The sequence below is a fragment of the Williamsia sp. CHRR-6 genome, from assembly GCF_018474015.1.
GTDB lineage: Bacteria > Actinomycetota > Actinomycetes > Mycobacteriales > Mycobacteriaceae > Williamsia_A.
The window spans coordinates 57,672-171,940 of sequence record NZ_JAHCSG010000002.1 but is presented as its reverse complement, the minus strand read 5'-3'; the positions used below and the strand labels follow the sequence as shown (position 1 = coordinate 171,940).

The 114,269-nt window shown below is 67.8% G+C and carries 112 protein-coding genes, 4 pseudogenes and 1 riboswitch (1 of these 117 only partly in view); of the genes and pseudogenes, 54 read left to right on the top strand and 62 right to left on the bottom strand.

All coding sequences use genetic code 11. From position 1 onward, the window contains the following. Positions 1–15 precede the first annotated feature (15 nt). The 12 genes from KIK15_RS06755 to KIK15_RS06700 all read left to right on the top strand — a co-directional run bounded on the left by KIK15_RS06755 (position 16) and on the right by KIK15_RS06700 (position 11,086). Positions 16–1,506 (top strand): DUF222 domain-containing protein, encoded by a 1,491-nt coding sequence (locus KIK15_RS06755; protein ID WP_214243433.1) that lies wholly within the window; start codon positions 16–18, stop codon positions 1,504–1,506. Positions 1,507–1,515: 9 nt separating this feature from the next. Further along, positions 1,516–2,631 carry an NAD(P)-binding domain-containing protein gene (locus KIK15_RS06750; RefSeq protein WP_374222826.1) on the top strand — a complete coding sequence of 372 codons (1,116 nt, stop codon included), beginning with the start codon at positions 1,516–1,518 and terminating at the stop codon, positions 2,629–2,631. Next, positions 2,628–3,317 carry a GPP34 family phosphoprotein gene (locus KIK15_RS06745; RefSeq protein ID WP_214243432.1) on the top strand — a complete coding sequence of 230 codons (690 nt, stop codon included), beginning with the start codon at positions 2,628–2,630 and terminating at the stop codon, positions 3,315–3,317. The genes KIK15_RS06750 and KIK15_RS06745 overlap by 4 nt, the downstream gene beginning before the upstream one ends. A 40-nt stretch (positions 3,318–3,357) precedes the next feature. Then, positions 3,358–3,636: a helix-turn-helix transcriptional regulator gene (locus tag KIK15_RS06740; RefSeq protein ID WP_214243431.1), complete on the top strand. Its 279-nt coding sequence runs from the start codon at positions 3,358–3,360 to the stop codon at positions 3,634–3,636. Beyond that, positions 3,633–4,367 carry a hypothetical protein gene (locus KIK15_RS06735; RefSeq protein WP_214243430.1) on the top strand — a complete coding sequence of 245 codons (735 nt, stop codon included), beginning with the start codon at positions 3,633–3,635 and terminating at the stop codon, positions 4,365–4,367. The genes KIK15_RS06740 and KIK15_RS06735 overlap by 4 nt, the downstream gene beginning before the upstream one ends. A gap of 50 nt (positions 4,368–4,417) precedes the next feature. Continuing rightward, positions 4,418–5,314 carry an ABC transporter ATP-binding protein gene (locus KIK15_RS06730; RefSeq protein WP_214243429.1) on the top strand — a complete coding sequence of 299 codons (897 nt, stop codon included), beginning with the start codon at positions 4,418–4,420 and terminating at the stop codon, positions 5,312–5,314. Beyond that, positions 5,311–6,567 carry an ABC transporter permease gene (locus KIK15_RS06725; protein WP_214243428.1) on the top strand — a complete coding sequence of 419 codons (1,257 nt, stop codon included), beginning with the start codon at positions 5,311–5,313 and terminating at the stop codon, positions 6,565–6,567. Before KIK15_RS06730 ends, KIK15_RS06725 begins: the two co-directional genes overlap by 4 nt. Positions 6,568–6,630: 63 nt before the next feature. Beyond that, on the top strand, positions 6,631–7,503 hold the full coding sequence (locus KIK15_RS06720) for an ABC transporter ATP-binding protein (RefSeq protein WP_214243427.1): 873 nt from the start codon (positions 6,631–6,633) through the stop codon (positions 7,501–7,503). Then, on the top strand, positions 7,500–8,327 hold the full coding sequence (locus KIK15_RS06715) for an ABC transporter permease (RefSeq protein WP_214243426.1): 828 nt from the start codon (positions 7,500–7,502) through the stop codon (positions 8,325–8,327). Before KIK15_RS06720 ends, KIK15_RS06715 begins: the two co-directional genes overlap by 4 nt. Continuing rightward, entirely contained in the window at positions 8,324–9,121 is a 798-nt protein-coding gene (locus KIK15_RS06710; protein ID WP_214243425.1) for an ABC transporter permease, read from the top strand. Before KIK15_RS06715 ends, KIK15_RS06710 begins: the two co-directional genes overlap by 4 nt. A gap of 135 nt (positions 9,122–9,256) precedes the next feature. Further along, a complete protein-coding gene (locus KIK15_RS06705) occupies positions 9,257–10,300 on the top strand; it encodes an ABC transporter substrate-binding protein (RefSeq protein ID WP_214243424.1) in 1,044 nt (347 codons plus the stop codon). Between the two features lie 45 nt (positions 10,301–10,345). Beyond that, positions 10,346–11,086, top strand: a complete 741-nt coding sequence (locus KIK15_RS06700; RefSeq protein ID WP_214243423.1) for a hypothetical protein — start codon at positions 10,346–10,348, stop codon at positions 11,084–11,086. A 33-nt stretch (positions 11,087–11,119) separates the two neighbouring features. Here KIK15_RS06700 and KIK15_RS06695 read toward each other — a convergent pair whose 3' ends face one another. The 6 genes from KIK15_RS06695 to KIK15_RS06670 are packed head-to-tail and all read right to left on the bottom strand — an operon-like array spanning position 11,120 to position 16,250. Next, the gene (locus KIK15_RS06695; protein ID WP_214243422.1) at positions 11,120–11,998 is read right to left on the bottom strand and encodes a MurR/RpiR family transcriptional regulator; all 879 of its coding nucleotides are present in this window, start codon (positions 11,996–11,998) and stop codon (positions 11,120–11,122) included. Positions 11,999–12,004: 6 nt separating this feature from the next. Beyond that, complete coding sequence (phnE, locus tag KIK15_RS06690; protein WP_214243421.1) at positions 12,005–12,838, bottom strand: phosphonate ABC transporter, permease protein PhnE; 834 nt, start codon at positions 12,836–12,838, stop codon at positions 12,005–12,007. Beyond that, positions 12,835–13,647 (bottom strand): phosphonate ABC transporter, permease protein PhnE, encoded by an 813-nt coding sequence (phnE, locus tag KIK15_RS06685; protein WP_307851769.1) that lies wholly within the window; start codon positions 13,645–13,647, stop codon positions 12,835–12,837. The genes phnE (KIK15_RS06690) and phnE (KIK15_RS06685) overlap by 4 nt, the downstream gene beginning before the upstream one ends. After that, positions 13,644–14,477 carry a phosphonate ABC transporter ATP-binding protein gene (gene phnC, locus KIK15_RS06680; protein WP_214243420.1) on the bottom strand — a complete coding sequence of 278 codons (834 nt, stop codon included), beginning with the start codon at positions 14,475–14,477 and terminating at the stop codon, positions 13,644–13,646. Before phnC ends, phnE (KIK15_RS06685) begins: the two co-directional genes overlap by 4 nt. Before the next feature lie 2 nt (positions 14,478–14,479). Further along, on the bottom strand, positions 14,480–15,517 hold the full coding sequence (gene phnD / locus KIK15_RS06675) for a phosphate/phosphite/phosphonate ABC transporter substrate-binding protein (RefSeq protein ID WP_214243419.1): 1,038 nt from the start codon (positions 15,515–15,517) through the stop codon (positions 14,480–14,482). A 52-nt stretch (positions 15,518–15,569) separates the two neighbouring features. Next, a complete protein-coding gene (locus KIK15_RS06670) occupies positions 15,570–16,250 on the bottom strand; it encodes an HAD family hydrolase (RefSeq protein WP_214243418.1) in 681 nt (226 codons plus the stop codon). 339 nt (positions 16,251–16,589) lie between these two features. On the opposite strand from KIK15_RS06670, the gene KIK15_RS06665 reads away from it, so the two are divergent. Beyond that, a complete protein-coding gene (locus KIK15_RS06665; protein ID WP_214243417.1) occupies positions 16,590–17,756 on the top strand; it encodes a hypothetical protein in 1,167 nt (388 codons plus the stop codon). On the opposite strand, the gene KIK15_RS06660 is transcribed toward KIK15_RS06665, so the two are convergent. Beyond that, positions 17,753–18,997, bottom strand: a complete 1,245-nt coding sequence (locus KIK15_RS06660) for an Nramp family divalent metal transporter (protein WP_214243416.1) — start codon at positions 18,995–18,997, stop codon at positions 17,753–17,755. The genes KIK15_RS06665 and KIK15_RS06660 overlap by 4 nt on opposite strands. Positions 18,998–19,081: 84 nt before the next feature. Then, the gene (locus tag KIK15_RS06655) at positions 19,082–20,506 is read right to left on the bottom strand and encodes a deoxyribodipyrimidine photo-lyase (protein WP_214243415.1); all 1,425 of its coding nucleotides are present in this window, start codon (positions 20,504–20,506) and stop codon (positions 19,082–19,084) included. A 51-nt stretch (positions 20,507–20,557) separates the two neighbouring features. On the opposite strand from KIK15_RS06655, the pseudogene KIK15_RS18870 reads away from it, so the two are divergent. From KIK15_RS18870 to KIK15_RS06635, 5 genes and pseudogenes are all read left to right on the top strand, one after another. After that, positions 20,558–20,966: pseudogene (locus tag KIK15_RS18870) on the top strand (response regulator); the annotation flags it as partial. Between the two features lie 95 nt (positions 20,967–21,061). Further along, positions 21,062–21,304: pseudogene (locus KIK15_RS18865) on the top strand (winged helix-turn-helix domain-containing protein); the annotation flags it as partial. Beyond that, the gene (locus KIK15_RS18725) at positions 21,301–22,671 is read left to right on the top strand and encodes a HAMP domain-containing sensor histidine kinase (protein ID WP_214243413.1); all 1,371 of its coding nucleotides are present in this window, start codon (positions 21,301–21,303) and stop codon (positions 22,669–22,671) included. The pseudogene KIK15_RS18865 and the gene KIK15_RS18725, both read left to right, overlap by 4 nt. Before the next feature lie 134 nt (positions 22,672–22,805). After that, positions 22,806–23,369 carry a flavodoxin domain-containing protein gene (locus tag KIK15_RS06640; protein WP_214243412.1) on the top strand — a complete coding sequence of 188 codons (564 nt, stop codon included), beginning with the start codon at positions 22,806–22,808 and terminating at the stop codon, positions 23,367–23,369. Then, a complete protein-coding gene (locus tag KIK15_RS06635) occupies positions 23,366–24,319 on the top strand; it encodes a universal stress protein (protein WP_214243411.1) in 954 nt (317 codons plus the stop codon). The genes KIK15_RS06640 and KIK15_RS06635 overlap by 4 nt, the downstream gene beginning before the upstream one ends. 439 nt (positions 24,320–24,758) lie before the next feature. On the opposite strand, the gene KIK15_RS06630 is transcribed toward KIK15_RS06635, so the two are convergent. Both KIK15_RS06630 and KIK15_RS06625 read right to left on the bottom strand, forming a co-directional pair. Beyond that, entirely contained in the window at positions 24,759–24,986 is a 228-nt protein-coding gene (locus KIK15_RS06630; protein WP_214243410.1) for a hypothetical protein, read from the bottom strand. A gap of 88 nt (positions 24,987–25,074) precedes the next feature. Continuing rightward, positions 25,075–25,422, bottom strand: coding sequence for a hypothetical protein (locus KIK15_RS06625; RefSeq protein WP_214243409.1), 348 nt, complete (start codon positions 25,420–25,422; stop codon positions 25,075–25,077). A gap of 643 nt (positions 25,423–26,065) precedes the next feature. Between KIK15_RS06625 and KIK15_RS06620 the strand changes: the two genes are divergently transcribed. Then, on the top strand, positions 26,066–26,518 hold the full coding sequence (locus KIK15_RS06620) for a hypothetical protein (protein ID WP_214243408.1): 453 nt from the start codon (positions 26,066–26,068) through the stop codon (positions 26,516–26,518). A 71-nt stretch (positions 26,519–26,589) separates the two neighbouring features. Here the strand turns inward: KIK15_RS06620 and KIK15_RS06615 are convergent, their stop codons facing one another. The 5 genes from KIK15_RS06615 to KIK15_RS06595 form a co-directional block, all read right to left on the bottom strand. Then, a complete protein-coding gene (locus tag KIK15_RS06615) occupies positions 26,590–26,919 on the bottom strand; it encodes a hypothetical protein (RefSeq protein ID WP_214243407.1) in 330 nt (109 codons plus the stop codon). A gap of 390 nt (positions 26,920–27,309) precedes the next feature. After that, a complete protein-coding gene (locus KIK15_RS06610) occupies positions 27,310–27,669 on the bottom strand; it encodes an FKBP-type peptidyl-prolyl cis-trans isomerase (protein WP_214243406.1) in 360 nt (119 codons plus the stop codon). Next, positions 27,666–28,985 (bottom strand): citrate synthase, encoded by a 1,320-nt coding sequence (locus tag KIK15_RS06605; RefSeq protein ID WP_214243405.1) that lies wholly within the window; start codon positions 28,983–28,985, stop codon positions 27,666–27,668. The genes KIK15_RS06610 and KIK15_RS06605 overlap by 4 nt, the downstream gene beginning before the upstream one ends. Before the next feature lie 70 nt (positions 28,986–29,055). Then, a complete protein-coding gene (locus KIK15_RS06600) occupies positions 29,056–30,000 on the bottom strand; it encodes a carbohydrate kinase (RefSeq protein ID WP_214243404.1) in 945 nt (314 codons plus the stop codon). After that, the gene (locus KIK15_RS06595) at positions 29,997–30,938 is read right to left on the bottom strand and encodes an aldose 1-epimerase family protein (protein ID WP_214243403.1); all 942 of its coding nucleotides are present in this window, start codon (positions 30,936–30,938) and stop codon (positions 29,997–29,999) included. The genes KIK15_RS06600 and KIK15_RS06595 overlap by 4 nt, the downstream gene beginning before the upstream one ends. Before the next feature lie 48 nt (positions 30,939–30,986). Between KIK15_RS06595 and KIK15_RS06590 the strand changes: the two genes are divergently transcribed. Then, on the top strand, positions 30,987–31,667 hold the full coding sequence (locus KIK15_RS06590) for an allophanate hydrolase subunit 1 (RefSeq protein ID WP_214243402.1): 681 nt from the start codon (positions 30,987–30,989) through the stop codon (positions 31,665–31,667). Continuing rightward, the gene (locus tag KIK15_RS06585; RefSeq protein WP_307851768.1) at positions 31,661–32,536 is read left to right on the top strand and encodes a biotin-dependent carboxyltransferase family protein; all 876 of its coding nucleotides are present in this window, start codon (positions 31,661–31,663) and stop codon (positions 32,534–32,536) included. Before KIK15_RS06590 ends, KIK15_RS06585 begins: the two co-directional genes overlap by 7 nt. A 285-nt stretch (positions 32,537–32,821) precedes the next feature. Here the strand turns inward: KIK15_RS06585 and KIK15_RS06580 are convergent, their stop codons facing one another. Genes KIK15_RS06580 through pdxH form a run of 3 tightly spaced genes read right to left on the bottom strand, consistent with a single transcriptional unit; the run spans position 32,822 to position 35,592 of the window. Next, the gene (locus tag KIK15_RS06580; protein WP_214243401.1) at positions 32,822–33,589 is read right to left on the bottom strand and encodes a phosphatase PAP2 family protein; all 768 of its coding nucleotides are present in this window, start codon (positions 33,587–33,589) and stop codon (positions 32,822–32,824) included. Between the two features lie 25 nt (positions 33,590–33,614). Beyond that, the gene (locus KIK15_RS06575) at positions 33,615–34,883 is read right to left on the bottom strand and encodes an MFS transporter (protein ID WP_214243400.1); all 1,269 of its coding nucleotides are present in this window, start codon (positions 34,881–34,883) and stop codon (positions 33,615–33,617) included. Positions 34,884–34,914: 31 nt separating this feature from the next. Beyond that, the gene (pdxH, locus tag KIK15_RS06570; RefSeq protein WP_214243399.1) at positions 34,915–35,592 is read right to left on the bottom strand and encodes a pyridoxamine 5'-phosphate oxidase; all 678 of its coding nucleotides are present in this window, start codon (positions 35,590–35,592) and stop codon (positions 34,915–34,917) included. A 143-nt stretch (positions 35,593–35,735) separates the two neighbouring features. Here pdxH and KIK15_RS06565 point away from each other — a divergent pair, with 143 nt between their 5' ends. Together KIK15_RS06565 and KIK15_RS06560 are read left to right on the top strand one after the other, a co-directional pair. Then, positions 35,736–36,866 carry a citrate synthase 2 gene (locus KIK15_RS06565; protein WP_214243398.1) on the top strand — a complete coding sequence of 377 codons (1,131 nt, stop codon included), beginning with the start codon at positions 35,736–35,738 and terminating at the stop codon, positions 36,864–36,866. Between the two features lie 492 nt (positions 36,867–37,358). Next, positions 37,359–37,820, top strand: coding sequence for a hypothetical protein (locus KIK15_RS06560; RefSeq protein WP_214243397.1), 462 nt, complete (start codon positions 37,359–37,361; stop codon positions 37,818–37,820). Positions 37,821–37,860: 40 nt separating this feature from the next. Here the strand turns inward: KIK15_RS06560 and KIK15_RS06555 are convergent, their stop codons facing one another. Beyond that, positions 37,861–39,042, bottom strand: coding sequence for a class I SAM-dependent methyltransferase (locus KIK15_RS06555; protein WP_214243396.1), 1,182 nt, complete (start codon positions 39,040–39,042; stop codon positions 37,861–37,863). A 55-nt stretch (positions 39,043–39,097) separates the two neighbouring features. Here KIK15_RS06555 and KIK15_RS06550 point away from each other — a divergent pair, with 55 nt between their 5' ends. Then, entirely contained in the window at positions 39,098–39,550 is a 453-nt protein-coding gene (locus KIK15_RS06550; protein ID WP_214243395.1) for a hypothetical protein, read from the top strand. Positions 39,551–39,648: 98 nt separating this feature from the next. Here the strand turns inward: KIK15_RS06550 and KIK15_RS06545 are convergent, their stop codons facing one another. Beyond that, positions 39,649–41,238 carry an ABC transporter permease gene (locus KIK15_RS06545; protein ID WP_214243394.1) on the bottom strand — a complete coding sequence of 530 codons (1,590 nt, stop codon included), beginning with the start codon at positions 41,236–41,238 and terminating at the stop codon, positions 39,649–39,651. Further along, on the bottom strand, positions 41,235–42,152 hold the full coding sequence (locus tag KIK15_RS06540; RefSeq protein ID WP_214243393.1) for an ABC transporter ATP-binding protein: 918 nt from the start codon (positions 42,150–42,152) through the stop codon (positions 41,235–41,237). The genes KIK15_RS06545 and KIK15_RS06540 overlap by 4 nt, the downstream gene beginning before the upstream one ends. 242 nt (positions 42,153–42,394) lie before the next feature. On the opposite strand from KIK15_RS06540, the gene serC reads away from it, so the two are divergent. From serC to KIK15_RS18550, 3 genes are all read left to right on the top strand, one after another. Further along, the gene (serC, locus tag KIK15_RS06535; protein WP_214243392.1) at positions 42,395–43,531 is read left to right on the top strand and encodes a phosphoserine transaminase; all 1,137 of its coding nucleotides are present in this window, start codon (positions 42,395–42,397) and stop codon (positions 43,529–43,531) included. 133 nt (positions 43,532–43,664) lie between these two features. Further along, the gene (sepH, locus tag KIK15_RS06530; RefSeq protein ID WP_214243391.1) at positions 43,665–44,681 is read left to right on the top strand and encodes a septation protein SepH; all 1,017 of its coding nucleotides are present in this window, start codon (positions 43,665–43,667) and stop codon (positions 44,679–44,681) included. 22 nt (positions 44,682–44,703) lie between these two features. Next, complete coding sequence (locus KIK15_RS18550) at positions 44,704–45,498, top strand: hypothetical protein (protein WP_214243390.1); 795 nt, start codon at positions 44,704–44,706, stop codon at positions 45,496–45,498. A 78-nt stretch (positions 45,499–45,576) separates the two neighbouring features. Here the strand turns inward: KIK15_RS18550 and KIK15_RS06520 are convergent, their stop codons facing one another. From KIK15_RS06520 to KIK15_RS06505, 4 genes are read right to left on the bottom strand one after another with little or no spacing between them, the layout of a single operon-like run. Continuing rightward, the gene (locus KIK15_RS06520; protein WP_214243389.1) at positions 45,577–46,419 is read right to left on the bottom strand and encodes an RNA methyltransferase; all 843 of its coding nucleotides are present in this window, start codon (positions 46,417–46,419) and stop codon (positions 45,577–45,579) included. Beyond that, positions 46,416–47,645, bottom strand: a complete 1,230-nt coding sequence (locus KIK15_RS06515; RefSeq protein ID WP_307851767.1) for an MFS transporter — start codon at positions 47,643–47,645, stop codon at positions 46,416–46,418. Before KIK15_RS06515 ends, KIK15_RS06520 begins: the two co-directional genes overlap by 4 nt. Before the next feature lie 31 nt (positions 47,646–47,676). Beyond that, positions 47,677–50,049 carry an acetyl-CoA acetyltransferase gene (locus KIK15_RS06510; RefSeq protein WP_214243388.1) on the bottom strand — a complete coding sequence of 791 codons (2,373 nt, stop codon included), beginning with the start codon at positions 50,047–50,049 and terminating at the stop codon, positions 47,677–47,679. Between the two features lie 5 nt (positions 50,050–50,054). Continuing rightward, positions 50,055–52,541, bottom strand: coding sequence for a CaiB/BaiF CoA-transferase family protein (locus tag KIK15_RS06505; protein WP_214243387.1), 2,487 nt, complete (start codon positions 52,539–52,541; stop codon positions 50,055–50,057). Positions 52,542–52,706: 165 nt separating this feature from the next. On the opposite strand from KIK15_RS06505, the gene KIK15_RS06500 reads away from it, so the two are divergent. From KIK15_RS06500 to KIK15_RS06485, 4 genes are all read left to right on the top strand, one after another. Then, positions 52,707–53,627: a LysR family transcriptional regulator gene (locus KIK15_RS06500; RefSeq protein WP_214243386.1), complete on the top strand. Its 921-nt coding sequence runs from the start codon at positions 52,707–52,709 to the stop codon at positions 53,625–53,627. 163 nt (positions 53,628–53,790) lie between these two features. Then, positions 53,791–55,308 carry an aldehyde dehydrogenase family protein gene (locus KIK15_RS06495; RefSeq protein ID WP_214243385.1) on the top strand — a complete coding sequence of 506 codons (1,518 nt, stop codon included), beginning with the start codon at positions 53,791–53,793 and terminating at the stop codon, positions 55,306–55,308. Continuing rightward, a complete protein-coding gene (locus tag KIK15_RS06490; protein WP_214243384.1) occupies positions 55,305–56,396 on the top strand; it encodes an NAD(P)-dependent alcohol dehydrogenase in 1,092 nt (363 codons plus the stop codon). The genes KIK15_RS06495 and KIK15_RS06490 overlap by 4 nt, the downstream gene beginning before the upstream one ends. Before the next feature lie 55 nt (positions 56,397–56,451). Then, the gene (locus tag KIK15_RS06485) at positions 56,452–57,675 is read left to right on the top strand and encodes a GNAT family N-acetyltransferase (RefSeq protein WP_214243383.1); all 1,224 of its coding nucleotides are present in this window, start codon (positions 56,452–56,454) and stop codon (positions 57,673–57,675) included. Positions 57,676–57,691: 16 nt separating this feature from the next. On the opposite strand, the gene KIK15_RS06480 is transcribed toward KIK15_RS06485, so the two are convergent. Beyond that, positions 57,692–58,927: an MFS transporter gene (locus KIK15_RS06480; protein WP_214243816.1), complete on the bottom strand. Its 1,236-nt coding sequence runs from the start codon at positions 58,925–58,927 to the stop codon at positions 57,692–57,694. A gap of 97 nt (positions 58,928–59,024) precedes the next feature. Beyond that, complete coding sequence (locus KIK15_RS06475; protein ID WP_214243382.1) at positions 59,025–59,456, bottom strand: MarR family winged helix-turn-helix transcriptional regulator; 432 nt, start codon at positions 59,454–59,456, stop codon at positions 59,025–59,027. A gap of 189 nt (positions 59,457–59,645) precedes the next feature. Here KIK15_RS06475 and KIK15_RS06470 point away from each other — a divergent pair, with 189 nt between their 5' ends. Continuing rightward, complete coding sequence (locus KIK15_RS06470; protein ID WP_214243381.1) at positions 59,646–59,903, top strand: DUF2530 domain-containing protein; 258 nt, start codon at positions 59,646–59,648, stop codon at positions 59,901–59,903. 45 nt (positions 59,904–59,948) lie between these two features. Here KIK15_RS06470 and KIK15_RS18290 read toward each other — a convergent pair. From KIK15_RS18290 to KIK15_RS06450, 4 genes and pseudogenes are all read right to left on the bottom strand, one after another. Beyond that, positions 59,949–60,200 (bottom strand): annotated as a pseudogene (locus KIK15_RS18290) (phosphatase PAP2 family protein); the annotation flags it as partial. A 297-nt stretch (positions 60,201–60,497) separates the two neighbouring features. Then, complete coding sequence (locus KIK15_RS06460) at positions 60,498–61,427, bottom strand: SMP-30/gluconolactonase/LRE family protein (protein ID WP_214243380.1); 930 nt, start codon at positions 61,425–61,427, stop codon at positions 60,498–60,500. Between the two features lie 77 nt (positions 61,428–61,504). Beyond that, positions 61,505–64,216, bottom strand: a complete 2,712-nt coding sequence (locus KIK15_RS06455; protein WP_214243379.1) for a sacsin N-terminal ATP-binding-like domain-containing protein — start codon at positions 64,214–64,216, stop codon at positions 61,505–61,507. A 7-nt stretch (positions 64,217–64,223) separates the two neighbouring features. Then, entirely contained in the window at positions 64,224–65,207 is a 984-nt protein-coding gene (locus tag KIK15_RS06450) for a DUF3027 domain-containing protein (RefSeq protein ID WP_374222825.1), read from the bottom strand. Positions 65,208–65,285: 78 nt separating this feature from the next. Between KIK15_RS06450 and KIK15_RS06445 the strand changes: the two genes are divergently transcribed. From KIK15_RS06445 to KIK15_RS06435, 3 genes are read left to right on the top strand one after another with little or no spacing between them, the layout of a single operon-like run. Continuing rightward, on the top strand, positions 65,286–67,103 hold the full coding sequence (locus KIK15_RS06445; protein ID WP_214243378.1) for an MFS transporter: 1,818 nt from the start codon (positions 65,286–65,288) through the stop codon (positions 67,101–67,103). Between the two features lie 5 nt (positions 67,104–67,108). Further along, entirely contained in the window at positions 67,109–67,642 is a 534-nt protein-coding gene (locus KIK15_RS06440) for a DUF2771 family protein (protein WP_214243377.1), read from the top strand. 57 nt (positions 67,643–67,699) lie between these two features. Then, positions 67,700–68,722 (top strand): LacI family DNA-binding transcriptional regulator, encoded by a 1,023-nt coding sequence (locus tag KIK15_RS06435; protein ID WP_214243376.1) that lies wholly within the window; start codon positions 67,700–67,702, stop codon positions 68,720–68,722. Positions 68,723–68,725: 3 nt separating this feature from the next. Here KIK15_RS06435 and KIK15_RS06430 read toward each other — a convergent pair whose 3' ends face one another. Further along, positions 68,726–69,604, bottom strand: coding sequence for an ATP-binding cassette domain-containing protein (locus tag KIK15_RS06430; RefSeq protein ID WP_250324279.1), 879 nt, complete (start codon positions 69,602–69,604; stop codon positions 68,726–68,728). Between the two features lie 153 nt (positions 69,605–69,757). Between KIK15_RS06430 and KIK15_RS06425 the strand changes: the two genes are divergently transcribed. The 4 genes from KIK15_RS06425 to KIK15_RS06410 are packed head-to-tail and all read left to right on the top strand — an operon-like array spanning position 69,758 to position 75,809. Continuing rightward, complete coding sequence (locus KIK15_RS06425) at positions 69,758–70,873, top strand: ABC transporter permease (protein WP_214243375.1); 1,116 nt, start codon at positions 69,758–69,760, stop codon at positions 70,871–70,873. Between the two features lie 14 nt (positions 70,874–70,887). Next, complete coding sequence (locus KIK15_RS06420; protein ID WP_214243374.1) at positions 70,888–71,853, top strand: ABC transporter substrate-binding protein; 966 nt, start codon at positions 70,888–70,890, stop codon at positions 71,851–71,853. 6 nt (positions 71,854–71,859) lie between these two features. Further along, complete coding sequence (locus tag KIK15_RS06415) at positions 71,860–74,868, top strand: glycoside hydrolase family 38 C-terminal domain-containing protein (RefSeq protein WP_214243373.1); 3,009 nt, start codon at positions 71,860–71,862, stop codon at positions 74,866–74,868. Between the two features lie 11 nt (positions 74,869–74,879). Beyond that, the gene (locus tag KIK15_RS06410) at positions 74,880–75,809 is read left to right on the top strand and encodes an ROK family protein (RefSeq protein WP_214243372.1); all 930 of its coding nucleotides are present in this window, start codon (positions 74,880–74,882) and stop codon (positions 75,807–75,809) included. 22 nt (positions 75,810–75,831) lie between these two features. Here KIK15_RS06410 and KIK15_RS06405 read toward each other — a convergent pair whose 3' ends face one another. Then, positions 75,832–76,245, bottom strand: coding sequence for a cold-shock protein (locus tag KIK15_RS06405; protein ID WP_214243371.1), 414 nt, complete (start codon positions 76,243–76,245; stop codon positions 75,832–75,834). A gap of 170 nt (positions 76,246–76,415) precedes the next feature. On the opposite strand from KIK15_RS06405, the gene KIK15_RS06400 reads away from it, so the two are divergent. From KIK15_RS06400 to KIK15_RS06380, 5 genes are all read left to right on the top strand, one after another. After that, complete coding sequence (locus KIK15_RS06400) at positions 76,416–76,628, top strand: hypothetical protein (protein ID WP_214243370.1); 213 nt, start codon at positions 76,416–76,418, stop codon at positions 76,626–76,628. Next, positions 76,625–77,131 carry a flavin reductase family protein gene (locus KIK15_RS06395; protein ID WP_214243369.1) on the top strand — a complete coding sequence of 169 codons (507 nt, stop codon included), beginning with the start codon at positions 76,625–76,627 and terminating at the stop codon, positions 77,129–77,131. The genes KIK15_RS06400 and KIK15_RS06395 overlap by 4 nt, the downstream gene beginning before the upstream one ends. Positions 77,132–77,156: 25 nt before the next feature. After that, positions 77,157–78,248: a GTP 3',8-cyclase MoaA gene (gene moaA, locus KIK15_RS06390; RefSeq protein WP_214243368.1), complete on the top strand. Its 1,092-nt coding sequence runs from the start codon at positions 77,157–77,159 to the stop codon at positions 78,246–78,248. Continuing rightward, positions 78,241–78,525: a MoaD/ThiS family protein gene (locus KIK15_RS06385; RefSeq protein ID WP_307851766.1), complete on the top strand. Its 285-nt coding sequence runs from the start codon at positions 78,241–78,243 to the stop codon at positions 78,523–78,525. Before moaA ends, KIK15_RS06385 begins: the two co-directional genes overlap by 8 nt. Positions 78,526–78,913: 388 nt before the next feature. Continuing rightward, positions 78,914–79,080: riboswitch (cyclic di-AMP (ydaO/yuaA leader) on the top strand. Between the two features lie 9 nt (positions 79,081–79,089). Then, complete coding sequence (locus KIK15_RS06380) at positions 79,090–79,758, top strand: transglycosylase family protein (protein WP_214243367.1); 669 nt, start codon at positions 79,090–79,092, stop codon at positions 79,756–79,758. A gap of 140 nt (positions 79,759–79,898) precedes the next feature. Here the strand turns inward: KIK15_RS06380 and KIK15_RS06375 are convergent, their stop codons facing one another. From KIK15_RS06375 to KIK15_RS06360, 4 genes are read right to left on the bottom strand one after another with little or no spacing between them, the layout of a single operon-like run. After that, complete coding sequence (locus tag KIK15_RS06375) at positions 79,899–80,339, bottom strand: molybdenum cofactor biosynthesis protein MoaE (protein ID WP_214243366.1); 441 nt, start codon at positions 80,337–80,339, stop codon at positions 79,899–79,901. Then, positions 80,339–80,830, bottom strand: coding sequence for a molybdenum cofactor biosynthesis protein B (locus KIK15_RS06370; protein ID WP_214243365.1), 492 nt, complete (start codon positions 80,828–80,830; stop codon positions 80,339–80,341). Before KIK15_RS06370 ends, KIK15_RS06375 begins: the two co-directional genes overlap by 1 nt. After that, positions 80,823–81,323: a cyclic pyranopterin monophosphate synthase MoaC gene (gene moaC, locus KIK15_RS06365; RefSeq protein WP_374222824.1), complete on the bottom strand. Its 501-nt coding sequence runs from the start codon at positions 81,321–81,323 to the stop codon at positions 80,823–80,825. Before moaC ends, KIK15_RS06370 begins: the two co-directional genes overlap by 8 nt. Before the next feature lie 3 nt (positions 81,324–81,326). Further along, positions 81,327–81,587 (bottom strand): hypothetical protein, encoded by a 261-nt coding sequence (locus KIK15_RS06360; RefSeq protein ID WP_250324277.1) that lies wholly within the window; start codon positions 81,585–81,587, stop codon positions 81,327–81,329. Between KIK15_RS06360 and KIK15_RS06355 the strand changes: the two genes are divergently transcribed. Together KIK15_RS06355 and KIK15_RS06350 are read left to right on the top strand one after the other, a co-directional pair. Further along, complete coding sequence (locus KIK15_RS06355; protein ID WP_214243364.1) at positions 81,570–83,927, top strand: helicase-associated domain-containing protein; 2,358 nt, start codon at positions 81,570–81,572, stop codon at positions 83,925–83,927. The two genes, KIK15_RS06360 and KIK15_RS06355, sit on opposite strands and share 18 nt — an antisense overlap. A 35-nt stretch (positions 83,928–83,962) precedes the next feature. Next, positions 83,963–85,612 (top strand): DNA repair helicase XPB, encoded by a 1,650-nt coding sequence (locus KIK15_RS06350; RefSeq protein ID WP_214243363.1) that lies wholly within the window; start codon positions 83,963–83,965, stop codon positions 85,610–85,612. On the opposite strand, the gene KIK15_RS06345 is transcribed toward KIK15_RS06350, so the two are convergent. Both KIK15_RS06345 and KIK15_RS06340 read right to left on the bottom strand, forming a co-directional pair. Next, positions 85,613–86,344, bottom strand: coding sequence for a hypothetical protein (locus KIK15_RS06345; RefSeq protein ID WP_214243362.1), 732 nt, complete (start codon positions 86,342–86,344; stop codon positions 85,613–85,615). A 51-nt stretch (positions 86,345–86,395) separates the two neighbouring features. Continuing rightward, positions 86,396–87,139, bottom strand: coding sequence for a hypothetical protein (locus KIK15_RS06340; protein WP_214243361.1), 744 nt, complete (start codon positions 87,137–87,139; stop codon positions 86,396–86,398). A 69-nt stretch (positions 87,140–87,208) separates the two neighbouring features. Between KIK15_RS06340 and KIK15_RS06335 the strand changes: the two genes are divergently transcribed. Next, positions 87,209–88,369 (top strand): pyridoxal phosphate-dependent aminotransferase, encoded by a 1,161-nt coding sequence (locus tag KIK15_RS06335; RefSeq protein ID WP_214243360.1) that lies wholly within the window; start codon positions 87,209–87,211, stop codon positions 88,367–88,369. Positions 88,370–88,380: 11 nt separating this feature from the next. Here KIK15_RS06335 and KIK15_RS06330 read toward each other — a convergent pair whose 3' ends face one another. Further along, a complete protein-coding gene (locus tag KIK15_RS06330) occupies positions 88,381–88,881 on the bottom strand; it encodes a hypothetical protein (RefSeq protein ID WP_214243359.1) in 501 nt (166 codons plus the stop codon). Between the two features lie 156 nt (positions 88,882–89,037). Here KIK15_RS06330 and KIK15_RS06325 point away from each other — a divergent pair. Beyond that, positions 89,038–89,670, top strand: a pseudogene (locus KIK15_RS06325) (alpha-ketoglutarate-dependent dioxygenase AlkB). Between the two features lie 27 nt (positions 89,671–89,697). Here KIK15_RS06325 and KIK15_RS06320 read toward each other — a convergent pair. Both KIK15_RS06320 and KIK15_RS06315 read right to left on the bottom strand, forming a co-directional pair. Continuing rightward, positions 89,698–90,303 carry a hypothetical protein gene (locus KIK15_RS06320; RefSeq protein ID WP_214243358.1) on the bottom strand — a complete coding sequence of 202 codons (606 nt, stop codon included), beginning with the start codon at positions 90,301–90,303 and terminating at the stop codon, positions 89,698–89,700. 75 nt (positions 90,304–90,378) lie between these two features. Beyond that, positions 90,379–91,251, bottom strand: a complete 873-nt coding sequence (locus KIK15_RS06315) for an oxidoreductase (RefSeq protein WP_214243357.1) — start codon at positions 91,249–91,251, stop codon at positions 90,379–90,381. Between the two features lie 136 nt (positions 91,252–91,387). Here KIK15_RS06315 and KIK15_RS06310 point away from each other — a divergent pair, with 136 nt between their 5' ends. Beyond that, complete coding sequence (locus tag KIK15_RS06310) at positions 91,388–92,353, top strand: threo-3-hydroxy-L-aspartate ammonia-lyase (protein WP_214243356.1); 966 nt, start codon at positions 91,388–91,390, stop codon at positions 92,351–92,353. Here KIK15_RS06310 and KIK15_RS06305 read toward each other — a convergent pair. Then, positions 92,336–94,117 carry an adenylate/guanylate cyclase domain-containing protein gene (locus KIK15_RS06305; RefSeq protein WP_214243355.1) on the bottom strand — a complete coding sequence of 594 codons (1,782 nt, stop codon included), beginning with the start codon at positions 94,115–94,117 and terminating at the stop codon, positions 92,336–92,338. The two genes, KIK15_RS06310 and KIK15_RS06305, sit on opposite strands and share 18 nt — an antisense overlap. A gap of 101 nt (positions 94,118–94,218) precedes the next feature. Between KIK15_RS06305 and KIK15_RS06300 the strand changes: the two genes are divergently transcribed. Beyond that, on the top strand, positions 94,219–94,800 hold the full coding sequence (locus tag KIK15_RS06300; RefSeq protein ID WP_214243354.1) for a TetR/AcrR family transcriptional regulator: 582 nt from the start codon (positions 94,219–94,221) through the stop codon (positions 94,798–94,800). An 11-nt stretch (positions 94,801–94,811) separates the two neighbouring features. Here KIK15_RS06300 and KIK15_RS06295 read toward each other — a convergent pair whose 3' ends face one another. From KIK15_RS06295 to KIK15_RS06250, 10 genes are all read right to left on the bottom strand, one after another. After that, positions 94,812–95,009 carry a hypothetical protein gene (locus tag KIK15_RS06295; RefSeq protein ID WP_214243353.1) on the bottom strand — a complete coding sequence of 66 codons (198 nt, stop codon included), beginning with the start codon at positions 95,007–95,009 and terminating at the stop codon, positions 94,812–94,814. 160 nt (positions 95,010–95,169) lie between these two features. After that, entirely contained in the window at positions 95,170–95,721 is a 552-nt protein-coding gene (locus KIK15_RS06290) for a YceI family protein (RefSeq protein ID WP_214243352.1), read from the bottom strand. 104 nt (positions 95,722–95,825) lie between these two features. Continuing rightward, positions 95,826–96,404 carry a CoA pyrophosphatase gene (locus KIK15_RS06285; RefSeq protein WP_214243810.1) on the bottom strand — a complete coding sequence of 193 codons (579 nt, stop codon included), beginning with the start codon at positions 96,402–96,404 and terminating at the stop codon, positions 95,826–95,828. Between the two features lie 38 nt (positions 96,405–96,442). Then, entirely contained in the window at positions 96,443–98,029 is a 1,587-nt protein-coding gene (locus KIK15_RS06280; protein WP_214243351.1) for an AMP-binding protein, read from the bottom strand. Between the two features lie 105 nt (positions 98,030–98,134). Next, positions 98,135–99,181: an NAD(P)-dependent oxidoreductase gene (locus tag KIK15_RS06275; RefSeq protein ID WP_214243350.1), complete on the bottom strand. Its 1,047-nt coding sequence runs from the start codon at positions 99,179–99,181 to the stop codon at positions 98,135–98,137. Between the two features lie 9 nt (positions 99,182–99,190). Continuing rightward, on the bottom strand, positions 99,191–99,631 hold the full coding sequence (locus KIK15_RS06270; RefSeq protein ID WP_214243349.1) for a hypothetical protein: 441 nt from the start codon (positions 99,629–99,631) through the stop codon (positions 99,191–99,193). Beyond that, a complete protein-coding gene (locus tag KIK15_RS06265) occupies positions 99,628–100,815 on the bottom strand; it encodes a molybdopterin-dependent oxidoreductase (protein WP_214243348.1) in 1,188 nt (395 codons plus the stop codon). Before KIK15_RS06265 ends, KIK15_RS06270 begins: the two co-directional genes overlap by 4 nt. After that, positions 100,812–101,453: a class I SAM-dependent methyltransferase gene (locus tag KIK15_RS06260; RefSeq protein ID WP_214243347.1), complete on the bottom strand. Its 642-nt coding sequence runs from the start codon at positions 101,451–101,453 to the stop codon at positions 100,812–100,814. The genes KIK15_RS06265 and KIK15_RS06260 overlap by 4 nt, the downstream gene beginning before the upstream one ends. After that, on the bottom strand, positions 101,450–102,127 hold the full coding sequence (locus KIK15_RS06255) for a DUF2064 domain-containing protein (RefSeq protein ID WP_307851764.1): 678 nt from the start codon (positions 102,125–102,127) through the stop codon (positions 101,450–101,452). The genes KIK15_RS06260 and KIK15_RS06255 overlap by 4 nt, the downstream gene beginning before the upstream one ends. Further along, positions 102,124–102,834 carry a glycosyltransferase family 2 protein gene (locus tag KIK15_RS06250; RefSeq protein WP_214243345.1) on the bottom strand — a complete coding sequence of 237 codons (711 nt, stop codon included), beginning with the start codon at positions 102,832–102,834 and terminating at the stop codon, positions 102,124–102,126. The genes KIK15_RS06255 and KIK15_RS06250 overlap by 4 nt, the downstream gene beginning before the upstream one ends. A gap of 145 nt (positions 102,835–102,979) precedes the next feature. Here KIK15_RS06250 and KIK15_RS06245 point away from each other — a divergent pair, with 145 nt between their 5' ends. From KIK15_RS06245 to KIK15_RS06235, 3 genes are read left to right on the top strand one after another with little or no spacing between them, the layout of a single operon-like run. Then, on the top strand, positions 102,980–104,419 hold the full coding sequence (locus KIK15_RS06245; protein WP_250324274.1) for a hypothetical protein: 1,440 nt from the start codon (positions 102,980–102,982) through the stop codon (positions 104,417–104,419). 20 nt (positions 104,420–104,439) lie between these two features. Continuing rightward, a complete protein-coding gene (locus KIK15_RS06240) occupies positions 104,440–105,165 on the top strand; it encodes a response regulator transcription factor (RefSeq protein ID WP_214243344.1) in 726 nt (241 codons plus the stop codon). Beyond that, positions 105,162–106,202, top strand: a complete 1,041-nt coding sequence (locus KIK15_RS06235) for a sensor histidine kinase KdpD (protein ID WP_214243343.1) — start codon at positions 105,162–105,164, stop codon at positions 106,200–106,202. The genes KIK15_RS06240 and KIK15_RS06235 overlap by 4 nt, the downstream gene beginning before the upstream one ends. On the opposite strand, the gene KIK15_RS06230 is transcribed toward KIK15_RS06235, so the two are convergent. The 3 genes from KIK15_RS06230 to KIK15_RS06220 form a co-directional block, all read right to left on the bottom strand. Next, the gene (locus KIK15_RS06230; protein WP_214243342.1) at positions 106,174–106,761 is read right to left on the bottom strand and encodes a nucleotidyltransferase family protein; all 588 of its coding nucleotides are present in this window, start codon (positions 106,759–106,761) and stop codon (positions 106,174–106,176) included. The two genes, KIK15_RS06235 and KIK15_RS06230, sit on opposite strands and share 29 nt — an antisense overlap. A gap of 24 nt (positions 106,762–106,785) precedes the next feature. Further along, positions 106,786–107,685: a dioxygenase gene (locus tag KIK15_RS06225; protein WP_374222823.1), complete on the bottom strand. Its 900-nt coding sequence runs from the start codon at positions 107,683–107,685 to the stop codon at positions 106,786–106,788. Positions 107,686–107,814: 129 nt separating this feature from the next. Then, on the bottom strand, positions 107,815–108,411 hold the full coding sequence (locus KIK15_RS06220; protein WP_214243340.1) for a phosphoribosylanthranilate isomerase: 597 nt from the start codon (positions 108,409–108,411) through the stop codon (positions 107,815–107,817). Positions 108,412–108,500: 89 nt separating this feature from the next. Between KIK15_RS06220 and KIK15_RS06215 the strand changes: the two genes are divergently transcribed. Next, complete coding sequence (locus KIK15_RS06215) at positions 108,501–109,022, top strand: MarR family winged helix-turn-helix transcriptional regulator (RefSeq protein WP_214243339.1); 522 nt, start codon at positions 108,501–108,503, stop codon at positions 109,020–109,022. A gap of 30 nt (positions 109,023–109,052) precedes the next feature. Here the strand turns inward: KIK15_RS06215 and KIK15_RS06210 are convergent, their stop codons facing one another. The 6 genes from KIK15_RS06210 to KIK15_RS06185 all read right to left on the bottom strand — a co-directional run. Beyond that, complete coding sequence (locus tag KIK15_RS06210; RefSeq protein WP_214243338.1) at positions 109,053–109,538, bottom strand: DoxX family protein; 486 nt, start codon at positions 109,536–109,538, stop codon at positions 109,053–109,055. Positions 109,539–109,621: 83 nt separating this feature from the next. Beyond that, on the bottom strand, positions 109,622–110,875 hold the full coding sequence (locus tag KIK15_RS06205) for a cation:proton antiporter (protein ID WP_214243337.1): 1,254 nt from the start codon (positions 110,873–110,875) through the stop codon (positions 109,622–109,624). A gap of 108 nt (positions 110,876–110,983) precedes the next feature. Further along, complete coding sequence (locus KIK15_RS06200; RefSeq protein WP_214243336.1) at positions 110,984–111,961, bottom strand: glycine betaine ABC transporter substrate-binding protein; 978 nt, start codon at positions 111,959–111,961, stop codon at positions 110,984–110,986. After that, complete coding sequence (locus tag KIK15_RS06195; RefSeq protein ID WP_214243335.1) at positions 111,958–112,698, bottom strand: ABC transporter permease; 741 nt, start codon at positions 112,696–112,698, stop codon at positions 111,958–111,960. The genes KIK15_RS06200 and KIK15_RS06195 overlap by 4 nt, the downstream gene beginning before the upstream one ends. Next, complete coding sequence (locus tag KIK15_RS06190) at positions 112,698–113,894, bottom strand: ABC transporter ATP-binding protein (protein ID WP_214243334.1); 1,197 nt, start codon at positions 113,892–113,894, stop codon at positions 112,698–112,700. The genes KIK15_RS06195 and KIK15_RS06190 overlap by 1 nt, the downstream gene beginning before the upstream one ends. After that, positions 113,891–114,269, bottom strand: partial view of an ABC transporter permease gene (locus tag KIK15_RS06185; protein ID WP_214243333.1) — the 3' portion only. 272 nt of this gene lie beyond the right edge of the window; 379 of the gene's 651 nt are visible here — the last part of the coding sequence; its start codon lies off the right edge, out of view; its stop codon occupies positions 113,891–113,893. Before KIK15_RS06185 ends, KIK15_RS06190 begins: the two co-directional genes overlap by 4 nt.

The following is a 114,269-nucleotide window of genomic DNA, read 5'->3' as shown; positions in this document are numbered from 1 at the left end:
GGGGAGGGGGTGCACGTGTCGACTTCGTTGATCGCCAAATATGCTGCGCTGCAGACTCTTCTGGGCGAGATCGCCGACGAATCATCCGACGCGTGCACCGAGTCGCAGGTGGCCGAGCTGGCCATCATGCATGAGCGCCTCACTCGCCGGATGGGCTCCATCGGCCTGCATCGCATCGCCGAGGTGTCTGAGCGCGAGGCGTATCGAACCGTGCAGTGCCGCAACCTCATCGAGTTCGTCGCCGATCGACTCCGGGTCGCAACCCCGAAAAGGCGGCTCCGCGAGGTGTCGGAACTGTCGACCATGCGGTCCATGACGGGTGAGCAGCTACCCCCGCGTTGCCCCGACACCGCTGCGGCGATGGCCGATGGCGACCTGTCGCATGAGCACGTCAGCGCGGTGCTCGATGTCCTCGCCAAGATCCCCGGCGCCACCCAACCGGACGTGCGTGAGCGCGCCGAAGCGCAACTCGCCGACATCGCACGCCGCTTCAGCCCCCGCGAGATCACCCGCGCCGGCGTACGCATCCTCGCCCACCTCGACCCAGACGGCGAGCCGCCGTCGGACCGTGATCGCGCCCGCAACCGCAGCCTGGGTCTGGGGGCCCAGGATTCGCTGCTGATGTCCAAACTCACCGGCCACCTCGACCCCGTGACCCGCGCACTTTTCGACGTCGTCCTCGCCGCATGGGCCGCACCCGGCATGAACAACCCCGACGACGAACACTCTCCCCACGGGGGCCGGGACGACGACAGCATCGACCCCGCACTGCTGCGCGAGGCGGCTGACCGCGACTGTCGATCGCAATCCCAGCGCAACCACGACGCACTCAAAGCGCTTCTGCAGTCAGCGGTCGACGGTGGGCTGCTCGGCCGCTCCCACCGCGGACTCCCGCCGCACATCATCGTGTCGGTCACCGACGAGCAACTGCGCGAGCGAGCCGGAGTCGCCCACACTGCTACCGGATCCGACCTGCCGATGGCCGACGTCATCGCGCTGGCCGCCACCGCACAGATGCACCTGTCGGTGTTCGAAGACATGACCGGCGAACCCCTGTTCTACGGACGCGCAAAACGACTCGCGACGCAGGCCCAACGATTCGTCCTGTTCTCCCACTACGGCGGCTGCGGCAAGGCCGGCTGCCCCACGCCCTTTGCGCACGTCGAGATCCACCACGCCGAAAGCGATTGGGCCTACGGCGGAGTCACCGACGTCACCGATCTCGCACCCGCCTGCGGACCCCACAACCGTGCCGTCGGCACCGGGCCCGGACAGTTCCAAACCGTGAAAATCGAGTACGGACCCGACCGCGGACGCTACGGCTGGATACCAAATGGCTCGAGCGACCCGCCCCGCGCCAACCACCTGCACCGGCCAGAACAGATCCTGGCCGCTGACATCCCATCGGCGACGGTTCGCACCGCAGCCGAACGCAGACTCAGGTTCCTCGCCACTGAAGCCAGCACCGTCGCTGCGGCCCACCGGCACGCGGTGCTCACTGAGTAGTGTTCTCGCGTGCCCATCGACACCGTTCTCAACTGCGTGGTGATCGGCGGCGGTCAAGCCGGGCTGTCGGCGGGCTATTTCTTGCAACGTCGCGGGCTCGACGGCCGGTTCGTCATCCTCGATCACGCACCCGCCCCCGGCGGGGCGTGGCAGTTCCGTTGGCCCACGCTCACTCTCGCAGGCGCCAACCACGTCCACGACCTCCCGGGGTGGGGACTCACCGACGCACTCGGCGTCGAATGTGATGCGTGGCCGGCCGCCACTGCCGTCGCCGACTACTTCCGGCGATACGAGGAACGCTTCGCGCTGCCCGTCCGCCGACCCGTTCACGTGCGATCGGTGCGCCGAACCAATCCAGACCACTTCGTCATCGCTGCGGTGTCCGCTGATGGCCCGTGCACCATCCACGCCCGAACCATCATCAACGCCACCGGCACCTGGGACCGGCCGTTCATCCCGCACGTATCGGGGATCGACACCTTCACCGGTCGCCAGCTGCACACCCACGACTACGCCGACCCTCACGATTTCGACGGTGAACGGGTCCTGGTGGTGGGCGCGGGGATCTCGGCGGTGCAGTTGCTCATCGAGATCGCCCGCACCGCAAGCGATGTCACCACATACTGGTGCAGCCGCCGAAAACCAGAGTTCGCCGACGAACCATTCACACCCGACGCGGGCCGTCAGGCGGTGGCGCTGGTGGAACAGCGGGTGCGGGCCGGGCTGCCGCCCGCATCCGTCGTCTCGGTGACGGGCCTGCACCGCACCCCGGCGATCGCGGCGGCGCAGGCCGACGGCATCCTGACCTGGATGCCCATGTTCGACGTGATCACCCCCGACGGCGTCGCCTGGCGCGATGGCACCCGGGCCGACCTAGCCCTGGACACCATCTTCTGGAACACCGGATTCCGCAGTGCCCTGGACCATCTCGCGCCGCTGCGACTACGTGCTCCCGGCGGCGGGATCACCATGACCGGACGGCTGGCCACCGTTGTCGCCGCACAGCCTGCCGTGCAGTTGCTGGGGTACGGGCCGTCAGCCTCGACCATCGGCGCCAACCGGGCCGGCCGCGAGGCGGCGACGGTGGTCGCCGAGCTGCTCGGCGACGACCACTCCCCGTCATGAACCGCCCGCCGCCCACCGGGGACCTCGGCCTTGCCGAACAGTTCATCGTGCTCACCATCGATCCCGTTCGGCAGCAGCCCTACATCGGCGACATTCACCTGCCGCTGCCGATTGCGTGCTGCCTCATGTTGGATCTGGCCATCCGCCAACGCATCTGGATCGACCACCGCGAATCCGGGGGTTTCTTCCACCGCGGCGTGATCAGGGTCGCCGACCCGAGCCCGACGGGCAACGTTCACCTCGACATGGTCATCGCGACGATGATGGGCTCGCCACCCAAGCCAGCTCACTCCTGGATCCGTCGCATCGACTCCTACGGTCCACGGGTGCTTGCCGACACACGTGCGCACGCTCTGGCGGCCGGTCACCTCGTCCCCGGCGTCTCGCGGCAGTTGGGGTTCACCAGGCCTGGCTGGTCGGTGCCCCCCGGATCTCCGATCCACCACCTGGCGGCCACTGTCGACCGGGCACTGGCCGGCGGCCCGCAGTTCGCCTCGACGACAGCCTTGATCGCGATGTTCACCGAGTTCGGACTGCTGCGGCTGCGGTTCCCGCGGGCCCTGCGGCCGGTCAGCTCCACCCGCTTTCATCTGTTTCCAGCACTGGAAGAGATGGCCACCCAGGTCATGTCCGTGCTTCGGAGCGACTCAGTGCTCATCCGGCGGCTACACAACATTTCCGACTAAAAACTTGACATAGTGTTGGGTTTTCCCAACACTATGTCACGTGAGCCCAGTCAGACGTGGTCCGCAGCGACCGATCTACAACCGGATTGCCGTCTTGCGCGCCGAACGTCAGATGACGCGAGCGCAACTCGCCGACCTCGTCGAGATCAACGTGCAGTCGGTCGGCGCGCTCGAACGGGGCGACAACTACCCCAGCCTCGACCTGGCCATGCGGATCTGCGAGGTCTTCGAGTTGCCGATCGAGGCCGTCTTCAGCCGCGACGAGTTCGGGGCCATGTCCGCCGAGCTGTATGCCAACCGGAATGGAGCAACGTCATGACCGACCCGCACTCGGCGATCCCCGAACACGTCAAACCTGAGCTGTGGCGCCGCTACGAGGATTGGCGGGTCCGCCGCTACGAGAGGGCGGTCGCGAAGAACGCACACCGGTGGCCGAGCCTGCGCAACCAGCGCACATTTCGCCGCCTCGTCGGGCTCGCCGGCACCTGGGTGGTCATCATGCTCCTCGGCGCGACGCTGGCGGTGTTCGGCAGCACCTGGTTTTTCGTGCCGTGGGTGGCGGGGCTGGCCGGGGTGGCCGCCACCCTGCACCTGGTGCGGACCGTGACCGGGTCGGTGATCGATGCACCAGTTGGCGCCTTGGACGAGATTCAGCTGGCCCAACGCAATTCGGCTCGATCGCTCGGCTACTGGGCCATCTTCTCGCTGATCTTCTTCCCGTACCTCATGTTGATCTGGATGGGCTCGACGATGGACTACGTGCGTGGTGACACCGTTTACGGGGTCGGGGTCCTGCTGGTGAGCCTGGTGGTCGCCGCTGCGGCACTGCCTCCCCTGCTGGTCGCGTGGTGGACCAACGACCCCGACCCCGAAGACCGGCCCGACGTCATCGTCGTTGATGAACCACCGAGCCCTCCAGCGGCAGCCCCGTCAGTGGCCGAGTCACCACCGGCATCGCCACAGACCGCACCACTACACAGTGAATCATCAACTCCCGCAAGCACTGTCCGGACCAGCGACCTCGATCCGCCACGACCCGCGCCATGGTGATCTGCCACGGCGCCACAACCCCGAACCGTACCCGCGACCAAGGAGCAGCCATGAGCGACCCCCTCATCATCGAATCCCTACACAAACGCTATGGCGATCTGATCGCGCTGCAGGACATGAGCTTTCGAGTGGAGACCGGCGAGATCTTCGGTTTCGTCGGCAGCAACGGCGCAGGCAAGTCGACCACCATGCGGATCATCCTCGGCGTGCTTGCCGCCGACTCGGGTCGAGTTCTACTGGGAGAGAAACTGATCGACGGCGACATCCGGCGCCAGATCGGGTACATGCCCGAGGAGCGTGGGCTGTACCCGAAGATGAGCGTCGGCTCGCAGCTGCGCTATCTGGCTGAGCTGCATGGACTCTCGGCCGCAGCGGCCCGTCACTCCGTGCACTATTGGGTGGATCGGCTGGGGCTGGCCGCGCGGATCGACGACAACGTGGCTGATCTGTCCCTGGGCAACCAGCAACGCGCCCAGTTGGCCGCCGCCCTGGTCCACGACCCCTCGGTGCTGGTGCTCGACGAGCCGTTCTCCGGGCTGGACCCCGTTGCGGTGGACGTGATGGCAGATGTGTTGGTGGAGAAGGCCGGACACGGCATCCCGGTGCTGTTCTCCAGCCATCAACTCGACCTGGTCCAACGGCTCTGCGACCGGGTTGGCATCATCGCCGCCGGCCAGATGAAGGCCATCGGCACCGTCACCGAACTGCGCTCGCGTGGACCAGCCACCCTGCAGGTCAGCGGCCCCGACACCGCCACCCGCTGGGCCGATCACCTGCCGGGCGTGCTGGAGGTGACCTACCGCGACGACGACACGCTGCTCACCCTGGCCCCCGACGCCGACGACCAGCAGATCCTGTCCGCAGCCCTGGCCGCAGGCCCGGTCCGGCAGTTCGCCACCTCCACCCCCCATCTGACCGAACTCTTCCGAGAGGTTGTCTCCGCATGAGCACCACCACCCCAACCCAGAATGCTGCTCCAGCAACAGAATCCGATCGACCCCAGACAGTGACCGCACCCAGCGCCTGGCGGTCGATCAGTCTGGTGGCCCGACGCGAGATCACCACCCGGGCACGCACCCGATCCTTCCTCGTCACCATCGCGCTGCTGTTGGTACTCATCGTGGGCGGGCTGATCGCTGCGTCGGTGTTCATCGGTCCCGACAAGCCGGAGAAGATCGGCGTGGTCGGCAACCCTGCACTCTCACAACCCATCACCGCCATCGCCAAGGCAGGCGGGACGAAGGTGACCATCGTCCCGATCGCTGATGCGGCCGCCGCGCGCGCCCAGGTGGCCGACGGCAAGGTCGCGCTCGCCCTGGCACCAGGAGGCAACGGGGGCAGCGCGTTTCAACTGATCAGCAAGGACGAACCGGACGCTACGCTCGCCGCGATAGTGCGATCAGCGGTGTCACAGACCGCGTTGACCCAGGCTCTGGGTGAGCGCGGCGTGGACGCGAACGCGGTGGCCACCGCTGCCGCGCAACGCTCCACGGTGACCGAGGTACGCGTCAAGAAGCAGAACAAGGACGAGGGTCAACGCCTGGTCATCGCGTTCGCCGGTGCGGGTCTGTTGTCGATGGCGATCATGATCGGTGGTGCACTCGTGGCCTCGGGTGTGGTCGAGGAGAAGACCTCACGCATCGTGGAACTGCTGCTGGCCACCATCAAGCCTCTGCACCTGATGTGGGGCAAGATTCTCGGCGTGGGCGCAATCGCCCTGCTGCAGGTGCTGGTGCTCGGCGGGGCGGCGCTGATCACCGGCGCGGCCACCGGACTGTTGACCTTGCCCAGTACCGCGATATCGGTGTTCGCCGTTGGCATCGTGTGGTTCCTCCTCGGCTTCATCTTCTTCGCCACCCTGTACGCGGCTACCGGCGCGCTGGTCTCGCGTCAGGAGGAACTGGGTTCGGCCTCGGCCCCGCTGACCGTGTTGTCGCTGGGCATGCTCTACTCCGTCATCTTCGGATTCGATGCGCTGGACACCACGTTCCTGAAAACCCTCAGTTGGATCCCGCCGTTCTCAGCCACCCTGATGCCGATGCGCATCGCCACCGGCAACACCTACCCACTGCAGGTCGTCGGCACGCTGGTGATCATGGTGATCGCCTGCCTGGTCACAGCCTGGGTGGCGGCGCGGGTCTACCAGCGCTCGGTGCTGCGCACCGGGTCGCGGGTCAAGTGGACCCACGCACTGCGCTGAGGAGAAGTCCGCGTAACACGCGCGTAACACAGAAGCAACGCGCGCAGCCTAGCGTCAGCCACCATGGCTGAAGCTGCCTCAACCCCCTCGCGACCAGCGGGAACAGGTGTCGACATCACCGGGCTGACCAAGACGTTCGGGTCTCGACGCTCGACGGTCACCGCGCTCGACGATGTCACGTTGCAGACCCCCGAGGGCTCCTTCCTGTCACTGTTGGGGCCCTCGGGCTGCGGCAAGTCGACGGTGCTGCGCATCCTGGCCGGTCTGGAGACGGCCACCTCCGGCAGCGCGCTGATGAACGGTCGCTCACCCAAGGACCTACAGCGCGATCACGGTCTGGGCATCGCCTTTCAAGACTCCGCTCTACTGCCGTGGCGCAGCGTGGAATCGAACATCAAACTGCCGTTGCAGGTGGCCCGGATGCCGGTGGATGATGACCTGATCGCCGAGCTGATCGAGTTGGTGGGGCTCACCGGGTTCGAGAAAGCCAAACCCGCCACGCTGTCCGGCGGTATGCGCCAACGGGTCTCGATCGCCCGCGCGTTGGTGGTGCGGCCCACCGCACTGCTGCTCGACGAACCGTTCGGCGCCCTCGACGACATGACCCGCCAACGCCTCAACATCGAGCTGTTGCGCATCTGGACCGAGAAACCCGCCACCACCCTGATGGTCACCCACGGCATCGCCGAGGCAGTGTTCCTCTCCGATGAGGTGGCCGTGATGAGTCCCCGACCGGGCCGCATCATCGAGGTGCTGCCCATCGACCTACCCCGACCCCGGGTCCCGGAGATGATGCGCACCCCGGAGTTCCACGCGCTGAACGATCACCTGAGCGGACTGTTGTTCGGCCGCAAGGCACCTGGAATCGACGCCACCGGGATCGCCACCACTGGGATCGGCACAACGGGGGCGGATCTCACCGGAGCCGAGGCATGAGCACGGCGACGCTGACCGAGGTCCCCGCCCCCGGAACCGCCTGGTCTGGGGTGCGTGCAGCCGGAAACCGTTACGGCGCAGGCGCGATCGGCCTTGCGGCAGTTCTCGCCCTGTGGACTGCGGCCGGGGTCTTCGAATGGTTCAAGGGCACCATCCCCACCCCGCTGCGGGTGCTGAGCGCCATCGGCGATCAGGGCATCGGTTTCTACACCACCAACGCCCGACCCACGGTGGAGGCGGCCCTCACCGGATTCCTCTGGGGCAACGGTCTGGCCATCGTCGTGGCTCTCGTCGTGGTCATCGTGCCGACGCTGGAAGGTGTCGCCACCCAGCTGGCCATCATCTCCTACTGCACGCCGCTGATCGCGGTGGCGCCGATCGTGCAGGTGGCGTTCACCGAGGTCAAGACCTCCATCGTGTTCCTCGCCGCCATCTCGGTCTTCTTCACCACCATGATCGGCACGCTCACCGGGCTGCGTTCACCACATCAGGCCAGCCTCGATCTCGTTCGCGTCTACGGTGGTGGCGCCTTCGCCCAACTGTGGCGAGTCCGCATTGTCGCGGGACTACCCGCCATCTTCGGTGCCCTCAAGATCGCCGCTCCCGCAGCTGTTCTCGGCGCCATCCTGGGCGAGTTCCTCGCCGCCCCCCAAACCGGGTTGGGGCCGGCGCTCATCCTGGCCCAGCAGCGCGCCGCCATCCCCGAGGTGTGGGCGATTGCCCTGATCACCGGCGCGTTGGCTGGCATCGGCTACGCCATCATGGCGGTCATCTCCGCCGTGGCCACCCGGTGGTTCACCGGGGTCGGGTCGGGTGCGCGATGAGCGGCACCTCGATGGTCGGCACCATCGCACGCTTCCTGGGCTCGCTGCTGCTGTCGTTCGTCTTGATCCTGGCTTTGTGGTGGCTTTTCCTCGCCGCGTTCCCGTCCACCGACTTCATCGGCCGCAGCCCGGTGGAGGTCTATCAGGCCCTGTTCACCGATTCCACCGCGGAGACGTTCCGCTCGGACATCTTCCACAACCTCGGGATCACATTGCAGGACACGGGAATCGGCTTCGCCACCGGAATGATCGCGGCGGTGGTGGTGGCTGCGGTGTTCGTGATGTTCCGACCCGCCGCCCAGACGTTCATGCCGTTGGCCATGCTGCTGCGGTCGGTGCCGTTGGTGGCGATGACCCCCCTGATCACCATCATCGTGGGGCGTGGACCGGCCTGCGTGGCGGTGATGGGAGGCATCATCGTGTTCTTCCCGGCGCTGGTGATGATCATGACCGGGCTGAACAATGCGCCCCGCCAGATCGACGACGTCATCACCGCCTACGGAGGCACCCCGGCCACCTCGATGCTGATGGCAAAGCTGCCCTCGGCGGTGCCGTCACTGTTCGCTGCGGCCAAGGTGTCGGTGCCTGGGGCGATGATCGGTGCCACGGTGGCCGAATGGTTGGGCACCAACCAGGGTTTGGGGTCCACGCTGCAGCAGGCGCTGCCCGCCGCGAAATATGACGAGCTGTGGGCGTCGGTGGCTGTGATCACCGTCAGCTCCATCCTGCTCTACGCCGCGGTCGGGGTGATCGAGAAGATCGTGCTGTCTGCGATGGGCAGTCAGGCCACCTGAACGCCCCATCTCCCGCATGCGCTGCGCATCGAACCGTTCTGCCCCACAATCACATCCACACCCTGAACTCACGCCACCCACCACGTCCGTTTCATCCCATTCGACCCCAGCACCACCGACCACCCAGGAGCACCCATGTCCGCCACGTTCGATCGCCGCTCGTTCCTCCGATACTCCGTCGCCGCCGGTGGCGTGGTGGGGGCCTCCAGTCTGCTCGCCGCCTGTGGATCGGACTCGTCGTCGAGTTCTGATGCGATCAAGGTGCAGTTGTCATGGATCAAGAACATCGAGTTCGCCGGTGAGTACTTCGCTTTGGAGAAGGGCTATTACAAGGCGGCCGGCATCACCCCCGACCCGGTGCTGCTGACCGGCGGTGGCGCCGGCACCGGCGTGGAGACAGGTCTGACGGCGAAAAAGGTGTGGATCGGGATGACCGCGCCGCAGCTGACCGCGCCGGTGATCCTGCAGGGCGCCAAGCTCAAGACGGTGGCGGCGACCTACCAGAAGAACCCGTTCTGCATCATGTCCTCGGCCAAGAGCCCGATCGCCACCCCCGCCGACATGAAGGGCCGCAAGATCGGTGTGCAGGCCTCCAACGAGAACGTGTTCAAGGCGCTGCTGACCGCCAACGGACTCAAGGACAGCGACGTCGAGAAGATCACCGTGCAGTACGACCCGACGCCGCTGACCAAGGGCGAGGTGGACGGCTGGGTGGCCTACAGCACCAACGAGCCGATCACCTTGGCCGCCCAGGGATTCCCCACCGAGACCCTGTTGTTCGCCGATCACAACCTGCCGCTGGTGGCTGAGACGCTGGTGGTGCGTCAAGAGACGATCGACAAAGAGCGCGACAAGCTCAAGAAGTTCCTCAAGGCCGAGATCCAGGGGTGGAAGGACGCGGTGGCCAACCCCCGGATGTCTGCCGAGCTGGCCGCCAACAAGTACGGCAAGGACCAGAAGCTCAAGGTTGAGGACCAGGAGAAGGAAGCGATCGCCCAGAACGATCTGGTGGTCTCGGCCGACACCAAGGTCAACGGGCTGCTGACGATGACCGACCAGTTGATCGAGGAGAACATCGCGGCGCTGGCCAAGGCTGGATACACGCTCAAGGGTGCCGACATCTTCGACCTGTCGGTGCTCAAGGAGGTCTACGAGGAGAACCCCGACCTGAAGGCCTGATCATGTCGTGGCCCCAGCCGGATGGGGTTGGGTAACGTCGGGGCAATGTTCCGGTCGTTCGAGTATTTCCGCCCCGGCGCCGACCGCACCGCGACCACGGTGAGCTACCGCGGCATGTCGATGTTGTTCTGGGGTATCGGGGTGGCCCTGGTGATCGCGCTGATCGGCGCTGCGGTGGGCGTCTACAGCGTGTTCAGCAGCCTGTGGTTGCTGCCCGTCGGGATCGTGGTGACGGTCCTGGCGCTGGCCGGGGTGGTGTGGCTGGTGCTGCGAACCTACCGCCACTACGTGCGTCGCCTCACCGCCCGCGACGACGCCCGCCGCGGCATGGCCGGGACCCTGGACATGATCTCCCACCGGCACATCCGGAAGGTGAACTCGGGGCTGCGAACCTCGGTTTATGAGGCCCAAGATCACGCGCGGGCGATAGCCGGATCGCGGGCGGCCCGGGAGGGTCTGCTGGGCGAGGTGGACCTCGATGCCGACATGTACCAGATCTGTCGACTGGCGGTGGAGATCGATGGTCTCGAACGCGGCGATCTGCGTATCAGCACGGTGCTCGCCCCCGGAGTAGCGGGAAGTCCGCTGGCGGATCGGCGTGAGAAGTTCACCCGTCGCACCGCGGCGATGCGCCGGGCGGCAGAGGCCGTCGAGCAGCTCGACGCCGTGCTCGTGGTCGACACCCCCGCTGCCCGGCGCGGTCGGGGCGAACTCGGCCAGGGATCACAGTCGGCGGCCGAATCGGTGTTGGCGCGGGTGCAGGCCTACCGCGAGCCGGCCGAGTAGCGACGTCACCGGGCGTCGTCACTGCCGAACAGCTCAGTCGAACCCGTCGGCGAGGTGGTCGCTGATCACTGCTAGATTGCGCGAATACCGCTGGGCGGCAGCGGGTCCCCGCTCGGCGGTGATGGCCGCGATCAGACCCTCCAACACGATGGCGTGCGGGATGCGGGAGGTGATGGCCACCTCGTCGCGGAAACTGAAGTCGGCCATCCCGACCACCAGGGTGACGTCGGAGGCGTGTGCCAGCGCCGACCGCGAGAACGACGTCACGCCGATGACGGTCGCTCCCCCATGCCGGGCCAGCTCGGCGGCGCGCAGGCTGGGTCGGGTGGCTCCGCTGCCGCTGATCACCACCACCGCGTCACCGGCGCCCAACGTCCCGGCGGTGATCTGCTGGGTGATCACATCGGCTGGGGCCATTGCCCGCACCCCACGTGACATGAGGCGGGTCGCGAAATCCAGCGCCAGCGAATAGGACAACCCGTTGCCCACCACCACCACCGTGGACGCCGTGCTCAGCAGGGTGACCGCTGCGGTGATCGCGTCGTCGTCGAGCAGCGCCGACATCCCGGCCATCGAGGTGGCCGCATGATCGAAAAGTGCGTGCACGGTGGCCGCCGGACCGGCCGGGGGCGGCACCGCCGGGGTGATCGTGTCGGCATCACGGGCCAGCAGCACCCGAAGTTGTTGGTAGCCGCGAAGTCCGAAACTCTGACAGGTACGCACCACGGTGGCCCGCGACGCTCCGGCCTGCTCGGCCACCTGCTGGGCCGACATGTCGATGACGCGCGAGGCCGACTCCAACATAACAGTCGCCACCGCCCGTTCGGCCGGCAGCAGCGACGGCAACAGCGCCCGGATATGGGCGATGAGTTCGCCTGGGGCCCAATGCCGGTCGGCAGTCACCTCGGCCATGGCGCCTCACCCACGGGCGCTCCATCGGCCGGTGATGATGCGCTGGCGCAGCCGCCCCGACACCTGATCGATGATCACCGTGACCACGACGACCACGATGAACAGGGTGCCCACGGTCGACCACAGTCGGTACTGGACGTTCTGGGTGAGCATCGAGCCGATGCCACCGGCTCCGATGAGTCCGAGGATGGCCGAGGCCCGCACGTTGATCTCGAACCGGTAGAGCCAGAACGCCAACATCTCCGGCGACACCGACGGCCAGATGGCCCACCGGATGACACCGATGCGCCCGGCCCCACAGGCCCGAGCGGCCTCGATGGGGCCGGGGTCGGCGCCCTCGATCGCCTCGTATCCCCACTTGGACAGGGTGCCCACCGAACCCACCGCGATGGCCAGGGCGCCGGTGAACGGGGTGAGCCCGGTGACCGAGAGGATGATGATGGCGATGACCACCTCCGGTACCGCCCGCAACAACGCGAAGATCACCCGCAATGGCGCCCGAACCCACAGCGGGACAATCGAATTGGCGGCGAGGAAACCGAGCGGAAACGAGATGACCACCCCGATCACGGTGCCCAGCCAAGCCATCTCGACCGATTCTCCGGTGGCGCGGATCGCCTTGCCCACCGCGTCGACGTCCGGCGGTATGAACATCAGGCCGAGGTAGTGGACCAGATCTGCGGGGAAGGTGGTGAGCCGACTCCAGCGGATGTCGATGCCGGTCACCGAGATGACCAGCACCGCAACGACCATCGTCCACCCGAGGGCGCGCATCCAGTTGCGAGGCCGGGTGGGGCGGGGTGCGGTCTGCGCCGCGACCGGCGTGGTCAGGGTAGTCATCGGGTCAACCGCTTTCGCAACGCGCCGGAGGTGGTCTCGATGACGACCACGACCACCAGGATCTCCAGGATGATCAACGAGAGTTGGTGGTAGCGGTAGTAGTTGCGCACATCGTCGATCAGTGCGCCCAGTCCACCGGCCCCGACCAGACCCAGCACCGTGGAGGCACGGACGTTGAGCTCCAGGACGTAGAGGGTTTGCGCAGTGTAGGCGGGCACGATCTGTGGCCACAAGGCCGCGCGGTTGGCCTTGGTGCGGGTGGCCCCGGCGGCCAGCGCCGCCTCCAAACCCCCTGTGTCGGTGGCATCGAGCGCCTCGGACACCAGCTTCACCAGGATGCCCACGTTGAACAGGATCAACGCCATGATGCCGGGCAGCGCACCGGTTCCCACCACCGAGACCAACACCGCCGCCGACATCAGGTCGGGGATGGCACGAATCACGTTCATCACGCTGCGGACCGCGAGCAGCACCGGACCGTTGGGGTTGGAGACCCGAGATGCCAAGAAGATCAACGGGATCGACACCGCTGCGCTGATGGCGGTGGCGATGATCGCCATGTGGAGGGTCTCCAGCAACGGGTCGACGGTGTCGGGGAAGAACCAGTAGTCCGGGGCCAGCAGGTCGCTGATCTTGTCTGCGCCGTTACGCCAGTTGTCGATGATGTCGGCGATGTTGCCGTCCACGCCGTTCCACGCCAGCACAGTCAACGCGACGACCACCGCGACCACCAGCCAGCCACGCCACGCGGTACGCGGCTTGGTGGGTCGGTTTGAGGTGGTCGACGAGACCAGCGTGCGGGTGCTCACAGTTGCGCCCGAGCCTCGAGCACATCATCACCGGTCAGTGATCGGCCGTAGATCCGCTCGAAGACTGTCTCGTCGGCGTCGGCGCCGGTGCCGTCGAACACCACCTCGCCGCCCCGCAGGCCGATCAGCCGAGATCCGTACTCCCGGGCGAGATCCAGGAAATGCAGGTTGACGATCACGGTGATGGACAGGTCGGTGTTGATGCGGCGCAGGTCCCGCATCACCGTGTGCGAGGTGGGCGGATCGAGGGAGGCCACCGGCTCGTCGGCCAACATCACCCGGGGTTGCTGGGCCAACGCGCGGGCAATGGCCACACGCTGCTTCTGTCCGCCCGACAACGACGACGCCCGCTGATACGCCTTTTCCACGATGCCTACCCGTTCAAGGGCCTGCATCGCCAACTCGACATCGGCGGCGGCGAACGACCCAGTGAGGCTGCGCCACAACGGAGTTGAATGCAGCCGACCCATCAGCACGTTGTCGATCACGGTGCTGCGCTCAGACAGGTTGAACCCCTGAAAAATCATCCCGATCTGTGAACGCAGGTCACGCAGACCCGAGGAACCGAGCTGATCGACGCGGCGGCCCGCCACGGTGATGGCACCGGAGGTGATGGGCACCAGTCCGTTGAGCACCCGGATCAGGGTCGATTTGCCCGCACCGGACAGACCCACCACGGCCACCATCTGCCCGGCCGGGATGCGTAGGCTCACGTGGCTCAACGCCTGATGCCCGTTGGGGTAGGTCACGCTGACGTCGTCGAGCTCGATGTCGGCGGGCACCACCGACGCGGTCAGATCGGGGCGGGCGGGATCGGTGCTGGTGGCCATGATCAGTTGGCCCCCACCAGGTTTGCTTCCTGCTGGGCGGCCGCAAGGGCGGCGGGGTCGGCCTTGGCCAAGCCGGTGATCTGGTAGATGGCGTTCAGTGCCGCCACACCTTCCGGCGTCGCGGCGTAGTCGAGCAACGCCTTGGTGATGCGGTCCTGCCATTCCTTGGACAATCCACCCGAGAGCGCCACCCCGTCGTTGGGGATCTCCTTGGTGAGGGCGAACACCACCAGCTTGGCCTTGACGTCTGGGGTGTCGGCCACCACGGTGCTGCGGGCGTCCCAGTAGGACACGCCCACCTCGGCGTCACCCTTCTCCACCGCCAGCACCGACGCGGGGTGCGAACCGACCTGGGTGAGATCGAGATCGGACTTCACCGAGATGCCGTCAGCCTTCCACGCCGCCGCCGGGAACACGTAGCCCGCAGACGAACCCGATTCCAGCATCACCACTTTCGCACCCTTGGCCTTGGCGATGGAGTCCAGGCCGGCCGGCCCGTTACCCGAGGCGGTGCCGTTGCAGAACAGCAGACCACTGGAGTCGGGGGCAGGCTTGTCCGAGCAGTACTTGTCGGGCTTGTTGGTGAAGAATTGGGCGGCGTAGGTGGACTTGCCTTTTCGCACCGACTGCAGGGCGGGCACCGCGCCGTAGCGCTGGCAGGCCTGCACCATCTGCAGCGGGGGCAGCAGGCCGATCTGGGCCTGGTTGGCCCCGATCGCCTCGACGGCAGCCTGGTAGTCCTGGGTGATCACACCTTTGACGGTGATGCCCAGGCTCGTGGTCAGCGCCGCCTCCAGCGGCTTGACGGTGTCGACGAGCTTCTTGGAGTCGCCCGAGGGCACCAGCGCCAGCGTCAACTCCTTGGGGGCCGACGCCGACGAGCTCGACTTGCCGGTGCACGGAGCCGATGCGTCCGTCGACTTCGAAGAATCGCTGTCGCGTGCACCACATCCGGCGGCCAGCCCACCGACGAGCAGGGCGGCCGCCAGCACCGAGGTGGTGCGAGCCAGACGACGGCGATGGGGATGTCGGATGTTCATGGGGTTCCTCGTATGTCGTGTCGTGAAGCGGGACGGGTCGGGGGGTGAAGGCTCAGTGGGCAGCGGGGTGGCGGGTGCGGGCGTGCGCTGGGTCGACCAGCCAGGCGTCGAGGTCGGGCAGCAGCTCACCCAGGGTGGCTGCGCGCCAGGAGGGTGTCCCGTCGCCGAGCCCGAAGCGGTCGACATAGGCGGTGGCGCAGCCCTTCTCGTGGGCCGGGGCCAGGTCGTTGACCCAGATGTCGCCGATCGAGACCAACGGCCCATCGGCCACGTGTGCATCGATCACGCGGTGCAGTCCACTCGGCTTGCCTGCATCGGTGACGATCTCATCGAAGGCGCCGTCGAGGCCCAGCCGCGACAGTGTCTGCACCACACCGATTCCGGGAGCGTTGGTCACCAACACGGCCCGGAACCGGCGTTCGGCCAGCCACGTCGAGAGCCCGGTCGGGGCGGTGACATCCAACGCACCGGCAGCGAGCAGCGATCGACTGCGCCGATAGCAGTCGTCGCGCTGGGCGGGGGTGAGCAACCCGTCAGACAACGCCGCCACCGCGCTGTAACCGTCGATGTGGTCGGCGGCCTCGGTTCCGTCGAGGAACCGCGACAGTGCATCGGCGATGGGCCCGAACTTCTCATCGCCGATCAGCGACCCCACCTGCTCGGCGTACGCCCACACCGGGGCGTCACCGACGCAGACCGTGCCGTCGAAGTCCAACAGGACAGTGGTGCTCACGAGCGATGAACATACCGATCCATGAACGCAATGACCACAGTTCCCGGAGTTGATGAAACACTTGTTCACAGGGAGTTCACCCGACACCCGTCGAGTGGGCGGTAAACCCCGTCCACTGGGCGGAAACCCCCGTCGAGTGGGCGGTAAACCCCGTCGAGTGGGCGGTAAACCCCGTCGAGTGGGCGGAAACTTGCCACGCCGTCGGGGTGCGCACCCAGCGGGCTGGGCTTCTCCTGCGTCGGCTGGGCCACAGCGCACTTCGTGCTTTCGACCCACCGACATACACACCCGGCAGCGACCCACCCGACATCCACACAGATGCTGGGTAGCGTGTGGCGCATGGGACAAGCGGCACAGGGTGTTTCAGAGCTGGGCTACGCGATGGTGGCGTTCCCGCCGCAAGGTTCACGGGCGGTGTCGCCGGTGTCGGCGTGGGTGCTGCGCGAGACCGTTGGTATCCCAACCGATTCGGGCTCGCACGCCGCAGCCGTGACACTGCTGCGCCAGGAGCACCCGGCGATCGGACTGAGTGCGGCGATCTGGATGAACAGCACCTGTGGCGTGGCCCGGATCAACGCGCTGGCCGACGGCGACACGGTGACCGTGTCCACCGAGCTCCCGCACGACCTCGACATCGCGCGCTGGGTGTCGGCGACCACCGGCGGCTCGTTCGACGCGCTGCCGGTGCAGCCGTCCGCCATCGCCGGCACCCTTGCCCTGGCGGCGACATCGACGCTCACCCTGGCAAGCTGGGTCACTCCCCCGTCGGTGGTCTCATCCCGATCCCTCACCTCGACCTGGGGTGTGCAGAACGTGTTGCGCACCAACGGTGCTCAATGCGGACTGGCCTGGGATCCGTTGCTGGGCGTGATCGGGGTGGTCATCGATGCTGCCGACGGCGTGGTCATGGCCTCAGTCATCGCCGATCCCGAGATCGACCCGGTTCATGTCCAGGCCGCCGCGGTCCGAACCGCGGCGCGGTTCATCGCACATGAGGCAGTGCTTCTGCCGGGAGTGCCCAGCCAGATCCGACGCGACTGGTGGCAGGTGATCGACGTTGATCCCGACGTCGACGACGCCGAGAACACTGCCGTTCTCCCTGCATGGTCGGTGGCGACGAGTACCGAGTTGGTCAACGGCGAACTGGGGTTCTTCGAGGCGATGTGGACCGGACTCGGGGGCGAACTCTCCGACGACAACGCCGCCGCCGATGCCCAACAGTGGTGCGCGATGAGCTACCACGCCCACGGCATGTGGGGTGTGAGCGTCAGTGCCGCCCACGTTGGGACCCGTGTGTGGGGGAACGCCATGTTGGCAGCGCTCCGACTGCCCGATCCCCCACCTCCACCGCCCACCGGGCCGATCGTCAGGCTGCCGGTGGAACTGCGGTTCACCCACCCCTTCGCGGTTGCCGCGGTGTCGGTTTCGCAGAACCACCAGTCGCCATGGCATCTGACGCCGCTGCTGTGCGCGTGGGTCGCCGAAGCGGTGGAGGCCGACGGCTAGTTGGCGCCGGTGACGGTGAGAAAGATCAGCGCCACGTTGAGGATCACCACCACCGTCGCAATGGCTGCGGCCACCACCCGCAAGGTGCGTGAATCGGCGAATTCGCCCATCAGAGAACGGTTTGCGGTGAGGCGACCAAGTGGGATGATGGCAAACGGGATCCCGAAGCTGAGCACCACCTGACTGATGACCAAGGCGTTGGTGGGTTCCACGCCGCTGGCCAGCACGATCAGTGCCGGGATCAACGTGGCGGTCCGGCGCGCCAACAGCGGCACCCGAAACTTCAACAGCCCCTGCATGATCGAGGCGCCGGCGTAGCAGCCGACCGCCGTAGAGGCCAACCCCGAGGCCAGCAGTCCGATCGCGAACACGGCCGCGATCACCGGACCCATCGCGTCGCTGACCGCCTGGTGCGCGCCGTCGATGCTGTCGGTGCCGTCTTTGCCCTGCAGGTTCTGCGCGGCCAACAGCAGCAGCGCGATGTTGACCGCACCGGCGATCATCAACGCGGTCACCACATCCCAGCGGGTGATGCGCACCAGTCGCCGCCGACGGTCGATGTCCTCGCTGTACCCGTGCCGGTCGACGACCAGCGCCGAGTGCAGGTAGATGGCGTGCGGCATCACCGTTGCACCCAACATGCTGGCGGCCAACAACACGGTGTCACTGCCCTGCAGCCGTGGTACCAGTCCACCCAACACGTCGCCGGCCGACGGCGGGTTGACCACCAGACCGGCCAGAAAGCCGATGACGATGATCAGCAGCAACCCGCCGATGATCGACTCGAAGGTGCGTTGAGAATTGCGGGACTGAAAACCCAAGAGCCCCATGGAAACCACGCCGACGATCATCCCGCCGAGCAACAGCGGCAGATCGAACAGCAGCTGCAGGGCGATGGCTCCACCGATCACCTCGGCGATGTCGGTGGCCGCGGCCACCACCTCGGCCTGCACCCAGAACCCCAGCCGCCGCTTGGTCGACAGCCGCTCACCCAGCAGGCCCGGCAGCGTCTTGCCGGTGACGATGCCCAGCTTGGCCGACTGGTACTGGATGACCACCGCCATCGCACAGGCCATCACCAACACCCACACCAGCAGGAAGCCGTAACGGGCGCCCGCGGTGACGTTGGCGGCCACGTTGCCCGGGTCGACGTAGGCGATGGCGGCGACGAACGCGGGCCCGAGCAACGTGATCCCGGCGACGCGTCGCACGGGTGGCGTGTTCAACACTGGTGCGGCCATCGCACCAATGTGGCACACGGCGCGACCAGTTTCAAACCGACGAAGAAAAAGTTTCGGTCACCCTAAATCTGCTGTTCATACCCGTTATTTCTTACTCAACACCTGGTATCGACGCAGCGCTTCGGCGCGTTCGACACCATGGTCGACGATCGGCGCGGGGTAGTCGTCTGGGCGACCTGACTTCAGCTCGTGCACGGCCTTGCCCGCGACGCCGGCGAGTTCGGGCACCCAGCGCCGCACATAGTCGCCGGCGGGATCGAACTTGATGCCCTGCGTGGTGGGGTTGAACACCCGGAAGTACGGCGCGGCGTCGGTGCCACACCCGGCGGTCCACTGCCACCCGTGCGCGTTGCTGGCCAGGTCACCGTCGATCAACTGATCGAGGAACCACCGCGCACCCCACTGCCACGGCAAGTGCAGGTCCTTGACGAGAAACGACGCCACGATCATCCGCACGCGGTTGTGCATGAAGCCCGAATCCCGTAGCTGCCGCATCCCGGCGTCGACGATCGGATATCCCGTGCGACCCGCACACCAGGCGTCGAAGTGGTTGCGCGCCAACGCCCCGGTCTCCACCTCGATGTCGTCGAAGGTGCGGTTGAAGTTCTGCCAAGCACTGTGTGGCCACTGGGCCAACACCGAGGCGTAGAAGTCGCGAAAACCCAACTCGCGCAGATATGCCGTGGCCCCGTCGGCGGTCGGTGAGTGCTCTTCGAGCCTGGTGAGGTCGGCCAACATGGTGCGCGGGTGAATGTTGCCGAACTTGAGGTACGCCGACATCCGGCTGCTCGCGTCCAAGTCGGGACGGTTGCGGGCGTCGTCGTAGTCGGACACGTTGTGTTGGGCATATCCGTCGGTGCCCTCGAGGAACTGCGCCCACCGCGCCATGGCCGCATCCTCGCCCGCCGGAATAGACAGCGGTGTGCCGGGATCGGGGATGTCGACTCGCTGCAGCCCCGAATCAGCCACGCCCACAACGTCATCAGGGTGTATCCAGGCGGCGGAATCGACCCCGGTGTCGGCGGGGGCGCGCCACCCGTGTTCACGCCAGGCCCGGAAGAACGGGGTGAACACCTTGTACGGACCCCCGTCACCCTTGGTCACCCGCCCCGGTGCGACAGCGAATGATGTTCCCACTGAACACAACTCGATATCGCCTAGCGCCGTGGCCACCTCGGCGTCGCGGGCGATGCCGTAGGGGCTGTGGTCGCCGGTGATGTGCACCGAGCGGGCTCCGGCCGCCGCAGCGATCCGCGGGATCTGCTCGGCCGGCCGGCCGCGCACCACCAACAACCGCCCGTCGAGCTTGGCATCGATCTCACGCAGCGAGTCGAACAGGAACTGCGCGCGACGATCTCCCGAGGTGGCCAGCAGATGATCGTCGAGGACGAAGCAGGCCAGCACCCGATCGCTCGCCTGGGCCGCCTCCATCAGGGGCGGCAGATCCGACAGGCGCAGATCGCGGCGGAACCAGAGCACGGCAGCAGGCGAGGTGATCACCCCATCCATGGAACCACGGCCCACAGCCACCGCCGACGCGGCGCGGGCACAATGTGGGGCATGACCGACGGTGGCGGCAACACGGGCGTGGTCGATGGCGGTGCGATCAGCGTGTTGGTGGTCGACGACGACCCCGACGTCCTGCACTCGTTGCAGCGCGGCCTGCGGTTGGCCGGATTCGAGGTGGCCACCGCAACCGGCGGCGCGCAGGCGTTGCGCGCGATGCGGGATCGTCGGCCCGAGCTGCTGGTTCTCGACATCAACATGCCCGGCCTCGACGGCGTGGGTGTGGTGACGGCGCTACGGGCCCTCGGCGACGACATCCCGGTGTGTGTGCTCTCGGCGCGCGCCAGCGTCGACGACCGGATCACCGGGCTGGAGGCCGGCGCTGATGACTATCTGACCAAACCGTTCGACCTGGGCGAGCTGGTGGCCCGGTTACGTGCGCTGTTGCGCCGACGCTCCCCTGCCGCACCCGCACCGGTCGAGTCCGGTGCGATCGGCGCCGAACGGGTCGTCGAACACGTCCGCATCGACCTCGGGGCGCGTCTGGTGCTCAGCGACGGACATCCGGTCGACCTGACCCGGCGCGAGTTCGAACTGTTGGCGACGCTGGCCGAACACCCCGGCCTGGTGCTCAGCCGCACGCAGCTGCTGAGCCAGGTGTGGGGCTATGACTTCGTGGCCGATACCAACGTGGTGGACGTGTTCATCGGGTACCTGCGCCGCAAGTTGGAGGCGCACGGGCAGCCACGCATCATCCAGACCGTGCGTGGGGTGGGGTTCGTGTTGCGGCGGTCGTCGTGAATCGGCGCCCGACCCGACCCTCTGGTTCGGCGTCGCTGCGAACCCGAGTCACCCTTGCCGCAGCGGCGGTCACCGTGGTGATCGTCGCGTCGGTGGGCGCGATCGTGTGGACCCAGGTGGCCACCAGCGCGTACCGGGAACTCGACGCCCGCGTCGACACTCTCTCCGCCGCAGCACAACCCAGTATCTCCAACCCGAACGCCACCACCGTGGCCGACAGCGTGGCCGACGGGGTGTTGGCGACGGTACGAGTAGGCGGTGTGCCCGTCTTCTCCAGCCCCACCCAGATCCCGGTGCAGGAGACGGGCCGTCGTGACCTGTCCATCAACGGCGTGCGTTACCGGGTGAAAACCGTGTCAGTGCTGGACAAGTCGATCCTCAACGGACTGGCCGCAGCCTCGGTCGCGGTCCCGCTGAAGCCCACCACCGACCGCATCAACGGCCAGCGCAACGCGCTACTGCTGATCGGACTCGCCGCCGTGGGCGCCACCGCCCTGTTGGCGTGGCTGGCCAGCGGCGTGGCCATCCGACCACTGCGGCGCCTAGCCCACCACACCGAAGCCCTGGCCGTCGATGCACCCGCCGACGATCCCGAACGCATTGCCCTGCAGTCGATTCGCGGCGCCCGCGAGGCCGAGGACCTGGCCGGGGCGATGACGTCACTGCTGGCGCGTATCGATGCCGAACGCGAGCGCACCCGCGAGGCCCTGGCCACCGCGCGTGACTTCGCATCGGTCTCGGCGCACGAGCTACGGACCCCGCTGACCGCGATGCGCACCGACCTCGAGGTGTTGGACACCTATGCCCCCGACGAGGCGGCCCGCCGGGAGATCGTCGCCGACCTGCGCCGCGCGCATGCCCGTGTGTTGGAGACGCTGTCGTCGCTGGAGAACCTGGCCCAGGGCGATCTCGGTGGCCAGCACCGCGCGCACGCCGATGTGGTGGATCTGCTCGAACGGGTGGTCACCGACAGCGCCGCCCGCCATCGAGATGTGGACGTGAGACTGGCCGGCGCGCAATCGGTTCCCGGTCGGATCAACGAGGCCGGGCTGCGGATGGCGGTGGAGAACGCGGTGACCAACGCCGTGCGCCACGGCCGGGCCCGCCGCGTGGTGGTGGCCGCACACCCACGCGGACCGTCGCCCACCGACGGGGTGGAGATTTGGGTGGACGACGACGGCGTGGGCGTGGCCCCAGCCGATCGGGAGCGAGTGTTCGCGCGCTTCGAACGTGGCACCTCCGGCGAGTCCGGCTCCGGCCTGGGCCTGGCTCTCATCGCCCAACAAGCCCGATTGCACGGTGGCACAGCTCATCTCACCGACAGCCCGATGGGCGGGACCCGGCTGGTGTTGACCCTCGGCGGCTGAACGCTGCCCTGGGCCGCGGATGGCTCGTGACCTTGGTCCTCACGATCAGGGATGTTCGACAGGCGCGCTCCCCGCGGTGACCAGCCTGTACTGGAGGTCGTTCGGAGTTCACCGAGCACGACCCGGGGAGATCCATGAAGGTGTTGGTGGTGGTGGCCAGTCGGCACGGTGCCACGTTCGAGTTGGCCCAGCTGGTGACCTCATGTCTGGACAGCGCGCTGACACGGACAGGGATCCGAGCGCACGTCGAACTCGCCGACGCCGACGAGGTGACCTCACTGCTGGATGTGGACGCAGTGGTCCTCGGCAGCGCGGTGTACTTCGGGCACTGGCTGTCCTCGGCACACCACTTCGTCGACAAACATCGATCCGAACTCGCACTGCGTCCGCTGTGGTTGTTCTCCAGTGGTCCCATCGACGACCCGCGCGCCATCGAGGTCGCCACACCTGCCGATTCCCTGGGTGCCCGCAGCCACCACGTGTTCGGTGGTCGCCTCCATGCATCGGATCTGTCGTGGTCCGAACGCACGGTGGTCCGCGCACTGGGGGTCTCCGACGTCGACCTGCGTCAGCTCGGCGACGTGACCGATTGGACGACACACATCGCGGCCACGCTGGCGCACGAGTTTCCAGCAACAACACCGAGCGGTCGGCACTCCGTCGCCCCCGGTGTCACCGATGAGGAGTTACTGCCATGACAACCCACGTCAACCAACCGATCGTCGTGTGCGTCGACGAATCCGAGGCCGCCACCACGGCGGTCCGCTGGGCCGCCGACGAAGCGCTGCGTCGGCATTGCGACCTGCGGGTGCTGACTGCGGTGGACGAGAGCACACCGGCCATGTCGGGGTGGCCGATCCCACCCGAGTACTTCGCATCGATGCGTGAGGCAGCCGAACATCGCCTCGAGCGCTGCGCTGCGGTGGCCCGCGAGGTGATGGTCGGCGGATCGGCCGACCGCACACCGACGGTGACCAAGCGGATGGTGCGCGGGCCGGTGCGTTCAGGCCTCATCGAACAGTCCCGCGACGCCCAGCTGATGGTCATGGGTTCGCGGCATCCAGGCAGGCTGGCCCGCATCAGTTCGCTGACCACCGTCATGGCGTCACACGCGCACTGCCCGGTGGCCTTCGTCGACACCGAGGCCACCGCCACCGGCACGGCCCGCCCGGTGGTGGTGGGTGTCGACAGCTCCCCCATCAGCATCCAAGCGCTCGATGTGGCGTTCGCCGAAGCCGACCGCCGGGGTGTGGGCCTCACCGCGATCCACGCCTGGGAGGTGCCGTCGATCGACACCGATCCGATGTTCCCGGTCATCGACCTGATCGGGCACCGCCAGGCCGAGCAGGCGGTGCTCGCCGAGTGCATGGCCGGCTACCGCCAGGACTACCCCGATCTGTCGGTCACCACGGTGATCGAAGAGGGACATGCCGTGGATGTACTGGCTGCGGCCAGCCACGGCGCATCCCTGCTGGTGGTCGGCAGCCGGGGACGCGGCGGTTTCACCGGGATGCTGCTGGGGTCGACGAGTGCCGAGTTGCTCGGCATGGCGCGCTGCCCACTGATGATCGTGCGGCCGCCCGAGGTCGACTCGGCTCACGGACCACGTCGAGCGATGGCCTCGGTGTTCGCGAAACTGCACGGCTGACGCTTCAGTCACGACCAGGGAGCAGACCCGGTCTCCGAGCGGTCGGGGCTCGGAGACCGGGTCGCCTACTGCGCCGCATCCGGCTATGTGGTGGCCACGATGACCACAACGCCGCACACCAGGTCGTCGCAGGCGTAGGACACAGTTCGGGTGTCCGGTGCGATTTTCGTGTCCTGAACCGAGCGGAAGTTCCGACCGACGTACGCGGGCAGATGCTCGCGCACAAGGGGGTCGAGGGACTGCGGGTCGGCGGTTGGGCCACGGTCCTGTGGGCGAGTCGTTGCCTGCTGAACCCGCACCTCGAAGCCGCTGCCTGCGAGGAAGCTCCTGAGCTGTTCAGGTGTCAGTTCAGCGGCCATCCGCCACAACGGTTCTCGCGTTCCCACCACAGTGGCCCAGCGCAGCGACCCGGCAGGCAACGACGCGAACTGGCCGCGCGTCAGCCCATCGTCTGCGATCTGTTGCTGCGTTGGCCCATCGCGGCTGTGAACGCACCGAGCCCGCCGAATACGACCACAAGCACCGACAGTGCCCCCGCGACGATCAGCCAGGGCCGCCGAGCCGCCCAACGCTGCCGCCTGCGCATCGGATCGGCCGCATGTGCCGCCATCTCGCGTTCCACATCCAGCGCCGGCATCGGCGGCACACCCGGAACGGTCGATCTCACGGGAAAGAGTGTATCTGCGGTGCACGGGCTGCAAACGGAAGTGTTGAACCCGCCGTTCACAGTGATTCGCGTCGCTGGTCACTCAGCTTCACAAGATCTCGATGTACACCAGTAGACCGCACTTCTGTGCACCGCAGGCGAAATTGATGTGCCGGTATGCGTGCCCTGCTTGATTGTTGATCCCCCGGAAGTCCTCGGCACGATAGCCAGGAAGGTGTCGCCGCAACTGTGCGCGGAGCCAGTCCATTGGCATGAACCCTGCGAGCGGGTCCAACAGGCCTACCGAGACAGGTTGAGCCGCCGAATCATTCGCGCGCGAACTACTCAGAAACCCACTGAGCCTGTCCCGGTGGATCTCAGCCACCACTACGTAGCTCGGGTCGCGGCCTCCCCCTTTGGATGCACTGGCGATATCGGCTGCGGTCAGATCAGGCATGGCGCCATACTCTGCAGCCTGTTCAACCAGCTCCGTTTGGCTCGGACCGTCAACTACTCCACAGGCGGCGGCTGATGCCAGTACCACCACAGCAGCGGGGACCGATATGAAGTTCACTGCGCGAACTGGTCTTCGCCGATTTCCTGCAGCCGTCACGCCTTTCACGGAGCCGTATCGACAGGGATGGCGCGAATGACCCTGAACAGATACCCATCTTGAGTTGCAGGTTCCCAGTCAAAGCGGACGGCCTGACGGGGCGCGAGTCCTTCAATGCGGGAGTGACTGTTCTCTTCTCCCAATTCAATTGCTGTGTAGAAGGGCCAGCATCCGCCGGGCGCATCACAAGAGTCGATGACGCCCCAACCCTTGGTCACCCTCCACTTGCGGACCACACCATGACTAGACATTCAGCGCACCTCTCGTGTCGGGCTGGGGTTGTAGACACCGTAACCCTCGTTCGGTCCGGAGGTCCATGTGAAGATCCCGTCGATGACGACCTAACGAGGGCAGCTACCCCTATCGATCGGGTGAATTCACCTCTCGGGCAGCACGCTATTCGCGAGCACGCCGTGCCCCAAGCCAGGGAAATTTCGCCAGCCAAGGGCCTGGCTCAAGTTTGATGAGCATCGGGTAGGCTTCCTTCATGATTACAGTATGGGTGGCGCTCGAGAATGAAGCACCCGGAATGGACGCTGACATTGGCGATTGCGTCGAGCTGGTGTGCCAGTGGGGCAGCGCTCGCAATGTTCCCGAGGAGATGTTGTCGACGGTTCCGGGTGCAACGATGACGCCGATCGCTGGTGGTGTTCACCTCGCGTCCACCGTCACCGATCGATTCGAGGCGGTCGCAATTACGGGGCTACAGAAAAATCAAGTCGCAGATTTATTTCCGGGCCTGGCTTTCCAAGATAGATATCTCCCAGAATTCTCTCCAGTGGTTCCCACCATGTCCGGGGTGGTGATCGAGCGGCGCACAGTATGGAGCCGACAGCGTGGATACACCAGTGGTCCCCGGCTGCTCGTCCAGCCGCCCGGAGCCCAGCCGCCTACCAACTACTGTGCGCCACAGGCCATGATCCGCGTCGATGTGACATGACTAAGGGGAGTCGGCGGACTACCGACCACTTCTGACGTTGTATGACAGCATTGTATCTGGGCAGTATTCGGTTACCGTTTCATGGGTTGGATCAAAACAATATGAAGTGCCTCTACCAAACTGCGTATTGTCGGGAGCATATTGCGCGGACCCCAATCAGTGACCGCCATGAAACCGATGATGTCGATATCGGCGATATGAAACTTTTTAGCGTAAAAATAGCGGGTGCCGGAGGGTTGGTTTCGCCGGGTCTGATGGACCGGCACAGAGTCTTGCAAAAGTAACTCCACAGCGTGGTCCTCGACATGATGATCGACTCTGTAGTGCTGCTGGCCGAAGCGGCCTGCGGCACAACCACGTAGATTGTTCCAGTTGCCCGCCCGATCCTTGAAACGTGTCACGCAGTTATAGACGGCGGCACCGGATCAGCGCCCGCTACACCCACCCCCACCGACAACCCCACACACACCACCACACAGACCGCAGACCGCGATTCACGCCAACCACTTTCAGTCGTACCCCCAACCAATCCCCGCAGCGAACCGTACACACCACCAGGGGCCACCACCGGACAAAGACCGCAATGTCGGTAAAGGGCGATTTACCCAGCACGCCAGCCGCGCCAGGTCAATCGACCTGTGAAACCGCGCAATTGGACGCCACGCGCGTTCGGCTGACGCCGCACTGCACGGGGGCCGCGCAGGCACGAGTACGAAAACGACCCGATCTCCGAGCCGCCAGGGCTCGCAGACCGGGTCGTTCTCACGGTCAGATCAGGCAGCTCCGTCGGCTCAGCCGACACCCTGCAGGTCGATGACGAACACCAGGGTCTTGCCAGACAGTCGATGCCCGGAACCCTTGGGGCCGTAGGCCAACTCGGGCGGAACGGTCAGCTGTCGGCGACCGCCCACCTTCATGCCGGGGATGCCCTGCTGCCAGCCTGCGATCAGGTTGTCCAACGGGAAGTTGGCGGATTGTCCACGGTCCCACGACGAGTCGAACTGCTCGCCGGTCTCGAACTCGACACCCACGTAGTGCACGTCGACGATCCCGTGCGCCAGCGCCTCAGGACCGTCACCGACGATGACGTCCTTGATCACCAGCTCGGTGGGCGCAGGGCCCTCCTGGAACTCGACCTCTGGCTTGCTCATCCACGATCTCCCATGTCGACAAAGTTGCGTTCGGTGTAGCCGGTGTAGATCTGACGCGGGCGACCGATCTTGGTGGTCGGGTCGGCGTTCATCTCCTGCCAGTGCGCAATCCACCCGGGCAACCGGCCCAGGGCGAACAACACCGTGAACATACGCGTCGGGAAACCCATCGCGCGGTAGATCAGGCCGGTGTAGAAGTCGACGTTCGGGTATAGCTTGCGCTCGATGAAGTACTCGTCGTTCAGGGCGACCTCTTCAAGACCCTTGGCGATGTCGAGCAGATCGTCGGTGACCCCGAGAGTGGTCAGGATGCGGTCTGCGGTCGCCTTGACGATGGCTGCACGCGGATCGTAGTTCTTGTAGACGCGGTGCCCGAAGCCCATCAGCTTCACACCGTCTTCTTTGTTCTTCACCCGGTTCATGAAGGACTTGGTGTCGCCGCCGTCGGCCTTGATCTTGTCCAGCATCTCCAGCACCGCCTGGTTGGCCCCGCCGTGCAGCGGACCCCACAGTGCGTTGATGCCACCGGAGATGGAGGTGAACAGGTTGGCCTGCGACGAACCGACCAGCCGCACCGTCGAGGTCGAACAGTTCTGCTCGTGGTCGGCGTGCAGGATGAACAGCATGTCCAGCGCCTTGGCGACCTCGGGATCGATGTCGTAGGGCTCGGCGGGGAAACCGAAGGTCATCCGCAGGAAGTTCTCCACCAGGCTCAGCGAGTTGTCCGGGTAGAGGAACGGCTGCCCGACCGACTTCTTGTACGCATACGCCGCGATGGTGGGCAGTTTAGCCAGCAGGCGGATGGTCGAGAGTTCAACCTGCGCAGGGTCTTTGGGGTCCAACGAATCCTGGTAGTACGCCGAGAGAGCGTTGACCGCACTGGAGAGCACCGGCATCGGGTGCGCGTTGCGGGGAAAGCCGTCGAAGAATCGCTTGAGGTCTTCGTGCAGCAGGGTGTGCCGCTGGATCTTGGTGGTGAACTCGGCCAGCTCACTCGGGGTGGGCAGCTCACCATAGATCAAGAGGTAGCTGACCTCGATGAACGTCGACTTCTCCGCCAGCTGATCGATCGGATAGCCGCGGTATCGCAGGATGCCGGCGTCGCCGTCGATGTAGGTGATGGCCGACTTCGTCGACGCGGTGTTGACGAAACCGCCGTCGAAGGTGGTCATCCCGGTGGTGGCCAGGAACTTGCCCAACGCCACACCGGAACTCCCTTCGGTGGCGTCGACGATGGGGAGGTCGAGCTCGCCTCCGGGATAGGTGAAGGTGGTGGAACGGGGATCTGCCCCGTTCGACACTGTTTCGGCGGACACGCGGGCCCCTTCTCGACTGGCTGGATGACCTGGTGGGCCGGATCCAGATGTGCTGTTGCCTTTGCCCAACCTAGCTGTTGGCGAGCTCGCGTGCCCACGGAGGGTCGGCGCCCGCACGCGAAACGGTCACCGCCGCCGCACGCGCCGCGAAGGTCAACGCAGCACCCCACAGATCGGGTTCGAGATCGCGGATCTGACGTTGCCCCAGCGCGTCGTGGACGCCCAGCCAGTGCAGCAACGCGCCCACCACGGTGTCTCCGGCACCGATCGTGTCGACGGTGCTCACCTGCGGTGCCGCCACAGTCGTCTCGCCGCGGGCGGTGGTGACCGACAAGCCGCCGGCACCACGCGTGAGCACCACCGCGCCCACCCCGGCCGCCAGCCAATCCGCCGGCGTGGATCCGTATGGGCCCTGGGCCAACCAGTCCGCGTCGTCATCGGAGACCTTGATCACATCGATCGCCGGGAGCCAGGTTGTCAGGCGCGCACGGTAGGCGTCAGGGTCGGCGATCATCACCGGCCGGATGTTGGGGTCGACCATGATCAACCGACCGTGCGCGTGATGGGTGTGCATCATCTGCTCGTACACCGACGCCCCGGGTTCGAGTACCAACGACAGGGTGCCGAAACACAGGGCTGCCACCGTTCCCGGTAGCGGCCCCGGATCGGTGACCAGACGGTCTGCGGTGCCCTCGACGTAGAAGCTGTAGCTGGCCGCACCCCCGGCCCCGATGGAGGCCAACGCCAACGACGTTGGGGCGGGATCACGTTGCAGCACAGACAGATCCACACCGGCCGCACGCAGGGCGGCGATGATCTCGGCACCGAATCGGTCGGTGGAGACCCGCGAGCAGAACGACACCGCCGAGCCGAGTCGGCCCAACGCCACCGAGACGTTGAACGGACCCCCACCGAGTGCGGGCACCAGCGGCGGGAGCGGCGAGCCGATCGAGGCGAGGCGCTCATCGAGGACGAGGTCGACCAGCGCCTCGCCGCAGACCACGACCTCCTTCACGCGGGCGTCTCCGGTCCGAATCGCTCGAATTGCACCAATCCCCATGTGCCGGTCCATGATTGACCCGGCTCCATCGTGATCAGATCGTGACCGGTGGCCAGCGCGTCGGGGGGCGCGGTCATCGGTTCGATGGCCAGTGCGCGACCCCGGCCGGGAAATTCCTGCCCCTTCGCGGGGTCGGCGGTGAACACCTGAACCCAGCCGAAGTTGAGATCGGTCCACAGCTCGGTGGTCGCGCCATCGGGTGCGCTCACCCGGTGCCGAAAGCGACCGTCAGTGGCGGTCAGGTCGGTGAGCGGGGTGTCCAACCAGGTGCCCGCCAGCGCGCGCGGGGTGCGAAAGTCGAACTCGGTGCCCGCCACCGACACCGGATCACCCTGGGGCAGTTGCCGTTGGGCGTCCACGGGCTGCATCGAGGCCGCGGGCAGATGCACCAGGCAGTCGTCGATCGGGGCATCGCCGCAGCGCACGAAGGCGTGATGTCCCAGCGCGAACGGTGCCGCACCGTCGCCGACGTTGCTGGCGGTCAGGGTGACGGTGAGGCCGGTGTCAGCGGCCAGCTGATAGTGCACTCCGAGGGTGAGGTCGAACGGCCAGCCCGGGTGGCGCCCCACGTCGACGGTGAACGCGACGGCGTCGGTGGCCACGTCGACGACGGCGAAGTCGACTGTGCGCACGAAACCGTGGATGGCGTTTCCGCGGGCCGGTTCAGTCAGCTCAAGGTGGTGCTCGACCCCGGCGAAGGTGAAGCGGCCGTCGGCCACCCGATTGGGCCACGGTGCCAGGACCAGCCCGGCCGACATCGGAGGTTTGGTGCCCTCGGGCACCTCCCAGGTCTCGGTCAGCAGGCGGTCGCCGAACCGGAGCTCACGAAGCGCCGCGCCGCGCCCGACGAGGATCGCGCTGTAATCGCCTGCAGTAATCCGGTACTCGGCCACCTTGCGAGTCTGACACACGCCGACGATGCCGGACGTAGCGTTGTGGGCATGCGTGAACTCCCGGCCGGACACGACGCAGTGCTGCTCGATTTCAGCGATCACGAGGTGCCGTGGCGTGGCGCGGTGCGGGCAGCGCAGCGGCTACGCGCGGCGATGGCGGCCGGGGCCCTGCCGGCGGTGATCGACGTGATCCCGGCAGCACAGACCGTGCTGGTGCAGGCCGAGAGTGGGGCTGGGCTCGATCGGCTCGGGGTGCGCCGCGCGCTGCGTGACACACCCGCCGAGGACGCGGACGGGTTCGAGGTGGGCCAGACGGTGAGCATCGCCGTCGCCTATGAAGGAGCCGACCTACCGGAGGTGGCGCAGGCCATCGGATGCAGTGTCAACGACGTGATCTCCGCCCATTCGCAGCTCACCTGGAGGGTCCAATTCGTCGGTTTCGCACCCGGATTCGGATATCTGGTCCCCGACACCAGCCCGCCGACCGGCTCGGCGGCGGCGGCACTGTGCAGCCTGGGGCGCCGTGCCACCGCGCGCCCGTCGGTACCTGCCGGCTCGGTTGCGGTGGCCGCCGGCTACAGCGCAGTGTACCCGCGGGAGAGTCCTGGTGGGTGGAACCTGTTGGGACATAGGGTGATCCGCACAGGCGATGAGCCACTGTGGGATGTGACCGCGCAACCGCCCGCCCTGCTGGGACCCGGCCGCACCGTGCGATTCGAACCGTGTTGACACGCAGCCTGACGATCATCGCAGCGGGCGGGTCGACCACTGTGCAGGACCTGGGCCGTTCGGGTCGGGCACATCTGGGCGTACCACCATCCGGGGCCGCCGACCGGGGGGCGTTCGCGTTGGCCAATCGTCTGGTGGGCAACGTCATCGGCGCTGCCGTCATCGAGATGACCATGGGCGCACTGGCATTCACCGCCAACGCTGAGGTGTTCGTCGTGGTGACCGGCGCCCCGGCTCAGGTTCACCGCGACGGCACACCGATGGGACACTGCGCCGGTTTCGCGGTGCCAGCCGGCTCCTCGATCACAGTCGACCCGCCTACATCGGGGGTACGCAGCTACCTCGCGGTGCGCGGCGGTATCGGTGTGCAGCCGGTGTTGGGGTCACGATCCACCGACACCCTCTCCGGGTTGGGCCCGCCGGCGGTGACGGCGGGCGTGGTGCTCCCGATCGGCGATGACGCCGGGGCGTGGCCTGCCGTCACAGTCGCACCGCCCACTCCCCCACCTGCCCTCCACGCGCCCGTGTCGCTACGGTGTGAGCCCGGTCCACGCGCCGACGCCCTACTCGACCCCGCCGCCCTGACCGCCGGTCGATGGCTGGTCGCCGCAGCAAGCGACCGGATCGGGGTGCGGCTCGACCCCGCCCCCGGCAGCACCGTGCCTCGGCTTCGCCCTGGCAGCGACACCGTCGCCTCCGAGGGAATCGCGCTGGGGTCGGTGCAGATGCCTCCGGGCGGACAACCCGTGATCTTTCTAGCCGATCATCCCGTGACGGGCGGCTACCCGGTGGTCGCCGTGCTCACCGCCCGTTCGCTCGACCTCGCCGCCCAACTACGGCCCGGTACCGAGGTGCGCTTGCACACCTGACACAGGTGCATCCACCGTGCCGAAACGAGGCGTCCACCGTGCCGAAGTAAGGCATCCACCGTGCCGAAGTAAGGCATCCACCGTGTCCAAATCGAACTTCGCCTTGTTCGGCACTGTCGACACGCTGTTTCGGCACTGTCGACGCGTTATTTCGGCACGTTCGACGCGTTATTTCGGCACTGTCGACGCGTTATTTCGGCACGTTCGACACGCTGTTTCGGCACTGTCGACGCGTTATTTCGGCACTGTCGACGCGTTATTTCGGCACGTTCGACGCCGTCGGGGTCAACGACTACGTGACCCGGATCGGCGGGTGGGACCCAGTGTCAGCAGACCGAAGACCCCGGCCGCCACCACCCCGATCACGGCGAGCACGGCATGCCCGGTGTGCGCCCACCACAGCAGCGGACCCACCGCACCGACACCGATGACGACCAGGACCGACAGCGGCCGGTACCCGGTGTCGAACCGGGTGCCCGGCGGCAGGATGAGCAGCGCACCCACCAGCAGCAGCGATCCGATGATGTCGCTGGGTCGATGCGCACCCACCTCCATCAACCCCTGACCGACCACCGTGAGCCACATGGCGCCACCGATGGCGATCACCGGACTCAGCGGCCGGGGCGCGGCACGCACCACTGCAGCCACACAGCCCGCCGCCGCGGCGGTGTGACCGCTGGGGAACGTGTTGAAGCCCGCACGCACGATCTCGATCAGCTCGGGACGCGGCAGGATGACCGTACGCAGCAGTCGCGCCGCCACCACCCCGACGACGGGCAGGATCAACAGGGCCAGGATGGAGGCACCTCGGCGCGCGATCAGACCCAGGACGATCACCGCCGATCCGCCCACCGCCCACAGTCGAGGATCGGTGACGGTATAGAAACCGAAGCGGTGCAACACCATTCGCCACGAATCGGAGCCCAGCATGCCGTCGAAGGCGCGCTGGTCCAGGGTCTGGCCTCGCGTGGTCCACACCGCGACCAGATACACCACGACACCGGCGAGCAGCAGCAGAGCCGAGACGACGACACGCGCGTGTGTTTCCTTCATCGCCTGCCCCTCTCCGCCTGAGCGTTCAGCGTTGCACCAAGCGATAGCGTACGAAGGCGGGGACGAGGAATGCCGACACGACGGTCAAGATCACCACGGCCACGCCACCGCCGGCGGTGGTGGCAGCAACTCCTGCCACCGCCGCAGCACCGCCGTGGGCCACGTCGGCGATCCGCGGGCCGCCCGCCACCACCACGGTGAACACCCCCTGCAGGCGGCCGCGCACATCGTCGCTGGCCGCCGTCTGCAGCATCGACTGCCGAAACGACGCCGACGCCATGTCGGCGGCACCACCGACCATCAGCGCCACCACCACGATGGGCAGCACCGGGATCGCCTCGCCGTCGGCGAAGAACAGTGCGAACCCGGCCACCGCCACCGACGCACCCCAGATGACGATGCAGACGATGACCGCCAATCCCTGCCGCTGCACCTGCGACACCCAGCCGGAGAACACCCCACCGATCACCGCACCCGCCGGGATGGCGGCGAACAGCAACGCGAACGCCAACCCACCGTTGTCGGGTCCACCGAAGTTCTCGTGGGCCATCTGCGGGAACAAGGCCCGCGGCATGCCGAAGATCATCGCGATCAGGTCGACGACGAACGACATCAGCAGCACCGGTTGTCCACTGAGGTAACGGAATCCGTCGATCACCGAGCGCAAGCCGGCCGTCGAGGGGCCGTCGGCGCTCGGTTCGGGCTTGAGCGAGGGCAGCAACACCACCGCCCACAGCGTGGCGAACAGGAACAAGGTGTCGGCCAGGTACAGCCACGAATAACCCAACTGCGGCAACAAGATCCCGCCCACCAACGGACCGCCGATCGAGCCAGCCTGAAAGACGGTGAAGTTCAACGAGTTCGCCGCAGGCAGATCCTTGGTGGCCACGATTTTGGGGATGATGGCTGAGCGGGTGGGCGAGTTGACCGCGAAAAACGCCTGCTGCACCGCGAACAGGCACAGGATCAACCACACGTTGTTCACACCGGCGGCCGCCTGCAACCAGAACAGTGCGCTGGTACCGATCAGGCCCAGAGTCGAGACGATCAACAACATGCGGCGGTCGAACACGTCTGCCAGCGCCCCGCCCCACAGCCCGAACACCACCAGCGGCACCAGACCGAACAATCCCGCCAGCCCCACATAGGCTGAGCTGCCGGTGATCTCGTAGAGCTGGGCAGGCACGGTGACCGCAGTCAGCTGCGCCCCGATGACGGTGATGATCTGGGTGATCCACAGGCGCCGGAAGTGCGGGCTGCGTAGTGGTGTGGTGTCGGCGAAGATGCTCGCCATCAGCACGCCATCGCCCGGAGCGTGGCCGCTGTCACGGCTGGAATCTGCCGATGTCCCAGCCCCGATCGTTCCGGGTGGCGCGAATTCGATTGTGCAACCGGTTCGCTCGCCCCTGCCAGAACTCCACCACGGTCGGCTCGATGCGGAAGCCTCCCCACGTCTCGGGCACCTCGACCGGATCGGTGCCGTCCTCACCACCGAAGCGCTGGGCCACCCGCTGCGCCTGGGCGAGCAGCTCCGCGCGCGAGGCGATCGGTCGGGACTGATCGGAGGCGTGCGCACCCAGCTGCGACCCGCGCGGGCGAGTGGCCCAGTAGGCGGCGGTCTCCTCACGACTGATTCGCACCACCGGCCCCCGAAAGTGCACCTGCCGCTCCACCGCGATCCACGGGAAGGTGGCCGATGCCACCGGTCGCGCGGCGAGGTGGGTGCCCTTGTCCGAGCCGTAGCCGGTGTAGAAGACGATCCCGCGCTCGTCGACGCCCTTGCACAACACGGTCCGGGTCGAGGGCATCCCGTCGGCGTCCACGGTGGCCACCACCATGGCGTTGGGTTCGGGAATCGCAGCAGACACCCCGTCGGCCAGCCACCGGGTGAACAGGTCCAACCAGGGTGGGTCGCCGGTCAACCAGTCGGCCTCGAGATCATCGTCCCCAGTGCGTCCGTACCCCACCCGCAGGCCCGCGACGTCGACAGATTCACCGTTCACGTTGTTACAAGGTACGCCCCCGTCCGCAATTCGTACTCACCGGTAAGGACTGGCGGGACGAGCGTTAGAGTCCGTGGGTACGGGCGCACGCGGACGCGGCACCGACGACAACTGCAGTGTGCCGACGAAGGAGTCGACGAACCATGACCGAGTCAGCAACCACCGGCGCGCCCGCCGACTTCGTCGAGGGGCTCGAAGGCGTCACCGCGTTCACCACCCAGATCGCCGAGCCGGACAAGGCGGGCGGCAACCTGCGCTATCGCGGCGTCGACATCGAGGACCTCGTGGAGAACCGGGTGACGTTCTCCGACGTGTGGGCGTTGTTGGTCGACGGCCGTTTCGGCGACGGACTGCCGCCCGCCGAACCCTTCCCGCTGCCCATCCACACCGGCGATGTGCGCGTGGACGTTCAGGCCGGATTGGCCATGTTGGCACCCATCTGGGGCTACCGTCCCCTGCTCGACATCGACGACGCCACCGCCCGCAACAACCTCGCACGCGCCTCGGTGATGGCGCTGTCCTATGTCGCGCAATCGGCCCGAGGTATCCACCAGCCGGCGGTGCCGCAGTCGGTGATCGACGAATGTGACACCGTCACTTCGCGTTTCATGACCCGCTGGAAGGGCGAACCCGATCCGGCGCACACCCGGGCCATCGACGCCTACTGGGTGAGCGCGGCCGAACACGGCATGAACGCCTCCACCTTCACCGCCCGCGTGATCGCCTCGACCGGTGCCGATGTGGCCGCGTCGCTGTCGGGGGCGATCGGCGCGATGTCGGGGCCGCTGCACGGGGGCGCCCCGGCTCGAGTGCTGCCGATGATCGAAGAGGTCGAACGCGACGGTGACGCCCGCGCCCTGGTCAAGGGCATCCTCGACCGCAAGGAGAAGCTGATGGGCTTCGGGCACCGGGTGTACCGGGCCGAGGACCCGCGCGCCCGCGTGCTGCGCCGCACGGCCCAAGAGCTGGGCGTTCCCCGATTCGAGGTGGCCTCAGCGTTGGAGCAGGCCGCGTTGACCGAGCTGCGCGAACGCCGCCCCGACCGGGCCATCGAGACCAACGTCGAGTTCTGGGCTGCGGTCATCCTCGACTTCGCCGAGGTGCCGCCGCACATGATGCCTGCGATGTTCACCTGTGGTCGGACAGCCGGATGGTGTGCGCACATCATGGAGCAGAAACGTCTGGGCAAGCTGGTGCGGCCGGCAGCGCTCTACGTCGGCCCCGGCCCGCGTCGCCCGGAGGACGTCGACGGTTGGGCGCAGATCGCACGCTGAGCGACGGCCGGTACAGTCGGCAACAGATGTCGTAATTCTGTACGGCGAGTGCGCCCGGCTGCGCTGACCGATCTGGGGCGACCCGTGAGTGAACCCCCACCCCCCGTCACCCGAGCACACTGGCCCATCCTGGCCCAGCGAGCAGGTTCCCGCCCAGCGGACCATAGTTCCCGCTGGGCGAATCCTGGTCACGGACCGGTCTTCTCCGGATACCCCGGACCCGGCGCGCGCGTGCCACCAGCCGAGCCATGCCGGATCGGCCGCCGTTCTACTTCGAGAAGTCGGGCGGCGCCTGGTCCTTGTGTCCCCAGCGCCGAATCTGCCTTCGGAGGGTGAGCCCCGAAACGCGTAGTTTCACTAAGCGCAGCAAGCGGTTTCACTCATCCCCCGACTCGCTCGTGTGACCGATGGTCTCAAGCACGAGCTCACGGACGGGGCATCCGGACAACGCACCACAGCGCGGCTCGTACACACGAGAACGGAAAGCCCACGATGTCCACACCAACACCCAACAGCCCTACCGAAACCAACAGCCCAACGTCGAACAAGCGCGTCGGACTGATCTTCGCGGCCGTCGCACTGCTCGCCGTCGTCGCCGTCGTCGTCGTCGTGGTGATCTCGACATCCGGGAAGAAGACACCCCGCTCCGATCGCGACCAGGTGGCCGCGGCGTCCGGCACATTCATCGCCGCACTCGTCGCCCGCGACACCACACGCGCCGTATCGGTGGTCTGTGACGCAGACAAGAAGGACGTGAAGGATTCGATAGCCAGCCTCGGACCCAAGTCCGCCGAAACCGACAGCCTGATAAAGGCGTCGATGATCTCGGCGTCCCAAGTCACCGTCAGCGGCTCAGTGGCACGGGCGAAGACGCAGTTCGAGACCACCTACTTCCGCAAGGTGGGCGGCACGTGGCTCATCTGCCCCAGCGCGGAAGCCGAATTCCCCAAGTAGGCCCCAGCGGTCCACCCGCACACTCAGGTGTGCGGGTGGGTCAGCGGGCGTGCGGCTCCACGAGGAACGCCTTACCCGACCCCTGCACGCGGGTGAGCACCACGGTCGCCGCCTGCGAACCGGTGAGCTTGAGCTTGGCGATCACATCCTCCGGCGACTGCTGCACACCGCGCTTCTTGATCGTCAACGGCCCGATGTCGCGCTCCTGCAAAGCAACCCGCATCTGCTTGGTGCGAAACGGGATCTCGTCGACGACGGTGAACCCGTGGGCGAACGGGGTGGCCACCTGCTCGTCGGTGCTGATCCATGCGATCTGCTTGTCCGGAAGCCAACCGCCGATCTGCTCGGCCAGGTCGGCGACGAGTCCCGCACGGATCACCGCGTCGTCGGGCTCGTAGAGGAATCGTCCCACCGGTCCGTCGTCGGGAATCACCCCTGAGCCGGTCATCGTCTCCCCCGACGGCAACAGGGTGGCCCGCAACAACCCGTCGCCCGTCGACGAACTGACCGGGGCCAGGCCCTTGCCCCACAGGCAGCATTCGACGAGATCGCCGCCGTCGGAAATCCATTCGGCCCGTACCCCTTCGGGGATGTCGTCGTGGGCCACGCCCGGCATCACCTTGGCCAGACCGCGTCCGCTGAGCTGCTCGGTGACGAAATCCCACGACGGCACCAGACCGTTGAGACGGAAGATGCGCCCGCGCGCCGACCGACGCGCCGGGTCGCAGAACACCACCTCGTCGTCGGCGACGTCTGCCTTGGTCGCGTCGCCGGCCTCCACGGTGCCGCTCAGACCCAGAGCCTCGAGGTTGGCCTGGGCGATCTGCGCACGCACCGGATCGATGTCCACGCCCCGCACCGACATCCCCGCGCGGGCGAACGCCACGAGATCGGCTCCGATTCCGCAGCCGAGGTCGACCACCGTGGTGGCACCGAGGGCGCGCAACCGCTGCGCCCGATAGTCCGCCACCCGTCCACGGGTGGCCTGTTCCAACCCATCGTGGGTGAAATACATTCGGGCAGCGTCGGTTCCGAACTTGCGGACCGCCAACCCGCGCAGATGGTTCTGCGTCACCGCCGCAGCCACCAGAGCCGGGTCATGGTATCGGCGCAGCCGTGAACCCAACGCATAATCCGACTCCACCCCGGCGCGCTCGCTCACCTGCGTCAGCAGAGTCTGACCGGTCGGGGTCAGCAAGCGACGAAAAGTCTCCACATCCACCCGGGCATCCTGTCACTTCGCGACTATCGTCGTCTCACATCGGGAGGGATGTGACATGCCCAATGCAACGTTCGTGGAGATGGCATTGCCGGCGGTGCGACTCGCACAGAAGTCTGTGCGTGTGCACACGATGGGCGAGGTGGGACCCACGGTGGGACCGCTGTTCGACGAGGTGAACCGGCTGATCGACTCCGCTGGGCTCACCCGCCGCGGGCCGGGTGTCGCCCATTACCTCGACACCGGCGACGGGGTGATCGTGGCCGCGGGCGAACAGGTCGACACCACCCCGCCTGGCCTCGACGAGGTGGTGCTGCCCGCGGTGGCTCGCGCGGTGACCATCGAGTACGAAGGGGCCGAGCTGTCCGGGATCGCCGCGGCGTGGCAGTCGTTGGTCCTGCAGGTGCAGCGTCTGGCGGCCACCCCCACCGGCCCGTGCCGGGAGGTGTACCACACCCCCGGGGTCGACGGACGCTGGCGCGTGGAACTGCAACAGCCCGTGCTCGATTGAGCGCACCGCCGACTGTAAGCCACTGACATCGTCCGAATACGAGCTGATCGTGGACACCTCGTCCACGCCCAGGCGCCAGGCGGACGATGTCGGCGTGTTCAGCCGGGGATGTCGCGGCGGGCGAAGCGGTGATCGGCCACCACGACGACCACCACCGCGACGACCAGCAACACCACCACAGCCAGTGTGTCGATGGTCCCGTCGGGACGAATATGACTGTGCGGAGCGATGTCTCGCACCCACTGGGGCAGCTGCAGTACCGATCCGAGCTGGCCGACGACGGTGTCGGCGATGACGACGACCCACATCCAGCCGACCGCGCGGGCACTGTGGGCGTAAAAGGCCACCGCCAGCGCCGCGATCACCAGCGTTCCCGGCACCTGCGCCACCGCACGGACCAGCACCGAGCTGGTGGCGATGTCGGCGGACCCGGGAGACAGCGTGTGGCCGAACACGATTCCCACCCCGGCCGCGAGCAGTATCAGCGTGCAAGCGCCTGCAGCCAAGGCAGCCGAGGTCAGCAGATGCCTGCGCCGCGACACCGCAGTGGACAGGATCAGCTCGGTACGACCGGCGTTCTCGTCCGACCGTGAACGCAGCATCACGATGAGTGCCGCGACGCCGGCGAGGATCGCGATGATGCCCAACACGGTGCCCACCAACGCGTTGACGATCGTGTCGGCACCGCCGAGTCGTTTGATGACATCGGCCAACGGACCACTGTCGTCGATCAAATCGGTGGCCGACCCCAGCACCGTGCCCAGCAGGATGGCGTACGCGAAGGCACCGCCGACCCATGGCGCCATCTGACGGCCGACGCTGCGCACCGCGAACACCGGATACGAGCGCAGCACCGTCGAACCGGCAGGTCCAGGCCGTGTCGGGAACGCACCCTGGCCGAGGTCGCGGCGCGCCGAAACCCGCGCGGCCACCAGCATCCCGATCACCATCAATGCCGCGGCCAACACCATCGGAAGCGCGCGGCGCTCGGTGAACGGCTGCACCGCCTGCGCCCACCCCACCGGCGACACCCACCGCAGCCAGGACATCCCCGACTCCATGTCTCCGAGCCCACGCAACACGTATCCGCCCACGATCACCCCGACCGCGGCCAGCGACGCATCGCGCGCCCCGACCAACAGTTCGTTGGACATCGTCGCCAGGCCCACTGCACCCAGCCCGACGATGAGGTACTGCCCGGTGACGGCGGCGGCTGCGGCGCCGGGTGCACCGAGTGCCGCGGTCACCACGCCCACACCGGCAGCGATGATCGCCGCCGTGCCCGCCGCCCAGATCACTGCGGCGTACAGCGGCGCGCAACGGCCCACCGCACCCGCTCGCAACAACTCGGTCTGCCCGGCCTGCTCGGGTGCGCGCAGGTTGCGGGTCACCGTCAACGCCACCACCACCCCGACCACCACCATCAGGAACAGCCCGATGCGCCAGGATGCGATGCCTGCCGTGGAGTCGATGGTGTCCAACGGCCCCAACAACAACCGGAACGCCGCAGTGGAACGGGATTGTTGCTGCAGCGCAACTCGATCCGCCTGCTTGGAGTACAGCGAGGCGATGGAGGCCCCGGTGATGGCCAGCAGGCCCACACAGACCACGACCGCGGCCGGTGTCCGGATGCGTTCGCGTCGGGCGATCAGCCGTAACAGGACCCCGACGCCGGCCGTCGTGGTCATCCGCCGCGGGTGTAGTGCGCCAGGAACAGTTCTTCCAGGGTGGGTGGGGTGACCGACAATCGCCGCACCGACAACCCGCTCAACGCTTCGATCACCGCGGGCAGCTGGTCGTCGACCACCCCGAAGCTGACCGTGCTGATCTCGGGAGTGGTTGTGACCGAATCGAATTCGGTGACACCGGGGATATCGCGGAGTCGGTCGGCAGAGCCGAGGACGTCCACCGACACCCGCGACCGGGCAAGGTGGCGGAGGGCCTGCAGGGAACCCGCCTCCACGGTTCGCCCGGCGCGGATGATGGTCACCGCATCACACAGGCGGCTCACCTCACCGAGAATGTGACTCGACAGCAGCACCGACGTTCCCGCAGCGGCTGCCTCACGCACGCAATCGCCGAAAATGTTCTCCATCAACGGATCCAGGCCCGATGTGGGTTCGTCGAAGATGAACAGTCGAGGGCGCACCGCGAACGCCGCGACCAGCACCACCTTCTGTCGATTGCCCTTGGAGTAGGCCGATACTCGGGTGGTGGGGTCGAGCTCGAAACGGTCGATCAGCTCGGCGCGTCTGGTCGTCGACACTGTGACCCCGCGCAAAGACAGCAGCAGGTCGATGCATTCGCCGCCGGTCAGCTCAGGCCACAGATTGACCTCGCCGGGCACGTAAGCGATGTCGCGATGCAGCCGCACGGCGTCCTCGACGGGGTGGCCACCGAGGAGTCGCACGGTGCCGGCATCCCAGCGGTAGGTTCCCAGCAGCACCCGGATGGTCGTCGACTTACCGGCGCCGTTGGGGCCGAGAAACCCTGTGACCGAACCGCGCGGGATGCTCAGGTCCAACCCGTCGAGCACCTTCTTGCTGCCGAACGATTTCGTGAGACCCGAGATCTCGACGACCAGTTCGTCCCCACTCCCCATGTGGTGCCTTTCTTGTCTGCCCCAAACTACGACCGATGACCCCGGTTGGTCGACCTTCCGCCCAGCGGACGGGGCTTTCCGCCCAGCGGACGGGATTTTCCGCCCAACCGATCGGGGTTTTCCGCCCAGCGGACGGGGATTTCCGCCCAGCGGACGGGGTTTTCCGCCCAGTGGGCGGGGTTTTCCGCCCAGTGGGCGGGTGCGGGGACGGTGTGGGCCAGGTCGCTCTCTAGGATTCACCTATGAGCGACAACGCTGCGATCACCATCCCCGCCGACCTGCTGCCCGCCGACGGACGTTTCGGTTGCGGCCCCTCCAAGGTGCGTCCCGAACAGCTACAACACCTCGTCGACGTCGGCGCCTCGGTGTTCGGGACCAGCCACCGCCAGGCCCCGGTGAAGAACGTGGTCGGATCCATCCGGGCCGGACTGCGTGAGTTCTTCTCGCTACCTGACGGCTACGAGGTGGTGCTGTCCAACGGCGGCTCGACCGCCTTCTGGGACGCGGCCGCGTTCGGCCTCATCGAGCAGAAGTCACTGCACTTGACCTACGGCGAGTTCTCCTCGAAGTTCGCCTCGGTGGCCAAGGGCGCCCCGTTCATCGACGCGCCCACCGTCATCTCCACCGATCCGGGCACCGCGCCGAGCCCCGCCGACATCACCGAGCAGCAGGCCGCCGACGTCGACGTGATCGCCTGGGCCCACAACGAGACCTCCACCGGCGTGGCCGTGCCGGTCACCCGCCTGCCGCAGTTCGGTGACGCGTTGGTCACCATCGACGCCACATCCGGCGCAGGTGGTCTGCCGGTGAACGCCGCCGACGCCGACGTCTACTACTTCGCCCCGCAGAAGAGCTTCGCCTCCGACGGCGGCATCTGGTTGGCCCTGATGAGCCCGTCCGCGCTGGAGCGCATCGCACGCATCGGTGCCACCGACCGCTGGATCCCCGACTTCCTGTCGCTGACCACCGCGGTGGACAACAGCAGCAAGGACCAGACCTACAACACCCCCGCCGTCGGCTCGCTGTTGCTGCTGGCCAACCAGCTCGAGTGGATGAACGGTCAGGGTGGGCTGGACTGGGCCACCTCGCGCACCGCCGACAGCTCCAGCCGGCTCTACGGTTGGGCCGACGCCAGCGAGTTCGCCACCCCGTTCGCGGCTCCGCAGCATCGTAGCCAGGTGGTGGGCACCATCGACTTCGACGAGTCGGTGGACGCCGCCGCGGTGGCGAAAACGTTGCGCGCCAACGGGGTGCTCGACACCGAGCCGTACCGCAAGCTCGGTCGCAACCAGCTGCGTATCGGCATGTTCCCGGCCATCGAGCCCGACGACATCACCGCCCTCACCGCATGCATCGACTATGTGGTCGGAGCACTCTGACCCACCCGCAAGGGCCTTCCTGAGCTGCGATTTCACCGTCGACCCCCCGGTGTGTCACCGAGGTGCACCGCGTCGGCTGCACTAGTCTGAGCGGATTGATGCGATCCCGCACTCACTCGAGGAGGAGGGGCAGATGCGCGAACTTCGCGTGATCGGTGTGGATGCCGACGGCGGGTGCGTGATCTGCCAAGACGTCTCCTCCGGGGAGAAGTTCAGCCTCCCCGCCGACGACCGCCTGCGCGCCGCTGCCCGCGGCGACATCTCCCGGCTCGGTCAGATCGAGATCGAGATGGAGAGTGCGCTGCGGCCCCGCGAGATCCAGGCCCGCATCCGCGCCGGTGCATCGGTGGCCCAGGTGGCCGCGGCGGCCGGCGTGCCGCAGGACAAGGTGGCCCGCTTCGCCCACCCGGTACTGCTCGAGCGCGATCGGGCCGCCGAGATGGCCGCCCAAGCCCACCCGTTACGTCACGACGGACCCGCCCTGTCCACCCTGGGAGAGGTGGTGGCCGCCGCGCTGGGCGCCCGCGGGCACAACCCCGACGACACCACGTGGGACGCCTGGAAAGGCGAGGACAACCGCTGGGTGGTGCAGGTCAACTGGCGGGCGGGGCGGTCGGAAAACCATGCCCACTGGCGCTACCTGCCCGGCTCCAGCGGCGGCATCGTCGAACCGCTCGACGAGTCGGCCGACGAGTTGACCGACCCCGACCTGAGTCGTCCTCTGCGCGGCATCGGGTCGGTGGTGTCGCTGACGCCAACCCCACACACCGAGACGGTGACCGTCGACGCCGACCGGGTGATCGGCGCCCAACGCGCTCGCCGCCACCACGAGCCCGAGCAGTTCGAACTCGTCGACCAGCACGCCGAGCCGGTGGTCGAGCGCGAGCCCGACGTCGATCCGTTCGAGATCGGCAGTGCGGAACCAGAATTCGACCAAGACGCGACCGTCGACGAGCACCACCGCGATCCGACGCCTCCCTACGAGGCCCCCACCGAGCCGATCGCCCACACCCCCGAACCCGGATTGCCCACCACCGCACCGGCATCGGAGACCACGACACCCGCTCGCCGACGCAAGGCAGGACGCAAGCCTGCGGTACCGGCATGGGAAGATGTGCTTCTCGGTGTCCGCAGCAACGGTCACCAGTAGTCCGAATCGAAAGGGGCCGACGGTGTCACCGACCGCTTCGATGCTCTGGCTGGTCGACAGTGATGATCTCATCGCCGATCTACGTCTCGGCGTGGTTAACGATCATGAATCTGCGGACGCTCTGGCGCACAAGATCTTTCCCGAGAACGTTCTGATCCCGCGCGGCGACACCACCTTGGATCGAGCAGCCGCGGCCGGCGTCGACGAGATCTTCGTCGGGGTGTACGGACGCCTGGCCGTGGTGGCCGGCGGCGGGTTGGCCGCGCGGTTGCCCTCCACCGTCGCCTCCGAGGTGGTGGCCGTACGCCCGACCGCGGTGGCGCACCTGATCCACGCCGAGTTCGATTCCGCGCTGGGCGCATTCGCACAATGGGATCAAGGCAAGCTGCGCCGATCGTTCTCGGCCACCCCGGTCGACATCCTTGAGGACATCGGCCTGCCGTTCGTCTTCGAGCGCGAGTTCTGGGCCGGAGAACACCCATTGCGATACGCCGACGGGGTCCCGTTCGATCCACAGGCGTTGCCATTCCACCCCATCGAGTTCGCCGACCACGTATCCCGCCGGTGGCTCGGCTTCCGGTTGACCCAACCGTGGGATCCCGCCGACATCACCCCCGACCGGTTCCCGTTGCGCGGCTGGGCGATCCGACCGCAGGGCTACGAGCCCACCGCAGCCGACACCGCACCCCCGAGCACCACAGCCACAGCCGCCACAGCCGACATCGCACCCCAAGCCGACACCGCGAGCCCACCCGAAGCCCCCCAGGCCGCCCCGACCAAGGGACTGGGTCGCTGGTTCGGATTCGGTAAACGCTGAACCCGATCAGCGCTCCCGCGCGGTAGCCGATCAGCGCTCCCGCGCGGTAGCCGATCAGCGCTCCCGCGCGGTAGCCGATCAGCGCTCCCGCGCGGTCGCCCGCTCGTAGAACGCGATCGCCGCCGCGGTCGCCACGTTCAACGAATCAGTACCCCGCGACATCGGGATGCGGGCCCGGATGTCCGACGCCCGCATGGCCGTCTCGGTCAGACCCGGCCCCTCCGCCCCCACCAGGAACGCCACCTTGGCACCGGTGACCGCCGCCGACAGCGGCACCGCCGCCGGATCCGGTGTGAGTGAGACGATCTGAAACCCGTCCTCTCGCAGCATCGACAGGTCGCCCGGCCACTGCGTAGCGGTGGCAAACGGCACCAGCAATGCATGCCCCATCGACACCCGCACGCACCGCCGGTACAGCGGGTCGGCACAGCCCGCACCGAACACCACCGCGTCCACCCCCAGTCCCGCGGCGTTGCGGAACACGCTGCCGATGTTCTCGTGGTCGTTGACGCCTTCGAGCACAGCGATGGTGCGGGCATCGGCAGCCACCGTGGCGGCGTCGAGGGGCTGCGGGCGCCGAGCCACAGCCAACACCCCACGGTTGAGGTGGAACCCGACCACCGTCGCCATCACCTCGGCGCTGGCGCGGTAGAACGGCACCCCCGCCACCGACGGATCAGCCAGCGCCGCACCGAGTTCCCGTAGCCGCTTGTCCACCCCGAGAAAGGCATGCGGGGTGAAGCGCGAGGCGATCATCCGCTGCACCACCAACACTCCCTCGGCGATGACCAACCCCCTGCCGGGCGTGCCGCCAGGCAGGATCGGCAGGTCGGGTCGACGGTCAACGGAGTTGAGGTCACGGAAATCGTCGACGCGCCGATCATCGGGGTCGGTGACGTCGACGACCTGCACCACGCTCATGGGCGACCGCCGGCTGGAGAAGGTGTCCCACGGCGGTCGGCGGCCACGCCCAACGCACCGGCGACCACCGCCATCACCACCACCGCGGCGGCGAAGACCTCACTGGCCGTGCGGATCCCGATCGCATTCGACAACACCCCCTCGGCCACCACCGGCAGGCTGATGCCCACATAGATCACCACGAAGTAGGCCGAGGTGACTGCAGCCTTCGTGGCTGCGGGCGCAGCGGCGGCGATCCCGGCCAGCCCGCGCGCGAACGCGATCCCCTGGCCCATCCCGCTGATCGCCGCGGCAGCGGCCAACACCTCCCACCGGCCGATGTGCACGGTCGCCACCAACAACCCCATCCCGACGACGAACAGCGCGATGGCCACGGCATCGGCGGGGCGGGCGTCGAGCCGCCGACCGAGGTTCTGTCCCACGATGGAACCGGCGAACACCGCGAAGACGAGGAACGCCACCCCGATCACCGAGTGGACACCCACCACCGTCGCCGCCAACGTCGGGGTGACGGCGGTGATGAGTCCCAGCACCGCGAACCCGGCGAAGCCCAGGATCGCGGCACGCACGAACACCGGACGCACCTCGGCGGGAACCGACAGCGGCATGACGGTCAACCGGACCGGGGTGTCGCGGTCGCGCGGTCGGGTCTCGGGCACCGCGAACACGATGAGCGCGGCGATCACCATCAGCCCCAGATGTACTGCGTAGGGGGTGCGGGTGGGCGTGGGAAACCAGGTGATGAGCATCGCAGCAGTGACCGGACCCAGACCCAGACCACCGATGTTGGCCATCGACGCCATCAGCGGCGCCCGAGCGGCCAGGTGGCGTGGAGCCATCTCGATGATCGCCACCGATGCGGTGCCCACGAACACCCCGGCCGACAGCCCCGACACCAACCGCCCCACCAGCAGCATCGCGGTGTCGTCGGCCAGCAGGAACACCACGTCGCTTGCGATGGCGCATCCGATCCCGCCGAGTAGCAGCGGCCGCCGACCGAGCACATCCGACCAGGTGCCCAACGCCAGCAGCGCGACCAACACCCCCACGGCGTAGGTGGCGTAGATGATGGTGACGGTGAGCAGCGAGAACCCGAACTCGCGTTGGTAGGTGGCGTAGACCGCCGTGGGCATGGTGGTGCCGAGCATGATCATCGCCAGCACCACCATCAACCCGGCGGTCGACGCCGTCCTCGGTAACACCATGTGCAGTGCAAGTCTGCGCACGGCCACATTTATGCCCCCGACGCCGCCTCGGTCAGCGGTTCTTCCACTGCGGAGGCCGCTTCTCACCGAAGGCGCTGAGCCCTTCCATGGTGTCCTCGGCGATCATCAACTCATCGAGGGCGCCACTGCGGTGGGTGACCGCGGCGATCGTGTCGGCGATGCCCTCGGTCTCGTTCATCAGCTGCAACGACACCCGCACCGACGTCGGCGACCCGGCCATGATCTCGGCGGCCAGCTCACGAGCCCCGGCCAGTGCCTGCCCCGCCGGGGTCACCTTGTTGACCAACCCACGTTCGAGTGCCTCCTGCGCACCGAGGCGACGTCCGGTGAGGATCATCTCGGTGGCCGTCTTCACCGGCAGCTGACGTGGCAGCCGCACCACGCCTCCGGCAGCGGCGACCAGACCGACACGCACCTCACTGAGGGCCAGCTTCGCCTCGGAGTCGACGACCACCAGGTGACAGGCCATCGCGGTCTCCAACCCACCGCCCATCGCGTACCCGTTGACTGCGGCGATGACCGGTTTGGTCATGCCCGCGCGGCTGGTGAGACCAGCGAATCCGCTGCGCGGGAAGTACGACTGTTTGCCGCTGGCGGTGTAGATCAGGTCGTTGCCGGCGCAGAACGCCTTGTCGCCTGCACCGGTGATGATGGCCACCCACAGATCCGGATCGGCGAAGTAGGCGTCGAAGATCTCCTCGAGTTCCTCGTGGGCCGGCGGGTGCAAGGCGTTGCGCGCCTGCGGCCGGTTGATGGTCACCTCCAGCAGGTGACCGTCGCGGGCCACCTCGACGAACTCGTAGCTGTCGCGGAACCCGGGGGCACGCACCGGGCGCAACTCCCGCATCCGATCGGCGGTGAGCGTGACCCGATTGCCGAAACCGAAGGCACGCACGAAGATCGGCTGCCCGATCGGCTCGTCGGCGGTGGCCAGGAACTCCACCAGCTCGTCGTCGTCCTCGAGCCCGTTGGCCACGAAACGCTCGTCGGTCGCCTCCAGCCGCCCCACCACGATGGCTTTGCGTCTGCCGTCGCGGGCGTGGGTGATGGTGTAGGTCTCGATGGTGGCCGGGCCGTCGGGGAACGCGGCGTTGTCCACCGCCGGCCACGCATCGATCTCCGCCTGGATCTCGGCGCTGCGATCGCGGCGGTATTCGGTGGGGGTGGTGGCGTACACCCCCACCGAGTATTTGCTGAGCTGGCCGCCGTTGGCCCCGACGAACCCGTGGGAACCGGGGTTGGCCCGACACCGCTGCACCGTCTCGGCGATCGCATGCATCGAGTAGTTGTTCCCGGCGCCGCCGAAGAACGGCAGCCCGCCGGTGACGGTCAGACCACGCGGGTCGTCGGCCGCCAGACCCAGCCCATCGGCCACGTTCGACACCGCGATCGGGAAGCAGGAGTACAGGTCGAAGGTGGCCACGTCATCGACGGTGATGCCCGCGACCTCAAGCGCGTGCTCGGCCGCCATCACCGCCGAGGGCGCGCGGCTGAGGTCGGCGCGGTCGAGGAGGTCACGCTCGCGCAGGTCGGCATGTCCGTGCAGAAACACCCAGCGGTCCTCGGCGATGCCGAGTCGACGCGCGGCGGCCACCGAGGTGAGCAGCACGGCGGCACCCTGGTTCACCTGATCCCGAGCCACCAGGAACCGCGGGTAGGGCTCGGCGATCCAGCGGTTTCGTTCGGTGACGGTGACCAGTTCCTCGGCGGTCATGGTTCGTGGTGCAGACGAGTGCGGGTTGTTCGCGGCCACCGCGGTGAACGGCTCGAACAGCTTGCCCATCGACGCGGCGTAGTCGGCACGCGACTCCTTGAGTCGCGCGCGGCGCGCGTTCTCGAACAATGCGTACTGCGAGGGCGCGCCCATCAGGCCGTGCGAGAGTTGTTGCGAAGAGGTCAAACCCGTGAGCCCGTAACCGCGGTCCTCCAGGGTGCCCTCGACGGTTTCGCTGAAATCGGGCCGTTGGTCGGCCTTGGCGAAGTGGCGGACCGAGGAGATGGCCTCTGACCCGGTCAACAACACCACCTCGTTGTCTCCGTCGGCGATACGACGGGCGAACTCGTTGACCAGATGCTGGGGCCCCTGACCGCCGACCACCTCGAGAACGGCGTGCTCGGGCTGAACACCCAGCCGCGCCGCCACCGATCGCGGCACGTTGTTGCTCGTGCCCAGTGGTGCGTGCGCGCGGGGCGTGGAGTGCTCGAACTGTCGCACTCCGACGATGGTGTCGATAGCCGCGGCGATCGTCGCGGCGTCGACACCGGTGTCGTGCAGGGCGGCACGAGCTGCGTGGGCGGACAGATCGACCGGCGAGAGCCCCGTGAAGTCGGGGTCGCCGAGGCGTTCAGAGGCCTGGCCGACTCCGACCAGGATCGGGGTGGTGGGGGGCACGGGAGAGGTCATCGGGGTCACCTTCTGTTCGGGACGGTTGCATCGGTCGGTTGGGGCAGCGTCTCCTGGAGCGCTCCGAGCTCGATGAGCTCGTCGAGTCGCTGATCGGAGTATCCGAGCACCTGCGAGAGGATCTCGCGGGTGTGTTGACCAGCCAGCGGGGCCGGTTCAAGCGGGGTCGGTGGCATCGATTCGAACACGGCGGGCTGGTTCTCAGTCGGCTCCGACCCCGACATCAGGGGGTGGGTCATGGTGCGAAAGAACTTGCGGTCACGCAGATGTGGATCGTCGAGCAGGTCCAGCGGCCGCGCCATCCGGCCCGCGGGCACCCCCGCTGACTGCAGGATCTGGGCCGCGTCCTGCGGGCTGCGCGTACCGGTCCACCGTGCCACCGCGGCGTCGATCTCGGTGCGGCGGGCCAGCCGGCCCTCGACGGTGCCCAGGTCGGGATCGTCGGCCCACTCGGGCCGACCGATCGTCTGGGCCAACGCGGCGAAGTCGGCGGTGTCGCGGCTGGTGATGACCACCCACTCGTCGTCACCGGCGCAGGGGTACACCCCGCGTCCGGCGTCGGCGTCCAACGAATTGCCCGGTGCCCGTAGCGATCCCGGCGACAGCCAGTCGCGTCCGAGGTGCGCCGCCATCTGGCTCAGCACCACCTCGGCCTGTGCGACGCTGACGGTGCCTCCGTGCCCGGTCGCGCGTCGGCGGAGCAGCAGCGCCAGCACGGCCACCGCACCCACCCGCCCGGCGGTGTGATCGGGATAGATGGTGCTGGCATCACTGAACCCGTCTCCCCCGTCGGCAACCTCGACACCGTCGGAGCCTTCGGAGCCGTCGGCGGCCGGGTAGCTCCACAGCATCGACAGCCCTGTCTCGGCCCGCACCAGTGGGCCGTAGCCCATGCGCCGACTCCAGGGGCCGGTGGGCCCGAACGCCGAGCTGTCGGCCATCACGATGCCCGGATTGATCTGGGAGAGAACGTCATACCCGATGCCGAGGGATTCCATGGTGCCCGGCTTGAAGTTCGACAACACCACATCGGCAGTCGCCGCGAGTTCCTTGAACACCGCGATGCCCTCCGGGCTGCGCAGGTTGATCCCCAGACCCAGCTTGTTGCGGCAGCCCCAGGCGAACGACCACGTCATCGGATCGCCCTTGATCGACTGCCGATTGCCGTCGGGGAAGGCGGTGTTCTCCACCTTGATGACCTGAGCACCCATGTCGGCCATCAGCCGACCGGTCTCGGCGCCCACCACGATGACGCCGAGGTCGAGCACGCGAAGTCCGGCCAGTGGCAACTGATCTCGGTCGAGGCGACCGGGTTCGGCGGGCCCGGTCGCACGCGGCGTCGCCAGCTCGGATCGAATCTGGGCTCCGTGCTGGTCCGGGGTGGGTGCAGCGGTGCGGGTGCCCGCCCGGACCCCGTCTATCTCGACGAGACCGTCGGGGACGCGGGCGGTTCGGCCGTCGACGTCGACCCAGGTGAAAGCGCCACGCTCGTCGTACTGTTCGATCTCGAAGACGTCGTGGGGTTCGAGCATCGCCGCGGCGGGCACTCCGTGGCGACGACCCTGCTCGACGATCTCGGCCCGCGAACGATCGGCGAACATCGCGCCGATGGCGGCGTGAATCTTGTCGATCACCTTGAACCGCTTGGGAATCGCGGCAAGACCGGGATCGGAGAACTCTTCGGGTTCACCCATCCAGGTGAACATGCCCTGCCATTGCCGCGGCGAGAGGATGCACAGCCGGACGTACCCGTCGCGACAGGCGAAGACGGGGTACCGGTTACGCGCATCGGGGCGACCGCGCGGCCCCTCCACGGCTGTACGGCCACCGGTCGCCGACCCGCCCACTCCCCACGCCGGATCGAGGGCCTGGGTGGCGGCCTCCATCATCGAGAAGTCCACGATCTGGCCGCTACCGGTGTCGAGTCGACGCAGGTACGCCAGCAGCGCACACCAGGCGGCCTGCACCGCTGCCGACTCGGTGGCCAACTCCACCGGCGGAAGCAGCGGCGGCCGACCGGGCAGGCCCGAGCGCGACAGTTCGCCGTTGAGCGCCAACAGGACCGGCTCGGTGGCCACCCAGTCCCGATACGGCCCAGTCTGACCGAAATCGGTGACCGAGACGATCACCAGCGAGTCGAAACGCCCCCGAAGCACCTCCGGGCGTACCGGGTTGCTCGCATGTTGGGCGGGCCGGGAATCCTCGAACACGATGTCGGCTCGGGCGGCCAGGGCGAAGAATTCATCCAGGTCGGCACCCGGTCGGTCGAGATCGAGCGCGATCACCCGCTTGTTGGCCTGTCGGACCGCGTAGGTCAGTGAGTGCGAGCCGACCAGCACGCCGTCGGTGCGAGCCGGGCTGCCTGCCCGTGGTTCCACTCGGATCACATCGGCCCCGAGGTCGGCGAGCAGTCGGGTCGCCGACGCGCCGGGACCGTTGCACAGGTCCAGGACGGTCAAAGAGTCGAGCGGTAAGTGCGTGGTGTCGGCCATCGTCCCTCCAGAGTTCACAGTCGACCCGCGACCCGCGGGGTGTACGGGCCCGGTGCCGGCGGATGGTTGCCGTGTTTCCACCGTGCCTCGACGGAATCGGATTGCCCATCGCAAGTTCCGGCAGCCCTACCTGCTCGAGCGCGCAATGTAGTAGTTGTGTTCGGTATGGACCTGCATCAGCTGCGGTGCTTCGACGCGGTGGCCGAGGAACTGCATTTCGGCCGGGCAGCCTCACGACTGCACCTCACGCCGTCGCCGGTCAGCCGGACGGTCAAAGAGCTCGAACGCGAACTGGGCACCGAGTTGTTCATCCGCGGGTACCACAGCGTGGAGCTGACCAGTGCGGGCACCGCGTTGCGCCCGCACGTGCAGTCGATCCTGGCCGCCGTGGACGCGCTGCCCTCGAAAATCGACCCCGACGCCATCAACTCGGCACGAGTGGTACGCAGCGGCAACATCTTCCGAGCCCCGATCGGGATGGTCGACGATCTGGAGGAGGTGGTCGCATCGGCGGCGGGCGGTCGGCCGGTCCAGGGTGCGGTCGGGTCGTCGGTGGAGCTGATCGACATGGTCGAACGCGGTGCCCTCGACATCGCCATGGTCCACCTGCCCCACGATCGTCCGGGCCTGGAGAGCCTGGTGGCCGCGCTCTACACGTTTCAGGTGGCCATGCGTTCCGATGACGAACTCGCCGCCGCCGACGAGGTGGAACTGTCCGACCTCGCCGCGCGCACCCTCATCATGGGTCCAGACGATCCGCAGCCGGTCGCGATGGGCAAGTTGATGGCTGACCTCGCCGCCGCCGGCGTGACCACCGTGCATCGGGTGCCGGATCAGGATTCGGCCCGGGTGGCCGGTCACGTGCGCCAGATGCGGGGGGTCACCCTGACGGTACAGGGTCGGGCCGGCAGCTGGGCCCGCGGGCCGTATGACCATCCCGGTTTCGCGGTGCGACCGATCCGTGGCGGGCGGCTGGTCTTCGAGCTGGGTCTGGTGTGGCGGCGCATCGAGGCCGAGCGCGATCCGGTGGTCGCCGAGCTCGTGGTTGCGGCGAGGTCACGGTGGCCGATACCGGAACGTTACTGAAACTGCAGGTCAGAACCTAGTTTCACCAGTTCAGAACATTGCACTTCGCGCAACGCACCAATGGTGGAGGTTGCCACGTCGGTTCGTTGAAGCCCTTCCTGAGCCCTGGGCATCCTGGGTGCACAGACCAAACATCACCGACGCACCAGAACAGGGGCCTCTCATGACGACTTCCGAGCTCACCCGAACCACTGTCGAGGCAGTCGAACTGAAGGAGCTGTTCGACCGACAGCGCGCCGCCTTCCTCGCCGAGGGGCCCCCCAGCGCCGAGGTCCGCCGCAACCGGCTGGATCGACTGGCACTCGCCCTGTCCGGGGCGTCTGACGACCTGGTGGCCGCCCTCGACGCCGACTTCGGCCAGCGCCCCGAGCAGTTCAGCCTGGTGGTGGAGATCCTCAGCGTGCTCGCCGCCATCCAGCACGCTCGGGACAACCTCGAGGACTGGATGCAGCCGATCCCGGTGGCCGGTTCGGCCGAATCGGGCATACCCACCACGATCGATGTCGACCCCAAGGGCGTCGTCGGTGTGGTGGGCCCGTGGAACTTCCCGGTGCAGCTCGTGGTGCTACCCGCCGCCGAGGCCATCGCGGCGGGCAATCGGGTGATGATCAAGTTCACCGATGTGAACTCCCGCTCGGGTCAGGTTCTCGCCGACGCCATCGCCCGGTACTTCCCGCCGGAGGAGTTGGTCGTGGTCAACGGCGGTATCGACGTCGCGACGGCATTCTCCGCGCTGCCGTTCGACCACCTGTTCTTCACCGGGTCACCGGCGGTGGGCAAGATCGTGATGCGCTCAGCCGCAGACAATCTCACCCCGGTCACGCTGGAGCTGGGTGGCAAGAACCCGGTGGTGGTGGGCACCGACGCCGACATCGCCGAGTCGGCGAAGCGAATCGCTTTGGCGCGCATGATCAACGGCGGCCAGGTGTGTCTGTGCCCCGACTACGTGTTCGTTCCCACCAGCTCTCGAGACGCGTTCGTCGAGGGCCTGCGAGCGACGTTCGCCGAGTACTTCCCGGACTACGCCACCAACCCCAACGTCACCTCGATCATCAACGACCGCAACTACGACCGCGTGACCGGGCTCATCGACGACGCAGTCGCCAAGGGCGCCACCGCCATCGTCGGGGTCGCCGACGAGAAGGCCGCCCGGCTACCCGATCCGCAGACCCGGTTCATCGCCCCCACCATCCTGCTCGGCGTGACCGACGAGATGCAGGTGGCGCACGAGGAGATCTTCGGGCCGGTCCTGGTGGTGTTCACCTACGACGATCTGTCCGAGCCGATCTCCTACATCACCTCGCGGCCTTCGCCGCTCGCCGCCTACTGGTACGGCGACGACTCGGCCGAATTCGCCGAGTTCCGCCGCAAGACGACATCAGGTGGCATGTCGCGCAACGACTTTGCAGTACACCTCAGTGTCCCTGACGTGCCCTTCGGCGGCATCGGTCAGAGCGGCATGGGCAGCTATCACGGCAAGCCCGGGTTCGACACGTTCAGTCATCGGCGGGCGGTGTCGGCCTCCGAGCTGCCGGTGCCCACCGCGGTCAGCCTGCACCCCGGCGGCTACGACGCGAAAACCATCGCCGGTCTGCGCGCCGCCATCGCGGGCGCCCACGCCGATGCCACCGCCCGCATCGACCACCCCACCACCACGACACCGTTGGAGAAGAAGTCATGAAAACCGTTGCCGCCGTGAGCACTGGAGCACACACCCCGTTCTCCATCGAAGACGTCGACCTCGACGACCCCCGGCCGGATGAGCTGCTGATCCGAATCGAGTCGGTGGGCATCTGTCACACCGATCTGGCCATCAAGAGCGTCTGGCCCGAAGGTGTTCCGATCGTGTTGGGTCATGAGGGCGCCGGGATCGTCGAACAGGTCGGCTCCGACATCGACGACGTGCGGGTGGGCGAACGGGTGGTGGTGAGTTTCTCATCCTGTGGCCGATGCGAGCCGTGTGTGCGCGGACTACGCAACTACTGCAGAAACTTTCAGGCCGCCAACGCCTCGGGCAAACGACTCGACGGCACCGCCACCATCACCGAGCACGGCAAGCCGGTGGCGGGTGCGTTCTTCGGTCAGTCCAGTTTTGCCGGCTACATCCTCACCCGTCGCAGCAACGCGGTGGTCGTCGACCCTCGTTGCGATCTGTCGCTGGTCGCATCCTTCGGCTGCGGCATCCAGACCGGCGCGGGTGCGGTACTCAACGTCCTGCGACCCGAGGAACAGTCCAGCCTGGTGGTTTTCGGCGCCGGCGCCGTCGGGATGGCTGCGGTGATGGCCGCCGCCAACCTGGGGGTAGGGCAGATCATCGCCGTCGACGTCACCGAGTCGCGCCGCGAGACAGCACTTCAGGTCGGGGCCACACACGCTCTCGACGGCCGCGACGTGCAGGTGGTCGACAAGCTCAAAGAGATCACCGCAGGTGGGGCGTCGCACGCCTTCGACACCACCGGTATCCCGGCGGTGATCCGCAACGCCGCCCTGTCCCTGGGCACCCTGGGCACCCTGGTGGTGGTGGGCACCGGGCCCGACCTCACCGTGGACGCGCAGGATCTCATCAACGGCGGCAAAACAATTCGCGGGTGCATCGAGGGCGACGCCAATCCTCAGGAGTTCATCCCACAGCTGGTGCAATGGCAGCTCGAGGGCAAGTTCCCGATGGAGAAGCTGGTCCGTACTTTCCCGTTCAGCAAGATCAACGAGGCCATCGAGGCCTCCGAGAGCGGCGGGGTCATCAAGGCGGTCCTCACCTTCGACGAGTGAGGTCGTCGCCCACGGCAGGTGCGCCCGGTCCGGCCGATGTGCAACGGTGGAGTTCATGACCGCATCCGATCTCGTCCTCCGCCGGGCCACCGACGACGACTGGCCCGACATCATCGCCGCCGACGCGCGTGCGTTCATGTTCGCCGAGCCGCTCGACGACGCCGCCCAGGCTGATCTGCGCGACAAGCTCCGTAACGACGACGTGGTGGTGGTCTACGACGAATCTGGCTCCCACGCACCGGTTCTCGCCGGGGTGGCGATGTTCTACCGGATGGCGCTGACGGTGCCCGGCGGCACCCGTGTCGATCTGCCCGGCCTGTCGTGGGTCTCGGTGGCGGCCACCCACCGTCGGCGCGGCATCCTGCGGATGATGCTCTGCGAGCTGTTCGACCAGTGGGAGCAGGAAAACTCCGCGTTCTCGATCCTCACCGCGAGCGAGGCCACCATCTATGAGCGGTTCGGATACGGTCCGGCCACCTCGGCCCAGCGGGTGCGGGTCGATCTACGTCGGGCTCGGCTGCGCACGCCCGCCCCGATCCACTCTCCCGTCCGCTACGCCGACGCCGACCTCATCGAGTCGGTGGTCCCGACGCTGCATGATCGTTGGGCGGCTTCACACCCCGGGGCCATCCTGCGATCGCCCGTGTGGTGGAACATGATCTTCGCCGACCGAAAGGTGCGCCGCGACGGCCGCAGCACGCTGCACTACCTGCTGCACCCCGACGGCTACGCCAGCTATCGCATCGCGCGCGAGGACGGCCGTCCGCTGGTGGAGGTGTCGGAGTTCTTCCCCATCACCGACACCGCCCACACCGATCTGTGGCAGGTATTGCTGAACCTCGACCTGGTGACCCGGGTGGAGGCCTCGATCCCCACCGATGATCCGTTGCCGCTCAAGCTGACCGATCTGCGTGCCCCCACCGTCACCGCGATCGACGACACGATGTGGCTGCGTGTCCTCGACGTCCCGGCCGCGTTGAGCGCGCGCACCTACCCCGGCGATCTCGACGTGGTGCTGGAGGTGAGTGACGAATTCCGTTCCCGGGGTGGTCGATTCAGCCTTATCGTGCGTGACGGGGCCGCGACGGTGGCCGCCACCGACGCCGATCCCACTGTGCGGATGGACATCTCGGTGTTGAGCAGCATCTACCTCGGCGGGTTCGGGGCCGGTCAGTTCGCGGCGGCCGGGCGGCTCTGGGCGGCCGACCCGCAGACACTCGATGCGCTGGACCGGGCGTTTCGCACCGACCGGACTCCGTTCTGCGGCACCTTCTTCTGAGTTCGCTCGGCGGGCGTCAAGCGCTGACGGGCACCTCGGTGGGCGCGGTGCTCCCCGGTGCCCCGATGTGCCTTCGCCGCACCAGGAGTGCGCACGCGACGCCCGCGGCCACGCTCACCAGCCCGCCCACCAACAGCGGTGCGCGCGGGCTGGTCACCTCGGCCAACCAACCCAACAGGGGGCTGCCCACGGGGGTGCCACCCAGGAAGCACAGCATGTAGATGCCCATCACGCGACCGCGCATCGACGAATCCACGGACAGCTGAACGATGTTCATCGCTGCGGTGGTGAACAACAGCGACACGATGCCGGCGGGGATCAACATGGCCGCCACCAGCCAGAAGGTGGGCATGAGTCCCACCGCGGTCTCCAGCACCCCGAAGGCGACCGCGGCCAGGAAGAAGGTGCGCAGGGTGGCCGGGCCGCGGCGCCGGGCCGCCAGCGTGGCCCCGGCCAGGGTGCCCACCGCCAACATCGTGGACAAGAACCCGTACCCGCCGGCCGATCCGGCGAAGGTGTTCTTGGTCAACAGGGCCAACGAGAGCGGGAAGTTCAGGCCGAACGTGGAAACCACGAAGACGGTGGCGAACAGGGCGATCAGCTGCGGGCGCTCGCGCACGTAGGACAGCCCGGCCCGTACCGAGCGCGACCCGACCGAACGGGCGCTGCGCTGCAGCTGCGAGTCGTTCATCATCAGCAGCCCGGTGAGCACCGCGACGAACGTGGCGACATTGATCAGAAAGACCGGCCCGGTGCCGACCAGGGTGATCAGCACGCCTGCGATCGCGGGACCGATGATGCGGGCGAGGTTGAACGTCATCGAGTTCAGCGCCACCGCGTTGGGCAGTTGCTCGGGGCCGACCATCTCGACGGTGAACGATTGTCGGATCGGGGCATCGATCGCGGAGATGACCCCCAGCGCCAGCGAGATGGCGTACACCTGCCCCAGGGTGGCCGCACCGAGGGTGTCGGACAGCCCAAGGATCAAGGCGCACAGAGCCATTCCTACCTGGGTGGCGATCAGCAGGCGGCGCTTGTCGAATCGATCGGCCAGCGCCCCGGCCGGCATGGAGAAGACTGCGGTGGGACCGAACTGCAGGGCCATCACGATCCCGATGGCCACCCCGCTGTTGCCCGAGAGGTGCAGGACCAACCAGTCCTGGGCGATCCGCTGCATCCAGGTACCCACCAGCGAGACGACCTGGCCCGACGCCCAGAGACGGTAGTTGCGCACCGACAGCGAGGAGAACATCGTCGGTAGCGGCATGAGCCTATGTTACCGCTGCTAAACACATCTGTTTCGACAGCCCGCGGGGATGCCCGCGACACGCCCCACGCGCCGTCGTAGATCAGTCGGTGCTGGCCACCAGGTGGGTCATGATCTCCACCGCGTCCCGCAGCGTGCCGAGCTGGTCGGGCTCCAGCTTCTCCAGCTGCGAACGCAGCCAGGCTTCCCGGGCGTTGGCCTCATCGGTGATCACCTCACGCCCCAACTCCGACAACGTGACGATCACCTGACGGCCGTCGGTCGGATGGGGATCGCGTTTGACCATCCCGAGGTCGGCCAAAGACGCGATGACGCGGGTCATCGACGGGGGTTGGACGCGCTCCTGGGCGGCCATCGCACCCGGCGTCATCGGGCCCTCCCGCGACAGGGTGGACAACGCCGACAACTGGGTCAGCGACACAGTCGACGTGGGTCGACGCCCGCGAAGGTGCCGCGCCAGGCGCACCACCGCAAGGGCCAGATCGCTGGCCAGCTTGTCGTCTTTGGCATTCACATCGACAACAATATGTCACCGCATCCCGAATGCGGCGCAAACTACATAGGTGGCGCACCGTACCCGCGCGATCGCGAATCGTTCACACCGATCGAGTCATCCGCAATGTAGTGCGGCGATGCCGTCGTCGGGATTGCTGCGTTCGGCGCGACCCTTGAGCGATGCGCAGCACCTCCCTAGGCTGAGGCCATGTCAGACACGCCCGATCCGACCATCCCGCCACTGCCGCGATGGCTGGGGGCGCCGGAGAACGTGGTCTACGTCGGGATGGCGGCCTGGCTGATCGCAACCGTCGTCGTGGCGGTCACCGGATGGGGCTCAACGACGACTCTGGTGAGCTGTCTCATCGGCCTCGCGGTCGGCGTGTTCGGAACCGGGGTCTTCCTGGTGCAGCGCCGGTCCAGTCGGCGCGGCGACCGCGCGGCTCAACGCGGACTGGACGGCTAGCACCACCGCGATCCACACGGCCCCCACCAGCCAACCGGCCAGCACATCAGACGCCCAGTGCACACCGAGATACACACGGCTGCAACCGATCAGGATGCTCGCCAGGGGCGCGATCAGCAGAACCACCGCATGCTCGCGCACCCAGCGAGAGTTCCGGTGGGCGGCCACCGCGATCAGCCCCAGGATCACCATCGACACCATCGCATGACCGGATGGGAACGAGTAGGTGGTGATGTTCTCCAACCGCACCCGCGCGGGTGGGCGATCGCGACCGAACAGATGCTTGAGCCCGATCATCACCAGCCACCCCGCGGCCGAGCCACCCACCACCAGGACCGCATCCGACCGCTGCCCACGCGTCCACAGCCACGCACCCACCAGGGTCGCGAGCACCGCCAACGCCAGCGTCCCGCCGACCTCGCTGGCGACGTGCGCGGGCCCGCGCAACCAGTCGACGCGGTGCGAGACCACCCAGTCGGTGATGTCCCGGTCGATGCCGAAGGGCTGCAACTGCATCGTCGTCCTCGTCTCTGTCTCTCGGCACCTGCCGTTCCCACGATACGGACCGCGCGATGGGCTCGGCGGGGCTCGTGGTCAGTCAGCGAGCGCGGCAACGGCGATGGCGGACTCGTCCAGGCTCCCCAGGATCAGGGTGCCGTCTCGTTCGATCACCCCGGTGACCAGCGCGAACTCGGTCCCCGCGCGTTGCCGGTCGTGCACGATCGCACCGGTGGTCGAATCGATGGCCAGCACCCAGGCGGTGCGGGCGGGTGCCGGGGTGAAGGCTTCGGGCAGGGCCCAGACAAGCCGTCGCAACCATGGGGGGCGCGGCAGCAACGCGTCGAGCATCGGGTTGCGCGGTGCGGCCAGGGTCACCCAGATCAGCCCGTCGCTGCCGAGGCTGATGTTGTCGGGGAACCCGGGCAGGTTGTCGACCAATGTCGTCCAGCGACCCGCGTCGGGTCCGGTGAGTTGGAACCGGCTGATCCGGTAGCCGGCGGTCTCAGCCACGATCAGCGCGTCGCGGGACGGGGTGAAGGCCACCCCGTTGGCGAAGTCGAGGCCATCACGCAGCACTGACACCGTGCCGTCAGGGGTACGTCGCCACAGGCGGCCGGTACCCGAGTGCTCGAGCAGATCACCCATCCACTGCTCGATGTCCCAGCGCCGGGTGGAGGTGGTGAAGTAGACGGTGCCATCAGGATGGGCGACCACGTTGCTGGCGAAGTTGAGAGTCTCGCCGCCGAGGTGGCCGAGCATCACCTCGCACGCAGCGCCCGGCTCGATCCGGGCAAGCCGCAACAGACCTCGGAATGCGTCGCAGATCAACAGCGAGGAGTCGGTACACACCTCCAGGCCCAGGGGCCGCCCGCCGGTGTGGGTGATGGTCTGCACCGCACCGGATCCAAGGTCGACGGCCAGGATCCGTCCGTCGCGGATCCCGGTGATCACCCGCCCGTCGGGGGCCTCGACGACATCCTCTGGTCCGGGCCCGGGCAGTTCGATGCGGCGCAGTGGCGGCATCGGGATCTCGCTGTCGCGACGGCGAACTCGCGGCGGCGCAGGCGGTGGCCGCCACCGTCGTGGTCGCATCCAGTCACTCATCGCTCGAACTCACCACCTAGGTGTCGCACCCCGGCGGAGTCGACCCACCAGCGCACCCGGTGCACGGTCGTGACACCGGCGCGGGTGACCGACACCTCGAGTCGATCGTGCACCCGAACCAGACCAGCACCCGTCGCGACGCCCCGATCGATGGCGTCGAGCACGGCCGCCGCCGAGTCGTTTGCAGACACTGCGGCCCCCGACGAGACGACCTCGCAGTCGAGTTCGTCTGTGGCCGAGGGGATGTCGAGGATGTCGGCGAGATCTCGGGCCGAGGACGCCTCGACCGGCACCCCGGCGACGACGAGATCAGCGGACGGGAGCACCTGGGCGATCCAGGGGGCATCACACACCAGCGCGGTCTCGGCAACCGCGCCCGAGACGGTGCGCACCCCCACGGGCGGGTCCAGATCGGCCAGGTCGAACACGCCCCGACGGTACGCCGTCACCAGCGCGGCGTGTGCACCTGCGGCCACCCCGGGTGCCACGTCGCGATCCGGGTCGCCCAGGTTGGCCAGCATGATGCTCGCCTGTGCGATCGACTCGACCTGGGTACCGGCCAACGCCGCAGCGAACGCCGCGGCGTCGGGGTGGTCCACCACGTCGACGACACCGGCGAGTGCGTCGTCATCGGGTGAGCGCAGACAGCCCAGCCGGTGGCCGTCGAGTTCGGCGTAGGTGCGCAGCCACCACGCGGTGTAGCCCGCCCGATCGGCCAGCGTCGCCGCGGCACGCGGGTCAGCCACCAGCATCGTCAGCGCGGCCGACCACCGCTGCGGGTCGACGAGGTCGAGGTCGCGCACCGCCACCAGCCGCTGCGGCTCGTCGGACAGCCACTGCCACCACTGCTCTTCGTCGGCCAGATCGTGGTCTGGGCCCACCGGGAACTCGTCGACCAGGACGGTGAACCCGACGCCGACGCCCACCCGTGCCAGCACCTGCGCTCCGTGACGGCGCACCACCTCCGGCGCCACGAACCCGAACGGGTGGTCCTCGATCAACACCTGCGCCAGGGGGCCGTCTGCGATCAGCAGCTCATCGGCCGGGCGGTACCCGCCGTCGGTGTCAGGCAGCAGCAGCCCACCCAGCCAGCTGGGCGTGTCGGCGTCGGGATCGGCGGCCACCAGACCGATCACTGCCTCGGGGTCGACGTCGTCGAGGCTCGCCCGCAACGCCGGGTCGGCCAGCATCTCGGTGACGCTCATCGGCCGCGCACCCAGTCGCTCGACCAGTGGATGCTCGGCGTCGGGGTGCACCATCGGTAGCCAGGAGATCGGTTGCGGCACAGTGTGATCGCGACCGAGCTGGGCAAGCACCAGGCCACGCGCACCCATCGCCATCCGGCCCTCAGCTCGGGGCACCGGGATGGTGGCGATCTCGGCGACCGCATGGTCGTCGGGCACCATCGGGGTCAGGGCCTCGTACAGCTGCGCCCACCACCGCGGCTCGCGGAGCACACCGGTCAGTCGATCGCAGAGCTGCGCCAGGGTCACCTCCTGCACTCCCACTGCCCGCAGCGCACGAATCTGACTGCGGGAGCACAGATCTGGGATCACCAGTCCGTCGATCACCTCGCCCAGCACGGCGGCCAGCGCGTCATCGATGTCGACGATGGCCACCGCCCGACCCGGCCGCACGTCGGCGCCGTCAACGCACGGTATCCACGCCCCCTCGGTGAGATCGGCCAGGACCGCGGTGCGTAGCCGGTCGTCGACCGGTGAGGCCGCGAACCCCGGCCTCGGTACGGCAGCGAGTCGGCGTGCGGGATGCAGCGCCCGCGCCAGCCGGTGGTACCCGATCGCTGCGGTGGCGATGTCGGCGTCGGGGTGCAGGCCGCGCCGGTCCGGGGTGAGGGACACGTCGGCGATGCACAGCGCGGGCAGGGTGAGCGCCACATCGGTCCGGGTGGGTGCCCGCAGCAGCGAATCATGCAGGGGCATCGGGTGATCGGGGGTACCCGGCATCAGCCAGCGCGCATGCTCACCGGTCGTCTGCACCCAGTTCTGCGAGCCGACGCCCACCAGCTCGTGGCCGTCGCGGGCTGCGATCGCGCGCTCGGATCGGTGGCCGTGCACGGTGATCGCGGTCAACGCGGTCAGTTCGAGCAGCAGTTCCCCGACGATCGCCGACACCTCGGCCAGCAGCGTCTCACCGTCGATCCCGGGCCGCAGCGACAAGACCACATCGGTGTCGAACCCGTCCGCCGGGGCGGTGTCGTCGGGCCACGGCAGGCGACGCAACGGGATCTCATCCGGCACCGGAATCTCGTTGGCGACCAACGCCTCTCGGGTCCTGCGGCGACTGAACACCACACCACCGGAGGTGGACCGGATCGCCACCTCATCGGCCACGGCCGACACCGCGGTGAACCCCACCCCGAATCGGCCGACCGTACCGCGATCAGCCTTGCTCGACGCACGCAGCGCCGCAAGCGAACTCACGCCGGCAGCGGTCAACGGGGCTCCGGTATTGGCCACGTGCAGGGCCTGCCCCGAACACCAGATGGCCAGGTGTCCACCGGTGTCGGGGGCGGCATCGGCGGCGTTGGCGGCGAGCTCGGTGAACAACCGGTCTCGATAGCCGATGTGGACCAGCTCGGCTTCGGCGGCGGCGTCCTCGGCGATCCGGGTGGACGACAACCGCCAGGCCTCCAGCACGCCATGGCGGATGGCCGCGGTCCCGAACGGGTCGGGCCCCGACGCGCTCACGCTGCGATCAGACGGTGACGTCGGACGCCTGGGCCGGTTCGCTGTCCTCGGCCGGTGCGTCGACACGCGACTCGGTGTCGGTTGCGGTGGTCTCGAGCTCGGCAGCCTCGGGGGTCTCGGATTCGGGGGTCTCGGGATCGGTGTCGGTCGCGACCTCGGCAGCAGGCGCGGCCGCCTGGTGCTCGGTGGACGCGGCCGGTCGGGCCACCACCTCGATGGCGCCGTCATCGTAGGCGTCGTACGCCGGTGAACCCTCCCCGCTGGGGGCCACCACATCCGAGTGCGCCCCGCAGCCGTAGGAGGAGGCCACCACGCGGCCATCGGCGGCGAACTCGTTGGCGCACACCCCGAAAGCGACCCGCAGACCACCAGCCAGCGGCAGATAGAACCCACACGACCCGCAGGCGAGTTTGCTGGCCGCGGCCATGTCGGCGTCCGGCCCGAAGTCTCCGTCGAACCAGCGCTGCGCGGCGAGGTCACGTCCCTCACGACTGAGCAGCCGCTTGCGACCCAGACCCAGCTCGAGAGCGACCTCGGAGACCTGGTCGTACTCGTCGGCGTCGAGGTAGCTGGTGTCGATGTGGTTGGGCACCAGCCGGATGTCGTCGGCAGGGGCGGCCAACACGTCTCCGGGGCCCAGGTCGCCTGGAGCGATTCGCTCCGCCCACGGCACCCAGGTGGGGGCGACGACGGCGTCGGCGCCGGGAAGCAGGGCGATCTCACTGACGGTGATGGTGGGCTCGATGCCCGGCGCCACGGGGCTGGTGGCCAGGACCGCGCACCAGACCCAGCCGCGATAACCCGCGATGTCGGCCTCGAAATAGTGCGAGACCGTGTAATCACCCTCGACGTCGGCACGCAGATGTCCGCCCACGGCGCTGGGCGCCGAATCGCTGCCGCTGTCGGCCTCGACGGCCGCGCGCGCGAACTCCACCGCCTCGACCAATCGGGCCTCGACGTCGGCAGAGACGGGCTGAATCTCGGTGTCCACGCCTACAGTGTGCCGTACGACGCGCCACGCTGGCGTTACGGGTTGGTGACCTTGATGTCATGGGGAACAATCGAGACCATGCACCGACCCAACGATCGCCGCCCGCCGGGTCCGCCCGAGCGCGGTGGTCGAGACCAGGGTCGTCCGGACGAGCATCCGGGAAATGTCAACTACCCGGTCGACCGCTCCTACCGCCCGACCCGCCCCGTCCCCGCCCCACCGCACACCTCGCGCAATCCTCACCTCGGCCCGTTGCCGCGCGAGCGGGCCGCCCCCCATCGCGTCCCCGCGTCTGCCCCACCCCCGCCCAGCCCGCCTGTCGCACCCACCGATGTGTTCCGGTCGGCCCCGCACCCCGATCCTGCGGCTGTCCCGAAGAAGCTGACCGTCACCCGCGTGGCGGCGCTGCGGGCCCGCGAGCTCAGCGCCCGAGGCGCGGCGTCGATCCATCGGGCGGCCACCGCCGACGGTGCCGACAAGTCCGGGCTGACCGCGCTCACGGTGCCGGTGGTGGTCAACTTCGCCGTCGACGCCGCGATGACCGTGGCCCTGGCCAACACGTTGTTCTTCGCCGCCGCCAGTGCCGAGTCCAAGGGCAAGGTGGCGCTGTACCTGCTGCTGACCATCGCACCGTTCGCGTTCATCGCCCCGCTCATCGGACCGGCCCTGGACCGGCTGCAGCGAGGCCGACGGATCGCCATGGCCACCACGTTCGGGCTACGAGTCCTGTTGGCCATCATCATCATCGTCAACTCCAGCTGGGACCCCCGCAGCGATCAGCTGGTCTACGACCCGTGGGTGCTCTACCCCGCTGCGCTGGGAATGTTGGTGCTGTCCAAGTCTTTCGGCGTGCTCAAGTCGGCGGTCACCCCGCGCGTCCTGCCACCGACCATCGACCTGGTGCGGGTGAACTCGCGGCTGACCACCTTCGGCCTGCTGGGTGGCACCATCGCCGGCGGCGCGGTGGCCGCACTGTTCGAAACCGTCCTGGGTCGTTTTCTGCCCCTGCACATCCCGGGCGCGATGCTGTTCCTGGCCGTCATCGCCGGGTTCGGCGCCATGATGTGTATGCGCATCCCGTCCTGGGTGGAGTCGACAGCGGGCGAGATCCCCGCGACGCTGTCCTATCACGGCGAGCCGGCCGTCGAGCCCGGTCAGATCCGTTCGCGGACAAAGACTTTCACCGCCACGGCGCTGGCCACCATGCGACAGCCGTTGGGGCGGACCGTGCTGACCGGCCTCTGGGGCAACGGGACCATCCGCATCCTCACCGGATTCCTCACTCTCTACATCGCCTTCTACGCCAAGTCCAACCCCTCGGGACAGTCCGGTGGGATGCAGCTGCTGCTCCTGGGATCCGTCGGTGCCGCAGCGGGAATCGGCAACTTCGCCGGTAATGCTCTAGGCACGCGGATGGAGTTGAAGAACCCGCAGCGCATCGTGGTGCTGGTGACCGTCGGCAGCTTCGCGGTGGCTCTGCTCGCCGCGATCTTCGGTTCGGTGGTGGTGGCCGCGTTCGCCGCGTTGATCGCCTCGGGCACCAGCGCCATCGGCAAGGTGTGTCTGGACGCGTCCATCCAGGACGACCTGCCCGACGAGTCACGCGCGTCGGCGTTCGGTCGGTCGGAATCGGTGCTGCAGTTGTGTTGGGTGGCCGGCGCCGCCATGGGCGTGTTGCTGCCGCCCACCCTGTGGATCGGCTTCACCGTGGTGACGGTGGTGATGGCGTTCGGTCTGGCCCAGACCCTGGCCACCAATGCTGCGACCACCCTGGTACCCGGCTTCGGCGGCAACCGGCCCGCGAAAGCGATGCCCACAGGCGGCATTCCCCGACTCGACCCCGACGCCCCCGACGCCGCCGGCGGACGCCCGGTGGCCACCGACAACGGAAAGTAGTCACCGTGCCAACCCTCACCTCCGGCGAGAAGAAGTTCCTGGCCATCGCGACAGTGGTCGGGGTGCTGTTCGTCGCCGTGGTCGGCGGAACCGTCGCCTACCTCAGCGCCGGTGAGAAGAAGGACAAATACCCCTACATCCAGGCGACCAGCGGGAAAGCCACCGTGGCCGTGCCGCCCACGAAGTTCTGCGACGTCACCGACATCACCATCTGTCCCATCGAGGACCGGCAGCCGACCCGTTTCCCGGTACAGGTCGACAGCAACCTGCTGCTGTCACTGTCGCGTGGGTTGTTCGACGCACCGTGGAGCTACGTGGTCGAGTACCTCACCCCGAACGGCTTCGTCACCGAGGTGTCGCGGCTACAGAAGAGCGGCACCCGCTATGCCCTCACCCTGCAATCGCGCCCGGACAAGATCTTGAGCACGGTCGAGATCCAGTTGCCCTCGGCCGCGGTCGATCCCAGCGGGCAGCAGTTGGCGCGCGCGTACTGGGGTCTGGACACCCTGCCGAAGCCGGTTGCCGATCAACTGAAGTGACCGCCGCGTAGCCCTGATGTGACACCCTGACCACGGGGGCCGATGGCCGGGGGAGGCGTGACCGATGGAGGGATGACCCGCGTGGCGCGACCGACGATGAACGACGTCGCCCGACTCGCCGGCGTCAGCCTCAAGACGGTGTCGCGCGTGGTCAACGGTGAGGGCTACATCGCCAGCGCCACCGCCGCACGCGTCGAGGCCGCCATCGCCCAGATCGGCTACCGCCGCAACGAGATCGCGCGTCGGATGCGTCCCGGCCAGGAATCCACCGACCTGGGTCTGCTGATCGGCGACCTACGCAACCCGTTCTTCGGCGGGGTGGCCGCCGCGGTGATCGCCGCCGCCCACGCCGGCGGCTACGGGGTGATGATCGCCAGCGTCGACGAAGACCCGACCGCCGAGCGGCACGCCGTCGAAGGACTGATCAGCCGACAGGTCGCCGGGCTGTTGTTGGTGGCCGGCGGCGAGGACTTCGGGTTCCTGGCCGACGAGATCGGGCTGGGCACACCGGTGGTGTTCCTCGACCGTCCCGCGGCCGGCCTGGAGGCCGACGAGGTGGTGTTGGCCAACGAGGCCGGGGCGCGCGAGGGCACCGAACACCTTCTCGCCGGCGGCTTCACGCGCATCGCGATCATCGTGGCCGCCAGTCGCCACTCCACCGGCGAACGTCTGCGGGGCTACCGCAACGCGATCTCCGCGGCGCTGGGCGAGGTGGACGAATCACTGATCGTGCAGTTGGACAAGGGATCTGCCGAGGAAGCCGAGGCCGCTGCCCGCACCCTGCTCGCCGCACCCAACCCGCCCGACGCGGTGTTCGCCACCACCGGATTCGTCACGCTGGGTCTGCTGCGCGCCCTCGACGGTCGCACCGACATCGGGATCGTCGGCTTCGACGATCTGCCCCTGGCCGACATGCTCCCGGTACCCGTGACGGTGCTCAGCAGCGAACCCACCGAGCTGGGAACCCTGGGCGTACGAACGTTGTTCGACCGGATCGACGGCGACACCACGCCACCGCGGCACCACGAGATCCAACCGCGGCTGGTGGTGCGCAGTAGTGGTAGGCCGCGTTCGCCTTGAACATCAGCCGAAGGTGAGGGCTCCGGTCATGGCGCCCAACACGTTCTGCGCCGACATCGTCGAACGATCGAACGTGGCCACCCGCTGCCCGAGTCGCAACACCTCGATCCGGTCGGCCACCTCGAACACGAACGGGATGTTGTGGCTGATCAGAACGACCGAGATACCCGACGCGCGAACGGATTCGATCAGCGCACCCACCCGCTCGGTCTGCACCACACCCAACGCCGCAGTCGGCTCGTCCATCAGCACCACCCGATGGGCCCACCGCACCGCGCGTCCCACGGCCACACCCTGGCGCTGACCACCTGACATGGTGGCCACCTGCACGGTGGTGTCCTGGATACCGACGCCCAGGGAGGCGAACGCCTCGTCGGCCTCGCGCCGCATCCGCCGCTTGTCCAACACCCCCAACCGGCCCAGGATGCCCGGCCGCATCAGCTCGCGGCCGAGGAACAGGTTGGCGCTGGGGTCGAGGTCGGGAGCCAGGGCGAGGTCTTGGTACACCGTCTCGATGCCGTGGGCACGCGCGTCGCGCGGACTGGACAACGACACCGGTCGACCGTCGATCAGGATCTGACCGGAGTCGGGCGAGATGACCCCCGAGATCGACTTGATCATGGTGGACTTACCGGCCCCGTTGTCACCGACGAGCGCAACCACCTCGTTGCGGTTGACCGTGAGGTCAGCTCCCCGCAGGGCCTGCACTGTCCCGTAGGTCTTGGTGATCCCGCGGACCTCGAGAACGGGGACATCCCCGTGCGCCGCTTGTCCGGGCGCCGCTTGTCCGGGCGCCGCTGTCGGGTCAACTGCCTGGCCCATGGCCTGCTCCTGTCTGGTCGCGCCGCCGCCGCCGATGACGTCGGATGACAACGTTGCCATGATCCTGACGTGCGCACCGCGTCGCGTCAACGGGCGGCCGCGAGCAGCCGGTCGCCGTCGGGCGTTGACCGCAGATGTGAGGTCGGATACATTTTCGCATGGAAATGTGACAACGCTGTCATATGGTGGTCACGCCACCGGGACTGGGGAGCAATGAGCGAGCAGGTCGACCAGACGACGGCGCACGACGACCCGAACGCCGAACCGGACACCGACCCAGGCTCCGCACCCGACACCGCGCGCACTCGCCAGCAGTCAGTCGCTCGCTGGCTCCGCCAGCAGTCAGTCGCTCGCTGGCTGCGCCAGCAGTCAGTCGCTCGCTGGCTCCGCCAGCAGTGGGCTCTGGGGGTCCTCGTCATCCTCATCGCCGTCTTCGGCATCACCCACCCCAACGCGTTCCTCTCCGGCGACAACCTCACGAGCATCGCGGTCAACGCATCGGGCTACCTCATCGTGGCCATCGGAATGACCTTCGTCATCACCATCGCCGGCATCGACCTCGGCGTCGGATCGGTGCTGGTCTTCGCCGGGGTGCTCAGCGTCAAGGCCATGGTCGCCATCGGCGGCAGCGGCATAGCCACCATGGCCGTCGGACTCGTCGTCGCGCTCATCGCCGGTGCCGCCTGGGGCCTCATCGGCGGGCTCGTCATCACCCGCACCGCAGTGCAACCCCTCATCGCCACCCTTGGCACCCTCTTCGCCGCACTGGGATTGGCGCAGGTCATCACCGGCGGCGTCGACCTGACCGGAGTCCCCGCCGGGCTGGTCAGCGGGCTGGGATTCGGCACGGTGCTCGGTGTTCCGTACACGGTGCTGCTCGGGCTCGCGGTGGCCGCGGTCGGCGGATTCGTGATGAACCAGACCAGGTTCGGGCGCCACACCAGCGCCATCGGATCCAACGAAGAAGCCGCTCGCCGTGCCGCCATCAACGTCTCACGCCACGTCACCTCCATCTACGTGCTGTGCGGGATGCTGGCCGGCCTCGCCGGATTCGTCTCGCTGGCACGGTTTTCCACCACCACCATCAACGGCCACCAGACCGACATGCTGCAGGCGGTGCTGGCGGTGGTCATCGGCGGCACCAGCCTCAGCGGCGGCGTCGCCCGGATGGCCGGCACCGTGATCGGCGTCTGCATCCCAGCCACCCTGCAGTCGGGATTCGTGATCGTGGGCATCCAACCGTTCTGGCAGAACGTCGCCATGGGCCTGGCCCTGGTGGTCGTCGTCGCCATCGACCAACGTCGTCGCCTGGCCCTCAACACCCGATGAACAAAGGAAAGATCATGAGACGCACCACCATTGCCCTGACCATGGTGTCGGTAACTGCACTCGCGCTCACCGGCTGCAGTTCCGACTCCGGTTCCACGGGCAAACCCAAGGTCACCTTCATCCAGGGCGTGTCCAACGATCCCTTCTATCAGAGCATGGCGTGCGGGGCGAAGGCCGAAGCCGCCAAGATCGGGGTGGACCTCAACGTCCAGGGCGCCAACAACTGGGACGTGAGCCTGCAGACCCCCATCGTGCAGAGCGCGATCGCCGCCAAACCCCGGGTGTTGTTCATCGCCCCCAACGACGCCACCGGCATGGTGGCACCGCTGCGCACCGCAAAGGCGGCCGGCATCAAGGTCGCCACCGTCGACACCACCATCAAAGACACCGGGCTGCTCTCCTACCGGATCGCCACCGACAACGTGGCCGCCGGAGCTGCGGCCGCCGACGCCCTGGCCAAGCTGATCGGCGAGAAGGGCGACGTGTTACTGGTCGGCGAACAGCCCGGCGTGACCACCGCAGTGCAGCGCGCACAGGGCTTCCGCGACCAACTCAAGAAGTATCCGAACATCACCTACGTGGGCAATGTCTTCACCAACACCGGTGGTGTGTCCGGGATCTCGGCTCTGGTGTCATCCAAGATCGCCGCCACCCCCAACCTCGCCGGGGTGTTCGCGCTGGCCACCGACCAGAGCCAGGGCACCAACAACGCGGTTCGCGCCGCCGGAAAATCCGGCGCGATCAAGGTGATCGGCTTCGACGCCGGCGCCACGCAGGTCGATCAACTCAAGCAGGGTGTGGTGCAGGCACTGGTGGCCCAGATGCCCACCGAAATAGGACGTCTCGCCGTCCAACAGGCCAAGGCCATCGTCGACGGCAAGAAGCCCGCCGAGGTGACCGGCACCGGGACCACGATCATCACCGCCGACAACGTCGGCAACCCCGAGACTGCCAAGTACCTCTACTCCTCCACCTGCTGAGACGGCATGCATGACGACAGGATCAGCACCGAAGGACGCCTGACCCGATTCGTCCGCGACCACCTCGACCCGAACCTCTACCGGCACCGGCTGCCGTTGGCGGTCTCGGCGTGGGAGGTCGACGGCGAACCCGTTGCGGTGACCGACGCAGTGCACCAACAGTTCTCACCCTTCTGCATCGGCGATCGCTGGGGCGCACCCTGGACCACCACCTGGTTTCGGTTCACCGCCACCATCCCCGCCCACTGGGATCTCGGGGTCGGGCCGTTGGAGGCGGTCATCGATCTGGGCTTCGACACCGTCAACCCGGGCTTTCAGTCCGAAGGCCTGGCGTTCGACCTCGACGGACGGCCCATCAAGGGCGTGTCCCCGATGAACCGGTACGTGCCGCTGGCGGGAAACCCGGGCGACCCGGTGGCGTTCCTGCTCGAGGCCGCCGGAAACCCTGACATCGCCAAGGAATTCGACTTCCTGCCCACATCGCTGGGTGATCCGGCCACCGCCGGTCACGAACCCCGCTACCGGCTGGCCACCGCCGATCTCGCCGTGCTCGACACCACGGTCTGGGAGCTGCGTCAAGACATCGCAGTGCTCGACGGCCTGATGCGTCAGCTGCCCACCGACCGACCCCGACGCGCGGTCATCATGCGCGCGCTGGAACAGATGCTCGACACCCTCGACCCCGACGACATCGCCGGTACCGCCGCAGCCGCGCGCGATGTGGTGGCCCCGGCGCTGCACGCACCCGCCGACGCCAGCGCACACCGGCTCTACGCGGTGGGCCACGCCCACATCGACTCGGCGTGGTTGTGGCCGGTCCGCGAGACCATCCGCAAATGTGCGCGCACCTTCTCCAACGTGTTGGCGCTGATGGACGACGACCCCGACTTCGTGTTCGCGTGTTCGTCGGCCCAGCAGCTCACCTGGATCAAGGAGCGTTATCCCGCGCTCTTCGAACGGATCCGAGCGAAAGTCGCCGACGGACAGTTCGTCCCGGTGGGCGGCATGTGGGTGGAGTCGGACACCAACATGGTCGGCGGTGAGGCGATGGCCCGACAACTGTTGGTGGGCAAGACCTTCTTCCTCGACGAGTTCGGGGTGGAATGCGAGGAGGTGTGGTTGCCCGACTCGTTCGGCTACTCGGCGTCGCTACCGGGCATCTTCCGCGCCGCCGGTGCGCGCTGGTTCCTCACCCAGAAGATCTCCTGGAACACCACCAATCGCATGCCGCACCACACGTTCTGGTGGGAGGGCATCGACGGCAGCCGCATCTTCACCCACTTTCCACCGGTCGACAAGTACAACTCCGACCTCGGGGCCGCCGATCTGGCCCACGCCCAACGCAACTACGCCGAACACGGTCACGGCTCGATGTCATTGGTGCCCTACGGCTGGGGCGACGGCGGCGGTGGACCGACCCGGGAGATGACCGCGGTCGCGGCGCGCACCCGATCGCTGGAGGGGTCACCCAGCGTCCGAACCGCCTCCCCGCACACGTTCTTCCTCGATGCCCAGGCCGAGTATCCCGACCCCCCGGTGTGGTTGGGCGAGATGTACCTGGAGTCCCACCGCGGCACCTACACCTCACAGTCACGCACCAAGCAGGGCAACCGGCGCAGCGAACACCTGCTGCGCGAGGCCGAGCTGTGGTGCACCACCGCGATGGTCGTCCTCGGTGCGCCTTATCCCCACGAGCGACTGGACCGGATCTGGAAACTGGTTCTGCTGCAACAGTTCCACGACATCTTGCCCGGCTCGTCGATCGCCTGGGTACACCGGGAGGCCGAACGCAACTACGCCGCGATCACCGCCGAACTCGACGAGTTGATCACCACCACCCTGGCGCAGTTGGTGGGCTCGGGCGAGGTGGCACTGCAGGCCAACGCCGCCGCCCACCCCCGCGACGGGGTGGCTGCCGGCGCCATCGGCATCGCTGCCCCGCACCCTGAAGGCACCACCACGGTGACCGAACACGGCGACGATCTGGTGATCGACAACGGTGCGCTGCGGCTGGTGGTGGACCGGCGCGGCCTGATCACCTCCTGGTTCGACATCGGTGCCGCCCGCGAGGTGATCGCGCCCGGACAGGTGGGCAACCTACTGCAGGTCCACCGCGACACCCCCAACGAATGGGACGCCTGGGACATCGACGCCCACTATCGGCGCACGGTCACCGACCTCACCGATCTGGACTCGATGGAGGTGGTACACAACGACATCGGGGTGACACTGCGCCTGTGTCGTAGCTTCGGCGCGAGCACCATCGAGCAGGACGTGGTGATCACCACCGGCACCACCGAGGTCGGGATTCTCACCACCGTCGACTGGCACGAACGACAGAAACTGCTCAAACTCGGGTTCGCGTTCGACGTGGCATGCGAGCGATTCGCCTCCGAGGTCGGGTTCGGTCACGTCTTTCGGCCCACCCACGCCAACACCTCCTGGGACGCCGCGAAATTCGAGACCTGCGCTCAGCGCTGGATCCACCTCGGCGAGCCGGGTTTCGGCGTGGCCATCGCCAACGATTCGACGTACGGTCATGACGTGACCCGGTGCCAGACCACGACGACGGCTCGGGTGTCCCTGCTGCGTGCACCCCTGTATCCCGACCCCGACGCCGATCAGGGCACGCACCGGTTCGGGTTGTCGATCACATCCGGGGCCGAGATCGTCGACGCGGTGCGCAGCGGGTATGCGATCAACCTTCGGCAACGCAGGATTTCCGGTGCGCGCGTGGTCGATCCGCTGATCTCGGTGGACAACCCGGGGGTGGTCGTCGAGGCGGTGAAGGCGGCCGCCGACGGCAGCGGCGACGTGGTGGTGCGGTGCTACGAGTCGCTCGGTGCCCGGGCGCGGGCACAGATCAGCGCCGGGTTTGGTCTTACGCAGGCCGTACGTACTGATCTGTTGGAGCGTCCACTGCCCGAGGCCGCGGTGGAGATCTCGCCGGAGCGTTCGATGTCATTGACGTTGCGGCCCTTCGAGATCGTGACGCTGCGTCTGCGGCGATCCTGAGAGAACCGGCCGTGACCGAAGCGGTACTCGCCGTCGATCTGGGCGGCACCAAGGTCGAAGCCGGTCTGGTCACCGCGGATGGGGCGGTGCTCACCGACAGTCGTCGCCGAGGTGCCACCGGCGCCCGGGCGAGCGCGCACGAGCTGGCCGCGGTGATCGGCGACACCGTGCGTGCCGCGCGCACGAGCCACCCGCAGGTGGACGTGATCGGGGTGGGGATCGCCGCACCCGGCCCGGTGAACGAGATCGACGGACAGGTGGTGCCGATCAATCTGCCTGTGCTGGAGGGGTTTGCGCTGCGCACTGTGATCGCCCGCGCCGCGGGGGCCGACGAATCCGAGGTGGAGTTCCGGCGTGACGGGGTGGCCGTGGCGTTGGGTGAACACTGGCTGGGCGCGGCCCGCGGAGCAGATCATGCGCTGGTGCTGGTCATCTCCACCGGCATCGGCGGCGGACTGATCGTCAACGGGACACCGTTGGGCGGCAACGCCGGACACATCGGTCAGATGGAGATCTCCGGAGTCACCGGCGCAGACTGTCTGGGCCGCACCACGATGCTCGAATCGGTCGCCTCGGGTCCCAACACTGTGGCGTGGGCTGTGGAGCAGGGGTTCTCCGGTGCCACCGGTGAGGATCTCGCCGTGGCCTACGCCGCCGGTGACCCGATCGCGCAGGCCGCGGTGGTGCGCTGCGCCAACGCCGTCGGCCAGGCCATCGGCAGCGCGATCGCGTTGGTCCCAGTCCAGGTGGTGGCCATCGGAGGCGGATTCACCAGGGTGAGCACCGATCTGGTCGACCTGATCGCCGCCGAGGTGGCCCGCCATCCGCTGCCGTATGTCGCCGAGGTACCGGTGGTGGGGGCCGGGTTGGGCGCGGACGCACCACTGATCGGGGCGGCGGCACTGATCTATCGACGCCAGACCCTGCCCCCACGCCGGTGACGATGCTCGGCGTGCGGGGGGGTCAGTTCTCCAGTTCGCGGGCCACCGCGCGCACCACTTCGGAGATGCGCTGGGCGGTCTTGCGGTCGGGGTAGCGCCCCTTGCGCAGGTCCGGTTGCACCTTGGCCTCGAGCAAGGTGATCAGGTCGGCCACCATGCCGTGCAACTCGTCGGGACTGTGCTTTTTGGCGTTCTCCTTGGCGGCCTCACGCACATTCTTGGCCACACTCGGGGCCGGGTCGAGCACCTTCACCGACAGCGCCTGCGGTCCGCGGCGCCCTGCGGCCATGCCGAACTCGACCCGCTGGCCGGGTTTGAGACCGTCCACACCGGCGGGAAGCGCACTCGATCGGACGTAGACGTCCTCGCCGTCCTCCTGAGACAGGAAGCCGAAGCCCTTCTCGGTGTCGTACCACTTCACTTTGCCGGTAGGCACTGCCGTCACCCTTTCACAACGAAAAGCGCCCCGAAGACGGACCGTGTTGACCATCCCAGGACGCGCTACGGCAGCATTCTACAGCTCAGATGTCGATGGATTGACCTGTACTCGACGCAGCTCACACACTCGGCTGGGCGGCGGCTGACCCGCTGATCTACCGTCGTCGTATGCAGCAACAGCGCAGCGACCGCCTGCTCCGCGCGGCGATCGCCTTCTTCGTGGTCGGACTGGTCTCGATCGCCATCATGTTCATCGTCCCGGCCGTCACCGGTGGCGACGAACGAGCCCCGATCGTGGTCTCGCTGCTCACCAACTGCGCCCCGATCGGATTCGTGCTCGGACTGATCTACGCCCTTCGCTCGGGTCGGCGCCAACGATGAGCACCCCGGCCACCCTGACCCCCGTCGCCGACGGCTCGGCACTCCGCAACGCCTACAGCTGTTTTCCCACCGGAGTCGTCGCGGTGTGCGCGGTGATCAACGGGGTGCCGGTGGGCATCGCGGCGAGCTCGTTTGCCACCGTCTCCCTCGATCCGCCCCTGGTGTCGCTGTGTGTGCAGCACACCTCCTCCACCTGGCCACGACTGCGCGCCGCCACCGCGATCGGGGTCAGTGTGTTCGCCGCCGGGCAGGATCGCCTGTGCACGCAGCTCGCCGGACCGGCCCCGCAACGCTTCGACGGCATCGACCCGGTGATCGACGATCACGGCGCGGTGTTCATCCCCGGCGCTGCGGCGATGTTGTCGTGCCGCCTGTACAACGAGTTCCCCACCGGCGACCACAATCTGGTGCTGCTGGAGATCTCAGCTCTGCGCGCCGACCCCGCGATCGAACCCCTGGTCTTCCACGCCAGCACGTTCCGCGCGCTGGAGGTCCGTGGCTGAGGGTCCCCGCGGCTAGGCTGGTGTCATGACCGTCACCGGCCTGGGCATTCCCGGCCTCGCCTCGAGCACCACGTCAGTGGCCGGTATGCCCGAGACCGGACCGATGGTCGACACCTTCGGCCGGGTCACCCGAGATCTGCGGGTGTCGCTGACCGACCGGTGCAATCTGCGCTGCACCTACTGCATGCCGGCGCAGGGGCTGGACTGGCTCGACGATGCTGCCGTGCTCACCACCGACGAGATGATCCGCCTGATCGGCATCGGGGTCAGCGCGCTCGGTATCCGTGCGGTGCGATTCACCGGCGGAGAACCCTTGCTACGCAAGGACATCACCCAGATCATCGCTGCGGCCGCCGCACTGCACCCGCGCCCGGAGCTGGCGTTGACCACCAATGGTCTCGGCCTGGACAAGCACGCCGGTGCGTTGGCCGCCGCTGGGCTGAACCGGGTGAACGTGTCCCTGGACACCCTTGACCGAGACCGTTTCGCCGCCATCACCCGACGCGACCGGATAGCTGACGTCCTGCTCGGGTTGGACGCGGCCGCCGAGGCAGGCCTGACCCCGGTGAAAGTGAATGCGGTGCTCGCCCCCGACGGTGGACTCGACGATGCGGTGGCCCTGCTGCGGATGTGCCTGGACCGGGGGTTCGCGCTGCGGATCATCGAACAGATGCCACTCGACGCAGATCACCGATGGTCGCGCGCGGACATGATCACCGCCGATCAGGTGTACGCCCGCCTGTCGGCCGAGTTCGATCTGCGCCCCGACTCCGTCCCACGCGGTGCCGCTCCGGCTCAGACGTGGGTGGTGGGCGGTCACACCGCACCGGGTCGCGACGGGACGCACGTTCCGGCGCGCGTGGGGATCATCGCCTCGGTCACCCGGCCGTTCTGCGGCGACTGCGACCGCACCCGGCTCACCGCCGACGGGCAGCTGCGCACCTGTCTGTTCTCCAGCACCGAGACCGATCTGCGGGCGCTGCTGCGCAGCGGTGTCGACGACGACACCATCGCGCAGGCCTGGCGGCGGGCGACCTGGGGCAAGCTGCCGGGCCACGCCATCAACGATCCATCCTTTCTCCAACCGACACGACCGATGTCGGCCATCGGTGGCTGATCACACCGCGGGTCCGGCACCCGAGACCCACGCCGTGACCGTCCGCTATTTCGCCGCAGCCCGCGCGGCCGCCGGACGCGGCGAGCAATCCCTGACCGTGCCTGCAACGGCCACCATCGGCGACCTGGAGGCTCAGATCGGCATGGACAACCCCGCGCTGGCTCGGGTGCTACAGCGATGTACCTATCTACGCGACGCGGTTGCCGTGCGCGATCGTGCCGTGCCGGTGGCCCCGTGCACCACCATCGACGTCCTGCCGCCGTTCGCGGGCGGCTGACGAACCCGCTACGGTGGGCGCGATCACATCGACGAGAAATGGTCTGGCAGACCACAATTGGTGAACAGCCCTGGTACGGCGACGTCTCACGACGGGCGCTCCGCCGAGAACCCCAGGACATGACCGCTCAGACGTACAGTCTTGATGTGTCCTTCGTCACAATAACTTCTCAGTAACAGAACGGCGACGGCTCGGCAGTCGCGCGCGTGGCCTGGGATGACTCCGGTTATGGCGGCGAGATCGTGACATCGACGCGGGAATAGTTCGTCAACCAAAGGTATGACTTCGTCCGGCACAGCACGTAGCGTCTGGCTCGGCCGTCCAAACGGTCAACGACACAACACACGCTCTGCCCGCCGCGCCAAACCTCGTTCCGTGGACAGAGCAAACCAGAAACACACTTCAGGAACGAGGGCGGGGGACCCACATCTCCCAGGAGAACCGGGGACTGGTTCACAGACCATCCCCTTGGGGTGAAGCTCCGCACTGCGGAGCCGGGCGACCTCTCAGCCCGAACCCGACAGCTCACTTCGTCGGCGCGTGGAGAGAGGAATTGGCATATTCATGTCCGGACGTCATCGTCAACAGTCGCCCATCGTTCGTACCGCCGCCAAGGTGGCCCTGACCTCCGCCGTCATCGGCGGTGGCGCCAGCATCCTCATGGGTGCGGGCAACGCCTCGGCCGCGACCGACGACCAGTGGAACCAGGTCGCACAGTGTGAGTCGGGTGGCAACTGGGCCATCAACACCGGAAACGGTTACCAGGGTGGACTTCAGTTCAGCCCCGGCACCTGGGCTGGCCACGGCGGAACCCAGTTCGCGCCCACCGCCGACCAGGCCACCAAAGAGCAGCAGATCATGATCGCCGAGCGCGTGCTGGCCACTCAGGGCAAGGGTGCCTGGCCGGTCTGTGGCGTGGGGCTCGGCGCCGCCACCCCGCGCACCGTCACCGATGTGCCCAAGCAGGTCAAGGCCGCCCCCAAGGCAAAGCCCGCACCCGCTCCCGCACGGGTGTCGGAGCCGCTGAACTCGCTGCAGACCGCAGGCAACGCCACCACCACCGCCGAGGTCAAGGCTCAGGTCGACGCGTCGATCGCCAACGCTGCCCAGTCCGGCCGCCCGGTGAACCCGGCCATCGTGGCCTTCTGGAACCAGGCCAAGGGCGCGCTGAACCTGACCCCCGGTCAGATCGCGCTGTTCAACCAGAACAAGGGCCTCATCCCCCTGCCGTGACTCTCACACTCGGCGCCTGACGCCGTGAGGGTCTCCTGAACGAAGGGCCCCGCACGAGGACATCGATCCCGTGCGGGGCCCTTTTCCACTTCGCTCTCCGTTCTTGCCCCACCGAGCGATAACTCAGGGCCGGCGGGAACTCAGGCCGAGCCCACCCATTCGTCGGTGCCGTCGGCGAAGATCTGGTGCTTCCATACCGGCAGGGCCTCTTTGATGGCATCGACCAGGTGCGCGCAGGTGTCAAACGCCGCACGACGATGATCGGCGGCCACGGCGACCACCAGCGCGGCGTCACCGATCACCAGGTCGCCCACCCGATGCGACACCGCCACCGCCCGCACACCCTCGGCACCTGCGGCCACCTCCGCGGCCACCGTCGCCACCACGTCAGCGGCGGTGGGGTGGGCGCTGTAGTGCAGGGCCGACACGCCACGACCGCCGTCGTGGTTGCGGACCGCGCCGACGAAGCTGACGATCGCCCCGGCCGTCCCACCGGCCGCCTCGACGACGGCATCGCGATGGCGGGCCTCATCCACGACATCCTCGGTCACCACCGCGCACGCGACCACCGCTGCACCCATCAGTGGTCACCTCCGGCGATCTGGTCGAGGGCGTGGGCCAGGACCGGCGCCAAAACGGTCAAGCCGTCGCGCACGCCGCCAGTCGATCCGGGCAGATTGACGATGAGGGTGCGCCCGGCAATGCCTGCGGTGCCGCGCGAGAGGACCGCCGTGGGCACCCGATCACCGCCCGCGGCCCGAATAGCATCCGCCAGACCCGGGATCTGCTTGTCGATCACCGCACGCGTCTGTTCAGGGGTCTCGTCGGAGGGGCTCAGCCCGGTGCCGCCGGTGGTGATCACCAACGACACTCCCGCGGTCACCGCAGCGCGCAGCTGCATCCCCACCGGGTCGCCGTCGGCCACAACGCTCACCTCGTCGACGGTGATGCCCTGTGCAGCAAGCCATTCGACGATGATGGGTCCGGTCCGGTCGGGGTATACCCCGGCGGCCGCCCGGGTGGAGGACACGACGACACGAGCGGTGAACGGGGTGGAACGCAGGTCAGTCACGGGTCCAGTGTCCACGCTTGCCGCCGATCTTCTCCACCAGCCGCACCTCGGTCATGGTGGCGAGCGGATCGAGCGCCTTGACCATGTCGTGCAGGGTGAGACCGGCGATCGCGACGGCGGTCAACGCCTCCATCTCCACCCCGGTGCGGTCGGTGGTGACGGCGGTAGCCCGTACCCCGATGGAGGTGGCGGCGATGTCGAAATCGACCGACACCGACGACAGGGCCACCTGATGGCACAGCGGGATGAGATCGGGAGTTCGCTTGGCGCCCATGATCGCCGCGATCCGGGCGGTGGCCAGGGCGTCGCCTTTGGCGAGCTGCCCGTCTGACAACGCAGCGATCGCCTCGGTGGTGGTGAGGAACGTACCGGCGGCCACCGCAATCCGCTTGGAGGCAGCCTTGTTTCCGACATCGACCATGCGGGCCGCGCCCGAGGCGTCGATGTGGGTCAGCCCGGGCTCAGCGTTGGAGAGTGATCCGGGATCGGACACCGATCAGCGGTTGATGTCGGTCTTGGCGTGGGTGTAGGGCAGCGACTCCACCGGCAACGGGAACTCCGTCTCGCCGAAGGGAGACAGCGCACCGGAGATGCTGGCAGCGAACTCCGACACCGCGTGCTCGTGGTCACCCTCTGCCGACGTGGGCCATCCGTTGTCGACGTAGCGACGCTTGTCCTGCTTCTTCTTTTCAGCCACGTGCTCATTCTGCCATGACGCCAGGTCCCTATCATCGACCAGATGAGCTCTGCACCCCATGTCGGAGCCGGATCCCCTGGGCGTCGCAGTCTCGCCGAGGACCTGGCGTCGCGCACCGACGCCGAACTGATCGAGCTGTTCACCACCCGACCCGATCTGGCTGCTCCCCCACCGGCCGGGGTGTCGGTGTTGGCCCAGCGGGCGGCGGCGGCCGCGTCGATCAACCTGGCGGCTGAGGCGATCGACCTCCTCGGCGTCGCCGTCCTCGAGGTGATCCTCGACGAAGCCGGTCTCGACACCACCTCCACCGACGCGGTCCTGGCCGCATTGACCGGGCGCGCCGAGCCCGCCGAGATCCGGGCCCGCATCGACCAGTTACGTAAGCGCGCGATCGTCTGGGGTCCCGACGACGCACTGTCGGTGGCCCCGCACGGCGGTGCCGCCCTGCCCACCCGCGCCCACCACCTGAACGGGCCGTTGGCTGCCCGCACCCTGGCCGAGATCACCGAACTGCTGGATTCGGTGTCCGAACGCGAGCGTGAGCTGCTGACCACGCTGGCCACCGGATCACCGCTGGGGCGCACCCGCGATGCCGATCCCAGCGCCCCCGCCGACCGGCCGGTGCCCCGGATGATCGGGTTGGGCCTGTTGGCCCGGGTGGACGATCAGACCGTCGAGCTGCCGCCGGTGGTGGGTGCGCTGCTGCGTGGCGAGACCACCGGCGAGCCAGGCGATCTGCGTGAGCCAACCCTGTCGAGCGCCACCGGCCGGCGACGTTTCACCGCCGGTGACGTGGAGGCCGCGGCTGGGGGCGAGGCGCTGGAGTTGCTGCGCCACCTCGCCGACACCATCGAGGCGCTGGGGCGCACGCCTGCGCTGCAACTGCGCGCGGGCGGGCTGGGGGTGCGTGAGCTGCGCAAGCTGGTCAAGGTGACCGGGCTGCCGGCGGCGCGACAGAGCTTCGTGCTGGAGCTGGCGGTGGCGGCACGCCTGGTGGACAACAACTTTCCCGATCCACCGCTGGAGTCCGGCGAGAACGCCTGGACACCGACCGTCACCGCCGACCAATGGCTGCATCAGGTACCCGAACGTCGCTGGCACAGCGTGGCCGAGAGCTGGCTGACGCTGCCGCGACGGCCGTGGCAGGTGGGCGAAGCCGGGATCGACGGTGCCACCATCCCCACCCTCGCCGGCGAATTGCACGACACCGCCGCCATCGTGGAGCGTCGGATAATCCTGGGCGCCATGGCATCTGGAAAGCCTGGGGTACCGGTCGACCTCGACGAGTTGGGCGTGTTGACGACGTGGCGACATCCTCGCTGGCAGCGCCGGCTGACGCGGACGTTGATCGAGGCCACCCTCGACGAGGCGCGCGCCCTGGGGGTGGTGGCGCACGGTGCACTGAGTGCGGTGGGGCGTGAACTCATTGCGGCCGAGGCCATCTCACGTGGTATCGACGCGGACACCGCCGACGCACGGGACAAGTCGGTGCTAGCCGCGATGGCTCGCGCGCTGCCCGAACCGATCGACTTCTTCCTTACCCAGGCCGATCTGACCGTCACCGCGCCCGGACCGTTGGTGGCCGAGCTCAGCGCCGAACTGAGCCTGGTGGCGGATCTGGAATCAGGCGGGGCGGCCTCGGTGTACCGCATCACCGACGAGTCGATCCGCCGCGCGCTCGACACCGGCCGCACCGGCACCGAGCTGATCGGTTTCTTCACCGCGCACTCGAAAACCCCGGTGCCACAGTCGTTGGAGTACCTCATCGACGATGTCGCGCGGCGCCACGGGCAACTTCGGGTGGGGGTGGCGACGGCGTTCATCCGCTGTGAGGACGCCACCACCCTGGCCGCGGTGCTGTCGAACCCGGTGGCCGAGACTCTGGCGTTGCGTGCCCTGGCTCCGACCGTCGCGGTGTCGCAGGCCCCGCTGAAAACGGTGCTCGACGAGTTGCGGGCGGCCGGTTTCGCCCCGGCCGGCGAGGACAGCTCAGGCGACCTGGTGGATCTGCGCGAGCGAGGCGCCCGCGTTCCGGCGCCGCGAACCACCCGACGACCCGCGCACCGACCGCCCACCCCCAGCGCCGAGCAACTCGGCGAGGTGGTCGACCGGATGCGGGCACACGACGTGGCCACCGCAGCTCGCTCGTCGAGCAGCGTGCGCAGCGGTGGCGGCGAGAGCGCCACCGCCCTGCTGAACCTGGCCCGCAAGGCCGACCGACGCGTCCGTATCGGCTACGTCGACGCCCACGGTTCGGCCAGCACGCACGTGGTGGTGCCGCGCCAGGTGGGCGCCGGGCAGTTGATCGCCGCACCCCACGCCACCGCGGGGCCGTTCGACGAATCCCACTTCGCCCTGCACCGCATCACCTCGGTGGAGTTGCTGGTCGACGACCTCTGAGCGTTCACCGCCACCGGGACGTGGACAATGGGTGGGTGACCGATGGCCCGCTGATCGTCCAGTCCGACAAGACCCTGCTCCTCGAGGTCGACCACGCCGACGCGCCCGCCGCCCGCGCGGCGATCGCCCCCTTCGCCGAACTCGAACGTGCCCCCGAGCACGTGCACACCTATCGCATCACCCCGTTGGCGCTGTGGAACGCTCGGGCCGCCGGTCACGACGCCGAGCAGGTGGTCGATGCCCTGGTGAAGTTCTCCCGCTACGCGGTGCCACAGCCGCTGCTGATGGACATCGTCGACACCATGGGCAAGTTCGGGCGGCTGCAGTTGGTCAAGAGCCCGGTGCACGGTCTGACGCTGGTGAGCCTCGACCGCGCGGTGCTCGAGGAGATCATGCGCAACAAGAAGGTGGCCCCGATGCTGGGTGCCCGGATCGACGACGACACCGTGATCGTGCACCCCTCCGAGCGGGGTCGACTCAAGCAGGTGCTGCTCAAAGTGGGGTGGCCGGCTGAAGATCTCGCCGGTTACGTCGACGGTGAGGCCCACCCCATCGAGCTGGCCCAGACCGATTGGGCGTTGCGCGACTACCAGCAGATGGCCGCCGACTCGTTCTGGGCGGGCGGCTCGGGTGTGGTGGTGCTGCCCTGTGGCGCGGGCAAGACCATGGTCGGTGCCGCGGCGATGGCCAAAGCCGGTGCCACCACTTTGATCCTGGTGACCAACACCGTGGCCGGGCGACAGTGGAAGCGTGAACTGGTGGCACGCACGTCGCTGACCGAGGAAGAGATCGGCGAGTACTCGGGTGAACGCAAGGAGATCCGGCCCGTCACCATCGCGACATACCAGGTGATGACACGAAAGTCCAAGGGCGAGTATCGAAACCTCGAACTCTTCGACTCCCGCGACTGGGGTCTGATCATCTACGACGAGGTGCATCTGTTGCCCGCGCCGGTGTTTCGGATGACCGCCGACCTACAGTCGCGTCGGCGCCTCGGGTTGACCGCCACCCTGGTTCGTGAGGACGGTCGCGAGGGTGACGTGTTCAGCCTCATCGGCCCGAAACGCTATGACGCACCGTGGAAAGACATCGAGGCCCAGGGCTGGATCGCGCCGGCCGAATGCATCGAGGTGCGGGTGACGTTGACCGACGAGGAACGTCTGCAGTACGCGGTGGCCGAGGCCGACGAGAAGTACAAGCTGTGTTCCACCGCCCACACCAAGGTGAACGTGGTCAAGTCGATCCTGGCGCGCCACAACGGTTCTCCCACGCTCATCATCGGCGCCTACATCGATCAACTCGAAGAGCTCGGGACCGCCCTGGATGCACCGGTCATCCAGGGCTCCACCAAGAACAAGGACCGCGAAGCCCTGTTCGAACAGTTCCGCACCGGCGAGATCGCCACGCTGGTGGTCAGCAAGGTGGCCAACTTCTCCATCGACCTCCCCGAGGCGTCGGTGGCGGTGCAGGTGTCGGGGACATTCGGCTCCCGCCAGGAGGAGGCGCAACGGCTGGGCCGCTTGCTGCGGCCGAAAAAGGATGGCGGACAAGCACACTTCTACTCGGTGGTCTCGCGCGACACCCTCGACGCCGACTACGCCGCGCATCGGCAGCGCTTTCTCGCCGAGCAGGGGTACGCCTACCGGATCACCGACGCCGACGACCTGCTCGGACCCGCGGTCTGATCAGGCCGGAACGCCGGTGGCCGACTGCAGGCAGTAGCCGATGGGTCTGGGGAGGGCGAACCCGACGCCTCCGGAACCCTCGGGGCAGTCAGGCGTGGTGTCACCGTCGACCCGCTTGGTCACCTTCGCCACGGTGCCACCGGGCTCGGTCGACGCCGCCCCACACGGCCGATCCACGAACGACGAGTCGTCGCCGAACTGGTAGCACCTGCCCTCTTTCATGTTGGGCGCCAAGCACAACGACCCCTGACCCATACCGAGGGTCACCTTGTCGTAGCGACCGCCCGAGCAGTAGGCGAAGGTCGAATCGCTGGACGAGGCCACGTAGTAGCTGAACTTCTCGTCGGCGCAGTCGACGGTCTTGACGGTCACGTTGTTGTCCGCGCCCGACTTCTCCGTCACGCGGACGCAGTCACCGACCTGCACGTCGTCGGCGGAGGTCACCGAGTCCCGGGTGATCATCACGAACGCCACGATGAGCCCGATGACCAGGGCGACGATCACGACGCCGATCACCGCCAGCGCCTTGTATCCGCGTCGGCGCGGCGGCGGGGGCGGCGCGAACTGCCCGTACGGCGCGGGCGGGAACTGACCGGCCCCATAGGGAATCGGTGCATGCGGTCCCGCACCGTACTGGGGTGACCCGGTCGGACCACCGGGAAACGCCGGACCCATGGGAGTCCCGGCCTGCCCACGCGGATCGCCGGGGTACGGGAATTGCGGATAGCTCATCCGCCGACCCTATCGTCCGAGGAGTCGGTGCGGCTCGGCGTGCCGCGGCTGCTACCCGCCGCTGATGGCGTCCACGCAGTAGGTGAGCGGGTCGGGCTTGGTGAAGGTCAACGGTTCACTGCCACCGCAGTCCTCGCTGGCGCGGCTGCGGCTCTTGACCTCGATGACCAGGCTGCCTGCCGAAGCAGCCCCGCAGCTCACCTCGTCGATCCGCCCGAAGTCGCCCTTGTCGGCCCCGGTCGGTAGGCGATAACACTTACCCACCTGCAGGTTCAGTCGCAGACAGAGTCGTCCCCGGTCGCCGAAGGTGACCGCCGAGGCGAGGGTGTCGGTGCACGAGGCCGAGGAACTCTCGAACTTCTCGGCCACGGTGTAGGAGAACGTCGACGACGAACAACTCACCTTCTCTGGTTTCACCTTGTCGCCCACGGGTTTGACCGTCACACAGTCCTTCACGTTCACGTCGTCGGCGGCGGTCACGTTGTCCTTGGTCAGCGCGACCACGGCGATCACCGACCCGACGACGACGGCGGCTACCACGCCCAGGATGACCAACAGCGGCCACAACTTGCGCTTCTTGGGCAGCGGGGTGCCCAACGGCGGTGGCGGATAGGGGCCGGGAGCACCAGGAGCGGGCGGGTAGGGACTCTGACCGTACGGTGGCGGGCCCCCGGCCGGTGGCGGCGCCGGATAGGGGCTCGGTCCGTGGCCGGGCTGCGGAAAGGGCGGTGGAAATCCGAACTGCGGTGCCGGATGATCGGGGTCGGGCCGGGCCGGGTCGTTCGGATAGGTCATGCCAGCTCCAGTCTGTCGGCCGATCGCACCACTCTACGGCGTCGGGTCGGGTGTGACAGCCTGGAAACCATGCCGACCGTATCCCGACTCACCCCCTACGCGACCACCATCTTCGCCGAGATGTCGCAGCTGGCGGTGACCCACGGTGCCATCAACCTCGGGCAGGGGTTCCCCGACACCGACGGACCCGCGTCGATGTTGGCCGCGGCCTGCTCGCAGATCACCGGGGGCAACAACCAGTACCCACCCGGCCCGGGGGTGCCGTTGCTGCGGCAGGCGGTGGCCGATCACCAATCACGTTGTCACGGATTGGATTACGACCCCGACACCGAGGTGCTGATCACCGTCGGCGCCACCGAGGCCATCGCCGGCTCGCTGGTGGGGCTGGTGGAGCCGGGTGCAGAGGTGGTGGTGATCGAGCCGTATTACGACGCCTATGCCGCGGCCACCGCGATGGCCGGTGGTGTGCGGCGCACGGTGCCGCTGGTCGCCGACGGCGACACCTTCACCCTGGACCGCGATGCCCTGGCCGCCACCGTGTCCGACCGCACCGCGGTGCTGGTGCTCAACAGTCCACACAACCCCACCGGGACGGTGCTGAGCGCCGACGATCTGCAGGCCATCGCCTCGGTCTGCATCGCCCACGACGTGATCGTGCTCAGCGACGAGGTCTACGAGCACCAGGTGTTCGACGGCCGCCCGCATCGCAGCATCGCCACCCTGCCCGGCATGCGCGAGCGAACCCTTCGGATCTCCAGTGCAGCAAAGACTTTCAATGTCACCGGCTGGAAGGTGGGCTGGGTCAGTGGTCCGGCGGAGCTGGTGGCGGCGACCCGGACCGCCAAGCAGTTCATGTCGTTCGTGGGCAGCGGCCCGTTCCAGCCGGCCGTCACGCACGCACTGAACACCCAGATGCCCTGGGTGCACCAGGCGCGCGAAGACCTGGCGCGCAAGCGTGACCTGATCTCAGAGGCGTTGCGCAACATCGGTTTCGGGGTTCATCACACCGCCGGGACATTCTTCGTCTGCGCCGACCCGCGCCCGCTGGGGTACCGCGACGGCGAACAACTCTGTCGCGATCTGCCCCAGCGGGTCGGGGTGGCTGCAGTGCCGGTGAGTGCGTTCGTCGACAACGCCGAACCGTGGTCGCACCTCGTGCGTTTCGCCTTCGCCAAACGCGACGAGGTGCTGACCGAGGCGGTGGCACGTCTACAAACCCTCACCGACTGATCTGGCCGCCGCTACTCCGGCCGCAGGGGACCCACGATCACCGTGGGGGTGCCACTGGTGTCGGAGCCGGACCCGCCGTAGCTTCCGCTGGGCAGGTCGATGCCACCAGCGGACCCCCCGCCGCCACGACCCTCACCGCCGCCTCCGCCGCCGCCTGCTGGTGGGGCGGGCGCGGGCTGGGTTGGCGCCGGCTTCTTCTGGGTTGGCGCCGGCTTCGTGGGTGCGGGAGTCGTCGGCGGCTTCTGGCCGTACGTCCGCAGGTACACCTCGCGCCACTGGTCGCCGTAGAGCATCTCCAGCGTGACTATGTACAGAACGCTGCCGGCCGCGTAAGCCGTGTCGCTGATCTCCTGTGGCGATCCCGGTGCCGCCGGCGGGCAGGATTCGTCGTACATCCGGCTGCACCCCGGCGGTTGAGCGGATGCGGGGACCGCGATTCCCGCTGCGGCGACCGACACCCCGATGGCCACCGTGGCGACCCGAATTGTCGACTTCATCGTGTGCTTCGTCATCTGATTCTCCTGTAGGTCAGGTTGTCCAGTCGACGTACCGTGCCCCGGCAGCACATCTGCGATGCTTATCGCGCGATAACCCTAAATCGATCCATATGGTGACGTCAACGAATCATATTTCGAACTGATGTTCCCACAGTGGGTTAGGATCGTGGCATGCACACGCCTGGTCTGCAGGGGTCGCTGTTCGAGGAGACGCCCACCACCGACGCACCGATCATCGGCGACCTGGGCCCCCGGGTGCACCGGCGAGAGTTGGCCGAGGGTGCATGGGTGGATGTGATGCCGGGCTGGATTCGCAACGCCGACACCATCGTCGAGGAACTGCGGGACACCCTGGATTGGTAGCACGAGCAACGCGCGATGTACCGCCGGGTGCTCGACGTCCCCCGCCTGGTCAGCTTCCACGATGGGATCGCACCCCACCCACTGGTGCGGTCGGCCTGCGATGCGCTCAACGAGCACTACCGCCGGGAACTTCCCGAGGGGTTCACCACCACCGGGTTGTGTCTGTACCGCGACGGCCGCGACAGTGTGGCCTGGCACGGCGACCGGTTCGGTCGCGGCGCCACCGACGACACTCTGGTGGCCATCGTGTCGTTCGGCGCCACCCGTCCGCTCCTGTTACGGCCGCGTGGTGGCGGACCGTCGATGAAATTCACTGTCGCCCATGGAGATCTGCTCGTCATGGGCGGATCGTGCCAACGCACCTGGGACCACTCGATACCCAAACGCACCGGCGTGGGCCCCCGGATCAGCGTCCAATTCCGCCCGCGGGGCGTGCGCTGAGGTCGGTTCGACCCGGGGGCCTCGCGGTCAGTTCGTGGGATCGAGGATCTGCAGGCAGTAGGTCAACGGGGCGGGCTCGTCGAAGGTGAGTGCGATCGCCTGATCGCAGGCGGCGCCGTCGGCGTCCTGTCGGTCGGTGACCGACACCACCTGCTTGCCCTCCGCAGGAACCGCTGCCCCGCAGTCGACTTCACGAGTATCGACGATGCTGCCGCCGGTCCCGGGGAATTGGTAGCACTTGCCCACCCGCATGTTGGGCACCAGACACAGCGAACCCTTGCCCTTTTGCGTCAGGTTCGAGTACTGGTCGTTGCCGCAATCGCTTTGGCCTACATCGAGTTGCTTGGCCACGATGAAGGAGAACGTCTCGGCCTCGCAGTCGGCCTTCTTCGGCTTGGCTGACGCCGATGACCCACCGATGGTGAGGCAGTCACCGGCGGCCGCCTTGTCGATGTTGTTCTCCACCGAACCACCGGACGACACCAGGCCGACGACAACGATGGCCACCACCAGCGCGGCGACCACGCCCAAGACGATGAACAGCGGGCGCTTGGACTTCTTCGTCGGCGACGGCCCGTAGGGACTGGCCCCGGCCGGGAACTGAGGGGCAGCCGGCGGCGTGGGTGTACTCATGTTGGGGGCTCCGATCACTCACGGGCGAAATGTCGGGTTTACCCTATATGCACCGTTCCCAGAACGTGCACGTGGTCAGAAGTCGAAGGTGACCTTCGTCAGATCCTCCGACGCCGACCACAACGATCCCGCCACCGCTTCATCGCGAGCGCGGGCTATCGGGTTGACCTGCTTGGGCGACCCGCGCAGCCCTCCGATCCCGCTGGGCCCGTAGTAGGCACCTGACGCTGCAGCCGGCGAGGTGGCGGCGTAGAGCTGCGGCAACGCACCCGCAGCCGCCGACTGGGCGAACAGGTCGCCCACCTTCATCATCACGTCCTGCCAGCTCTGGGTGTGCGATTGCAAACCGGTGGAGGCGTATCCGGGGTGGGCGATCATCGAGGCGACCGGAGATCCGGAACGACCGAGCCGGCGGGCGAGCTCGAGGCCGAACATCAGGTTGGCCAGCTTCGACTGGCCGTATGCGCCCCACCGGTCATACCGCCGCCGCTGGAAGTTGAGGTCGTCGAGTTGGATCGCACCGATCGATGCCATGGTCGAGGACACCGTGACCACGCGCTGGGTGATCTTGGGCAGCAGCAACCCGGTCAACGCGAAGTGGCCGAGATGGTTGGTACCGAACTGCATCTCGAATCCGTCGGCGGTACGCATCTCGGGCACAGCCATGACGCCGGCGTTGTTGACCAACACGTCGATCGAGTCGATCGAGGCGGCCAACGCACGCACCGACCCCAGGTCGGCGAGGTCGAGCGGAACCACTGAGGCGTTCGCACCGATGGCTGCGGCGATCGGCTCGGCCTTGCTCACCGTGCGACAGGCCATGATCACCGTTGCACCCTTGGCGCCCAACGCTCGTGCAGTCTGCTCGCCCAGACCACTGTTGGCCCCGGTGATCAACACGGTGCGTCCGGTCTGATCGGGGATGTCGTTCGTCGTCCATTTCGCCATGGACCGATTCTACGGATGGCTTCCGCCCAGCCGACGCGAGTTTCCGCCCAGCCGACGCGGGTTTCCGCCCAGCCGACGCGAGTTTCCGCCCAACCGACGCGGGTTTCCGCCCAACCGACGCGGGTAGCGTGAGTGCGTGCCGATCACCATCGACGACGTCACGGCCGCGGCGGACATCCTCGACGGGGTGGCCCACCGCACCCCGGTGATCACCTCACGTCTGCTCGACGAGGCGGCCGGCGCCCAGTTGTTCTGCAAGTGCGAGAACCTGCAACGCATGGGGGCGTTCAAGTTTCGTGGTGCCTACACCGCCATCAGCCGCCTCGGGCCGCAACGGGCACGGGGTGTGGTGGCGTTCTCGTCGGGCAATCACGCCCAAGCCGTCGCGCTGGCCGCGTCGCTGTTCGACATCCCCGCGACCATCGTCATGCCCCACGACGCCCCGGCGGCGAAGGTGGCGGCCACCCGCGGCTACGGCGCACAGATCGTCGGCTACGACCGCTACACGCAGGATCGCCAGCAGGTGGCGGCCGCACTCGCCCACCGCACCGGGGCCGCGGTGCTGCCACCCTTCGATCATCCCGACGTCATCGCCGGGCAGGGCACCGCAACCCTCGAACTCCTCAGTGACACCGACGATCTCGATGCGATCCTGATCCCGCTGGGCGGCGGTGGACTGCTGGCGGGTGGCCTGGTGGCCGCGGCCGCGCGGGCCCCAGGAGTAGCGGTATACGGGGTGGAACCGGCGGCCGGCGACGACGGTCGGCGGTCGCTGCGCGCCGGCCGCATCGTGACCATAGCGCCGCCACGCACCATCGCCGACGGCGCACAGACCACCGCGTTGGGCACCCACACCTTCGAAATCATCGCCGAGTACGTCACCGACATCCTGACCGCCACCGACGAGCAGCTGTTGGCCGCAATGGGTCTGGTGGCCACCCGCACCAAAATGGTGGTCGAGCCGACGGGTGCGCTGGGAGTGGCTGCAGCCCTGAACAACCGGGATCTGTTCGCCGGTCGGCGGGTCGGGGTGATCATCTCCGGCGGCAACGTCGACCTCGATCGTTTCGCCGCCGCCGCGCCGCTATCGGCGGATGCGTAACAGGGAGAACGGGCGTCGGATCAATCCGTCGACGAGGTCCACCAGATCACCGATCGCCGAACTGTACTGCGTCGCATCGTCGTCGCCGTCGACGGCGGGGGCGAAGATCTCGGTCTCGGCGCTGCGACCGCGCAGCGTGATGGTGCCCAGCGACACCCACTCCCAGTACTCGTCGGTGCCGCCGCGCTCGCCCTGCGCGTCGGCCGCATCGAGAGCGGTGAGTTCCGGCGCCTGCTCGATCATGGCGGCACCGCTGGCCAACACCGTCGATGCCGTGCGTTTGGCCACCTCGGCCAGGCGCGCACATTCGTTGACCGGGTCGCCGATCACGGTGTATTCGTAGCGGGTCTCGGCGCCGATGTGGCCGGCGAACACGGTTCCCGCCGACACCCCGATCCCGCAGCGCAGCGGGGCCAACTCGGCAAGTTCGTGGTCGAGTTCGCGAGCGGCTCGCAGCGCTGCGGTCGATGCGTCGGCCAGCGGGGTCGGCGCACCGAACACCGCGAGTGCGGCGTCACCCTCGAACTTGTTGATGAATCCGCCGTGGCGACCGATCACGTCGGCGACGATGGTGAAGAACCGGTTGAGCATCTCGGCCACCGCACGCGGATCGGTGCTCTCGGCCAGTCGCGTGGATCCCTCGATGTCGACGAACAGCACACCGACGTCGGTGATGGTGCCGTGCATTCCGTCGTCGTCGCGCAGCGCCAGTGCGGCAACCTCGTGGCCCACGTGGCGACCGAACAGATCGCGTAGTCGTTCCCGCTCGGCGAGACCGTCGACCATCTCGTTGAACCCGTGCTGCAGGATGCCGAGGTCGGACGAGTCGTAGACCTCGACCTGGGCGGAGTAGTCACCGGCTCCGATGGCCTCCACGGCACGTCGCAGACCACGGACCGGGTCGGTGATGGAGGTGCTGATGAGCGCGACAGCGCGCAGCCCGCTGGCCAGGCAGACCACCGCGAGCACGACGGTGGTGATGTCGACGGCGGTGCTGCTGGCGGGCAACCAGCCCACACCACGGCCGATGTTGACCAACAGCATGCCCACCAGCGGTACGCCGGAACACACGATCCACAGAACGAACAGTCGCTCACGCACACCCAGAAGGGTGCGGCGTGGGGGTGCATCCGCCATGGCCGCGGCCACCAGCGGACGACCCGCCCGTTCGAGCACCATGTAGGCCACCGACCCCGACGACGCGCCGGCCAGGGCGAAGGCTGCGGCGATGATCGACAGGTCGCGCACGCTCACCCCGCCGGTGGCCACCGCATAGGTGATGACCCCGGTGACCCAGGCGATGGCGGTGGCGAGCACTCCGAGCACCGGGATCCGCTGCACCGCGCGGCGGCGGTCGACGTCAGCGGGGGTGCCGCTGATGAACCAGAGGATCTGCGGGCGCAGCAACGCGATCCCGGCGGCCACGTTGGCCACGGCACCGACGACCAGGGCGGCGACGAGGGCTGCGGTGTTGCGCAGCGGTCCACTCGCAGTCGACAGATCACCGCCGCTGGTGACCAGGGCCAGCAGCACCATCGTCTCGATGCCGACCAACACGTTGGCGGTGACGATACCGAGCGTGGCGATGGCCAGCAGTCGTCGAGCGATCGCCCGGCGGGCGTCGAGGTCCACGGCTGGGGCGGCCGGCCGCGGTGGGGCGAAGCCGCTGAGGTGGTAGTAGACGTCGATGCCGGGCAGCGTGCTCGGGGACAGCAGTCGGTCGACGGTGCTGCGGCGCAGGGTCGCTGTTGCGCGTCCGCCCATGCCGTCCACCCCCTCTTCGCTCCGGTCACACACCCCGATAAACGCAACATTGTTTGCGTAAGCGTACCCAACGCAACACTATGTGCGTTAGGCTCCCGGTCGTGTCCAGCCCCGCCAAGCCGCATCGACGCGGCAAAGCGGTTCGTGACGGGGTGCTGGCTGCCGCCGTGAACGAGCTGCTCAACGCCGGTTTCGACGGCGTCACCATCGCTTCGGTGGCCGAGTCCGCCGGTGTTCATGTGACGTCGGTCTATCGCCGGTGGAAGACCAAGGAACAGCTGATCACCGACGCGGTGCTGACGCAGCTCGACCCCACCAACGTCGCAATCCCCGACACCGGCGATCTGCGGGGCGATCTGCTGCTCCTGGCGGGCAACCTGCGTGATGCGGTCGACTCGCCGCAGAGTCGGGCACTGCTGCGGATCGCGGCGCTGCCCTTGGAGGTCGACCGCCTAGAGGAGGCGCGCCAACGCATCCTCGACGGTCGTACCCGCGCGGCCCTGGCCGTGGTGGAACGTGCGATCGAGCGCGGCGAGGTGGCCGACGATGTGGATGCTGCGGTGGCCCTCGACGCGCTGTACGCGCCGATCCTGGCGCGCATGCTGATCCGACGCGACCAGGTCGACGAGAGCTATCTGGTGGCTCTCGTCGACCTGGTGTTCCGGGGGATCTCACGCCGATAGGGGCGTACTCACTACCGCAACAGATACCGGCTGGCCTGCAGATAGGTCTCTCGCTCGCGTTCGACCCGCGCCTGCCGCCGCTGTGCGACCAAGCGACGCTTACGGGAAACGTCTGCGGCAGCGCGCTTTTCGCGCCGCACCCGATCGGGGCGACGAAGAAGTGCCGACGGGACCAGCGCGGTGAACTGGCCCGAGATGTGGACTGCCATGGTGTCTACCTCCAATCGGTGTGTGGTGGAACCACTTTCACCGATGAAGCTAGAGCACAGTGCACACCGCCGTCACCTGATTTATTGCGCCGGAGAATGATTGGCGCCCATCAGGTGACGGCGGATAACGTGCCGTGTGACCTGCGTCCTCGACGCGGGGTCAGGCGGCCTTGACGGCCTCGATCTCCAGGTTCAGGGTGATCTTGTCACCCACCACCGCGCCCCCGGTTTCCAGCGGCATCTCGATATCGATGCCGAAGTCCTTGCGGTTCAACACGGTCGAGGCCTCGAAGCCCGCCACCTCACCCTGGCCCATACCCGGGTTGACGCCGTTGAACTCCAGGGTTAGCTCGACGGACTTGGTCACTCCCTTGAGGGTGAAATCGCCGGTCAGCACGTAGTCGTCGCCGTCGGCGACCACCGAGGTGGAGGTGAAGGTGGCCTTCGGGTGGTTCTCGGTGTCGAAAAAGTCCGCCGAGCGGATGTGGCCGTCGCGCTGCTCGTTCTTGGTGTTGATCGAGGCGACGTCGATCTCGGCGGTCACCGACGGGGTGCCGTCCTCGGCGATGGTGATGGCACCGGAGAAGGTGTCGAAGGTGCCGCGCACCTTGCTCACCACCAGGTGGCGCACAGTGAATCCGACGGTCGAGTGCACCGGGTCGATGTTCCAGGTGCCGGGGGCCAGCTCGGTGGTGGTGATGGACGTTCCCATGAGGTCTCCTCGGTCGTGTGGGTGGTGACCACCATTAAATCGGACTGCGGTCCGTATCTATTCCGGATCGGCTGAATTCTCTGCGAACAACGCAAGAACGCTGGTCACCGCCACGCGAATACCGGTTGCTCGTAGCCGTCCACTCGCGTATGCCGACCGTGGACCACCACCTCGGCGAACTGGTGGATCACTGCGGCCGTGGGCGCGTGCACCAACGATCCGACCAGCGGCAGCTGGATGACCGGCCGCGGAGACTCGGGGATGGAGACGAACTGCGGCGGCACGGCGATCTCGGCCAACGAGACGAAGAACAACGTCCCCACCTCGTCTGGGTTGGGCACCGGGGTGGCACCTGCGCCCACCCAGCAGACGACCGGGGTGATCACGTACCCCGACCGCGTGGGGTAGTCGTCAAGACGTCCGAGCACCGCCGAACGCGGCACCACGATGCCGATCTCCTCGGCGAGCTCACGCAGCGCGGCGTCGACGTGGTCCTCGCCAGGGTCGAGCCGACCACCGGGCAGCGCGAACTGCCCCGAATGGGTGCGCATCGACTCTGCCCGCAGCATCAGCCAGATGCCGAACCGGCCGTCGACCTGCGCCACCGCCAGGGCCACCGCGGCCCGACGCGCCCCCGGCACCTCGGCGGTAGCGAATCGGAAGTCATGTAGCGCAGCGGTGATCGCCGCTCGTACCCCGACCGGATCGGTGGAGTCGATGCTCACACCGCGCGATCCCGGCCGACCCAATGCCCTGCGCGCAGTTCGCGTTTGAGGATCTTGCCGCTGGGGTTGCGCGGCAGGGCGGCGACCACGTCGACCGTGCGAGGGCACTTGTAGCCGGCCAGTCGTTCGCGGCAGAACGCGATGATGCCCTCGACGTCGACGTCACCGGGCGCCACCACCACGGCCTTCACCGATTCACCCCACGTGTCGTCGGGCACCCCGATGATCGCCGCATCGCTCACGTCGGGGTGATCGAGCAGTACCCGTTCGACCTCGGGGCCGTACACGTTCTCCCCGCCGGTGATGATCATGTCCTTGATCCGGTCGTCGACGAAGACGTACCCGTCGGCATCCACGCGCCCGATGTCCCCGGTCCGCACCCACCCCTGCGCCGTGACGGTCTCTGCGGTGGCGTCCGGACGATTGAGGTACCCGGTCATCGATTGCGCACTGCGACACCAGATCTCACCCTGCTCACCGGCGGCCACCGGCTCGGCGGTGACCGGGTCGACCACCATCACCTCCATCCCCGCCACGGGTTGGCCCACCGAGAGCAGCAGGTGCTCGCGGGCGGGATCGCGGTGGTCGGCAGGCAGCAGGGTGGTCGCCACCCCCGACACCTCGGTCTGTCCGTAGACCTGCACGAAGTCGAGATCGGGGCACGCGTCGAGTGCTCGCCGCAACAGCGGCAGCGGCATCGGAGCCGCGCCGTAGCCGAGCGTCTTCAGCCGCGAGAGCGCACCCATCGCCGGCGGACCGGCGGCCAGGAAGCCGGCGATGACCGGCGGCACGAAGAACGTGTGCGTGGCCCCGCTCATCAAGGCGCCCACCAACGCAGGCGCAGCGGGTTCCCGGGTCATGATGGTGGCCACCCCGGCGCGGATCCCGAAGAAGGAGTAACAGATCCCGCCCAAGTGGAACAGCGGCATGGCCACGAGGCTGATGTCACCGGCGTTGAACGGGAAGCAGTCGGCCACGTTGACCGTGTGGGCCACCAACGCGCGCTGGCTGAGCACCACACCCTTGGGTCTACCCGTGGTGCCCGAGGAGTAGATGATCAGGGCCGCATCATCCTCGACCACGGCCGCGTCCCGATCGCTCGGGGCGGCAGCGGCGAGGAACGACTCGTAGTCGTCGCCGGTCGGTGCGTCGGCGGCTCCCGGGGTGGCCAGCACCACCAGCCGTTCCAGGCCCGGGATCTGATCACGCAGTCGGGCAACCTCATCGGCGAACTCGGCTCCCACCACCAGCAGACGGGTCCCCGAGTCGACGAGGACGTGACGCAGTTCGTCGCCGGCCTGTCGCCAGTTGACGACGGTGACCGCCGCCCCGATCGCGGCCGCTGCGAACGTGGTCTCCAGGCAGGCCGGGTGGTTCTTGTCGAGGAAACCGATCACGTCGCCGCGCGTGATGCCCGCCGCGCGCAGTGCCCCGGTCAGTGACCGGATGCGGTGGTTCCACTGCGACCAGGTCCAGGTCTGCTCGCCGTAGGTGATGGCCACGGCGTCGGGGGTGTCGCGCGCCCACCGGGGCACGTAGTCACACAGCAGCTCAGCGTGGGTGGGGGTGGCCTCGATCGTCATCGTCGACGTCTCCTGCAACTGTGTGGAACACCGGTCGGGTGGCCTCGAGCGTAATCTGGATCACACCACCGTGCCATGGCCTGACGAACCGAGTCGCCGCAGCGCTCACCGCAACGTCGCGTGGGCGAACTCGGCGACGCCGGTGTCGAAGCGGGTCTGCGCTGAGAATCCGAGCAGCCGACGTGCCGCTGAGGGATCGGCCACCACATGGCGCACGTCGCCCGCACGACCACCCCCGACCACCTGCGGTGGCGGTCCGTCCATGGCTGCGCTGAGCATCGTGGCGAACTCGCCCACCGAGTGCGGATCGCCGGAGGCCACGTTGCAAGCGGTCACCTCGGGAACACCTGCTCGGCCACCGATCACCCGCTCGAGCGCCAGCCGATTCGCGCGGGCCACATCGTCGACGTGGACGAAGTCGCGCATCTGGCGACCGTCCTCGAAGACCTGTGGCGCCCGGCCGACCTCCAGGGCCGACCGGAAGATGCTGGCCACCCCGGCGTACGGGGTGTCGCGCGGCATCCCAGGACCGTAGACGTTGTGGTAGCGCAGCGAGATGAGCCGACCACCGGTCGTATGCGCCCACGATCGGCCGAAGTGCTCGGTCGCCACCTTCGATGCGGCGTAGCTGTTGCGCGGATCCATCGGGGCGTCCTCGTCAACGGTCAGCCACTGCAACGGCTCACCACAACGCGGACACGGCGGGTCGAACACGTTGTTGCGCAGTGCGTGCGCGGTTCGGGCCACAGCGGGCTGAGCCCCGTGTCGCACGCATCGATAACGTCCTTCGCCGTAGACCACCATCGACGATGCCTGCACCAGCGCTGGGGTCTCGCGACGAGCCATGGCGGCCACCAGCGTGGCAGTTCCCACCACGTTGTGCGAGGCGTATTCCGGCGCGTCGGCGGCGTCGACCCCGAGCCCGACCATCGCGGCCTGATGGCACACCGCGTCCACCCCGTCGAGCAGGTCGTGGAGCAGATCCTGATCGCGGATGTCCCCGCCGATCACCCCCGCCGGCGGCGCCGCATCACGGCCGTGGGCACAGGGCAACATCAGGTCCACACCGCGCACCTCGTGACCGGCCGCACGTAACTCCCTGTCGATGGCAGCTCCGATGAATCCGGCTGCACCGGTGAGCAATACCCGCATCGTGTACTCCTATGGTCGGGTCGTTGGTGACACTTCGGTGCGGCGCGAGCCCCGCTGTCGCACCAATGCCCACACCCCCGCCGATGCCCAGATCACCGCGACGGTGACGGCAACTCCGAGGGGATAGTTCCGGTCGAGCAGGGTGGGGTTGTCTGGCCGCAGCCCGGGCCGGGTGAGAAACGGTGCGGCCACCGCGATCAGGGCCGCCGAGCCCACCAGGGCCACGATCAACGGCGTGCGCAGCCAGGGGGCGGCGAACCGGTGCAGAACCCAGCCGACGACCGCGACGGTAGGCATCAACACCAGGTCCGAGAGCACCGGTGGGACGAGGAACCAGAGGCCGAAGGTGATCACGTCGGCGCGTCGGGGCAACGCGTCGAGCAACGCCGACACCCCCACCCACGCCAGTCCCGCCGCGAGCAGCGCCAGGGCACCACGAATCCACATCATGTCCGCACCTCGATGCGCGAGAGCCACTTGGTCTGCAGCACACCGGGACGTCCCGGGGCGATCAATCGAGCGGGATAGCCGTGGTCGATGTCGAGCTCATCACCGTTGAGTCGCAGGGCGATCAGCGTCAGCGGATCCTCCGCCACCGCACGGGGAACCGCGGCCCGCCCGTAGAGGCCACGTTCGAGTGAGACGACCTCGGAGTCGGCCGGGTCGATTCCCGCCGCCGCCAACACCTCGGCGAAGGACACGCCCGTCCACTCTGCGTTGCGTGACCAGCCCTCGACACAGGCCAACGGCAGGGTGGCGGTGCGCTGTGGGAGTGCCTGCAGGGCAGCGAGATCGAACTCTCGTTGACCGGTCGGACCGGTGACCACGAGGCGCCATCGCTGCGAGCGAGCGGCCGCGGTCACCCCGGCGGCGACCGCGGTTCGGTTGACCGGTAGCCCCTGCGGTCCGCGACCCGACCGCTGTGCGGCCACCGAGACCGGTGCGAACAGCGGGATGCGGTCACCGATGGTGGCCACGGTGACCACACCCGCTGCCCCGCCTGCGAGCACCAACACCCCCCGCCGGGTCAGCTGCGAATTCGATCCCTGCGACGACGGCGATACCGAGCGGCCGGGCGATTGTTGTTCTACCGGATCATTGTTCGCGCCATCGTGGTCGGGCTCCGATGACAATGCCCGCCGGATCACCGGAAGCTTCACCGCGATGTGCACGACGATGGCCGCCACGGCCAGCCACCCGACCGCGTAGTGCACGGTGGGAAAGAAGAAGCTCCAGGGGTAGTACTCGGCCACGTTGAGCAATCCGGTGATCAGCTCGAAGCTCGCCGACGCGATGAGCAGCAGGATGGAGGCCCGTTCGACAGCGGCCACCGGGCCGCCGATGAGGGGTCGCTTCCAGAACTTCGGGGTCACCACCCACAGCTTCATCACCAGCAGCGGGATGGCCGCGATTCCGGTCGCCACGTGCAGGCCCTGGCTGAGCCGGTAGATCCACACCGGTCGCGTGGGCAGGGTGAGCCACTCCACCGGGTGTTGATGCAGATGGCTGAACAATCCGGTGAGGAAGCACACGGTGAAGGCGATCCCGAGCAGAAGTCCCAGCCGGGCGGCGAGCCGCTCCTCGTGCAGCGGCGAGGTGTAGTCCTGCGGTCGCGGCAGGCGTGGCGTGATCATTCCGCTCCCCGGTGGCCTCGACTGCAGGCACGCACCAGCGTCACCTGCCAACGGCTGCCGTGCACGCCGGTCGCCACCACGTGCAGCCCCGCGGCGTGGGCCACGGCCTCGACCGCGTCGACGCCGACATGGCTCCACCGGAACGGATCGGAGAGTTCGCCTGCGGCGCTGAGCCGCATGGTGACCGTACGTAATCCGGTTCCCGGCGCCTCGACGTCGGCGACGATGGTTCCACGTGGGGACACCAGCGACGCACATCTCGACAGCAACCGGACCGGGTCGGCTCCGATCCCGATGTTGCCGTCGGCCAGCAGCAGGTGATCCCAGCGGTGCCAGCCCGCGGTCATGGCGAAGACGTCGCGTCGCATGGCCATCGCGCCGCGCGCTCGGGTCAGCGCAACCGCCCGGGCCGAGATGTCGATTCCCAGTGCAGGCACTCCACGCGCGGTGAGCGCGGCGGTGAGCCGACCCGGGCCGCACCCCACGTCGAGGGTCGGTCCGGTGCAGGCCTGCACCATGGGGGCATCGGAGGCGTCGGCGTCGGCCAACCAGGTCCGCACCGGCAGCGACCGGCCGTCCTGATCGCTCAACTCGCCTGTGCGCAAGGCGATGTCGTAGATCGCTGCGGCGGGTGTCATGTCGAGACCACCGCATCCCGGGCCAGCAGCGCGGTGGCGAGCCGCCCGAACCGCGTGGTCGGCGCCGCGGCGGCGACCACCGCGGCGTCGGCGCAGGTGTCCACGTCGGTGAGCCGGGGCAGATCGACCACGTGCAGACCCTGTGTCAACAGCATGTCGCGGGTCAGCGATCCGGTGTGGTCGGTGGACATCTCGATCGTGCGCAGACCGTCGACGTGCCGGGCATCGCGCACCGCGAGCCCCCACCAACCGCCGTCGTCGGCCATCCCGAGAGCAGCGGTTCCCGATGTGGCGATCGCGTCCAACGCAGATCCCAGCAGTTGCGCGGTCACCTGAGGGGTGTCCATACCGATCTGCACCACACGGTGGTCGGCGCCGCCGGCATCATGATGGGCCGCGACCAGACGTTCCCCGAAGGTATTGCCGCACTGTGGGATCACCACGCAGTCGGCCAGTCGGGTCCGCACCTGCGCGGCGGCCACAGCGGCATCGAGTGCACCCGTCATCGCGACGACGGTGCGTGCCCCCGGTACCGCGAGCGCGGCGTCGAGGGTGTCGAGGAGGGCCATCGCGGCGAGTTCGGCCGCCAGCTGCGGGGTGAGGCCCACGGCAAGCCGGGTCTTCGCTCGGCCGGGGATCGGCGCCTTGGCGACCACCAGCACGGTGGCGGTCACGACGCACCCACCCGGGTGCGTCGGTGTCGGACCAGGGTCGTCGCGAAATCGGTTGCCGCGATGCATGTTCCGCGCGCCGAACCGCTTATCTTCGATCGCGTCCCGGCCGGCCGGGCCCGATAGGTCACCGGCACCTCCACGACATCGAGGCCGGCGTCGGTCGCCTTCAGGATGGTCTCCAGCGGATACCCGCACCGCCGGTCGAGGACCCCCAGACCCAGCCAGACCGACCGCCGGGCCACCCGCATCGGCGCGATGTCATGCACCCGGGTCCCGGTGCCCACCGAGATGACCGCAGCCAGCGCTGAGGTGCCGACACGGGCGTGCCACGGCCACACCCGCGGACCGGTGGGTCGGCGTCGCCCGCACACCACGTCGGCGTCGCCGCTGACGATCAGGGCCACCAGTGCCGGGAGGTCGGCGGGGTCCAGGGTGGCGTCGGCGTCGATGATCGCCACCAGATCGGCGGTGGCACTGGATATCCCACGGTGCACCGCAGATCCGTAGCCAGGTCGTGGTTCCTCGACGACCACCGCGCCCAGGGCCGCGGCCACCGCGACACTGGCGTCGGTGCTGCCGTTGTCGACGACGATGGCGCGGTACCCCTCCGGCAGCCGCGAGAGCACCCATGGCAGTGCCCTCGCCTCGTTCAGGCACGGCATGACCACGTCGACGATCGTCGGTGGACGTGATGTGTGATCGGTCATGTCCACGACGCTAGGAAGCAGATCTTGCCGATCCGGTGGGTAGATCCTTACCGAAGTATTTCGTCGGACCCGCAATTCTTACGGCCCGGACAACCTTCGGTCCGGGCCCTGACCGCAGCGTCGCCGGCAGCATACGGTCGCGGCCATGACCGATCTACTCACCCGTCCCCACCGGCCGGCCGGTCGCGATCGACGCGGCCGCGCGCGCCGGATCCCCGACCTGGTGTGGGTGAGCGCGGCACTGCTGCTGGTGGCCTCGGCCACCGCGGTCGGGCGGTACCGGCAACTACACGGGGAGGTCCTGTTCGTCCCCGCCCCACCGTTGTTCGCGCATCTCGATCCACACACCGGCCCGGGCACGGTGCCCGCGATCGCGCTGGCTGTCGCCGCCGTCGTCTATGCCCCCACGCTGGCACGGCGGTTGCCGTGGCGCCCGCTGCTGGCGGTCGGCTGGGCGGCGGCCACGGTGTGGACGTTCGCACTGGCCTCGATCGACCTGACCCGGCGACCACTCGGCGCCCCCCTGACCGACCGCAACGAGTACCTCTACGAGATCCCCCGCGCCGCCGACGTCAGCGAGTTCCTGCGGACCTTCACCGACCACATCCTCGATTTCCGGCCCGACAGCTGGACAACCCACGTGTCGAGCCATCCACCGCTGGCCACCCTGTTCTTCGTCGCGCTCGACCGGGTGGGGTTGGGTGGTGGGACGATGGCGGCGGTAGCAGTGATCGCGGTGGGATCACTGGCCGCAGTCGCGGTACCGGTCACCATGCGTGCGTTGGCGGCCCCGGCTGCGGCGCGCGCGGTGTGGCCGTTCGTGGTGTTCTTCCCCGGCGCGGTCTGGGTGGGTGCGTCTGCCGACGGGATGTTCATGGGGGTGTCGGCAACCGGCGTAGCGGTCGTCGCGGTGGGGGTCGCCCATCGGGGTCGACTCGGGATGCCGATCGCCGCGGTCGGGGGCGCCCTGCTGGGGGTCACCGTGTACCTGTCGTACGGGTTGGCGACGTTTGGCGTGCTGGTCGCGATGGTGGCGCTGCTCAGCGGGTTGCGCATGTGGCCGCGCGGGCCGGGCGCTCGGGCGGCCTGGCTGATGCGGTGGGGCGCGGCCACCGTCGGCGCCGGGGTGGTGGCGGTGGCCATGACCGCGTCGGGGTTCTCGTGGATCGAAGGCCTGCGACTGTTGCACACCCGCTACTACCAGGGCGTCGCCTCGATGCGGCCCTACGACTACTTCGTGTGGGCCAACCTGGCCGCACTGTGTCTGTCCGCCGGTCCGGCGTGTGCGGTCGCCGTCGCCCGGTCGGTGCGGGTGATGCGCACTCGCGCTCGCCATCTCACAGCAGGCGGTGGGAGTTGGGCCGCACTGGTACCCGCTGCCCTCACCCTGGCCGCACTCTCCTGCGTCCTGATCGCCGATGCCTCCGGGTTGTCGAAGGCCGAGACCGAGCGGATCTGGTTGCCGTTCGGGGTGTGGCTGCTGTCTGCGCTGGCCCTGGTGCCCTCCCGAGGTGCACGATGGGTACTCGCCGTGCAGGTGGGTACCGCGCTCGTCGTCAACCACCTGTTGCTGACCCACTGGTGAGTCGATCCGAAGGAGCTCTGATGACCGCCGTCGACGGCGCACCACCCACCCCGGCGACACCCGCCACGTCGACCGTGTTGGTGGTCGACGACGACGACACCGTTCGGGAGGTGGTGCGGCGCTATCTGACGCGCGCAGGCCACAGCGTGGTGGAGGCGGTCGACGGCCCAGGCGCGGTGGCCGCGATGCATCGTCACGGTCCCGATGCGGTGGTACTCGACGTGATGCTGCCCGGGATCGACGGTCTCGACGTGTGCCGACACATTCGCCGCACCAGTGCGGTGCCGATCATCATGCTGACCGCCCTCGGGGAAGAGTCCGACCGGGTCTCGGGGTTGGAGTTCGGGGCCGACGACTACGTCGTCAAGCCGTTCAGCCCGCGTGAGCTCGCCCTGCGGGTGGGCAAGATCCTGGCTCGCAGCCAACCCCAGGCCACCCTCGCCCACGCCGTCGTCGACGGCGACCTGCGCCTCGACCTCGACGCGCGCACAGTCACCCGGGCCGGGCACGACATCTCGCTCACCTCAAGGGAATTCGATCTCCTCGCGTTCTTCGTCACCCATCCCGGTGCGGTGTTCTCCCGCACCACTCTGATGGAGCGGGTGTGGGACTGGTCCTTCGGCGATCAGTCCACCGTCACCGTGCATGTGCGACGGCTACGCGCGAAGATCGAAACCGACCCGGCCACACCGACACGAATCGTGACCGTCTGGGGCGTGGGCTACCGATTCGATCCGACCGCATGACCGAGTTCATCCACATCCTGCCCTGGGCCGTGTTGGCAGGCGCGGTGGTGGCCGTGGTCGAGGCGCTGCTGCTGCGGGCGGTGCGCGGCCGAAGCCTGGGTGTGGTGCTGGCGGTGATGGTCGCGTTTCCGCTCGTGGCCGTGCTGCTGTTCGTGGTCGCGATCAGCGGCTTCATGTTCACCCAGCAACTGATGTGGACCTTGATCGCCTGCGTTCTCATCGGGGTGGCGGTGGGCCCGGCAGCGGTGGTGCTGGCCCGAGACACCGCGCGGCGTGAACTGGCGATGCAGTCCGACCGGGCCGCCGAGCACGCCGCCGAGACCTCCCGGCGTGAACTCATCGCGTGGATCAGCCATGACCTGCGCACCCCGCTGGCCGGGATCAGGGCCATGGGTGAAGCCCTGGAGGACTCGGTCGTCGACCACCCCGAGGACATGGCGCGTTACGCCCGACGTATCGGCGAGGAGACGCAGCGACTGGCGGCGATGGTCGATGACCTCTTCGAGCTGTCGCGGATCAACTCCGGGACACTGCAGATCGTCTTCGGGGAGGTGGCGGTCGATGAGGTGGTGTGTGCCGCAGTCGAATCCGCACGACCGACCGCACACGCCCGTGGGATCGAGGTGGCGATCAACCCGGCCAGTGATGACACCACTGCCCGGATTCGTGGCTCGGCGCACGAGCTGACCCGGGTCCTGGGCAATCTGTTGACCAACGCCATCCGCCACACCCCCACCGACGGCCGGATCGTCGTCGACGTCCGGCCCGGGTCACACGATGTGGTGGTCGCGGTGCAAGACGCCTGCGGCGGGATCCCTGATGAGGAGTTGCCGTTCGTGTTCGACACGGCGTTTCGTGGGGAACGGGCGCGCTCGCCGGTCGGCGGATCAGGTGCTGGTCTCGGGTTGGCGATCGCACGTGGGCTGGTGGAGGCCCACGGGGGTCACATCAGCGTGGCCAACCGACACCCGGGCTGCCGGTTCGAGGTGAGACTGCCGGTCGGCGTCGTCAGGGTGCATCCCACGGCAACGCGGTGATGGTGGGCCACTGCTGCCGCCAGCGGGCCACCTTCGCCTCGTACACCGCGCGGGTGTCCAGCACCGGGTTGGGGCGCACGATCTTGGCGAACAGGTCGTCGAACCCGTGCGGCGCGTACACCTCGTCGTGGCCGTGCGCGCTGCGTCGGATCCCGAAGCAGCATGTGGTGGAGACGAAATGGTCGATTCCGTCGCGGGTGGACCGTAGGACCGCGGCCGGGATGCCGAACTTCTCGGAGTACCACAGGTGTACGCGCGCTTGGTTTCGCACCTCGATGGTGATGGGCAGATCGGCGCACGCCCGCTGTACCCGGGCGATCACCCGGTCCTCGGCGGCGTAGCTCAGGTCCGCGGCGTCGAAGTAGAACACGTCGTAGTCGGCGATACCGGCCTGCGGCGGAGCACCGTCGAGGTGGTTCCACACGGTCTGGAACACCGCGCCGCCGGTGAGGTACCAGTCGGGTAGGCCCAGCTCGGCCAGCCGGGCGCACACCGCATCGATCTGTGGATTGGTGCCCACCGCAGCCCAGAACCGTTGCTGCGCCTGCTCATCGCTCATGTGCCCGAGGGTATGCGCGCCCGATCAGGCGACGGTCAGCGACCGCTTGGACAGCCCCATCGCAAAGCCATCCACCGAGGTGCGCACCGTCTCCCCCACCCGTGCCGCCCCCAGCGTCACGAACAGCGGCGTGAAGTGTTCGACGGTGGGGTGGGCGTAGGGCAATCCTGGTGCGCGGGATCGAAAGTCGGCGAGTTCGTCGACGTCGCCCCGGGCCAACGCGGCCGCAGCCCAGTCATCGAACTCCACCGACCAGGCGGGCACCTCGTCGGGCCGATGCCAGTTGAGGTAGGGCAGTCCGTGGGTCATGAAGCCCGATCCGATCACCAGCACACCCTCATCGCGCAGCGACTGGAGCCGAGAACCCAACTCCAGCAGTCGAATCGGATCGTCGGTGGGCAGGCTCAACTGCAGCACCGGGATGTCGGCGTCGGGGAACATCACCTTCAGCGGCAACCAGGCGCCGTGGTCGAGGCCGCGTTCGGTGTGCTCGTGCACATCGATGGTCTGTGGTAGGGCTGCGCGCACCAGATCGGCCAATGCGTGGGCGGGCGGGGTGTCATAACGCATCCGGTAGTACATCGGGTGGAACCCGCCGAAGTCGTAGACCAGCTCGGTGGGGGCCGATGCGGTGATGCCGATGCTCGTCGATTCCCAATGCGCACTCACGATCAACACCGCTCGCGGGGTGGGAATGCCCGCAGCCCAGTCGTACAGCTCGGCCATCCAGGCGGCGTCTTCGAAGGTGGGCGGCGCGCCATGGCTGAGATACAGCGCAGGCAACGGTCCCGAATCCGGGGTCCACGCCGTACTTGGCTGCCGGGTGGAGAGGTCGACGTGGCGGCGTAGGTGCGCGGCGAACGGGTGGTCGGCGGAGATCTGGGCGTCGGCGATCGCCGTGCTGGTCGCGGTGGAGCGGGTCATCGTCATCCCTTGTTGTGTGTCGCGATGGACACTACAACTCAATGACTTCACGGGGCAAGTTATTCCGAGAATGTCCACGCAGCTCAGAGGCGTTGGGCGTCCTACAGCGCAGGCGTTGCCAGGCGCGTCTCACACGCCACGCGCGGCACGCACGAAGGCGCGGACACGGCCGTGATCTTTCACCCCCGGCTCGGATTCGACCCCGCTGGACACGTCGACGCCCCACGGCGCGACCGTCGTGATGGCTTCGGCGACGTTGGCGGGGTCGAGGCCACCGGCCAACAGCCACTTCCCCTCGGGGCGTTCGATCAATTCAGCCAGGTCCCAGCGTTGCCCCGACCCCGCGTGCGGGGAGTCGAGCAGCAGCACCTCCTCGCCGTGGGCGCCGACGGTGAGATCAGGGTCATGGGCAGTGGAGGTGGCCCGCCAGATTCGTCCGATGGCACCGAGCACCGCCGCGCTCTGCACTGCGTCGTAGCCGTGCAGCTGCACCACGTCGACGCCGGCGGCCGTCGCTGCGTCGATCACCGTCGCCACCGGCAGACCCTTGACCACCAGCACCGTGGTGGCACGCGAATCGGCGTGGGCCACCAGACCAGCAGCTGTGTCGAGGTCGACATCACGCGGGCTGCCCGGGCTCATCACGACGCCGATGGCGTCGGCGCCGGCGGCCACCGCGGCATCCACGTCACCAGCCGTTCGCAGACCACACACTTTGATGAACATCGGCGCCGAGGCTACCCGGCCACCGGCGGACGAGACATCGGCCGCGGACGGAGCGCCGAGGCCCGATTCCGTGCCGTAACCTGACGGCCATGTCTGCATCCAGCGCCGCGCACGGCACTCCGGGCACCAGCCCGCGATGGCTGTCAGACGACGAGCGCAGCGCCTGGATGGCATTGATCGGCGTGGTGGTCCGCCTACCCGCCCAGCTGGATCGTCAGCTGCAGCGAGACGCCGGTATCACCCACTTCGAGTTCAGCGTGTTGGCCACCCTGTCCAACGCGAGCGAGCGCACGCTACGGATGAGCGAACTCGCCGAGTTGACCGAGGCCCAGCTTCCCCGGCTCTCGCAGGTCGCCTCGCGGATGGAGAAACGCGGGTGGCTGGTGCGGCGACCCGACCCCACCGACGGCCGCTACACGTTGGCCGAGCTGACCGATGACGGGTTCGCGGTGCTCGAGCGCAGTGCGCCAGGACACGTGGAGATGGTGCGGCGCACGGTGTTCGACGCATTGACCCAGCCGCAGATCCGCCAGCTTCGTGAGATCGGGACTCGCATCACCACCGCCACCGCACAGGTGAAGGCCGACGAGGCCGGGTCGCCGCGCCGATAGCGGCGCGACGCCCGGCGGCGTTCGAGGGGGTCAGCGAAGGACGCGCGAGAGCGCAGGCACCTTGTCGGCCAGGATGGCGTCGAGGCTGAAGCGTCCGGCGCCCACCGCCGCGATCAGCAGCGACGCCACCCCGAGCGCCAGCACGAACTCGTAGCCGCCGTCCTTGACGTAGAGACCACTGTCCATGTGGACCAGCAGGTATGCGCCGAGCATGTTCAACGCCAGAGCGATGCCGGCCAGCGGCGTGAGCAGGCCCAGGATCAGCGCGGCGCCGCCGCCGACCTCGATGACGATCGCGAGCAACGAGGTCACCGCCGGCACGGGCGCGTCGATGGTGGTGAACATGGCCTTGGTGGCGGCGTAGCCGTTGTCGAGCTTCTGCAGGCCATGCGCCAGGAAGATGACACCGATGCCGATGCGGGCGACCAGCACTGCGAGGTCACGGACGACTGAGCTCTGGGCCGAGGCGCCAGACGTGGAGATCGCGTTTCCCAAAGAGGTGTTTACTTCATGCATGAATTGAAAGCTACCGACGGTCCGGGCGCTGCGCAAGCGGATGCACCAGATGTTCACCGAAAATGGTTCAGAATCAGGCAATTTCAGGCATTTCGGGCAGCCCGGCGGCGTTGCCGCCGCTTGAGCGACCGGGTGCGTCGGCGCTCGATGCGTCGGAACCCGCGCGCCACCAGGGTGGCCGCCACACCGTGTACCCCGATGCTGATCACCACGGTTGCCGCCATCACATAGAGGGTGACATCGGCCGCGGTGCCCGCGAGGCCGTTGTAGGCCAACAACCCGAAGACGATGGTGGCGGTACCCCGCGGACCCAGCAACCCCACCACCAACCGGTCGACCATCGCCAGGTCGGTGCCGATCAGCGACAACACCACCGGAGCGATGCGCAGTACCGTCACCGCGAGGAAGCCGTAGAGGAAGATGCGCCACTCGTCATCTACCGCCGGCATGATGGCGACGCTCAGACCCAGCACGAACCACATGCCGTAGGTCGTGACGATCCCGACGTCGTCGACGAGGGTGAGTTCCTCGGGCTCGGCCTTGGACCTGCGCACCGCCCGGTACACCAGACCCGCGGCGAAGGCGGCGACGAACCCGTTGGCCTCCACCTGGGCGGTGAGCTCGTAGGTGAGAACCGGCAGCACCAGGATGCTCACCCGCAACGCCTGCGGCGATCCGAGATCATGTGCTTGCGACAGGTTGGTCAGCAGCGCACCGGCCAGACCCACCGCCGCCCCGATGGCGATCGCCACCGCCGAGGCGGGGATCAGCGATGCCAACGCCTCGCCGGCCGAGTCGGCGTGGGCGTTGTTCGCCCCGGCCAGGATGAGCCCGAACGCGAAGATGGGCGCGATGATGCCGTCGTTGTACCCACTTTCGACGTTGAGGATGTTGCGCAGCCGGGTCGGTATCCGCTTGTCTCGCACGATGGCTGCGGCCGGGGCGAGGTCGGTGGGCATCACCACGCACGCCAGGGCGATCAGCACACCCACCGACAGATCGGGAAACAACAGGATCCCCGTGAACACACCCAGGATCAGCGACACCGGCAGCGCGATCAGCAACAGCCGCAACGCCGGTCCCCGCTCGCCGCCCAACAGTCCACCGCGCACCTCGGTGGCGTCGGCGAACAGGATCAGCGCGAGGATGAGGACGACGATGTGCTCGGCGACCCTGCTGTCGAGCGCGTCCTCCAGATGCCGCTGGGCGGCGAACCCGAGCACCACCCCGACGACCAACATGACCAGCGGCCCGCTGATGTGGGCGCGAGCAAGACGTTCGGCGAAGAACGACCACAGCACCAGAGCCAGCAGGCCGATGATGAGATACAGCTCCACGTCTCGGCGTCTCCCTGTCGCACGGTCATCGTCGTCGGGTCGAGCGTCGCGATCGGGACTCCAGCCATCGAACCCAGACGCAGACCGACTCCGCAGGCTACCCGGCGCTCAGCGGATCAGCTTCTCGCTCTTGAGCCAGTCGTAGGCCACATCGGCGGGATCCTGGCCTTTGATGTCGACCCGACCGTTGAGGTCCTGCATCACGTCGTCGGTCAGACGCTGCGAGATGGCCGCCATGGCTGCGGCGATCTCAGGGTGCGCCCGTAGGGTCTTGTCCCGCACCACCGCGGTACCGCTGTAGGGCAGGAAGAACTTTCGGTCGTCGTCGAGGACCGACAACTTCAGGTTCTTCACCCGGCCGTCGGTGGTGTAGATCATGCCGAAGTTGCACGGCGTGCTCTTGTCGGTGGAGTTGTAGATGACACCGGAGTCCATGCGGGTCACGTTGCCTGCAGGCACCCCGTCGGAGGTGTCGTAGGGGATGCCGTAGGTCTTGAGCATCGGAAGGAATCCGTCTGAGCGGCTGAAGAACTCGTCGTCGACGCAGAAGGTGCGGTCCTTGACCGGCAGCCTGGCCACGTCGGAGAGCGAGCGCACACCGAGTCGCTGGGCGGTGGGGCCCGAGGCGGCGAAGGCGTAGGTGTCGTTGAAGTTGGCCGGGGGTAGCCACACCAGGTTGTGCGATGACTTCTCCAGATCACGCACCTTCTCCCACAGCAGGGTTGGGTCGGCGATCACCTCAGTCCGCTGTTGATATGTCACCCACGCGGTGCCGGTGTACTCCCACAGGATGTCGGCGTCGCCGTTGAGCTGAGCCTGCCTCGACGACGCGGATCCCGGCGCCCCGGTGAGGTCGGTGACCTGCGCACCCGAGGCCGCCAGGTACGTGGCGGTGATCTTGCCCAGGATGACGCCCTCGGTGAACGCCTTGGATGTGACGGTGATCTTCGCACCGTCGAGCGGCGTGGTCCCGTCGGAGCGCTCGGCCGCGGTGAAGGTGCCCGACGAGCTGACCAGACCACATCCGGTGAGCAGGACGACGATTGCGGCAAGGATCGCTGCCGGTGGCGCGAGTCGACCGATCATGTGTTCACTCCTCGTGGCGTCGCGGCCAACTCGACCAGACGACCGAGCCAGTCGATGGTCATGGCCAGCAGTCCGACGATGACGGCCCCCGAGACCAACAGTTTCGGTAGGAACAGGGCCACGCCGGTGGTGATCAGGGTGCCGAGGCTGTTGGCTCCGATGAAGGTGCTCAACGTGGCCGTACCCACCAGGATGACCAGCGCGGTGCGCACGCCGTTGAGGATGATCGGCACCGCCAGCGGGAGTTCCACCTGCACCAGGGTGCGCACCGCGGAGTAGCCGATACCGCGCGATGCCTCGATGATGCGGGCATCCACCTGACCCAACCCGATGATGGTGTTCTGCAGGATGGGCAGCAGGGCGTAGACGACCAGGCCGATGACCGCGGTGCGGAATCCGGTGCCCAACCAGAAGGTGAGCAGCACGATGAGCCCCAGCGCGGGCGCCGCCTGCCCGATGTTGGCCACGTTGATGACGAAGGGCCGTAGCCATTGCACGGTCTTGCGGGTCAACAGGATTCCCAGCGGGATGGCGATCACCACCACGTAGGCGGTGGCCACCAGCGTCAACTTGATGTGGTCGCCGATGGTGGCCCGCAGGGTGGACCAGGCCAGCGACGACTCCTCGGTGCTGGTGAAGGTGGTGGTGTTGTACCAGATGAGATAACCGACGCCGACGATCAAGATGATCAGCGGCTCGAACCACACGTCGGTGGGGATTCGACGCAGGCGGCTCATCACGAACCGCCCTCGGCGTGGTCGACGTAGGTGTCCTGCGCGTCCTCGGGGTGACCGGCGGCCCGCTGGGCGCGGATCACCTCCATCACCGACTCGATGGTCAACGCACCCTGCACCGCTCCCCGACCGTCGGTCACGAGCACCCCCGCCTGGCTGGCCGCCAACATCGCATCCAGGGCGTCGTTGAGGGTGGCCGAGGTGGCCACCGTGGGCAGTCGGTGATCGGTGTAATCGGAGACGGTCGGCTTGCTCAGCACCTCGGTCACCGACGGCCACGCCCGTGGCGTGCCGTCGGCGTTGACCACGACCACCCAGGTGTGTCCGCCGGCGCGGGCCTTGGCGGCCACCTCGGTGGCCGAATCACCCACGCGCGCAGTGACAATGGGCTCGTGGGCCACATCGCGGACCCGTGAGAGCGTCAGATGGGCCAGCGTGGCACCGGCGCCGACGAACTCCTCGACGAACGGGGTGGCCGGGCTGGTGAGGATCTCCTCGGGGGTGGCGTACTGCTCCACGTGCCCGCCCTCGGACAGGATGAGCACCTTGTCGCCGAGCTTGGTGGCCTCCTCGAAATCGTGGGTGACGATGACGATGGTCTTGCCCAGCTTGTGCTGGATGTCGATCAGGCTGTCCTGCAGTCGAACTCGGGTGATCGGGTCCACCGCACCAAACGGCTCGTCCATCAACAGCACAGGCGGGTCGGCGGCCAGCGCCCGGGCCACGCCCACCCGCTGCTGCTGTCCACCGGACATGTCCTTGGGCAGCCGGCGGGCGAAGGTGGCGGCATCGAGACCGACCAGATCCAGCAGATAGTCGGTGCGTTCGGCGATCTTGTTTTTGTCCCACTTGAGCACTCGCGGCAGTGCAGAGATGTTTCGGGCCACCGACCAGTGCGGGAACAGTCCGCCGGACTGGATGACGTAGCCGATCGACTGGCGCAGCTTGTCGGGGTTCTCCGCGGTCACGTCGCGGTCGCCGATGAGGATGCGGCCCTCGGTGGGCTCGATCAGTCGGTTGATCATCTTGAGAGTGGTGGTCTTGCCGCAGCCCGACGGGCCGACGAACGCGACGATCTGGCCGGCGTCGATGGTCAGGTCGAGACGGTTGACCGCGGGGGTCTCCTGGCCGCGGTATCGCTTGACCACGCCGTCGAGCCGGATCGACTCGCCGGTGACGGTGGAGGAGGCAGTGGTCATGAGAGTCCCTTTGCGATCGTGACGCGTCCCAGCAACACCAACGCAGCGTCGAAGACAAGCGCGATGAGGACGATGAGAATTGTTCCGGTGGCGGCCATCTCGAGGGCGTTGGCACCGCCGAGTCGAGAAAGTCCATTGAAGATGAGCGAGCCCAGTCCTGGGCCGAGGACGTAGGCGACGATGGCACCGATCCCGACGATCATCTGGGTGGAGACACGGATCCCGGTGAGGATGACCGGCCAGGCGATGGGCAGTTCGACGGTGAACAGGATGCGCCAGCGCGAGAGGCCGATGCCCTTGGCCGATTCGATCACCGACGCGGGGACGCTGCGCAACCCGACGATGGCGTTACCGATGACCGGTAGCGCGGCGTAG

Bases quoted from the DNA above. Each gene is read 5' to 3' on its own strand.
- KIK15_RS06330 (WP_214243359.1), bottom strand. From the start codon at position 88,881: ATGACGAAGCACACGATGAAGTCGACAATTCGGGTCGCCACGGTGGCC.
- KIK15_RS06400 (WP_214243370.1), top strand. From the start codon at position 76,416: ATGCAGCAACAGCGCAGCGACCGCCTGCTCCGCGCGGCGATCGCCTTC.
- KIK15_RS06380 (WP_214243367.1), top strand. From the start codon at position 79,090: ATGTCCGGACGTCATCGTCAACAGTCGCCCATCGTTCGTACCGCCGCC.
- KIK15_RS06240 (WP_214243344.1), top strand. From the start codon at position 104,440: ATGACCGCCGTCGACGGCGCACCACCCACCCCGGCGACACCCGCCACG.
- sepH (WP_214243391.1), top strand. From the start codon at position 43,665: ATGCGCGAACTTCGCGTGATCGGTGTGGATGCCGACGGCGGGTGCGTG.
- KIK15_RS06575 (WP_214243400.1), bottom strand. From the start codon at position 34,883: ATGGCGAGCATCTTCGCCGACACCACACCACTACGCAGCCCGCACTTC.
- KIK15_RS06200 (WP_214243336.1), bottom strand. From the start codon at position 111,961: ATGATCGGTCGACTCGCGCCACCGGCAGCGATCCTTGCCGCAATCGTC.
- KIK15_RS06445 (WP_214243378.1), top strand. From the start codon at position 65,286: ATGCACCGACCCAACGATCGCCGCCCGCCGGGTCCGCCCGAGCGCGGT.
- KIK15_RS06275 (WP_214243350.1), bottom strand. From the start codon at position 99,181: ATGCGGGTATTGCTCACCGGTGCAGCCGGATTCATCGGAGCTGCCATC.
- KIK15_RS06345 (WP_214243362.1), bottom strand. From the start codon at position 86,344: ATGAGCTATCCGCAATTCCCGTACCCCGGCGATCCGCGTGGGCAGGCC.
- KIK15_RS06710 (WP_214243425.1), top strand. From the start codon at position 8,324: ATGAGCGGCACCTCGATGGTCGGCACCATCGCACGCTTCCTGGGCTCG.
- KIK15_RS06665 (WP_214243417.1), top strand. From the start codon at position 16,590: ATGGGACAAGCGGCACAGGGTGTTTCAGAGCTGGGCTACGCGATGGTG.
- KIK15_RS06635 (WP_214243411.1), top strand. From the start codon at position 23,366: ATGACAACCCACGTCAACCAACCGATCGTCGTGTGCGTCGACGAATCC.
- KIK15_RS06655 (WP_214243415.1), bottom strand. From the start codon at position 20,506: ATGGATGGGGTGATCACCTCGCCTGCTGCCGTGCTCTGGTTCCGCCGC.
- KIK15_RS06470 (WP_214243381.1), top strand. From the start codon at position 59,646: ATGTCAGACACGCCCGATCCGACCATCCCGCCACTGCCGCGATGGCTG.
- KIK15_RS06210 (WP_214243338.1), bottom strand. From the start codon at position 109,538: ATGCATGAAGTAAACACCTCTTTGGGAAACGCGATCTCCACGTCTGGC.
- KIK15_RS06420 (WP_214243374.1), top strand. From the start codon at position 70,888: ATGAGACGCACCACCATTGCCCTGACCATGGTGTCGGTAACTGCACTC.
- KIK15_RS06730 (WP_214243429.1), top strand. From the start codon at position 4,418: ATGAGCGACCCCCTCATCATCGAATCCCTACACAAACGCTATGGCGAT.
- KIK15_RS06195 (WP_214243335.1), bottom strand. From the start codon at position 112,698: ATGAGCCGCCTGCGTCGAATCCCCACCGACGTGTGGTTCGAGCCGCTG.
- KIK15_RS06270 (WP_214243349.1), bottom strand. From the start codon at position 99,631: ATGATGTGGATTCGTGGTGCCCTGGCGCTGCTCGCGGCGGGACTGGCG.
- KIK15_RS06610 (WP_214243406.1), bottom strand. From the start codon at position 27,669: ATGAGCAAGCCAGAGGTCGAGTTCCAGGAGGGCCCTGCGCCCACCGAG.
- KIK15_RS06245 (WP_250324274.1), top strand. From the start codon at position 102,980: ATGACCGATCTACTCACCCGTCCCCACCGGCCGGCCGGTCGCGATCGA.
- KIK15_RS06560 (WP_214243397.1), top strand. From the start codon at position 37,359: ATGTCCACACCAACACCCAACAGCCCTACCGAAACCAACAGCCCAACG.
- KIK15_RS06735 (WP_214243430.1), top strand. From the start codon at position 3,633: ATGACCGACCCGCACTCGGCGATCCCCGAACACGTCAAACCTGAGCTG.
- KIK15_RS06235 (WP_214243343.1), top strand. From the start codon at position 105,162: ATGACCGAGTTCATCCACATCCTGCCCTGGGCCGTGTTGGCAGGCGCG.
- KIK15_RS06620 (WP_214243408.1), top strand. From the start codon at position 26,066: ATGATTACAGTATGGGTGGCGCTCGAGAATGAAGCACCCGGAATGGAC.
- KIK15_RS06320 (WP_214243358.1), bottom strand. From the start codon at position 90,303: ATGAGTACACCCACGCCGCCGGCTGCCCCTCAGTTCCCGGCCGGGGCC.
- KIK15_RS06265 (WP_214243348.1), bottom strand. From the start codon at position 100,815: ATGATCACGCCACGCCTGCCGCGACCGCAGGACTACACCTCGCCGCTG.
- KIK15_RS06360 (WP_250324277.1), bottom strand. From the start codon at position 81,587: ATGGGGTGCAGAGCTCATCTGGTCGATGATAGGGACCTGGCGTCATGG.
- KIK15_RS06425 (WP_214243375.1), top strand. From the start codon at position 69,758: ATGAGCGAGCAGGTCGACCAGACGACGGCGCACGACGACCCGAACGCC.
- KIK15_RS06340 (WP_214243361.1), bottom strand. From the start codon at position 87,139: ATGACCTATCCGAACGACCCGGCCCGGCCCGACCCCGATCATCCGGCA.
- KIK15_RS06355 (WP_214243364.1), top strand. From the start codon at position 81,570: ATGAGCTCTGCACCCCATGTCGGAGCCGGATCCCCTGGGCGTCGCAGT.
- KIK15_RS06640 (WP_214243412.1), top strand. From the start codon at position 22,806: ATGAAGGTGTTGGTGGTGGTGGCCAGTCGGCACGGTGCCACGTTCGAG.
- KIK15_RS06215 (WP_214243339.1), top strand. From the start codon at position 108,501: ATGTCTGCATCCAGCGCCGCGCACGGCACTCCGGGCACCAGCCCGCGA.
- KIK15_RS06430 (WP_250324279.1), bottom strand. From the start codon at position 69,604: ATGGCAACGTTGTCATCCGACGTCATCGGCGGCGGCGGCGCGACCAGA.
- KIK15_RS06550 (WP_214243395.1), top strand. From the start codon at position 39,098: ATGCCCAATGCAACGTTCGTGGAGATGGCATTGCCGGCGGTGCGACTC.
- KIK15_RS06565 (WP_214243398.1), top strand. From the start codon at position 35,736: ATGACCGAGTCAGCAACCACCGGCGCGCCCGCCGACTTCGTCGAGGGG.
- KIK15_RS06745 (WP_214243432.1), top strand. From the start codon at position 2,628: ATGAACCGCCCGCCGCCCACCGGGGACCTCGGCCTTGCCGAACAGTTC.
- KIK15_RS06545 (WP_214243394.1), bottom strand. From the start codon at position 41,238: ATGACCACGACGGCCGGCGTCGGGGTCCTGTTACGGCTGATCGCCCGA.
- KIK15_RS06230 (WP_214243342.1), bottom strand. From the start codon at position 106,761: ATGAGCGATGAGCAGGCGCAGCAACGGTTCTGGGCTGCGGTGGGCACC.
- KIK15_RS06260 (WP_214243347.1), bottom strand. From the start codon at position 101,453: ATGACACCCGCCGCAGCGATCTACGACATCGCCTTGCGCACAGGCGAG.
- KIK15_RS06225 (WP_374222823.1), bottom strand. From the start codon at position 107,685: ATGACCCGCTCCACCGCGACCAGCACGGCGATCGCCGACGCCCAGATC.
- KIK15_RS06375 (WP_214243366.1), bottom strand. From the start codon at position 80,339: ATGGGTGCAGCGGTGGTCGCGTGCGCGGTGGTGACCGAGGATGTCGTG.
- KIK15_RS06190 (WP_214243334.1), bottom strand. From the start codon at position 113,894: ATGACCACTGCCTCCTCCACCGTCACCGGCGAGTCGATCCGGCTCGAC.
- KIK15_RS06490 (WP_214243384.1), top strand. From the start codon at position 55,305: ATGAAAACCGTTGCCGCCGTGAGCACTGGAGCACACACCCCGTTCTCC.
- KIK15_RS06715 (WP_214243426.1), top strand. From the start codon at position 7,500: ATGAGCACGGCGACGCTGACCGAGGTCCCCGCCCCCGGAACCGCCTGG.
- KIK15_RS06395 (WP_214243369.1), top strand. From the start codon at position 76,625: ATGAGCACCCCGGCCACCCTGACCCCCGTCGCCGACGGCTCGGCACTC.
- KIK15_RS06590 (WP_214243402.1), top strand. From the start codon at position 30,987: ATGCGTGAACTCCCGGCCGGACACGACGCAGTGCTGCTCGATTTCAGC.
- KIK15_RS06660 (WP_214243416.1), bottom strand. From the start codon at position 18,997: ATGGCCGCACCAGTGTTGAACACGCCACCCGTGCGACGCGTCGCCGGG.
- KIK15_RS06305 (WP_214243355.1), bottom strand. From the start codon at position 94,117: ATGGGCGGACGCGCAACAGCGACCCTGCGCCGCAGCACCGTCGACCGA.
- KIK15_RS06625 (WP_214243409.1), bottom strand. From the start codon at position 25,422: ATGCCTGATCTGACCGCAGCCGATATCGCCAGTGCATCCAAAGGGGGA.
- KIK15_RS06540 (WP_214243393.1), bottom strand. From the start codon at position 42,152: ATGGGGAGTGGGGACGAACTGGTCGTCGAGATCTCGGGTCTCACGAAA.
- KIK15_RS06315 (WP_214243357.1), bottom strand. From the start codon at position 91,251: ATGGCGAAATGGACGACGAACGACATCCCCGATCAGACCGGACGCACC.
- phnE (WP_214243421.1), bottom strand. From the start codon at position 12,838: ATGACTACCCTGACCACGCCGGTCGCGGCGCAGACCGCACCCCGCCCC.
- KIK15_RS06695 (WP_214243422.1), bottom strand. From the start codon at position 11,998: ATGGCCGAGGTGACTGCCGACCGGCATTGGGCCCCAGGCGAACTCATC.
- KIK15_RS06415 (WP_214243373.1), top strand. From the start codon at position 71,860: ATGCATGACGACAGGATCAGCACCGAAGGACGCCTGACCCGATTCGTC.
- phnD (WP_214243419.1), bottom strand. From the start codon at position 15,517: ATGAACATCCGACATCCCCATCGCCGTCGTCTGGCTCGCACCACCTCG.
- KIK15_RS06520 (WP_214243389.1), bottom strand. From the start codon at position 46,419: ATGAGCGTGGTGCAGGTCGTCGACGTCACCGACCCCGATGATCGGCGC.
- KIK15_RS06720 (WP_214243427.1), top strand. From the start codon at position 6,631: ATGGCTGAAGCTGCCTCAACCCCCTCGCGACCAGCGGGAACAGGTGTC.
- KIK15_RS06480 (WP_214243816.1), bottom strand. From the start codon at position 58,927: ATGTTCTCCTCGCTGTCGGTGCGCAACTACCGTCTCTGGGCGTCGGGC.
- KIK15_RS06700 (WP_214243423.1), top strand. From the start codon at position 10,346: ATGTTCCGGTCGTTCGAGTATTTCCGCCCCGGCGCCGACCGCACCGCG.
- phnC (WP_214243420.1), bottom strand. From the start codon at position 14,477: ATGGCCACCAGCACCGATCCCGCCCGCCCCGATCTGACCGCGTCGGTG.
- KIK15_RS06250 (WP_214243345.1), bottom strand. From the start codon at position 102,834: ATGACCGATCACACATCACGTCCACCGACGATCGTCGACGTGGTCATG.
- KIK15_RS06510 (WP_214243388.1), bottom strand. From the start codon at position 50,049: ATGACCTCTCCCGTGCCCCCCACCACCCCGATCCTGGTCGGAGTCGGC.
- moaA (WP_214243368.1), top strand. From the start codon at position 77,157: ATGACCGTCACCGGCCTGGGCATTCCCGGCCTCGCCTCGAGCACCACG.
- KIK15_RS06290 (WP_214243352.1), bottom strand. From the start codon at position 95,721: ATGGGAACGTCCATCACCACCACCGAGCTGGCCCCCGGCACCTGGAAC.
- KIK15_RS06500 (WP_214243386.1), top strand. From the start codon at position 52,707: ATGGACCTGCATCAGCTGCGGTGCTTCGACGCGGTGGCCGAGGAACTG.
- KIK15_RS06335 (WP_214243360.1), top strand. From the start codon at position 87,209: ATGCCGACCGTATCCCGACTCACCCCCTACGCGACCACCATCTTCGCC.
- KIK15_RS06505 (WP_214243387.1), bottom strand. From the start codon at position 52,541: ATGGCCGACACCACGCACTTACCGCTCGACTCTTTGACCGTCCTGGAC.
- KIK15_RS06495 (WP_214243385.1), top strand. From the start codon at position 53,791: ATGACGACTTCCGAGCTCACCCGAACCACTGTCGAGGCAGTCGAACTG.
- KIK15_RS06485 (WP_214243383.1), top strand. From the start codon at position 56,452: ATGACCGCATCCGATCTCGTCCTCCGCCGGGCCACCGACGACGACTGG.
- KIK15_RS06280 (WP_214243351.1), bottom strand. From the start codon at position 98,029: ATGACGATCGAGGCCACCCCCACCCACGCTGAGCTGCTGTGTGACTAC.
- KIK15_RS06725 (WP_214243428.1), top strand. From the start codon at position 5,311: ATGAGCACCACCACCCCAACCCAGAATGCTGCTCCAGCAACAGAATCC.
- KIK15_RS06705 (WP_214243424.1), top strand. From the start codon at position 9,257: ATGTCCGCCACGTTCGATCGCCGCTCGTTCCTCCGATACTCCGTCGCC.
- KIK15_RS06220 (WP_214243340.1), bottom strand. From the start codon at position 108,411: ATGTTCATCAAAGTGTGTGGTCTGCGAACGGCTGGTGACGTGGATGCC.
- KIK15_RS06460 (WP_214243380.1), bottom strand. From the start codon at position 61,427: ATGCCGCCACTGCGCCGCATCGAACTGCCCGGGCCCGGACCAGAGGAT.
- KIK15_RS06580 (WP_214243401.1), bottom strand. From the start codon at position 33,589: ATGAAGGAAACACACGCGCGTGTCGTCGTCTCGGCTCTGCTGCTGCTC.
- KIK15_RS06295 (WP_214243353.1), bottom strand. From the start codon at position 95,009: ATGGCAGTCCACATCTCGGGCCAGTTCACCGCGCTGGTCCCGTCGGCA.
- serC (WP_214243392.1), top strand. From the start codon at position 42,395: ATGAGCGACAACGCTGCGATCACCATCCCCGCCGACCTGCTGCCCGCC.